102 protein-coding genes are annotated in these 111,469 nt (G+C 72.4%); 51 read left to right on the top strand and 51 right to left on the bottom strand.

Translation table 11 applies throughout. From position 1 onward, the window contains the following. Positions 1-117 precede the first annotated feature (117 nt). Positions 118-807 carry a DUF6215 domain-containing protein gene (locus ACGFZS_RS20870; protein ID WP_393796353.1) on the bottom strand — a complete coding sequence of 230 codons (690 nt, stop codon included), beginning with the start codon at positions 805-807 and terminating at the stop codon, positions 118-120. A gap of 115 nt (positions 808-922) precedes the next feature. On the opposite strand from ACGFZS_RS20870, the gene ACGFZS_RS20865 reads away from it, so the two are divergent. Then, the gene (locus ACGFZS_RS20865; RefSeq protein ID WP_393796352.1) at positions 923-1,672 is read left to right on the top strand and encodes an alpha/beta fold hydrolase; all 750 of its coding nucleotides are present in this window, start codon (positions 923-925) and stop codon (positions 1,670-1,672) included. Between the two features lie 56 nt (positions 1,673-1,728). Then, positions 1,729-3,654 carry a glycoside hydrolase family 5 protein gene (locus ACGFZS_RS20860; protein WP_393796351.1) on the top strand — a complete coding sequence of 642 codons (1,926 nt, stop codon included), beginning with the start codon at positions 1,729-1,731 and terminating at the stop codon, positions 3,652-3,654. Between the two features lie 62 nt (positions 3,655-3,716). On the opposite strand, the gene ACGFZS_RS20855 is transcribed toward ACGFZS_RS20860, so the two are convergent. After that, a complete protein-coding gene (locus ACGFZS_RS20855; RefSeq protein ID WP_393796350.1) occupies positions 3,717-4,574 on the bottom strand; it encodes a BTAD domain-containing putative transcriptional regulator in 858 nt (285 codons plus the stop codon). A gap of 288 nt (positions 4,575-4,862) precedes the next feature. Continuing rightward, entirely contained in the window at positions 4,863-5,822 is a 960-nt protein-coding gene (locus ACGFZS_RS20850; RefSeq protein ID WP_393796349.1) for a DMT family transporter, read from the bottom strand. 477 nt (positions 5,823-6,299) lie between these two features. On the opposite strand from ACGFZS_RS20850, the gene ACGFZS_RS20845 reads away from it, so the two are divergent. Continuing rightward, entirely contained in the window at positions 6,300-7,571 is a 1,272-nt protein-coding gene (locus tag ACGFZS_RS20845) for an FAD-dependent oxidoreductase (RefSeq protein ID WP_393796348.1), read from the top strand. Positions 7,572-7,664: 93 nt separating this feature from the next. On the opposite strand, the gene ACGFZS_RS20840 is transcribed toward ACGFZS_RS20845, so the two are convergent. The 4 genes from ACGFZS_RS20840 to ACGFZS_RS20825 all read right to left on the bottom strand — a co-directional run bounded on the left by ACGFZS_RS20840 (position 7,665) and on the right by ACGFZS_RS20825 (position 10,716). Beyond that, entirely contained in the window at positions 7,665-8,279 is a 615-nt protein-coding gene (locus tag ACGFZS_RS20840; protein ID WP_393664878.1) for a ScbR family autoregulator-binding transcription factor, read from the bottom strand. Between the two features lie 126 nt (positions 8,280-8,405). Continuing rightward, positions 8,406-9,071 (bottom strand): ScbR family autoregulator-binding transcription factor, encoded by a 666-nt coding sequence (locus tag ACGFZS_RS20835; RefSeq protein WP_393664879.1) that lies wholly within the window; start codon positions 9,069-9,071, stop codon positions 8,406-8,408. Between the two features lie 143 nt (positions 9,072-9,214). Then, on the bottom strand, positions 9,215-9,988 hold the full coding sequence (locus ACGFZS_RS20830) for an SDR family NAD(P)-dependent oxidoreductase (RefSeq protein WP_393796347.1): 774 nt from the start codon (positions 9,986-9,988) through the stop codon (positions 9,215-9,217). Continuing rightward, positions 9,985-10,716 (bottom strand): HAD family phosphatase, encoded by a 732-nt coding sequence (locus ACGFZS_RS20825; RefSeq protein ID WP_393796346.1) that lies wholly within the window; start codon positions 10,714-10,716, stop codon positions 9,985-9,987. Before ACGFZS_RS20825 ends, ACGFZS_RS20830 begins: the two co-directional genes overlap by 4 nt. Positions 10,717-11,073: 357 nt before the next feature. Here ACGFZS_RS20825 and ACGFZS_RS20820 point away from each other — a divergent pair, with 357 nt between their 5' ends. Beyond that, entirely contained in the window at positions 11,074-12,027 is a 954-nt protein-coding gene (locus tag ACGFZS_RS20820) for a ScbA/BarX family gamma-butyrolactone biosynthesis protein (RefSeq protein ID WP_393796345.1), read from the top strand. Positions 12,028-12,091: 64 nt separating this feature from the next. Here ACGFZS_RS20820 and ACGFZS_RS20815 read toward each other — a convergent pair whose 3' ends face one another. Next, positions 12,092-12,787, bottom strand: coding sequence for a lamin tail domain-containing protein (locus tag ACGFZS_RS20815; RefSeq protein ID WP_393796344.1), 696 nt, complete (start codon positions 12,785-12,787; stop codon positions 12,092-12,094). Positions 12,788-13,238: 451 nt separating this feature from the next. Between ACGFZS_RS20815 and ACGFZS_RS20810 the strand changes: the two genes are divergently transcribed. After that, positions 13,239-14,573, top strand: a complete 1,335-nt coding sequence (locus ACGFZS_RS20810; RefSeq protein WP_393796343.1) for a jacalin-like lectin — start codon at positions 13,239-13,241, stop codon at positions 14,571-14,573. A 63-nt stretch (positions 14,574-14,636) separates the two neighbouring features. Next, the gene (locus tag ACGFZS_RS20805; protein WP_393796342.1) at positions 14,637-15,122 is read left to right on the top strand and encodes a DUF5990 family protein; all 486 of its coding nucleotides are present in this window, start codon (positions 14,637-14,639) and stop codon (positions 15,120-15,122) included. A gap of 89 nt (positions 15,123-15,211) precedes the next feature. On the opposite strand, the gene ACGFZS_RS20800 is transcribed toward ACGFZS_RS20805, so the two are convergent. Further along, a complete protein-coding gene (locus ACGFZS_RS20800; RefSeq protein WP_393796341.1) occupies positions 15,212-16,936 on the bottom strand; it encodes a sigma-54-dependent Fis family transcriptional regulator in 1,725 nt (574 codons plus the stop codon). 165 nt (positions 16,937-17,101) lie between these two features. Here ACGFZS_RS20800 and ACGFZS_RS20795 point away from each other — a divergent pair, with 165 nt between their 5' ends. The 3 genes from ACGFZS_RS20795 to ACGFZS_RS20785 all read left to right on the top strand — a co-directional run bounded on the left by ACGFZS_RS20795 (position 17,102) and on the right by ACGFZS_RS20785 (position 22,345). After that, positions 17,102-18,850 (top strand): FAD-dependent oxidoreductase, encoded by a 1,749-nt coding sequence (locus tag ACGFZS_RS20795; RefSeq protein ID WP_393796340.1) that lies wholly within the window; start codon positions 17,102-17,104, stop codon positions 18,848-18,850. A 72-nt stretch (positions 18,851-18,922) separates the two neighbouring features. Continuing rightward, on the top strand, positions 18,923-19,837 hold the full coding sequence (locus ACGFZS_RS20790; protein WP_393796339.1) for a YceI family protein: 915 nt from the start codon (positions 18,923-18,925) through the stop codon (positions 19,835-19,837). A gap of 222 nt (positions 19,838-20,059) precedes the next feature. Further along, positions 20,060-22,345: a nitrate- and nitrite sensing domain-containing protein gene (locus ACGFZS_RS20785; protein ID WP_393796338.1), complete on the top strand. Its 2,286-nt coding sequence runs from the start codon at positions 20,060-20,062 to the stop codon at positions 22,343-22,345. Positions 22,346-22,385: 40 nt separating this feature from the next. On the opposite strand, the gene ACGFZS_RS20780 is transcribed toward ACGFZS_RS20785, so the two are convergent. Next, on the bottom strand, positions 22,386-23,558 hold the full coding sequence (locus ACGFZS_RS20780) for an AI-2E family transporter (protein WP_393796337.1): 1,173 nt from the start codon (positions 23,556-23,558) through the stop codon (positions 22,386-22,388). Between the two features lie 87 nt (positions 23,559-23,645). Beyond that, positions 23,646-24,449: a serine hydrolase gene (locus ACGFZS_RS20775; RefSeq protein WP_393796336.1), complete on the bottom strand. Its 804-nt coding sequence runs from the start codon at positions 24,447-24,449 to the stop codon at positions 23,646-23,648. A gap of 258 nt (positions 24,450-24,707) precedes the next feature. Here ACGFZS_RS20775 and ACGFZS_RS20770 point away from each other — a divergent pair, with 258 nt between their 5' ends. Continuing rightward, positions 24,708-26,162: a purine-cytosine permease family protein gene (locus tag ACGFZS_RS20770; protein ID WP_393796335.1), complete on the top strand. Its 1,455-nt coding sequence runs from the start codon at positions 24,708-24,710 to the stop codon at positions 26,160-26,162. A 16-nt stretch (positions 26,163-26,178) separates the two neighbouring features. On the opposite strand, the gene ACGFZS_RS20765 is transcribed toward ACGFZS_RS20770, so the two are convergent. Continuing rightward, entirely contained in the window at positions 26,179-26,751 is a 573-nt protein-coding gene (locus ACGFZS_RS20765) for a chloramphenicol phosphotransferase CPT family protein (protein ID WP_393796334.1), read from the bottom strand. 90 nt (positions 26,752-26,841) lie between these two features. Here ACGFZS_RS20765 and ACGFZS_RS20760 point away from each other — a divergent pair, with 90 nt between their 5' ends. The 3 genes from ACGFZS_RS20760 to ACGFZS_RS20750 all read left to right on the top strand — a co-directional run bounded on the left by ACGFZS_RS20760 (position 26,842) and on the right by ACGFZS_RS20750 (position 30,525). Beyond that, positions 26,842-27,567: a response regulator transcription factor gene (locus tag ACGFZS_RS20760; protein WP_393796333.1), complete on the top strand. Its 726-nt coding sequence runs from the start codon at positions 26,842-26,844 to the stop codon at positions 27,565-27,567. A 53-nt stretch (positions 27,568-27,620) separates the two neighbouring features. Beyond that, positions 27,621-29,057 carry a sensor histidine kinase gene (locus tag ACGFZS_RS20755; protein WP_393796578.1) on the top strand — a complete coding sequence of 479 codons (1,437 nt, stop codon included), beginning with the start codon at positions 27,621-27,623 and terminating at the stop codon, positions 29,055-29,057. Positions 29,058-29,202: 145 nt separating this feature from the next. Beyond that, entirely contained in the window at positions 29,203-30,525 is a 1,323-nt protein-coding gene (locus ACGFZS_RS20750; RefSeq protein ID WP_393796332.1) for a DUF3500 domain-containing protein, read from the top strand. On the opposite strand, the gene ACGFZS_RS20745 is transcribed toward ACGFZS_RS20750, so the two are convergent. Genes ACGFZS_RS20745 through ACGFZS_RS20730 form a run of 4 tightly spaced genes read right to left on the bottom strand, consistent with a single transcriptional unit; the run spans position 30,508 to position 35,969 of the window. Next, the gene (locus ACGFZS_RS20745) at positions 30,508-32,892 is read right to left on the bottom strand and encodes a bifunctional salicylyl-CoA 5-hydroxylase/oxidoreductase (RefSeq protein ID WP_393796331.1); all 2,385 of its coding nucleotides are present in this window, start codon (positions 32,890-32,892) and stop codon (positions 30,508-30,510) included. The genes ACGFZS_RS20750 and ACGFZS_RS20745 overlap by 18 nt on opposite strands. Positions 32,893-32,903: 11 nt before the next feature. Then, positions 32,904-34,544, bottom strand: a complete 1,641-nt coding sequence (locus tag ACGFZS_RS20740) for an AMP-binding protein (protein ID WP_393796330.1) — start codon at positions 34,542-34,544, stop codon at positions 32,904-32,906. 46 nt (positions 34,545-34,590) lie between these two features. Continuing rightward, positions 34,591-35,490, bottom strand: a complete 900-nt coding sequence (locus ACGFZS_RS20735; protein ID WP_393796329.1) for an acyl-CoA thioesterase — start codon at positions 35,488-35,490, stop codon at positions 34,591-34,593. Next, on the bottom strand, positions 35,487-35,969 hold the full coding sequence (locus ACGFZS_RS20730) for a cupin domain-containing protein (RefSeq protein ID WP_393796328.1): 483 nt from the start codon (positions 35,967-35,969) through the stop codon (positions 35,487-35,489). Before ACGFZS_RS20730 ends, ACGFZS_RS20735 begins: the two co-directional genes overlap by 4 nt. Positions 35,970-36,125: 156 nt before the next feature. On the opposite strand from ACGFZS_RS20730, the gene ACGFZS_RS20725 reads away from it, so the two are divergent. Next, on the top strand, positions 36,126-36,539 hold the full coding sequence (locus ACGFZS_RS20725) for a RidA family protein (protein ID WP_393796327.1): 414 nt from the start codon (positions 36,126-36,128) through the stop codon (positions 36,537-36,539). Here ACGFZS_RS20725 and ACGFZS_RS20720 read toward each other — a convergent pair. Next, positions 36,536-37,396: a PaaX family transcriptional regulator C-terminal domain-containing protein gene (locus ACGFZS_RS20720; protein WP_393796326.1), complete on the bottom strand. Its 861-nt coding sequence runs from the start codon at positions 37,394-37,396 to the stop codon at positions 36,536-36,538. The genes ACGFZS_RS20725 and ACGFZS_RS20720 overlap by 4 nt on opposite strands. Positions 37,397-37,669: 273 nt before the next feature. Here ACGFZS_RS20720 and ACGFZS_RS20715 point away from each other — a divergent pair, with 273 nt between their 5' ends. Next, a complete protein-coding gene (locus ACGFZS_RS20715) occupies positions 37,670-38,275 on the top strand; it encodes a GPP34 family phosphoprotein (protein WP_393796325.1) in 606 nt (201 codons plus the stop codon). Positions 38,276-38,333: 58 nt separating this feature from the next. Here the strand turns inward: ACGFZS_RS20715 and ACGFZS_RS20710 are convergent, their stop codons facing one another. Next, positions 38,334-39,002 (bottom strand): hypothetical protein, encoded by a 669-nt coding sequence (locus tag ACGFZS_RS20710; RefSeq protein WP_393796324.1) that lies wholly within the window; start codon positions 39,000-39,002, stop codon positions 38,334-38,336. 153 nt (positions 39,003-39,155) lie between these two features. On the opposite strand from ACGFZS_RS20710, the gene ACGFZS_RS20705 reads away from it, so the two are divergent. Beyond that, positions 39,156-39,449: a hypothetical protein gene (locus ACGFZS_RS20705; RefSeq protein WP_355725621.1), complete on the top strand. Its 294-nt coding sequence runs from the start codon at positions 39,156-39,158 to the stop codon at positions 39,447-39,449. Positions 39,450-39,507: 58 nt separating this feature from the next. Then, positions 39,508-40,155 (top strand): hypothetical protein, encoded by a 648-nt coding sequence (locus ACGFZS_RS20700; protein WP_393796323.1) that lies wholly within the window; start codon positions 39,508-39,510, stop codon positions 40,153-40,155. Positions 40,156-40,337: 182 nt separating this feature from the next. On the opposite strand, the gene ACGFZS_RS20695 is transcribed toward ACGFZS_RS20700, so the two are convergent. The 3 genes from ACGFZS_RS20695 to ACGFZS_RS20685 form a co-directional block, all read right to left on the bottom strand. Then, positions 40,338-44,741 (bottom strand): FtsK/SpoIIIE domain-containing protein, encoded by a 4,404-nt coding sequence (locus tag ACGFZS_RS20695; RefSeq protein WP_393796577.1) that lies wholly within the window; start codon positions 44,739-44,741, stop codon positions 40,338-40,340. Positions 44,742-44,817: 76 nt separating this feature from the next. Then, positions 44,818-45,111: a WXG100 family type VII secretion target gene (locus tag ACGFZS_RS20690; RefSeq protein ID WP_383718804.1), complete on the bottom strand. Its 294-nt coding sequence runs from the start codon at positions 45,109-45,111 to the stop codon at positions 44,818-44,820. 82 nt (positions 45,112-45,193) lie between these two features. After that, complete coding sequence (locus tag ACGFZS_RS20685; protein ID WP_393796322.1) at positions 45,194-47,116, bottom strand: putative T7SS-secreted protein; 1,923 nt, start codon at positions 47,114-47,116, stop codon at positions 45,194-45,196. 164 nt (positions 47,117-47,280) lie between these two features. Between ACGFZS_RS20685 and ACGFZS_RS20680 the strand changes: the two genes are divergently transcribed. Next, positions 47,281-48,690, top strand: coding sequence for a hypothetical protein (locus tag ACGFZS_RS20680; RefSeq protein ID WP_393796321.1), 1,410 nt, complete (start codon positions 47,281-47,283; stop codon positions 48,688-48,690). Here ACGFZS_RS20680 and ACGFZS_RS20675 read toward each other — a convergent pair. Next, on the bottom strand, positions 48,674-49,237 hold the full coding sequence (locus ACGFZS_RS20675; protein ID WP_393796320.1) for a sigma-70 family RNA polymerase sigma factor: 564 nt from the start codon (positions 49,235-49,237) through the stop codon (positions 48,674-48,676). The two genes, ACGFZS_RS20680 and ACGFZS_RS20675, sit on opposite strands and share 17 nt — an antisense overlap. Positions 49,238-49,333: 96 nt before the next feature. Further along, complete coding sequence (locus tag ACGFZS_RS20670) at positions 49,334-52,210, bottom strand: BTAD domain-containing putative transcriptional regulator (RefSeq protein WP_393796319.1); 2,877 nt, start codon at positions 52,208-52,210, stop codon at positions 49,334-49,336. A 261-nt stretch (positions 52,211-52,471) separates the two neighbouring features. Between ACGFZS_RS20670 and ACGFZS_RS20665 the strand changes: the two genes are divergently transcribed. Together ACGFZS_RS20665 and ACGFZS_RS20660 are read left to right on the top strand one after the other, a co-directional pair. Beyond that, on the top strand, positions 52,472-53,194 hold the full coding sequence (locus ACGFZS_RS20665; RefSeq protein ID WP_393796318.1) for a hypothetical protein: 723 nt from the start codon (positions 52,472-52,474) through the stop codon (positions 53,192-53,194). Positions 53,195-53,320: 126 nt separating this feature from the next. Continuing rightward, on the top strand, positions 53,321-54,262 hold the full coding sequence (locus ACGFZS_RS20660) for a D-2-hydroxyacid dehydrogenase family protein (RefSeq protein ID WP_393796317.1): 942 nt from the start codon (positions 53,321-53,323) through the stop codon (positions 54,260-54,262). Positions 54,263-54,304: 42 nt separating this feature from the next. Here ACGFZS_RS20660 and ACGFZS_RS20655 read toward each other — a convergent pair whose 3' ends face one another. The 6 genes from ACGFZS_RS20655 to ACGFZS_RS20630 form a co-directional block, all read right to left on the bottom strand. Beyond that, the gene (locus ACGFZS_RS20655) at positions 54,305-55,549 is read right to left on the bottom strand and encodes a ThuA domain-containing protein (protein WP_393796316.1); all 1,245 of its coding nucleotides are present in this window, start codon (positions 55,547-55,549) and stop codon (positions 54,305-54,307) included. Positions 55,550-55,668: 119 nt separating this feature from the next. Then, positions 55,669-56,538, bottom strand: a complete 870-nt coding sequence (locus ACGFZS_RS20650; RefSeq protein WP_393796315.1) for a carbohydrate ABC transporter permease — start codon at positions 56,536-56,538, stop codon at positions 55,669-55,671. After that, positions 56,535-57,494 (bottom strand): carbohydrate ABC transporter permease, encoded by a 960-nt coding sequence (locus ACGFZS_RS20645; protein WP_393796314.1) that lies wholly within the window; start codon positions 57,492-57,494, stop codon positions 56,535-56,537. Before ACGFZS_RS20645 ends, ACGFZS_RS20650 begins: the two co-directional genes overlap by 4 nt. Beyond that, positions 57,488-58,882 carry an extracellular solute-binding protein gene (locus ACGFZS_RS20640; protein ID WP_393796313.1) on the bottom strand — a complete coding sequence of 465 codons (1,395 nt, stop codon included), beginning with the start codon at positions 58,880-58,882 and terminating at the stop codon, positions 57,488-57,490. The genes ACGFZS_RS20645 and ACGFZS_RS20640 overlap by 7 nt, the downstream gene beginning before the upstream one ends. Next, a complete protein-coding gene (locus tag ACGFZS_RS20635) occupies positions 58,879-59,868 on the bottom strand; it encodes a GNAT family N-acetyltransferase (protein ID WP_393796312.1) in 990 nt (329 codons plus the stop codon). Before ACGFZS_RS20635 ends, ACGFZS_RS20640 begins: the two co-directional genes overlap by 4 nt. Positions 59,869-59,900: 32 nt before the next feature. Continuing rightward, complete coding sequence (locus tag ACGFZS_RS20630) at positions 59,901-61,097, bottom strand: exo-beta-N-acetylmuramidase NamZ domain-containing protein (protein ID WP_393796311.1); 1,197 nt, start codon at positions 61,095-61,097, stop codon at positions 59,901-59,903. A 251-nt stretch (positions 61,098-61,348) separates the two neighbouring features. On the opposite strand from ACGFZS_RS20630, the gene ACGFZS_RS20625 reads away from it, so the two are divergent. The 4 genes from ACGFZS_RS20625 to ACGFZS_RS20610 all read left to right on the top strand — a co-directional run bounded on the left by ACGFZS_RS20625 (position 61,349) and on the right by ACGFZS_RS20610 (position 63,049). Next, a complete protein-coding gene (locus tag ACGFZS_RS20625; protein WP_393544852.1) occupies positions 61,349-61,537 on the top strand; it encodes a hypothetical protein in 189 nt (62 codons plus the stop codon). A gap of 176 nt (positions 61,538-61,713) precedes the next feature. Next, complete coding sequence (locus ACGFZS_RS20620) at positions 61,714-62,028, top strand: hypothetical protein (protein ID WP_393544850.1); 315 nt, start codon at positions 61,714-61,716, stop codon at positions 62,026-62,028. Between the two features lie 98 nt (positions 62,029-62,126). Continuing rightward, complete coding sequence (locus ACGFZS_RS20615; RefSeq protein ID WP_393796310.1) at positions 62,127-62,621, top strand: cupin domain-containing protein; 495 nt, start codon at positions 62,127-62,129, stop codon at positions 62,619-62,621. A gap of 29 nt (positions 62,622-62,650) precedes the next feature. Continuing rightward, positions 62,651-63,049 carry a VOC family protein gene (locus tag ACGFZS_RS20610; protein WP_393796309.1) on the top strand — a complete coding sequence of 133 codons (399 nt, stop codon included), beginning with the start codon at positions 62,651-62,653 and terminating at the stop codon, positions 63,047-63,049. A gap of 18 nt (positions 63,050-63,067) precedes the next feature. On the opposite strand, the gene ACGFZS_RS20605 is transcribed toward ACGFZS_RS20610, so the two are convergent. Next, positions 63,068-64,045, bottom strand: a complete 978-nt coding sequence (locus tag ACGFZS_RS20605; RefSeq protein ID WP_393664957.1) for a zinc-binding alcohol dehydrogenase family protein — start codon at positions 64,043-64,045, stop codon at positions 63,068-63,070. A gap of 101 nt (positions 64,046-64,146) precedes the next feature. Here ACGFZS_RS20605 and ACGFZS_RS20600 point away from each other — a divergent pair, with 101 nt between their 5' ends. Together ACGFZS_RS20600 and ACGFZS_RS20595 are read left to right on the top strand one after the other, a co-directional pair. Then, on the top strand, positions 64,147-64,491 hold the full coding sequence (locus ACGFZS_RS20600) for an ArsR/SmtB family transcription factor (RefSeq protein WP_393664960.1): 345 nt from the start codon (positions 64,147-64,149) through the stop codon (positions 64,489-64,491). Positions 64,492-64,691: 200 nt separating this feature from the next. Continuing rightward, a complete protein-coding gene (locus ACGFZS_RS20595) occupies positions 64,692-64,991 on the top strand; it encodes a hypothetical protein (protein WP_393664962.1) in 300 nt (99 codons plus the stop codon). 53 nt (positions 64,992-65,044) lie between these two features. On the opposite strand, the gene ACGFZS_RS20590 is transcribed toward ACGFZS_RS20595, so the two are convergent. Genes ACGFZS_RS20590 through ACGFZS_RS20575 form a run of 4 tightly spaced genes read right to left on the bottom strand, consistent with a single transcriptional unit; the run spans position 65,045 to position 68,990 of the window. After that, positions 65,045-65,647, bottom strand: coding sequence for a hypothetical protein (locus tag ACGFZS_RS20590; protein WP_393664965.1), 603 nt, complete (start codon positions 65,645-65,647; stop codon positions 65,045-65,047). After that, positions 65,644-66,861 (bottom strand): hypothetical protein, encoded by a 1,218-nt coding sequence (locus ACGFZS_RS20585; RefSeq protein WP_393796308.1) that lies wholly within the window; start codon positions 66,859-66,861, stop codon positions 65,644-65,646. Before ACGFZS_RS20585 ends, ACGFZS_RS20590 begins: the two co-directional genes overlap by 4 nt. Positions 66,862-66,882: 21 nt before the next feature. Beyond that, positions 66,883-67,311 carry a hypothetical protein gene (locus ACGFZS_RS20580; RefSeq protein ID WP_393664969.1) on the bottom strand — a complete coding sequence of 143 codons (429 nt, stop codon included), beginning with the start codon at positions 67,309-67,311 and terminating at the stop codon, positions 66,883-66,885. A 38-nt stretch (positions 67,312-67,349) separates the two neighbouring features. After that, complete coding sequence (locus ACGFZS_RS20575) at positions 67,350-68,990, bottom strand: hypothetical protein (RefSeq protein ID WP_393796307.1); 1,641 nt, start codon at positions 68,988-68,990, stop codon at positions 67,350-67,352. 145 nt (positions 68,991-69,135) lie between these two features. On the opposite strand from ACGFZS_RS20575, the gene ACGFZS_RS20570 reads away from it, so the two are divergent. Both ACGFZS_RS20570 and ACGFZS_RS20565 read left to right on the top strand, forming a co-directional pair. Further along, positions 69,136-70,371 (top strand): sensor histidine kinase, encoded by a 1,236-nt coding sequence (locus tag ACGFZS_RS20570; protein WP_393796306.1) that lies wholly within the window; start codon positions 69,136-69,138, stop codon positions 70,369-70,371. Further along, positions 70,368-71,105 (top strand): response regulator, encoded by a 738-nt coding sequence (locus ACGFZS_RS20565; protein WP_393796305.1) that lies wholly within the window; start codon positions 70,368-70,370, stop codon positions 71,103-71,105. The genes ACGFZS_RS20570 and ACGFZS_RS20565 overlap by 4 nt, the downstream gene beginning before the upstream one ends. A gap of 45 nt (positions 71,106-71,150) precedes the next feature. Here ACGFZS_RS20565 and ACGFZS_RS20560 read toward each other — a convergent pair whose 3' ends face one another. From ACGFZS_RS20560 to ACGFZS_RS20545, 4 genes are all read right to left on the bottom strand, one after another. Next, positions 71,151-71,759: a DUF402 domain-containing protein gene (locus tag ACGFZS_RS20560; RefSeq protein ID WP_393796304.1), complete on the bottom strand. Its 609-nt coding sequence runs from the start codon at positions 71,757-71,759 to the stop codon at positions 71,151-71,153. Positions 71,760-71,885: 126 nt separating this feature from the next. Continuing rightward, positions 71,886-72,635 (bottom strand): MBL fold metallo-hydrolase, encoded by a 750-nt coding sequence (locus ACGFZS_RS20555; protein WP_393796303.1) that lies wholly within the window; start codon positions 72,633-72,635, stop codon positions 71,886-71,888. 122 nt (positions 72,636-72,757) lie between these two features. Beyond that, a complete protein-coding gene (locus ACGFZS_RS20550) occupies positions 72,758-73,102 on the bottom strand; it encodes a hypothetical protein (RefSeq protein ID WP_393796302.1) in 345 nt (114 codons plus the stop codon). After that, positions 73,099-73,560 (bottom strand): cupin domain-containing protein, encoded by a 462-nt coding sequence (locus ACGFZS_RS20545; protein ID WP_393796301.1) that lies wholly within the window; start codon positions 73,558-73,560, stop codon positions 73,099-73,101. The genes ACGFZS_RS20550 and ACGFZS_RS20545 overlap by 4 nt, the downstream gene beginning before the upstream one ends. Before the next feature lie 145 nt (positions 73,561-73,705). Between ACGFZS_RS20545 and ACGFZS_RS20540 the strand changes: the two genes are divergently transcribed. After that, entirely contained in the window at positions 73,706-74,326 is a 621-nt protein-coding gene (locus ACGFZS_RS20540) for a TetR/AcrR family transcriptional regulator (RefSeq protein WP_393796300.1), read from the top strand. Between the two features lie 18 nt (positions 74,327-74,344). Here the strand turns inward: ACGFZS_RS20540 and ACGFZS_RS20535 are convergent, their stop codons facing one another. Next, the gene (locus ACGFZS_RS20535) at positions 74,345-74,986 is read right to left on the bottom strand and encodes a LysE family translocator (protein WP_393796299.1); all 642 of its coding nucleotides are present in this window, start codon (positions 74,984-74,986) and stop codon (positions 74,345-74,347) included. A 111-nt stretch (positions 74,987-75,097) separates the two neighbouring features. On the opposite strand from ACGFZS_RS20535, the gene ACGFZS_RS20530 reads away from it, so the two are divergent. Continuing rightward, on the top strand, positions 75,098-76,036 hold the full coding sequence (locus ACGFZS_RS20530) for a LysR family transcriptional regulator (RefSeq protein ID WP_393796298.1): 939 nt from the start codon (positions 75,098-75,100) through the stop codon (positions 76,034-76,036). 21 nt (positions 76,037-76,057) lie between these two features. On the opposite strand, the gene ACGFZS_RS20525 is transcribed toward ACGFZS_RS20530, so the two are convergent. Then, the gene (locus tag ACGFZS_RS20525; RefSeq protein ID WP_393796297.1) at positions 76,058-77,251 is read right to left on the bottom strand and encodes a hypothetical protein; all 1,194 of its coding nucleotides are present in this window, start codon (positions 77,249-77,251) and stop codon (positions 76,058-76,060) included. A 176-nt stretch (positions 77,252-77,427) separates the two neighbouring features. On the opposite strand from ACGFZS_RS20525, the gene ACGFZS_RS20520 reads away from it, so the two are divergent. The 4 genes from ACGFZS_RS20520 (at position 77,428) to ACGFZS_RS20505 (ending at position 82,899) form a co-directional block, all read left to right on the top strand. Next, positions 77,428-78,873, top strand: coding sequence for a glyceraldehyde-3-phosphate dehydrogenase (locus ACGFZS_RS20520; RefSeq protein WP_355722058.1), 1,446 nt, complete (start codon positions 77,428-77,430; stop codon positions 78,871-78,873). 161 nt (positions 78,874-79,034) lie between these two features. Continuing rightward, positions 79,035-80,558: an alpha-N-arabinofuranosidase gene (locus tag ACGFZS_RS20515; protein WP_393796296.1), complete on the top strand. Its 1,524-nt coding sequence runs from the start codon at positions 79,035-79,037 to the stop codon at positions 80,556-80,558. Positions 80,559-80,575: 17 nt separating this feature from the next. After that, positions 80,576-81,889 carry a glycoside hydrolase family 27 protein gene (locus ACGFZS_RS20510; RefSeq protein WP_393796295.1) on the top strand — a complete coding sequence of 438 codons (1,314 nt, stop codon included), beginning with the start codon at positions 80,576-80,578 and terminating at the stop codon, positions 81,887-81,889. A gap of 2 nt (positions 81,890-81,891) precedes the next feature. Further along, a complete protein-coding gene (locus ACGFZS_RS20505; RefSeq protein ID WP_393796294.1) occupies positions 81,892-82,899 on the top strand; it encodes a LacI family DNA-binding transcriptional regulator in 1,008 nt (335 codons plus the stop codon). A 76-nt stretch (positions 82,900-82,975) separates the two neighbouring features. Here the strand turns inward: ACGFZS_RS20505 and ACGFZS_RS20500 are convergent, their stop codons facing one another. The 4 genes from ACGFZS_RS20500 to ACGFZS_RS20485 form a co-directional block, all read right to left on the bottom strand. After that, complete coding sequence (locus ACGFZS_RS20500) at positions 82,976-83,695, bottom strand: class F sortase (RefSeq protein ID WP_393796293.1); 720 nt, start codon at positions 83,693-83,695, stop codon at positions 82,976-82,978. Between the two features lie 109 nt (positions 83,696-83,804). Then, positions 83,805-84,284 (bottom strand): hypothetical protein, encoded by a 480-nt coding sequence (locus ACGFZS_RS20495; RefSeq protein WP_393796292.1) that lies wholly within the window; start codon positions 84,282-84,284, stop codon positions 83,805-83,807. A 235-nt stretch (positions 84,285-84,519) separates the two neighbouring features. Beyond that, a complete protein-coding gene (locus tag ACGFZS_RS20490; protein WP_393796291.1) occupies positions 84,520-85,908 on the bottom strand; it encodes a glycoside hydrolase family 43 protein in 1,389 nt (462 codons plus the stop codon). Positions 85,909-86,016: 108 nt separating this feature from the next. Next, positions 86,017-88,587, bottom strand: a complete 2,571-nt coding sequence (locus ACGFZS_RS20485; protein WP_393796290.1) for a glycoside hydrolase family 2 TIM barrel-domain containing protein — start codon at positions 88,585-88,587, stop codon at positions 86,017-86,019. Between the two features lie 110 nt (positions 88,588-88,697). Between ACGFZS_RS20485 and ACGFZS_RS20480 the strand changes: the two genes are divergently transcribed. The 3 genes from ACGFZS_RS20480 to ACGFZS_RS20470 all read left to right on the top strand — a co-directional run bounded on the left by ACGFZS_RS20480 (position 88,698) and on the right by ACGFZS_RS20470 (position 92,349). Further along, a complete protein-coding gene (locus ACGFZS_RS20480; protein WP_393796289.1) occupies positions 88,698-89,927 on the top strand; it encodes an MFS transporter in 1,230 nt (409 codons plus the stop codon). A 364-nt stretch (positions 89,928-90,291) separates the two neighbouring features. Beyond that, positions 90,292-91,269, top strand: coding sequence for a hypothetical protein (locus tag ACGFZS_RS20475; RefSeq protein ID WP_393796288.1), 978 nt, complete (start codon positions 90,292-90,294; stop codon positions 91,267-91,269). Positions 91,270-91,422: 153 nt separating this feature from the next. Further along, positions 91,423-92,349, top strand: coding sequence for a GNAT family N-acetyltransferase (locus ACGFZS_RS20470; RefSeq protein WP_393796287.1), 927 nt, complete (start codon positions 91,423-91,425; stop codon positions 92,347-92,349). 53 nt (positions 92,350-92,402) lie between these two features. Here ACGFZS_RS20470 and ACGFZS_RS20465 read toward each other — a convergent pair whose 3' ends face one another. Continuing rightward, positions 92,403-93,149: a phosphotransferase family protein gene (locus tag ACGFZS_RS20465; protein WP_393796286.1), complete on the bottom strand. Its 747-nt coding sequence runs from the start codon at positions 93,147-93,149 to the stop codon at positions 92,403-92,405. A gap of 188 nt (positions 93,150-93,337) precedes the next feature. Between ACGFZS_RS20465 and ACGFZS_RS20460 the strand changes: the two genes are divergently transcribed. The 5 genes from ACGFZS_RS20460 (at position 93,338) to ACGFZS_RS20440 (ending at position 97,001) form a co-directional block, all read left to right on the top strand. Beyond that, positions 93,338-93,805, top strand: coding sequence for a hypothetical protein (locus ACGFZS_RS20460; RefSeq protein ID WP_393796285.1), 468 nt, complete (start codon positions 93,338-93,340; stop codon positions 93,803-93,805). 27 nt (positions 93,806-93,832) lie between these two features. Further along, a complete protein-coding gene (locus ACGFZS_RS20455; protein ID WP_393796284.1) occupies positions 93,833-94,699 on the top strand; it encodes a fructosamine kinase family protein in 867 nt (288 codons plus the stop codon). 176 nt (positions 94,700-94,875) lie between these two features. Beyond that, positions 94,876-95,067 carry a putative ATP-grasp-modified RiPP gene (tgmA, locus tag ACGFZS_RS20450; RefSeq protein ID WP_089102565.1) on the top strand — a complete coding sequence of 64 codons (192 nt, stop codon included), beginning with the start codon at positions 94,876-94,878 and terminating at the stop codon, positions 95,065-95,067. 15 nt (positions 95,068-95,082) lie between these two features. After that, positions 95,083-96,066: an ATP-grasp ribosomal peptide maturase gene (gene tgmB, locus ACGFZS_RS20445; protein ID WP_393796283.1), complete on the top strand. Its 984-nt coding sequence runs from the start codon at positions 95,083-95,085 to the stop codon at positions 96,064-96,066. 47 nt (positions 96,067-96,113) lie between these two features. After that, the gene (locus tag ACGFZS_RS20440) at positions 96,114-97,001 is read left to right on the top strand and encodes a Gfo/Idh/MocA family protein (RefSeq protein ID WP_393796282.1); all 888 of its coding nucleotides are present in this window, start codon (positions 96,114-96,116) and stop codon (positions 96,999-97,001) included. Between the two features lie 7 nt (positions 97,002-97,008). On the opposite strand, the gene ACGFZS_RS20435 is transcribed toward ACGFZS_RS20440, so the two are convergent. Continuing rightward, on the bottom strand, positions 97,009-97,341 hold the full coding sequence (locus ACGFZS_RS20435) for a hypothetical protein (protein WP_393796281.1): 333 nt from the start codon (positions 97,339-97,341) through the stop codon (positions 97,009-97,011). A 45-nt stretch (positions 97,342-97,386) separates the two neighbouring features. Beyond that, positions 97,387-98,295, bottom strand: coding sequence for a GNAT family N-acetyltransferase (locus ACGFZS_RS20430; RefSeq protein ID WP_393796280.1), 909 nt, complete (start codon positions 98,293-98,295; stop codon positions 97,387-97,389). Positions 98,296-98,539: 244 nt separating this feature from the next. Between ACGFZS_RS20430 and ACGFZS_RS20425 the strand changes: the two genes are divergently transcribed. Beyond that, positions 98,540-99,637, top strand: a complete 1,098-nt coding sequence (locus ACGFZS_RS20425; RefSeq protein ID WP_393796279.1) for a PP2C family protein-serine/threonine phosphatase — start codon at positions 98,540-98,542, stop codon at positions 99,635-99,637. Positions 99,638-99,647: 10 nt separating this feature from the next. On the opposite strand, the gene ACGFZS_RS20420 is transcribed toward ACGFZS_RS20425, so the two are convergent. Together ACGFZS_RS20420 and ACGFZS_RS20415 are read right to left on the bottom strand one after the other, a co-directional pair. Beyond that, the gene (locus ACGFZS_RS20420) at positions 99,648-100,088 is read right to left on the bottom strand and encodes an Lrp/AsnC family transcriptional regulator (protein WP_359214735.1); all 441 of its coding nucleotides are present in this window, start codon (positions 100,086-100,088) and stop codon (positions 99,648-99,650) included. Positions 100,089-100,108: 20 nt separating this feature from the next. Further along, positions 100,109-101,458: a transaminase gene (locus ACGFZS_RS20415; RefSeq protein WP_393796278.1), complete on the bottom strand. Its 1,350-nt coding sequence runs from the start codon at positions 101,456-101,458 to the stop codon at positions 100,109-100,111. Positions 101,459-101,757: 299 nt separating this feature from the next. Here ACGFZS_RS20415 and ACGFZS_RS20410 point away from each other — a divergent pair, with 299 nt between their 5' ends. Further along, entirely contained in the window at positions 101,758-102,225 is a 468-nt protein-coding gene (locus ACGFZS_RS20410; protein ID WP_393548016.1) for a hypothetical protein, read from the top strand. Positions 102,226-102,236: 11 nt separating this feature from the next. On the opposite strand, the gene ACGFZS_RS20405 is transcribed toward ACGFZS_RS20410, so the two are convergent. After that, complete coding sequence (locus ACGFZS_RS20405) at positions 102,237-102,410, bottom strand: hypothetical protein (protein WP_393796277.1); 174 nt, start codon at positions 102,408-102,410, stop codon at positions 102,237-102,239. Between the two features lie 237 nt (positions 102,411-102,647). Here ACGFZS_RS20405 and ACGFZS_RS20400 point away from each other — a divergent pair, with 237 nt between their 5' ends. The 7 genes from ACGFZS_RS20400 to ACGFZS_RS20370 all read left to right on the top strand — a co-directional run bounded on the left by ACGFZS_RS20400 (position 102,648) and on the right by ACGFZS_RS20370 (position 109,440). Beyond that, complete coding sequence (locus tag ACGFZS_RS20400; protein ID WP_393796276.1) at positions 102,648-103,907, top strand: serine hydrolase domain-containing protein; 1,260 nt, start codon at positions 102,648-102,650, stop codon at positions 103,905-103,907. Positions 103,908-104,124: 217 nt separating this feature from the next. After that, a complete protein-coding gene (locus tag ACGFZS_RS20395) occupies positions 104,125-105,615 on the top strand; it encodes an ATP-binding protein (protein WP_393796275.1) in 1,491 nt (496 codons plus the stop codon). Next, a complete protein-coding gene (locus tag ACGFZS_RS20390; RefSeq protein ID WP_393796274.1) occupies positions 105,612-106,034 on the top strand; it encodes a roadblock/LC7 domain-containing protein in 423 nt (140 codons plus the stop codon). The genes ACGFZS_RS20395 and ACGFZS_RS20390 overlap by 4 nt, the downstream gene beginning before the upstream one ends. Beyond that, entirely contained in the window at positions 106,031-106,393 is a 363-nt protein-coding gene (locus ACGFZS_RS20385; protein ID WP_393796273.1) for a DUF742 domain-containing protein, read from the top strand. Before ACGFZS_RS20390 ends, ACGFZS_RS20385 begins: the two co-directional genes overlap by 4 nt. After that, on the top strand, positions 106,365-106,988 hold the full coding sequence (locus ACGFZS_RS20380) for an ATP/GTP-binding protein (protein ID WP_393796272.1): 624 nt from the start codon (positions 106,365-106,367) through the stop codon (positions 106,986-106,988). Before ACGFZS_RS20385 ends, ACGFZS_RS20380 begins: the two co-directional genes overlap by 29 nt. Then, positions 106,985-108,211, top strand: coding sequence for a cytochrome P450 (locus ACGFZS_RS20375; protein ID WP_393796271.1), 1,227 nt, complete (start codon positions 106,985-106,987; stop codon positions 108,209-108,211). The genes ACGFZS_RS20380 and ACGFZS_RS20375 overlap by 4 nt, the downstream gene beginning before the upstream one ends. Continuing rightward, positions 108,208-109,440, top strand: a complete 1,233-nt coding sequence (locus ACGFZS_RS20370; RefSeq protein WP_393796270.1) for a cytochrome P450 — start codon at positions 108,208-108,210, stop codon at positions 109,438-109,440. The genes ACGFZS_RS20375 and ACGFZS_RS20370 overlap by 4 nt, the downstream gene beginning before the upstream one ends. Positions 109,441-109,562: 122 nt before the next feature. Here ACGFZS_RS20370 and ACGFZS_RS20365 read toward each other — a convergent pair whose 3' ends face one another. Then, positions 109,563-111,092, bottom strand: a complete 1,530-nt coding sequence (locus ACGFZS_RS20365; RefSeq protein WP_393796269.1) for a helix-turn-helix domain-containing protein — start codon at positions 111,090-111,092, stop codon at positions 109,563-109,565. Between the last annotated feature and the right edge of the window lie 377 nt (positions 111,093-111,469).

Here is a 111,469-nt window from a genome sequence, read left to right as displayed (position 1 = left end):
CCGGGCGGGTCCCGCCCCCGCCCCCCCCCACACCCCCCCCACAACCACACTCCGCCTTGGCTACATAGACCCCGGCCGGGGGGGGGGGGCGGGGCACCCCCCCCCCCCCCGCGGCCGTCAGTTCCCGGTCCAGCCCGGGACGGTGGGCAGGACCCGCTCGGCGGCCCGTACGAGGGCGGTGTCGTCGGGCAGTACGTCGTCCTGCCGCCAGATCGAGACCTCGAAGGTGCCCTTGCCGTCGTCCTTGGCGTGCTTCGAGACGAGGACACAGCGCGCCGTGCCGCCGGGTCCCGTGGTGGCCTTCCCGCCGCCGAGGTTGAAGCCGATGGAGATGGTCGGGCTGGAGTAGAGGACCGCGGGGTGCCCCATGATGGTCGTCTTCCGCGCGTCGCCCATCAGGTCGCCCATCTCGGCGACGGTCAGGTCCTCGTACGACGCCGACAGCTTCACGGAGTAGGTGTCCAGCGACACCGTCGCGTCGGGGTCGGCGATCTTCGCGCCGCCGGCGAGGGTGATCCAGTCCCCGCTGCCGCTGGCAGACTCGGCCTGCTCCCCGGGAGTTCCCAGCAGGGCCGGCAGGTCCGGGCGGTTCAGCGCCTTGCACAACCGCGCGCCGGATATGTAGCGGGCCGGGAGGCGGTCGGTCGACTTCGAGCAGGCCGCCGGCTCGCTGGTCATGCTCTTGTGGTGGACGAACTTGCTCTGGGCCCACAGGCCCCCGATGACGACCGCGAACAGCCCCACCGCCGCGATCGCCTGAACCACCGGTCTGCCGTCCTTCTCAGGCGCGCCGATCCCGTCGGTCATGTCCCCCACCCCCGCTGTGCGTCCCCTGTGCGCCCTGGAGCCTAACTGATGTTCACGGGGACGGCACCGGCCGCACACACCCCTCGGTGGCCGCGGATTCCCGTGGGAGTGTTTGATGGCGGGAGCAGGCTGGGTGCCGGAGGAAGCAGAGGTGGGCGGGGTGGCCGACGGACGGGTCGTCGAGGCAGGCGGGGGCGCCCTGGTGGTGCGTCGGGCACCGCGGGAGAGGGCGCGCGCGGCGGTGCTCGTCCTGCACGGCGGCCAGGAGAACGGCCGCCGTCCGGCCCGCCCCTGGCAGCCGGCCGCCCTGCGTATGCGTCCCTTCCTGAGCGCCGCGGCCTCGGTCTCCTCACCCCGTGACGTGCTGATCGGTCAGGTGCGCTACCGCTACCGGGGCTGGAACGACGACGCCGACCCGCTCCAGGACACCCTGCGTGCCCTCGACGAGCTGCGCGGCCGGGCCGGCGACGTGTCCGTGGTGCTGGTCGGCCACTCGATGGGCGGCCGGGCGGCACTGCGCGCCGCGGCCGATCCGTCGGTGCGCGGGGTGCTGGCGCTGGCGCCGTGGTGCCCGCCCGGCGACCCGCTGACCGGCCTCACCGGAACGCGGATCATCGTCCTGCACGGGGACCGGGACCGGGTCACCGAGCCCGCCGACTCGGCCACTTATGTGCGCGGGGCCCGCGAGGCCGGTGCGCAGGCCGGGATGGTGCTGCTCAGGGGCGGCGACCACGCGATGCTCCGCCGCAGCCGTGACTGGCATCGCGCCTCCGCCGCCGCCATCAGGCGGTTGCTGCGGCCCGAACGCGGCCTCGAGGGCTGGACTGCGGAGGCCTGCGAGACGGACGGGCCGCTTCTGCGCTGACCCGTGCCCTGATAAGGTGCCACGCCCCCACGCGGCATCCACCTTGAGGACGGCTGATGTCGATCACGAAGTCGCTCACCACATCACTCAGATTTGTCACGTACCTGACAGTTACGCTGCTGGTTCTCGCATTCTCCGGAACCGCCCCCGCGCCCACCGTGTCGCGCTCCCCCGACCTGGCACCGGCCGCCTCGGCGACCGCCACCTGGCAGCCCCCGCTATCCACCCGGGGCCGCTACATCGTCGACGCCGACGGGAACCGCTTCCGGCTCAAGGCCGCCAACTGGGACGGCGCCCAGGGCTCCTGGACCGGCAGCGGAAGCATCACCGACCCCGCCCAGCACCACGCCGGCCAGGACTCCTACGGCATCCCCCTCGGCCTGGACCGCGCGACGCTCCCCCAGCTCCTCGCCGATTTCCAGGCGCTCGGCATCAACAGCGTCCGGCTCCCCTTCTCGAACGAGATGATCCACACGACGGCCGCCGTACCGGACGCCGCGGTCGCGGCCAATCCGCAGCTGCGCGGAAAGACACCTCTGGAGGTCTACGACGCCGTCGTGGCCGCCCTCACCGGCGCCGGCTTCGCCGTCATCCTCAACAACCACACCAACACGTCCCGTTGGTGCTGCGGCATCGACGGCAACGAGCGCTGGAACAGCAGCCAGTCGACCCAGCAGTGGGCCGACGACTGGGTCTTCATGTCCCGCCGCTACGCCACGAACCCCCGTGTCGTGGGCGCCGACCTCTACAACGAGGTGCGCCGGGACGTGCTCGACGACCCCAACTGGGGCCTGGGCGACGCCCATGACTGGTACGCGGCCGCCCAGCTCGCCGCCGACCGCATCCTCACTGAGGGCAACCCGAACCTCCTCATCGTCATCGAGGGCATCAACTGGACGGGACTGCCGGTCGACGGACTCCCCCACGACCGCCCCACCCTCAAACCGGTCCGCACCCTCTCGAACACCCTGGTGGACGCCCACAAACTCGTCTACTCGGCGCACTTCTACGGCTACACGGGTCCCCGGCACAGCGGCGCCACCGGCATCGGCGAGACCAGCGATCCCCGCTACCAGGACCTGAGCCGCGACGACCTGTACCAGGCCCTCGCCGACGAGGCCTTCTTCGTCACCACCGAGGGCAAGCACTACACCGCCCCCGTATGGGTCAGCGAGTTCGGCATCGGGGCGAACGAGACCGGGACGGCCGCCCGCACCTGGTTCGGCAACATCACCGACTACTTCGCCGACCACGACACCGACTTCGCCTACTGGCCACTGGTCGGCTGGGAGGGCCACGACGACTGGGCGCTGCTGCGCTACGACACCGCCGGGCACCGCTCCGGCCTCCTCGACGGAGGGGACTGGCGGGCCACCGCGTGGGACCACCTGATGAACACCCCGGGCCGCACCGGGTACATCGCGCCGGGGACGACCTGGCGCATGCTGTCCACGGACCACGGCGACCAGGTCGAGTCGCTGCGGGTGCGGACGAACGGCGACTGGGACTCGGGGGCTTCCAAGGCGGTCTGCCCGGACGGGCTGCGGCTCATCGGTCTCGCGCACTCCGGCGGGCGCGGTCTGTGCACCGACGCGACGGCGGGCGACCTGCGGGCCGCGGGCACCGCCCAGACGGTCGTGACCGACGAACGGTACGTTCCGGCGGGCGGCGACTGGGCCTCCGGATACACCAAGTTCCAGTGTCCGGCGGGCCAGTTCGTCATCGGGTACAGCCGGCGCGGTGAGCGGGTGTCGGCGGCGTTGTGCACGCCCGCCGGCCGGACGCTGGGAACCGGTGGCCGGACACTGTGGTTCGACCGGTCCGACAACCGTCCCGCCGACGGCGCGGGCGACGACTACGCGTACGGCGCCTACAAGGGCCAGTGCGCGGCCGACGAGTACCTCGCCGGAATCGCCTTCACGACCAGGGTGGGCAGTACGCCCGGCCCGGCCGCCGTACGGTGTGTCCCGCTCCAGCCCTGAACACCGCCGGTGCGCCGTCCCGGACGGCGCACCGGCAGGCACGGGCCACGCCCCGCCCGGGCTCAGGGCACCCGCGCCAGGCTTCCGCCGGGTGCCGGTGCTGTCAGGTCGTCGTGGTGCGCCGGTGTGCCCGGGTTCTCGGCGGTGGCCGTGAGGATGGCCTGCTGGAGGCGGCGCAGCCGCGGGGAGGGTTCCAGGCCGAGGTCTCTGACGAGGTGGGCGCGCAGCTGCTGGTAGACGTGGAGGGACTCGCTGCGCCGGCCCGAGCGGTACAGGGCCAGCATGAACTGGGCGTGCAGGTTCTCGTGGGAGCGGTAGCGGCTGGTCAGCACGGTGAGTTCGGCCAGGAGTTCGCGGTGCCTGCCGAGGTGCAGATCGGCCTCGATGCGCTGGTCGAGGGCGCACAGCCGGCTCTCCTCCAGCCGCCGTGCCTCCACGGTCAGCTGGGCGCCGGTGTGCACGTCGGCGAAGGGCGGGCCGGTCCACAGGTCCAGCGCCTGGCGCAGGATGCGTGAGGCGCCGGTGTGGTTCTCGTCGTCCATGGCGCGGCAGCCCAGTTCGACCAGCCGCTCGAACTCCGCGGTGTCGCTTTCGCCGCCTCCGGTGGCCAGCAGGTAGGCGCCCGGAAGGGTCGTCAGGACGTCCTTCGCGGACCGCTCCGGCGCGCTTCCGGAGCCGTCTCCTTCGCGCAGTGCCGTCGCGATGAGGTCGCGGAGCTGGAGCACATAGGTCTGCAGGGTGGTGCGGGCGCTGCGCGGCGGGGTGCCCGCCCACAGTTCCTCGACGAGGGTCGCGACGGGCACCACCTGGTCGGCGCGCACCGCGAGCAGAGCCAGTACCTGGCGGGGCTTCGGCGCGGTCGGGACGATCGAGATCCCGTTCTCCCGCACCCTCAGTGCGCCCAGCAGCCCGATGTCCACACGCGTCTCCCTGATCCTCACACCTGACACCCCGCCAGTAGAAAACAGCACGAGCGGTCTGTCAACCGACCCGTCGCTAGGCCGTCTCTAATGAACCGCCGGAGAACGGCCGGAGGACTCCACCCCTCCCCCGAGCTTCCCGAAATGGCCGCGCAGCACTGCCATTTCGGGACTCACGGGGGCGAGCCGACACCACCTCGAACGCGCGACCGGCCATCCGGCCGCCAAGTCACCCGCTTCCGGCGGCCCTCAAGAAACAGACCCTACGGTCGGTTACTTGACTGGGGCTCAGCTCGGCGCTCCCTCCCGGGTGAGCAGGACGACTCCCAGCGCCAGCACCGCCAGCCCGCACCAGGACACGGCAGGCAGGCGCTCACCCAGGACCGCGACCCCCAGGACGGCGGCCACGGCGGGTTCGACCAGGGTCAGGGTCGTCGCGGTCTGGGCGGTGGTGTGCCGCAGGCCGTATCCGAAGAGCCGGTAGCAGAGGAAGGTGGTGACCACCCCGAGGTAGAGGACGACCAGCGCGCCGCGCGCCGTCGGCAGCCACGGCCCGGCGCTCCACAGCACCACGGGCAGCACGAGGACCGCCGCTCCCCCGAACAGCACGCCCATCACGGCGCCGGAGGCGTGTCCACGGGCGATGAGCTCTCCGCCGACCAGGGCGTAGACGGCGTACGACAGACCCGCCGCCGCTGCCAGCAGCACACCGGGCAGGTCGACGGGGGTGCCGGCGCCGGTGAGCCCGGGGCCGAGGACGAGCGCCGCGCAGCCGAGGACGGCCGTGGCGGTCGCGGCCGCCCAGCGGACGGTCGGCCGGGACCGCCGGGTGAGCCAGGCGAGCAGGCCGGCCAGGACGGGGGCACCGCCGAGTGCGACCACGGTGGCCACGGCCACGCCGGTGCGTGCCACGGCGGGATAGAAGGAGAGCGGGTATCCGGCCACCGCGAGGGCGCCCAGGCCGAGCAGTCCGCGTTCGCCGCCGGTGCAGGCCCTGGGCAGGGAGCGGCCGCCGGGTGCGGTCAGGAACAGCAGGAGGCCGCCGAGGACCAGGCCGGCGGCGCCGACGGCGGCGGCCGGTGCTCCGGTGGGGGCGAGTGAGCTTGCGGTCCCCGTGGTGCCCCACAGCACGGCGGCCGTGAGGATCGGCAGCGGCCCGGTGAGCAGGCCGGCGTGGCGGGCACGCGGGTGCGTGAGAGCGCGGCCGGTCAGGGCAGGGGAAGGCTGGGATGAGGTGTCGTTGGGCACAGTCGTGAACTTCCGTCGTCGAATACCGTCTGCGGACTGGTTTCGAAACGGGCGCACGTCACAGTCGCCCGGCCGCCGGGAGGCCCGGGCCGGAGCGTGGATTCAAACCGTCGGTGGGTGCGCCCGGTCAGGCGCAGAGCGGCGGCAGAACGACGTGCCAGTAGGTGTTCACGCGTCGATCGTACACGGGCGGCCGGGCCGCTCCCCTGTGTGACCAGCTCGTACGGCCGACCGGTCCTGTCGGGCCGGTGATCACCAGCAGGCACCCCACGCACGTCAATGACACGGTCGTCGTCGCTTGTCGTATGGTTCGACCAAGTTTTGGCCAACGTGCGTCGATATCGTTTCCCGGTGCCTGCCCGTGGGAGAGACTCACCCGCGGAGGGGGGACGGGCACGGCCGATTCACGCCGGGCGTGCCATCCCGCAGTGTCGCGCCGCCCAGGGGAAGGCGGCGAGCAGACCAGCGGAGGGATGCATGACGCAGTCGCTTCCGGGGCAGCGCCCTGCCCAGGAGCAGGCGTTCGCCGCGCACGGCCGGTCACCGGTCGTCGTGGTCGGTGCCGGGCCGTACGGACTGTCGGTGGCCGCCCACTTACGGGCGGCGGGGACACCGGTCCGTGTCTTCGGTGACGTGATGGGCAGTTGGCGGCACGCCATGGCCACCGGGATGTTCCTGAAATCGACGCCGGCCGCGACCGATCTGTCGGCGCCGGAGCCCGGTGGCCGGCTGGCGGACTTCCGGCGCGAGCACGGCGAGCCGGAGCTGACCGAGCTGACCCCGATCCCGTGCGACGTCTTCGTACGGTACGGGCAGTGGTTCCAGAAGCGGTACGTCGGCGAGGTCGAGCCGGCTCGGGTGACGGCGGTCGAGCGGCCGGCGTCCGGACCCGGCTTCCTGGTCCGGCTGGACGACGGACAGGAGTTGACGGCCTCGGCCGTGGTGGTGGCGACCGGCCTGAACGGACTCGCCCATGTCCCGCAGGAGTTGCGGCAGCTGGTGCCCGAGGGGCCGGACCCCCGGGCGCGGGTGTCGCACACCAGCCAGCACACCGATCTGTCGGTGTACGCGGGGCGGCGGGTGGCCGTCGTCGGCGGTGGCCAGTCGGCGCTGGAGAGTGCCGCGCTGCTGCACGAGGCGGGCGCCGAGGCGCAGGTCCTGGTGCGTGAGCGCAAGGTGCTGTGGGGCATGACCCCGGACCTGGCCCGGCCCTGGGCCCAGCGGCTGGCCAAGCCGGCCTCGCCGCTGGGCACCGGCTGGGTCCTGGCGGCGGTCTGCGCGGCGCCGGGGAGTGTGCGCTGGTGTCCGCCGGCCGCCCGGCTGCTGCTGTTCCGGCGGGCGCTCGGCCCCTCGGGCGGCTGGTGGCTGCGGGACCGGGTCGAGGGGGTCGTGCGCGTGCGCACCTCGCGCCGGGTCACCGGTGCCGCGGTGTCCGGGCCGGCGGTGCGGCTGGACGTCGCCGGTCCCGGCGGGGAGCGCGAGTCCCTCACCGTCGACCATGTGCTGGCGGCCACCGGTTACCGGCTGGACCTGGCCGCCCTGCCGTTCCTGTCCGCGTCGGTGCGGCGCGCCGTGGCGTGCGTGCCGGGTTCGAGGGCGCCCGCGCTGCGCGGGACCTTCGAGTCGTCGGTGCCCGGTCTGTACTTCACCGGCTCGCTCGCGGCACCGATGTTCGGGCCGATGATGCGGTTCGTGGCGGGTACGGAGTTCGCGGCAGGCCGGATCGCCCGGCACATCGGGGCCGCCTGACGGCTCCGGGACGATTCCTGCCCCGGAACCGCATACGGCACGGACGGTTTGCCCGGCCGAACTCCGGTGCCCGCGCGTGCTGTTGACTCTGGGTCAGGAATCGGACCGGGCGGCGCCCACGAACTCGTTGCCGGGCGCCGCCAGTTGGGGCAGCACCAGTGACCAGAACTGTTCCACGTGCTGGGGCGAGATCCGGTCGTGATCCGCCGCGCCGAGCACCTCGAACCCGACCGTCGTGGCGACGATCACCGCGGCGACCCGGTCCGGCGACACTCCGTCGGCCAGGTCCCCCTCGCGCTGCGCCCGCAGCAGCTGTTCGCACACCCAGGCGCGCCACCAGGACCCGAAGTCCGTGCCGTTCTTGCGCGAGGGGTCGACGCTCAGCTTGAGGCCGGCGCGGACGACCGCGTCGGTGGCGCCCGCGGCCAGCAGGTCCCGGGTGACCGTGATCAGCAGACGCAGTGCGGAGGTGGCCGACCGCCGCCGCCCCGCGACCAGTTGCTCGACGGACCGCCGGGCCGCCCCCTCCACCTCGCAGGCGAGCGCGTCCTTGCTGGGAAAGTGGAAGTGCAGCGCGCCGGCGCTCACTCCCGCCCGCCGGATGATCGCGGGCAGCGAGGACAGTGCGTAGCCGTTGTCGGCGAAGTTCTCGGCGGCGGCCAGGACGAGTGCCTGGCGGGTTCGGGCCGCCCTGAGTTGCTTGACCATCGCGTCCCCCTGTTGATCCGGGCGAATCCGGGATTGGACGGTCCGGTTCCCCCTGGGCCTGCAACAATTGCGATCTGAGAACCCTGGCCCAAAGAAAACCAGGCGGATGGTTTGGTCCGAGGCGGGTCAAGCCTCGGCGGTCACCGGTTCTTCCTGCCGCCGGCGTTCGACTTCCTCGACGACCCGGGCACCGCGGTCGGGTGCGGTGTCCAGCCGGATCAGGGCCGCCGGGGTCGCGATGGCCGGCAGTACGTGGTTGTACAGGACGGAGATGCGGTCGTTCAGGTCCGTCCAGTCGGAGAGCGCCTCGGACATGAACTGGGTCCCGATCCAGGCCCCGAGGAAGCACTCCGCGGTCTCGCGGGGATCGACGTGCGGCAGCACCTCGCCGCGCTCCTTCGCCTCCACCAGCTTGCTCGTCACCAGTTCGGTCCAGGCGGGCCAGGCGCTGCCGAACAGCGAACGCCCCTGGAGGTCGGCGGACAGCCGTATCCCGGCGAGCAGGATGACCTCCTTGGGAATCCGGTGGGCCAGCGTCATGCCGATGTCCACCCACTCCTGGAGCTTCAGCTCGCGCGGCACCCAGTAGTCGTCGCTGATCTGGGCGTTGATCACGCCCCGGGCGAGGGATTCCTTGGAGTCGAAATGGAAGTACAGGGCGCCCTTGGTGACTCCGGCCCGCTCAAGGATCTCGGAGATGGTCGCCGCCGTGTACCCGCGCTCGGCGAAGACCGCCGCCGCGGCCTCGACAACAGCACGCCGGGTCCGAATCGCACGCTCCTGACGCGCCATGCGGACCCCCTCCTGGTCAAAACAAAACCGGACGTGACGTACCTTACCCCAATCGGGGGTCGATATTTCGGCCGCGCGGGGCCGATTCCCGGTCGCTCCCACGCCGTCGGCGCGAGGGCGTCGACGCGGGCTCGTCGGGCAGTTCACCAGGCGGTGCGTCCACCGTCCACGGTAAGTGTGGCACCCGTGACGAAGCTCGCCCTGTCACTGCACAGCCAGGCGGCGGCCTCCGCGACCTCCTCCGGGTCGGCGGCGCGGGCCTGCGGGGCGGAACGGTAGGCCCGGGCCTCGTTCTCCGGCGACTTGGCGAACCACTCGTCGATCATCTCGGAGCGGGTCAGGCCCGGGGCGATGGCGTTCACCCGGATGTGGTGCGGGGCGTACTCGACGGCCGCCGCCTTGGTCAGTCCGATCACCGCGTGCTTGGAGGCGATGTACGGCGCGGCCGTCGAGGAGGCGACCAGGCCGCCCACGCTGCTGGTGTTGACGATCGACCCGCCGCCGCTCTCCAGCATGGCCGTGATCTCGTGGCGCAGGCAGTTCCACACGCCCCGCACGTTGGTCTCGGTGACGCGCTCGTAGTCGGCGTCGCCGATGAGGTGCAGGGGGGTCTTCGGCAGGGCGACGCCCGCGTTGTTGAAGGCGGCGTCGAGACGGCCGTACCGCTCGACGACGAACTCGACGGTGCGCCGCACCTCCTCCCCGTCGCGCACGTCCAGGGTGCGGTGGCTCGCCTCGGCTCCCCGGGCGCGCAGTTCGCCGGCGAGCTCGCGCAGCTTGTCGTCGCGGCGGGCGGTGAGGACGACGGTGGCCCCCTGCCGGGCGAACACCCGGGCCGCGGCCGCGCCGATGCCGCTGCTGGCGCCGGTGATGAGGGCGACCCTGCCCGCCAGGACGGCTCCTTCCGCGGCGGTCACCGGGTCGCCTCGGAGACGCCGGTGAGCGAGCCGGCGGCCTGCCAGACGGTGCCGAGTCCGGCCTCGCGGTCGACGGTGCGCAGGAGCTGTTCGTCGATCTCGGCGAGGCCGCCGACCAGGTGCCGGACGCCGAGCTCGCGCATCAGCTCGGGCTGGAAGCCGTGTTCGAAGGTGCTGGGGTGGCCGACGAACGGCACGTCCAGCTCCTTGGCGTGGCCGGCGAACCGGGCCACGTCGTCGATGAAGAGGACCTGGCGGTAGTCGAGGCCGAAGTGGTCCTGGACGATCTCCCGGATGCCGGGGCGGACGGCGTCGGTGCAGATGTAGCGCGGGGCGGTGAACAGCTGCTCCCAAGCGCCGAGATGGCGGCGGAAGTGGTCCTCGTCGAGGCCGCCGTAGCAGACGACGTCGAGGCCCAGGGCGCGCAGCCGGTGCACGAGTTCCTCTGCGCCGTCGAGGGTGTGGACGGGGTGCGTGCGCAGGTAGCGCTCGCGTTCGGCGAAGTAGTCGGCGATGGCCTCCCGCTCGCTCACCCCGGCGCCGGTCTCCTCCAGCAGCACCCGGGCGGCCGCGAGCCGGGACTGCGAGAAGAGCCGTTGTTCCAGCTCCCGGCTGTATGTACCGCCGTACTTGAGGACGAGGCGGTGCAGGACGGGGCTGAAGCTGTCGTTGAGCAGGACGCCGTCGATGTTGACGGCGGCGAGGCGCAGAGTGCGCAGCGCTTCCATCGGGGTCTCCCTCCCACAGGCCGTTCGACAATCATGCAGTGGCTGCCGGGTCTCCCGGGCCCGACCGAAAGAGACCGCAGGACAGGTTTTGGCCGAATCGAACCGGGCTCGTCACCCGCCGATAACCAGCCGTCGACATCTGGCAGTTAGTCCGTTTTTCGCCGTGCCTTCGACTTGATTGAGCGCGAAAATACTTGGCCAAACCACTACCGAGCGGAGTCATGCATGTATCGAGTCGTACCACGCTTGGTGAATCCTTTACCTTGTGGCCGACCCGAGAAAACCGGTAGGTCCGTATCTTATAGGCGTCGAACAGAGCTTCAAGCCAACGAAGAGCGTTCCGACGGGGGGTTGTCGATGAGCCTGTCCGCCAGCGAGATCGGAGTCGGTCTGCCCGCGCTGCCACGGCTGACCACCACGGTTCCCAAGGAGTACGTCCACCGGGCGTCCCTCGCCGAGGTGTTCCTCAGTGGGTGCACCGCCCAGGACGGCGGGCAGCGGTTCTCCCTCACCGGACAGTGGCCGCGCGCCCATACGTTCTTCAACAGCGCCGACGGTTCGAGTCACGATCCGCTGCAGGCGGCAGAGACGTTTCGGCAGGCGGGCATGTTCGTGACCCACGCGGAGCACGAGGTTCCGCTCGGCCATCACTTCGTGCTGTGGTCGCTCAGCTGCCACGCCGATCTGGACCAGTTGCGGATCGACTCCCGCCCGACCGACTTCGACCTCGACGTGACCTGCCCGGACTCCGCACCGCGCGGCAGGGCGTCGGCGCGCCGGATGGACATCGGGTTCGCGCTGCGCAGGGACGGCCGGCCGGTGGCCCACGGTGACGGGCTGTACTCCGTCGTCACGCCCGCCGTCTACGCCCGGCTGCGGGCCAACCGCCCCGAGCGGCAGCCGGTTTCGGGGGGACCGGCCGTCGCCGCCGGCCCGATGCCGCCGGCCGCGGTGGGCCGCACCTCCCCCGCCGACGTGGTGCTGACATCGACGGACACCCCGGACCGCTGGCTGCTGACCCCGGACCTGGACCACCCGATCCTGTTCGACCACGACGGCGACCATCTGCCGGGCATGGTCCTGCTGGAGGCCGCCCGCCAGGCCGCCTGCGCCCGGCTGGCACCCCGCGCGCTGATACCGGCGAGCACGTCCACGACGTTCAACCGGTACGTGGAACTCGACAGCCCCTGCTGGGTCGACGTGACCGGGGTGACACCCGGGAGCGACGACACGGTGACCGTCGAGGTCGTCGGCCGCCAGGACGGCGAGACCGTCTTCACCTCCACCGTCAGGGGACCGCTGGTCCGCTGACCGCCGCGGGACACGGCCGCAGCCGGACCCCGAAACCAGGGCCCGGCCACGGCTACCGCGCTCGTCAGTGACGGTGCCCGAAGTCGCGGTGCCCGTCGGCGTCGCGACCCTGGTCGACATTGCGACGGTCGTCCCCGTCCCGGCCGCGCCCGAACCCGCGGTGGTCGTCGGCGTCACGACGGTGGTCGACGGTGCGCCGGTCGTCCATGTCACGCCGGTGGTCGACGACGTGCCGGTCATCCGCGTCCCGGCCGTGGCCGAAGGCGTGCCGGTCGTCCAGGTCTCGGCGGTGGTGCACACCCCAGGAGGCGGAGTCGACGTAACGCCCGCGGTCGGTGCGCAGGGTGACCGTGTCGGAGTCGTGGTTCAGCACGGAGCGGCGGCGGTCCTGGTACAGGTCCGTCATGGTGTCCCGGCCCTCCCCGGTGTGCACGCGGACCGTGGAGCGGCCCTCCAGCCGGTAGTGACGGAAGATGTAGCTCTGACCGTCGGCGTCCGACAGCGTCCAGCCGCTCAGGTTCACGTCCCGGCGGGAGGTGTTGGTGACGTCCACCCACTCCCGGTTCAGAGCGCGGTTGGAGAAGGCGGCGCGACCCTGTACGTCGTGCTGGACGGCGCTGATGACGACCGCGTCGCGGGGCGCGGCCGCGGCGTGCGGGGCGGCGGCCGCGGCCGGCAGCGCCAGCGCACCCACCAGGGCGGCGGCCACGGCGGTGGCGGAGCCGAGACGACGGGCGGTCACGGAAACGGAAACGGACACGAGGTCTCCCTTTGCAGGGTTCGAGGTGGCGGCCGGTCGGCCGCGCATCCACACCCTGCAACCCGGCCCGATCACCTTCGGGACGCACACGACGCCTATTACACATCCTTCGCTTTCCTATGACTCTCGCATGTAACGTCCATTTATTAGGTGAATGGGCGGATTTGCCCGGCCTTGGCGGCCGATCCGCCCATGAGCAAAGGCCTGTGGCGCCTCCGCCGCACCACCGGCCACAGGGCGAACAGAGCCCTGTTCACCCGAAAGTGAGTAACAGTCACCGCCCGATCGGCCGCCCCGAGGCAGAAGTCGATCTTCCGGGTGTCATGTGGAATTTCCCGACTGGTTGGTAACAAGGGGGGGTCGGGAGAAAGCGTTTGCCGCTACGGTTCGGCATGCCTCATTGGCATGCCCACAACCCTCAGCGCACACCCTCCCCGTAGGAGACACCCCCATGCGCAGACTCGTTGCCTGCCTGGCGGCCGCGGTCGCCGCCCTCGGCGGCCTCACGGCGGCGGCCACTCCGGCCGCGGCGGCCGGGGGCACGTTCAGCGTGCTCACGTACAACGTCGCAGGGCTTCCCGAAGGCCTGTCGAGCGCACCCACTCCGCGCGACACCAGCACCACCGAGATCGGCACGCGGATCGCGCCGTACGACATCGTCAACGTCCAGGAGGACTTCAACTACCACGCGTACCTCTACGCCACCGACACCCACCCCTACCGCACCGCGACCAGCGGTGGCGCGGGCATCGGGAGCGGGCTCAACACCGTCTCGAACTACGCCTGGGACGGCGACGACTTCGAGCGTGTCGGCTGGAACTCCTGCCAGATCGACTCGGGCGACTGCCTCACGCCGAAGGGCTTCACCTTCATGCGCGAGCGGCTCGCCGAGGGCGTCTACGTCGACTTCTACAACCTGCACACCAACGCGGGCACGAACGACGGCGACGAGGCGTCCCGGGCCGACAACCTGAGCCAGCTGACCTCCTTCATCGGCACGCACTCGGCCGGCAACGCGGTCGTGGTCATGGGTGACACCAACACCCGGTACACCCGTTCCGCCGACACCATCGCGGAGTTCGCCTCGAACAACGGGCTCACCGACGCCTGGGTGCAGCTGATCCGCGGCGGCAGCGCACCGGCCAAGGGCAGCGACGCGCTGGTCTGCGACCAGTCCGGGGCGACCGTGCCCAACACCTGCGAGGTCGTGGACAAGGTCCTCTACCGCAGCAGCAAGCTCGTCACCCTGAACGCGACCTCGTACAACAACGAGCACGCGAAGTTCCTCACCTCCGACGGGCTGATGCTCTCCGACCACGACCCGATCACGGTCGGCTTCTCCTGGACGCAGAACGCGAACTTCCAGCTGAGCGACCAGTTCGGCGGTCCGCACGGTGACTACTACCAGGACATCGACAAGGTGGCCGCCGGCGCCCGCGCCACCACCATCTCGCTGCGCACCGGCTCCCGGGTCGACCAGGTCGGCATCACCCTCGCCGACGGTACGACGCTCACCCACGGCGGCACCGGCGGCACCGCGTCCTCACTGACGCTCGGCAGCAGCGAGTACGTGACCACGGCGTACCTGTGCGAGGGCAAGTACAACAACACCACCCGCATCTTCTACGCCAAGTTCACCACCAACCTGGGCCGCACCCTCGCGGGCGGTGCGACCACCTCCGACTGCGTGACCCGCACCGCGCCGTCGGGCTGGCAGATCGCCGGCTTCCACGGCCGCTCCGGCGACGAGCTCGACAAGGTCGGCTTCATCTACACCAAGCGCTGACCCCACCGGGCCGGCCGGCGGACCTCACGGACGGTCCGTCGGCCGGTCGGTGATGATGGTCGTATGCGTATCCGCATCGACGCCACCGACCTGCCCGGACGCTCCTGTCCGGCGCCCGCGGACAGCGGTCTGTCCGGCTACGGCGACATCCATGTGGCCGTGCAGCGCCGGAACCGTCCCGCCGAACTGCTGGACCCGCAGCCCGGTGACGCCGTCGCCGCGACCTGGACCCTGCCCTGCACGGCGGCGGTCGCGGCCGAGGGCGTCGACCTGACGGGGCCTTACATCCAGGGCGGTCCCGGGGGCAGGTTCGTCTATCTGTCCTGGGGGGCCGTGGACGCCGGGGGCGGCTTCCGGATGTTCCGCCGGGCGAAGCTGATGCTCGACGCCGTCCCCGGCGCCGTGGCCCGGGCGGCGGCGCGGGACGGTCTGCTGGTCGGGCGGCTCCGGCTCACCGACGCCTGCGGCATGCCGCTGTGCGCACGGGTCGTACCGCCGGCCGTCGAGTGGAGCGCGGAGAGCGACGGTCGGCCGAGGGCCTCGCGGTAGTCGGCGAGGGCGGTCTCGGTGTCCTTGATCGGTCATCGGCATGCGGTACCGGATGCCGTATCGCTCAGACGGTAAAGCCGCCCGGCCGGTCAGCCGTGGGAGCCGTAGGCGCGCAGCTTGCGGTACAGCGTCGCGCGGCCGATGCCCAGGGCGGCCGCCGCCCGGGCCTTGTTGCCGCCGTGCCGGCGCAGGGCCTCCAGGATGGCGGCGCGTTCCGCGTGTTCCATGGGGCTCAGCGCACGCCCGGCGGGCCCCTCGCGCACGGGATCGGGCAGTTCGGCCCGGCGCACCGGCCCCGTCGTCCGGCGGCGCCGCGCCAGGGACCGTACGACATGCGCGAGTTCGGTGACGTTGCCCGGCCAGGGGTACCGCTCCAGTGCGCGCCGGGCGTCCAGTGACCAGGTGAGCGGGGGCAGCCCGGGCTCCGGTGCCGGGGTCACGGCGGTGAGCAGCTCCCGGATGTCCTCGGGGCGTTCGCGCAGCGCGGGCAGGGTGACCGAGCGGGCGGCGAGGGTGTCGAGGAGCCGCTGGAGGCACGGGCCGGGTGGCGCTCCCGGCGTGTAGGTGACCAGCAGGGGGATGTCCGGGCGGTCTTCGAGCAGGGTGACGAGGGCCGCCACGTCCGGCTGGGCCAGGCGCTCGGCGTGGCGGAGTACGAGGCTGCCGCGCGGGTCGGCGGGCAGGGCGTCGTGCACCTCGCCCTCGGCCGCGTCGAGGACGAGCGGGTCGGGTTCGTCGAGCAACTCGCGGGCCAGGAAGGTCTTTCCGGTGCCCCGCTCGCCGACGAGCAGCAAGGGGGCGCGGGTGGTGGCCAGTTCGGCCGCGCGTTCGGTGGCGTGCCGCCAGGGCACCGACTGTCCGGCCAAGGTGGCCGGCGGCCGTCCGGCGGGAACGGCCGGCTCGCGGTCGTGGGCCGGGCGCAGTACGGCGACGGCGCCGACGGTCTCGCCCCGGTGCCGGACGGGTTCGGCCTCGGCGCCGTAGGGGAGCCGGGTGCCGGGCGTGTCGCGGCACGCCTGCGCGTGCACGGCACGTTCCAGGTCGTCGATGTCCCGGGCCGACAGCAGCCGGCCCGCCGCCTCGTTCACCAGCCGGCTGTGACCGGCGAAGGCCACCACCGGCCGGTCCTGCCCTGCGTCCGCCGCGAGATAGGCGTCCAGCAGGGCCCGCTCCGGCGGCCGGGCGTACGTGCGCAGTTCCGCCTCCACGGCGGCGGCCGCCGCCTCGGCCAGGGCGGCCTGCGGATGCGGCGCGCAGCCGGCGCACAGGGCCGACGCCACGGTGACCGTGCCGGCCGGCCTGCCGTCGCCGGGGGCCCGCAGCGGCACGCTCACCGCGGAGACCTCCTGCCAGACGTCGAGGAAGTGCTCGGGTCCGTGCACCTCGGCACGGTGGCCGGTGCGCAGGGCCAGGGCCGCGCTGTTGGGGCCGACGCGCTGTTCGGAGAGGTCCGGGCAGCGCGTGTCGTACGGGGCGTGCCCGGCGGCCCACAGCACCAGCAGCCGGGCGTCGGTGAGGACGAGGGTGGCGCGCTCGTGGCCGAGCAGCGGGCGCAGCCGCTCCAGCACCGGCCGGGCGGCGTCGAGCAGGGCGGGGTCGGCGGTCCGCGGGGGCCGGGTGGTGAGGGATTCCGCGCCGTCGGGCCGTACGCCGTGGAAGCGGGCGCGCCGCCAGGCGGCGGCGACCTCGTCGGGCACGTCCTCGGACAGCGGGTGTCCGGCGAGGAAGCGGGCGCGGGCCCGGCGCAGTTGGCCCAGGGTGGGAGGGGCCGAGGGGTGCCGCTCGGCCGTGGGGGGATGCTCTGCGGTGGTCATGGCGTCCCTCACCGTACCGGGAACAGTTGAAAGAGCAACGACCGGTCTGCCCCTCCGGGTTCCGCCGTACACCGCGTGTCTCGGATTGAGACACCCATGGCGGCGCGGAACGTTTCATGATCTTGAACGGTCGGTTTCCGCCCTTTCCCCTCCGGAGCGTTCCCCGTGCACACCGATGTCGTGACCGACGTCCTGATCGTGGGCAGCGGCCCGGCCGGCGCCTCCGCCGCGCTGGCCCTGAGCACCTACGGCGTACGGAACATGGTCGTCACCCGTTATGCGAGCCTCGCCGACACCCCGCGCGCCCACATCACCAACCAGCGCACCATGGAGGTCCTGCGCGACCTCGGCGTCGAGCAGGAGGCCCTCGCGAAGGCCACCCCGCAGCACCTGATGGGGAACACCACCTTCTGCACCAGCCTGGCCGGCGAGGAGCTGGGGCGGGTGCGGTCGTGGGGCAACGAGCCGCTGGTGCAGGCGGCGCACGAGCTGGCCAGTCCTACGGTGATGTGTGACATTCCACAGCACCTCATGGAGCCCGTCCTGGTCGACGCGGCCATCGCCCGCGGCACCGTCTTCCGCCACAGCACCGTCTACAAGTCGTTCACGCAGGACGCGGACGGGGTGACCGTCACCGTCGAGGACCGGGTCCGCGGTGACGAGTACACGATCCGGGCCAAGTACCTCATCGGCGCGGACGGCGGGCGCTCGCAGGTGGCCGAGGACGCCGGGCTGCCGATGGGCGGTCAGATGGGCGTCGCGGGCAGCATCAACATCGTCTTCGACGCCGACCTGAGCAAGTACACCGCCCACCGTCCCTCCACCCTGTACTGGGTGCTGGCCCCGGGCGCGACGGTCGGCGGCATCGGCGCGGGCCTGGTGCGCTGTGTCCGCCCGTGGACCGAGTGGCTGATCGTGTGGGGGTACGACGTCACGGCCGGCGCCCCCGACCTGACCACCGAGTACGCGGAGTCGGTCGTCCGCCAGCTGATCGGCGACGACGAGATCCCGGTGACCGTCAAGTCGTCCTCGGCGTGGACGGTGAACGAGATGTACGCCGAGACGTACTCCAGCGGCCGGGTCTTCTGCGCCGGGGACGCCGTGCACCGGCACCCGCCGTCCAACGGGCTCGGCTCGAACACCTCCGTCCAGGACTCCTACAACCTGGCCTGGAAGCTGAAGCTGGTCCTCGACGGCACGGCCGGGCCCCGGCTCCTCGACACGTACACGGCCGAACGCGCGCCCGTCGGCCGGCAGATCGTGACCCGCGCCAACAAGTCGATCGGCGAGACGGCCCCGATCTTCGAGGCGCTCGACGGCCTCACCCCGCAGACCCCCGAGCAGCTCTGGGCCAACATCGCCGCCCGCAAGGACGCCACCGAGGCCGCCGGGAAGCAGCGGGCGCGGCTGCGGGACGCGATCGCCCACAAGGTGTACGAGTTCAACGCGCACGGCGTCGACCTCAACCAGCGCTACTCCGCCGGGAGTTCGACCGCCGTCGTGCCCGACGGCACCCCCGACCCCGGCTTCGCCCGCGACCCCGAGCTGTACCACCAGCCCAGTTCCCGCCCGGGTGCCAAACTCCCGCACGCCTGGATCACTTCGGGCACGCGGACGGTGTCCACCCTGGACACCGTCGGCAAGGGCCGGTTCACCCTGCTGACCGGCATCGGCGGCGAAGGCTGGCTGCGCGCCGCGCGGGCCCGGTCCCTCGACATCGCGACGGTCGTCATCGGCCCCGGCCAGGAGTACGAGGACCCCTACGGCGACTGGGCCCGGCTCAGCGAGGTGTCCGACGCGGGCGCGCTGCTGGTACGCCCCGACGGGTACGTGGCCTTCCGGCACGCGAGCGCCGCCGAGGACGCGGAGGAAGTGCTGGCCCGGGCGCTCGGCCGGATCCTCGGCCGTGACTGACCGATCCCCCCGGGGCCGTGGCAGCGGCGCCCCGGCCGCCGCGGGCCCCAACACTCACGAAAGGTGAACAGCATGGCCCTCGGGCTGCTCAGGCGCCGGTGGTCCAAGGACGCCCCGGCCCGCACCACAGGTCTCACCCTGCCCCTCCCGCCCGGCGCGGGCGGTGTCGCCCGGACCGTCCTGGACCCGGTCGACCAGCCGCTCGGCGGCGCCGAGGTCACGGTCACCGCGCTGGACACCCACCAGGTGGCCGCGCGGGGCACCACCGACCCCTTCGGTTTCTTCATGGCGGCGCTGCCGCCCGGGCGTTACAGCATGCTGATCATCGCCGAGGGGCTGGACCCGCACCGGGAGACGATCGAGATCGTCGCCGACAACTGCCCAGCGCCCGCCGGGATCCGGCTGCAGCCGGCCCGGCAGCTGCCGTTGCCGCCGACCGGCGGCTGGGTCTTCGATCCGCCGCACACCGCGATCCGGTTCATCGCCAAGCATGTGGGCATGGCCCATGTGCACGGCCGTTTCGAGCGGTTCGACGGCGCGATCGACGTCGCCCCGGACATGAGCCGGTCGACGGTCCGGGTGCGCATCGACGCGTCGAGCATCACCACCGGGAACACCACCCGCGACAACCACCTGCGGTCCGGCGACTTCCTGGACGTCGAGCGGTACCCGTACATCGACTTCGTCAGCACGCGCTTCGCCTACCGGGGCGGCAGCAAGTGGACGCTGCTGGGCACCCTGACGATGCACGGTGTCAGCCGCTCGGTGTCGCTCGACACCACCTATCTGGGCACGGTCAACGGCGGGTACGGCGAGGAGCTGCGCTGCGCCGCGCTCGCCACGGCGGAACTGCACCGCGAGGACTACACCCTCAACTGGCGGTCGATGCTGGCCCGCGGCATCGCGGTGGTGGGTCCGACGGTGCAGCTGGAGCTGGACGTCCAGGCGATGTACCGCTCGTCGGACACGCCGACGCCACCGGAGTAAGCGCTGACTGTTCGTCCCGTCGGACGGGTCACCGGGTATCGACCGCCGCCCGATGGTCCGTGCGTTGACCACCCATGGTTTTCGTTGAGCTTTGTACCACTTGAGAGAAACCGCTTCACTCAAACACCAGCCGAAATCGATCGCTGGGTGTTAGAACTTGGCCACTGAACGTCGGGCTGCGTACGGCCCTGCACACCATTCCTGTTGTGAAATGGGACGATCTTGTCCAAGCTCAGACCCCTGACCGGCAATTGGCGCGTCGCACGACGCCTCCAGGCCATTCTGCTCATCCCCGTCCTCGTCGCCCTCGCTCTGGGCGGGGTCCGGGTGAAGAACTCGATCGACACCCTCCGCGACGCCAACGACGCCGTGCGCGTCGCGGAGTTGGTGCAGGCGGCCAACGCGTACGCCAGTGACGCGATCAACGAGCGGGACGTGTCGGTCATCCCGCTGCTGGAGGGCAAGCGGAACGCGCCGGCCGTGCTGGCGGCACGCAAGGTCACCGACGCGGACGCGGCGGCCTTCGACCGGGCGGTGGAGCGCGCGCCCAGAACGGCGGGCCTGACGCGGCGGATCGAGCTGGTGCGGGCGGGCGAGAAGCAGTTGCCCACGGTGCGGGCCGACGCGTTCTCGTCCAAGCTCACGGGCGTGCAGACGGAGGAGAGCTACCACGCCGTCCAGCACCCGCTGATGGAGATCTCCAACGAGCTGGGCTTCGGCAGCAGCAACCAGGCGAGCTTCGGGCGCACTCTGTACGCCATGTCCCTGACCCAGGCCGCCGAGTCCCTGGTGCGTTCCATCGGCACACATCTGCTGGTCGAGGACCGCGCCGCCCTCTCGGAGGGCGAACTGCAGAACCAGCTGGGCTCGTTCAGCTCCTACGCCTACCTGGAGCAGGTGGGACTGCAGGAGTACGCGGGCGCCGGCACCGCCGGTGACATGACCCGGCTGCGGGCGGCGCTGACGGCCGCCCAGAAGAAGGGCGTGGAGCAGACGACCAAGGCCGCCGAGCAGGCCAAGGCGGCGGGCGCGACGTTCGTGGTCCCGCCGAGCCGCGCCAAGATGATCAGCGAGATCGCCAGTGGGAAGTCGACCGAGGAGCTGGCCGCCGAGGGCATCACGCCCGAGTCGTTCTTCGCCGCGCACGCGCTGGTCTTCGACGCCTACCGGAGTATCGAGGTCCGCCTCACCGACACGGCGCTCGCCGACGCCCGCGGCGTCGCCGACGACGCCCGCCGGGACGCGATCGTCAACGGCTCGCTCGCCCTCGGCGCGGTCCTGGTGGCGGTGCTGCTCGCGGCCTGGGTGGCCCGCTCGATGAGCCGGGGCATGCGCCGGCTGAGCGCCTCGGCGATCGCGATCGCCGAGCAGCGGCTGCCGGCCGTGATCACCCAGCTGTCCCAGGCCGTGCCCGGCCAGGTGGACACCAAGGTCACGCCGATCCCGATCACCACCACCGACGAGATCGGGGAGGTGGCCCGCGCCTTCGACCATGTGCACCGGGAGGCGGTCCGGCTGGCGGCCGAACAGGCCCTGCTGCGCGGCAACATCAACACGATCTTCACCAACCTGTCCCGCCGCAACCAGTCGCTGATCGAGCGCCAGCTCGCCCTGATCACCGATCTGGAGGAGCGCGAGGCCGACCCCGAGCAGCTGTCGAACCTGTTCCGGCTGGACCACCTCGCCACCCGCGTGCGCCGCAACGGCGAGAACCTCCTGGTGCTCGGCGGTGAACGGCCCACCCAGCAGTGGGACCGTCCGCTGCCCCTCGTCGACGTGCTGCGGGCGGCGGCCTCCGAGGTGGAGCAGTACGAGCGGATCGAGATGGCGGGCATCCCGGAGACCGCGATCCACGGCCGTGCCGTCACCGACCTGGTGCATCTGCTCGCCGAGCTCCTGGAGAACGCGACCGCCTTCTCCTCGCCGCGCTCGGCGGTCCGGGTCACGGCGACCCGGCTGCCCGACACCCGGATCATGATCGAGATCCATGACAAGGGCATCGGCCTGGCGCCCGAGGACTTCGCCCTGATCAACCACAAGCTGGCGAACCCGCCGACCGCCGATGCCGACGTCTACCAGCACATGGGCCTGTTCGTGGTGGGCCGGCTGGCCGACCGGCACGGCGTCCGGGTCCAGCTGCGCCCCGCCGCCGGGGAGTCCGGGACGACCTCGCTGGTGATGCTCCCCGGCACCATCACCTGGCACAGCGACACCGAGGCGGACGCCGACACGCTGGCCCTGGCGACGCTCAAGGCGCGCGGCACGCCCGGGCTCGCGGACCTGCTCGCGAGCGGGCCGGCCGACCCGTTCGGCGCGCACGAGGCCTGGGACGACGGATTCACGACGACCAACTCCCCCGCGCCGTCGCCGTCCGGCTTCCCCGCGCCCTCGCCCTCCGGCTCCGCCGCGCCGTCCGGCTTTCCTCCCGTGCGGCCCGGTCCGTCCGAGGCGTCCCCGCTGCCCCGCCGTGCTCCGCGGCGCGGCCGTCGCCCGGCCAAGGACATCTGAGCCCGGGAGCCCCGGAGCCCCGGAGCGCGGGAGTCCTGGATCAGGGCGGTGCCGCCGGGCGCAGGGCCCGCACCACCGCCCAGATGACGGAGATGAACGGCACGGCCACCACGGCGCCGATCACCCCCGCGACGATGCTGCCCGCGATGACGGAGACGGCGACGACGAGGGGGTGCAGGCGTACCGCCCAGCTCATCACGAGGGGGTGCAGCACATGCCCTTCGAGCTGGCCGATGACGACGATGAGCACCAGGACGGCGGCGGCCGTGAGCGGGCCGCGCCCGGCCAGCGCCACCACGGTGGCCACGCCCAGCGCGACCGGCGAGCCCACCAGCGGGACGAAGGCGGCGAAGAACTCCAGCAGGGTCAGCGGCAGCGCGAGCGGCACCCGCAGCACCACCAGGGCGATGCCGACCAGCACGGCGTTGACGGCGGCCACGATGATGATCCCGCGGGTGTAGCCGGCGAAGGTCCGCCAGGCGGCGTGGCCCGCCCGGTCCCACGCGGACCGGGCGCCGGCGGGCAGCAGCTCGCGGCTCGTCCAGGCCCACAGCCGTTCCCCGGAGTTGATGAAGAAGACCGAGGCGAAGAGCGCGAGCGCGCCCCCGGTGACCAGCTCGACGAGTGTGCCGAAGCCGCTGAGCGCCCTGCTGGCCAGGTTGGAGCGGTGGGACTGGATGTAGTCGACGATCTGCTGCTGGAGGTGCGACAGGGCGCCCGGGCCGAGCCGGAAGGGCGGGCGCCGGAGCCAGACCTCGATGCGGTGGATGCCGCCGCGGAACTCGTCGGCCAGGGTGGCGGACTCCTGGGCGACCGCGTTGCCCACCAGGGCCAGCAGCCCGAAGAACAGGCAGATGCTGCCGACCAGGCTCACCGCCACGGACACCGGCCGCGGCAGCCACCGGCCCAGCAGGTCGGCCGGGGGACGCAGCACCGAGGTGATCACCAGGGCCAGGAACAGGGCGACGGCGATCAGCTGGAAGCGGCCGAGGACGATGAAGACGCCGTAGACGACGATGCCGACGGCGAGCAGCCGCCAGGCGTAGGCGGCGGCGATCCGCAGGGCGGGGACGACGATCGTGGAGGCGGCGGCGCGCGGAGCGCGGGCCCGCTTCGGGATCCGTCCCGCCCGTGCGCTCCGGGTGCCGGACGCCGTGTCACGCGTCCGGTGCGTCCGGCCCCGCCCGGCCGCCGGACCGCCCGCACCCGCCACCGTGCCTCCCGTTGCCGGCCTCCGTCGCCCTTGAGAGCACGTTAGGGGCAATTCGGGCAGCGGGCGGGGTGCACTGCGCCAAGGGGGTCAGTGGGCCGCCGTCGCGGAGACGGCCGTACGGGCGGCTCGTTCCACCAGTTGCACGCCGTCCGGCATGGTCGCGCTGCCGTTGGAGAGGACCGCGACGAGGTAGTGGTGGCCGCCGGCCGTGACGCGTCCGACGCTGTTGATGTCCCAGCGCTTGGTGGTGGTGCGCATGAGCCAGCCGTTCTTCAGCGCCCAGCCGGAGTCGGCGGCAGCCGAGACACCCCAGGACTGGTCGGCGGAGATCTCGCTCATCAGGGTGGTGATACGGGTGCGGGCGGCCGTGTCGAGGGGCGTGGCGCCGGTGCCGAAGATCGCGCTCAGCAGCCGTATCTGATCGGCCGCGGTGGTCCGGGTGAGCCCCCAGCGGCCGCCGAGGCCGCCCGTGGTCTCGGTGAGTCCGAGCCGCTTGTTGGCCGACTCCAGGCCGGACGCCTGGCCGATGGCCTTCCACAGGGCGCTGGCCGCGTCGTTGTCGCTGTTGCGGATCATCACCTCGGCCCGGGCGCTCTCCCGCGCGGTGAGCGCGCGGTGATGGTCGTGCGCGTGCAGCAGCAGCGCGGCGAGGATGTCGACCTTGACGATGCTGGCCGTGTCGTACGGCGCGTCGTCGCCGTAGACGACGGGTTCTCGGCCGGTTCCGTCGAGGTCGAGTACGGCGGCGGTCACCCGCGCGGCGTCCGGCGCCTGCACGGTGGTGCGGAAGTCCGCGGCGGCCGGGCCGGTGCCGGCCGCCAGGGCCGCCGGTGCGGCTCCGGCGAGCAGGGACACCACCGCGGCCACGACGGAGAGGGTGCGGTTGAGCATGCCAGGGGGCCTCGGCAGTTCTGCTGGAAGGGACAGGGAACATGGAGGGGACACAGAACTGCGAACGTAGACAAAACACGCGTCAGGCGACATGACGGACGCCACGACGGGCCCGCTTTGTGAGCAGGGCAACAGGGACGGGCGCGGTCCGGCGGACGGTTATTCCGCTATCCGGAATCAGAATTCCGCATGCCTCATCGGGGCCCGTCCGGGGGAAGAATGTGACCAGAGTGGCGGGACCGGCCCCTGGGAGGTGCCATGAGCACATCGGCGGAACCGCGGGTGAGCGGTCTGGAGGTCCGGTCCATCGACTACGTGCCGCTGGACGAGCGGCACGGCAAGCTGTGGCATCTGGGCCCGCTGTGGTTCATGTCCAACGCGCAGATCGCCACCCTGGCCGTGGGGCTGATCAGCATCACGGAGGGCGGCAATCTGATCTGGTCGCTGCTGGCGATCGTGGCGGGCACGCTGATCGGCACGTTCTTCATGGCGTTCCACTCCGCGCAGGGGCCGCAGCTGGGCCTGCCGCAGATGATCCAGTCGCGCCCCCAGTTCGGTTACGTCGGGGCGCTGCTGGTGTGGCTGTTCGCGTATGTGCAGTACGCGGGCTTCAACGTGTTCAACACCATCCTGGCCGGTGAGGCCCTGAACACCACGATCCACGGCGGTGTGAAGCTGTGGGTGGTCGTGGTCACCGCGATCGCGCTGGTCGTGGCGCTGGTCGGCTACGACATCATCCACAAGGCCGAGCGGTACCTGACCTACACCTTCCTGGTCGTCTTCGGGATCTTCACCGTCGGCGTGCTGCTCACCCTGCACTACCCGGCGGGCTCCTTCGATCTCGGCGCCTTCAGGGCCACCCCGTTCCTGGCCCAGTTCGGCGTGGTCGCCGGCTACCAGATCAGCTGGGCCATCTACGTCTCGGACTACTCGCGCTACCTGCCGCCGGACGTCACGGTCCGCAAGACCTTCTACTGGACCTACTTCGGCTCGGCGCTCGGCGGTATCTGGCTGATGGTGCTGGGCACCCTGCTGGCGGGATGGGCGGGCGACAGCTTCGACACGATCCCGTCGATCAACGCCGCCGGCGACAAGATCTTCGACGGTTTCGGCGCGATCGTCCTGCTGTTCTCGGCCCTGGGCCTGATCTCCGTCACCGCGCTGAACATGTACGGCGGCTCGCTCACGCTGATCAGCGCCATCGACTCGTTCAAACGGGTACGGCCGACGCTGGGCGTGCGCCTGGTCACCCTCGGCGTGACCGCGGCCCTCTCCCTCATCGGCGCGCTGGCCGCGACGTCGAACTTCCTGACGAACTTCAACAACTTCCTGCTGCTGGTGCTCTACCTGTTCATCCCGTGGACCTCGGTGAACCTGATGGACTACTACGTGGTGCGCCGGGGCCACTACGCGATCGCCGAGATCTTCAAACCGAACGGCATCTACGGCCGCTGGGGCTGGCAGGGGATCCTCTCCTACCTGGTCGGCTTCGTCGTCATGATCCCGTTCTTCTCCGTCGGCACGCTCTTCGTCGGCCCCGCCGCGAAGGCCCTGGACGGCGCCGACATCTCCCTGTTCATCGGACTGCCGGTGTCGGCGCTGCTGTACTGGTGGCTGACCCGCTCGATCGACGTCGAGGCGGAGACCCGCGTCGCCGAGGCGGAGGCCGCGGCCCTGGAGCAGGCGGCGCACGAGCACCGCGAGCCCGAGTGAGCGGCCGGACAGCCCTCTAGCGCAGCGTGCGGCGGAGCGTCTCGAAGGCCGTGGGCCGGGGTGCGGCGTGCAGGGCCCGGCGTACCAGGGCGGCGCACTCGGCGGGGCTGTGCACGCTGGTGTCGACGTCGATGTCGTGCGGGCCGTGTGCGTGGACGGTGTCGAACTGCAGGGCGGCCAGGCCCGTCTGCCGGTCGCCGCGCGCCTGCTCGCGCCGCTCCAGTTCGGGGAGCGGGCAGCGCACCGCGACCAGGAGGGTCCGCTCGGGCGGGAGCAGGTCCAGCAGGTCGAGGAGGCGCCAGCGGCGGCTGAGCGGATGGTCGACGACGACGTTGTTGCCGGCCGCGGCCATGCCGGCGACGGCCCGGTGGAAGCCCTTGGCGGTGCGGTCGATCTCGGCCTGGAGAGCGTCGGGGGCGATCTCGCCGCCACCGCGCATCGCGTGGAAGGCGTCGACGGGCAGGTGGAACCAGGTGCCGTCCAGGATGCGCAGCAGCTCGGCGGCGATGCTGGACTTGCCGGAGCTGGAGGTGCCGTTCAGCAGGATGACGGTGCCGGGTCCGCCGGTGTCCGGGATCTCGTCGTACATCTGGCCCCCTCGTGCAAGTCGTGGTCCGTCATGATCGCAGAGCGGGCCGCTCCACAGCTCATGTACAGCCCGTTGCGAGAGCATCCGCTCATGTCTGACACCCCCACATCGGCGCCGGACGCGATCCGGGTGCTGATCGTCGACGACGAACCCGAACTGACCGAGTTGCTGTCGGTGGCCGTCACCGCGGCGGGCTGGCGCCCGTTCGTCGCGCGGGACGGGTACGGCGCGCTGCGCACCGCCCGCCGCTGGAGCCCGCACGCCGTGGTCCTGGACGGCATGCTGCCGGACCTGGACGGGATCCAGGTGCTGCGCCGGCTGCGGTACGAGAACACCAGGCTGCCCGTGCTGATGCTGACCGCCCGGGACGCGGTGGAGCACCGGCTCGACGGGCTCTCCTCGGGCGCCGACGACTATGTGACCAAGCCGTTCTCCCTGGAGGAGGTGATGCTCCGGCTGAGCGGACTGCTGCGCCGCGCCGGGGCCGGTGACATCGCCGAGGAGGAGGGGGTGCGGGTCCTCGGCGATCTGGTGCTCGGCGAGAAGACCCGCGAGGTGCGCCGGGGCGGTACGCCGATCACGCTCACCGCGAAGGAGTTCGACCTGCTGCGGTTCCTGATGAGCCACCCCCGCCAGGTGCTCAGCAAGACGCAGATCCTCAACCACGTCTGGAACAGCTCGTTCGACGGCGGCGGAAATCTGGTGGAGGTGTACGTCTACGGCCTGCGCGCGAAGATCGACAAGGAGCGGCGGCCGATGATCCATACCGTGCGGGGCGCGGGGTACGTCCTCAGACCGGCGGACGACGAGGCGTGACGGCGCTCCGGCGGGCCCTGGCCCGGCTGCGCGGGCGCTCCCTGCGGGCCCGTATGGTGCTCGTCCACTCGCTCACCCTGGCCGCCGTGTGCACGGCGATGGCCCTCGCCACCGTGGTGGTCCAGCGCTACTACCTGATCAGGGACCTGGACCAGCGGGTGACCGACGCCGCCGAGCACAGCCAGGGCGGCCGGCAGCACGGACCGGCCGGCGCCTCCCTCGGCTTCCTCAACGAGCGGGGCCAGCACACCGGCACCCTGGCCGCCCTCATGAGCGGGGACGAGATCACCACGGCCGAGGTGGTGACCGGCGACGGGCCGCGCACCCTCACCGCCGCCCAGCGCGCCGCCCTGGACGGCATCCCGGCGGACGGCACCCTGCACACCCGTACCGTCCCGGGCCTGGGCAGCTACCGGCTGACGGCCGTCACCGAGGACGGCACCGCGATGCTGGCCGGGCTGCCCGTCGGCAGTGTGCAGCACATGATCGACTCCCTCGTGGTGGTCGAGGCCGGTATCGCCGGGGTCGGGCTGGTGCTCGCCGGGTCGGTGTCGGCCGTGGCGGTCCGGCGGCAGCTGCGGCCGCTGCGCCGGGTCGCCACCACCGCCGTCGAGGTCTCGCACGCGCCGCTGGACCGGGGCGAGGTCAGCGGGCTGACCCGGGTACCCGCGCCGGACACCGATCCGCGGACCGAGGTCGGCCAGGTCGGCGTCGCCCTCAACCGGCTGATCGACCACGTGGAGTGGTCCCTGTCCGAACGCCAGCGCGCCGAGGAGCACATGCGGCGCTTCCTCGCCGACGCCAGCCACGAGCTGCGCACCCCGCTCGCCTCCATCGCCGGATACGCCGAACTGATGCTGATGGGCGTGGACACGCAGAAGATCGAACCGGAGCTGGCCTGGCGCCGGGTCTCCGCCCAGTCGGCGCGGATGACGGGACTGGTGGAGGACCTGCTGCTGCTCGCCCGCCTGGAGGAGGGCCGGCCGCTGGAGTCCGCCGAGGTGAACCTGGCGACCCTGGTCGGGGACGCGGTCTGGGACGCGCGAGCGGCGGGGTCGGGCCACCACTGGCAGCTGGTGCTGCGTCTTGACGCGCCCGCGACCGTCGTCGGCGATCCGTCCCGGCTGCACCAGGTGGTGGCCAACCTGCTGGCCAACGCCCGGGTGCACACGCCCGCCGGAACGCGGATCACCGTCACCGTGGAGGCGGCGGACGGGCGGTGCGCGATCCGGGTGCACGACGACGGCCCGGGCATCCCCGGCGACCTCCTGCCGACGGTCTTCGAGCGCTTCACCCGGGGGGACGCCTCCCGCTCCCGTGCCCCCGGCACCCCGGGCGGGGCGGGCCTCGGGCTGGCCATCGCGGCCGCGATCACCCAGGCGCACGGCGGCCGGGTCGAGGTGGACAGCGCGCCCGGCGGCACCGAGTTCACCGTCACCCTGCCGCTCGCCGACACGGTCGCCGCCCAGCTCCCCCTGAAGCTTTCCTGAATCCTCAGCTTCCTCACATAACCCCAGGTCAACGGCGCTCTCAGGGCTCTGGTGGGCAACTCGGTTCAGCCCAGCCTCAGTTGACCGGACCAGGCTGGTCGTCCGGTGGCCGTCCACGAGGGACGCCCATGACGAAGGGAGCCGCATGCCCGAGATCGACGCCGGTGAGGGCCCCGTGCAGGGACCGGAGCGGACCGAGGCGAGCCGCCGCAACTTCATGCGCAAGGTGTTCTTCGCGTCCGGGGCCACCGCCCTGGTGACGATGGGCAGCGCCGGGGCCTGGACGGCGCTCGCGGACGACAGCGCGGGCACCGCCGACGCCTCGGCGAGCCCCTCCCCCAGCGGCGCGCCGAGCGGCGGCCCGGGCGGCGGCACCGGCGGTCCGGGCAACCAGTCGCTGACCGAGGAGTTCTTCGGCCTGACCACGGACGGCAAGCGGATCGACGACCTGTTCACGATCCACTCCACCAGGGTCGACACGGCCCCGGTCATCACCGCCGCGAACGCCTTCCTGGCCGGGCTCACCGACACCCAGAAGACCGCGACCCAGTTCACGGTCCACTCCACCGAATGGCGGCTGTGGAGCAACGTCGACTCCTACAGCCGGCAGGGCGTGTCGCTCGCGGACCTCACCGACACGCAGAAGGACCTGGGCACGGCCCTGCTGAAGGCCGCGCTCAGCGCGGACGGCCTGGAGACCACGGAGAAGATCCGCAAGATCAACCAGGCGGCCGGCGAGGCGATCGGCAACACCGCCTCCTTCAACGAGGACGCCTACTACTGGACCCTGATGGGCACCCCCTCGGACAGCGAGCCCTGGGGCTTCCAGTTCGACGGCCACCACTGCGTCATCAACTACTTCGTCCTCGGCGACCAGGTCGTCATGAGCCCCTGTTTCTGGGGGTCGGAGCCGACCTCCATGGAGATCGACGGCGAGACCGTCACCGTCTGCCACGAGGAGGTGCTGGCGAGCCTCGCCTTCGTCGGCTCGCTCACCGCCGACCAGCAGGCGGTCGCGATCGTCTCCGCCACCAAGAGCAGCGAGTCGATGAAGGCGGGCGCCTTCTCCGACAACGCGGTCCAGGCGTACGAGGGCCTGCGCGGCAACGCCCTCACCCGCGTCCAGAAGCAGAAGCTCCTCGGCATCGTCGAGGCGTTCGTCGACCGGGCCCGGGCGGACGCGGCGAAGGTGCGGATGGCCGAGGTGCGGGCGCATCTCGACGACACGTACGTGACCTGGGCCGGTGGCACGGGCGCGGACGACGCGTTCTACGTCCGGGTGCACAGCCCGGTGGTCTGGGTCGAGGTCGACTGCCAGGCGCCCGGCCCGCTGCGCGGCGCCTACGGCGGCACCGAGGGCGTCCCGACCCAGATGCACGTGCACTCCATCATCCGGACGCCCAACGGCAACGACTACGGGAAGGAACTGCTCCGCCAGCACTACCTGACGTCACCGCACCACCGGTAGGCCCTCCCCCGCGGGCTTCCACCGCAGGTGCACGCTCTCTTCCGCCCGGTCCGCCCGGAGCAGCGACAGGCGGGGGCGGACGGCGTCGGTGCGTGCGGTGGGCGGCTTGCGCCGGCCGGCCCGGAACTGCGCCGGCCATGCGGCCGCCGGGCCCCGGTACTCCTGGTCGGCGGCCGCGTGCAGGGTCCAGTGCGGGTCGTACAGGTGCGTCCGCCCTACGGCGCACAGGTCGGCGCGGCCGGCCAGGAGGATGGAGTTGACGTCGTCGTAGGAGGCGATCGCGCCGACGGCGATGACGGCGGCGCCGGTCTCGGCGGCCACCTCGTGACGGATGCGGTCGGCGAACGGCGTCTGGTAGGAGCGGCCGTAGGCGGGCTGTTCGTCCTTGGTGACCTGGCCGGTGGAGACGTCGATGGCGTCGGCGCCGTGGGCGACGAAGGCGCGGGCGATCTCGACGGCGTCGTGCTCGGTGGTGCCGTCGGGGGCCCAGTCGGTGGCGGAGATCCGCACGATCACGGGCCGTTCGGCGGGCCAGGCGTCGCGGACGGCGTCGAAGACCTCCAGCGGGTAGCGCAGCCGGTTCTCCAGCGGGCCGCCGTACTCGTCCGTGCGGTGGTTGGCGACCGGGGACAGGAACGAGGACAGCAGGTAGCCGTGCGCGCAGTGGAGTTCGAGGAGGTCGAAGCCGGCGTCCGCGCCCCGGCGGGCCGCGGCCACGAACTCGGCGGTGATCCGGTCCAGGTCGGCGCGGGTGACCTCGCGGGGAACCGCGCAGCCGGGGCCGTACGGCAGTGCGGAGGGGCCCACGACCTCCCAGTTCCCGTCGGGCAGCGGTTCGTCCATGCCCTCCCACATCAGGCGGGTCGAGCCCTTGCGGCCGGAGTGGCCGAGCTGGAGGCCGACGCGGGCGGTGCTGTGCGCGTGGACGAAGTCGACCACCCGCGTCCAGGACTCGCGCTGCGTGTCGTTCCACAGTCCGGTGCAGCCGGGGGTGATGCGGCCCTCGGGCGAGACGCAGACCATCTCCGTCATCACCAGGCCCGCCCCGCCCATCGCCTTGGACCCGAGGTGGACGAGGTGGAAGTCGCCGGGGACGCCGTCGACGGCGGAGTACATGTCCATCGGGGAGACGACGACCCGGTTCTTCAGCTCCAGTCCACCGACGCGGAACGGCTGGAACATCGCGGGGGCCCCGGTGTCCAGGCCCTGGGTCGCCGCGAAGGCGCCGTCGACGCGGTCGGCGAACTCCGCATCGCGGGTGCGCAGGTTGTCGTAGGTGATCCGGCGTGAGCGGGTGAGGAGGTTGAAGCAGAACTGGGTGGGCTCCTGGCCGGCGTACATGCCGATGTTCTCGAACCACTCCAGGGAGGCCTGGGCGGCCCGCTGGGTGGACTCCACGACCGGGCGCCGCTCGGCCTCGTACGCGCTCAACGCGCCCTCCGCGTCGGGGTGTTCGTGCAGGCAGGCGGCGAGGGCGAGGGCGTCCTCCATGGCGAGTTTGGTGCCGGAGCCGATGGAGAAGTGGGCGGTGTGGGCGGCGTCGCCGATGAGGACGAGGTTGCCGTGGTGCCAGTGCCGGTTGCGGACGGTGGTGAAGTTCAGCCACTTGGAGTTGTTGGCGAAGACCTGGTGGCCGGCGAGTTCCTCGGCGAACAGCTCACGGATGCGGTCCACGGCCTGCTCGTCGGAGACGCCCGGCGCGAACACGGCGTCCTCGGTGGCGTCGAAGCCGGCCCGGCGCCATACGTCCTCGTGCATCTCCACGATGAAGGTCGAGCCGGCGTCGGAGTAGGGGTAGCCGTGCACCTGTACGACGCCCCACTCGGTCTCCTTGACGAAGAACTGGAAGGCCTCGAAGACCCGGTCGGTGCCGAGCCACATGTACTTGCTGTGCCGCCGGTCCAGGGACGGGCCGAAGAGTTCCGCGTGGGCCGTGCGGACAGCGGAGTTGACGCCGTCCGCGCCGACCACCAGGTCGTGCGAGGCGCGCAGCCCGGCCACGTCGGGTGCGGGGGTCGAGAAGCGCAGGGTGACGCCCAGGTCCAGGCAGCGTTCCTGGAGCAGCCCCAGCAGTTCCTTGCGGCTCATCGCGGCGAAGCCCTGGCCGCCGACGGTGTGGCTCTCGCCCCGGTAGTGGATGTCGATGTCCGTCCAGCGGGCGAAGCGGCGGGACATGGCCTCGGCGAAGACGGTGTCGGCGTTGTCGATGCCGCCGAGCGTCTCGTCGGAGAAGACGACGCCGAACCCGAAGGTGTCGTCGGGGGCGTTGCGTTCCCAGACGGTGATCTCGTGGGCGGGGTCCAGCTGCTTCATCAGGGCCGCGAGGTAGAGACCTCCCGGGCCACCGCCGATGATCGCGATTTTCAAGGGGGTTCCTCTCACTGCCCGGCGGCCTGCTCGGCCTCGACGATCCGCCGGAGCGCGAACCGCTGGAGTTTTCCGCTGGTGTTGCGTGGCAGGGTTTCGCAAAAGCGCACGTCACGGGGGTACTTGTAGGGCGCCAGGACCTGTTTGACGTGGTCCTGGATCTCCTTGGCCTTGGCCGTGTCGCCCGCAACGCCGTCCCGCAGCACGACGAACGCGCAGACGACCGAGCCGCGTTCGGGGTCGGGGCGGGCCACGACGGCCGACTCGACGACGTCCGGGTGGGTGTCGATGGCGGCCTCCACCTCGGGTCCGCCGATGTTGTAGCCGGAGGAGACGATCATGTTGTCGCTGCGGGCGTGGTAGTGGAAGTAGCCGTCCTCGTCGCGGTGGAAGATGTCACCGGTGACGTTCCAGCCGTTGACGACGTAGTCCTGCTGTCGTTTGTCGTCCAGGTAGCGGCAGCCGACCGGGCCGATCACGCCGAGCTGTCCGGGCTCCCCGGGGCCGAGTTCCTCGCCGTCGAAGCCGAGTATCGTGGCCCGGTATCCGGGTACGGGACGCCCGGTGGCGCCGGGTCTGATGTCGTCGCCGGCGGCGGAGATGAAGATGTGCAGCAGTTCGGTGGCGCCGATGCCGTCGATGACCCGCAGGCCGATGCGGTCCCGGAGTTCCCGCCAGGTGCCGAGCGGTATGTGCTCCCCGGCCGAGACGCCGGCCCGCAGCCCGGCCAGTCGGTGTTCCCTGCCGTCGCGGACGATCGCCTTGTAGGCGGTGGGCGCGGTCGCGAGGACGGTGACACCGTGCTTCTCGACGAGGTCGGCGAGCTGGGCCGGGGTCGCCGTCTCGGTGAGCAGGGCGCAGGCGCCGGCCCGCAGCGGGAAGACGACGAGCATGCCGAGGCCGAAGGTGAAGGCGAACGGCGCGGTACAGGCGACCAGGTCGTCCGGGCGCAGCCGCAGGACGTGCCGGCCGAAGGTGTTGTCGATGGACAGGATGTCCCGGTGGAAGTGCATGGTGATCTTGGGGACGCCGGTGCTGCCCGAGGTGGGGCCGAGGAGCGCCACGTCGTCGGCGGCGGTGTCGACGTTCGTGAACTCGCCGGACTTGGCGGCGCACCGGGCCGCCAGGTCGTCGGCGCCGCTCCCGCCGTACTCGACCACCCGCAGGCCGGGCAGGACGGTACGGACCTCGTCGGTGAAGCGGTGGTCGACCAGGGCGATCGCGGGCCGGGTGCGTTCGGCGATCGGGGTGATCTCGCGGGCGCGCAGCGCGGCCATGGTGGTGACCACCACGCCGCCGGCCTTGAGGACGCCGAGCCAGCAGGCCACCGTCCAGGGGGTGTTGGGGGCGCGCAGCAGGACGCGCTGCCCGGGCACCAGGTCCAGGTCCTCGGTGAGCACCTGGGCGACCTGGCCGGCCCGGGTGCGCAGTTCGCCGTACGTCCACAGCTCGCCGGCCGGGGTGCGCAGGGCGGGGCGGTCGGGGCCGTACCGTTCGACGGCGGCGTCGATGAGTTCGCCGGCCGCGTTGAGCCGGTCGGGGTAGGCCAGTTCGGGCGTGGTGAACTCGATCGTGGGCCACTGTGCGGCGGGCGGCAGGTGGTCCCGGGCGAAGGTGTCCAGGTGCGCGGTGGGTGGGAGCGGAAGAGCCAACGTGGGGTTCCTTCCGGGAGCCCGCCGGTGGCGTACGGCGGGCGGCTCAGGTGGGGCGGATCATGCCCTCCTGGACCACGGTGGCCAGGTGGCGGTGGTCGCGGGTGAAGAAGCGGCCGGTCCCCAGTCCGCGGCCCGCGTCGGCGGCCACCGCTTCCTGGACGTAGAGCAGCCAGTCGCCGACCGGTGCGGGGCGGTGGAACCACATGGCGTGGTCGAGGCTGGCGGTGACCAGGCCGGGGTCGGCCCAGGCCAGGTCGAGGACGCGCAGGACGGGTTCGAGGATGGTGTAGTCGCAGACGTAGGCGAGGGCGGCGAGGTCGCGCTGGGCGTCGGTGAGTCCCTCGACGGGGCGCAGTGCGTCGAACGGCCTCACCCAGACGGCCTGGTGGGGCAGCCGCTCGCCGTCGACGGTGAGGTAGACGGGGCCGGGCACATGGCGCATGTCGAAGCCGCGGCCGCCGCGCCAGTAGGCCTTGGACTCGGCGGTCATGGTGCCGCCGGTGCGGTCGGCGAGGTACTCGGCCGAGCTCGGGAGGTGTTCCGGGGCCGGGACCTCCTCGGTGAACTCGGCCCGGAAGGAGGCGCCGGGCTCCCCCGCCGCGAAGTTGGCGAGGCAGACGTAGAGCACCTTGCCGTTCTGGTAGCCGCGCACCTGGCGGGTGCTGTAGCCGCGGCCGTCGCGCAGGATCTCGACCTCGTAGCGGACCTCCGCGCCGATGTCGGCCGGGCGCAGGAAGTAACTGTGGGTCGAGTGCAGGGACTTGCCGTCGGTGACCGAGCGGATCGCCGCGGCGGCGGCCTGGGCGACGAGGTCGCCGCCGTAGGCCTTGGGCCAGGGGCAGGGCTGGGTGGTGGCGGTGAAGGCGAGGTCGAAGCGCTCGGGCGGGGCGGGCTTGAGGGTGAGGGCCGCGGTGACGATCGCGGAGGTCGGGGCCGCGGTCATCGGTTCAGCCAGTCGCGCAGCTCGGCGTCGGCGACGTCGGGGAGGTTGACCACGATGTTGTCCGGGGTCCGGGTGGTCATCCACACCAGCGGTTTGGTCCGGGAGAGGTTGCACTCGACGTGCGGCATGAAGGGCGGGACGAAGACCCAGTCGCCCTCCGCCATGTCGACGTAGTCCTCGAACTTCTCGCCGAAGTAGATCCGGGCCCGCCCCGACAGGACGTATCCGCCGGTCTCGGCCTCGCCGTGGTGGTGGGTGACCGAGCGGTAGCCGGGTTCGTTGCTGACCTTGCCGTACCAGAGGCGGCGCGCGGGGGTGTGCTGGGCGCTGACGCCGGAGACCCGGACGGCGCCGCCGGAGTCGGCGGTGTTCACGTCCTCCAGACCGGCCCGGGTCACGACGGGCGCGACGATGCCGCTGGGCAGCCGGTACATCGCGTTGTCGCCGTCGAGCTCGTACTTGCTGAGGTCTGGCTCCATGGAATCGGCTCCGTTTCCGTGGGCTTGCTCGGGTCGGTGGGCCTGCTCGGGTCCGGAACAGGAGCACGCTCTATCTCGTATTTTTCACGGTCGTCATTTATTGTCAATACGCCTGGCCGAGTGGCCGGCGCCGGACACCACCGAACCGGAGGCCTCATGACTCCCGTCGCCGTGAACCCGCCCCAACTGCCCGCCCCGAGCGGCTACTCGCACGGAACGCTCGCGGGAAACACGCTCCACCTGGGCGGCCAGACCGCACTCGACGTCGATATGAAGATCGTTCCGGGTGGGATCGTGGAGCAGTTCCGCCAGGCGTTCGGCAATGTGCTCACCACGCTGCGCGCGGCCGGCGGTGAGCCGCAGGACCTGGTGAGCGTGACGATCTACCTCACCGACATCCCCGACTACCAGGCCCACGGCCGGGAGATCGGCCGGGTCTGGCGGGAACTCGCGGGGCCGGTCTACCCGGCGATGGCGGGCATCGGCTGCACGGCCCTCTGGCAGCCGGAGGCACTGATCGAGATCCTCGGGGTGGCGGTGATCCCGGAGGAACGGCTGGTCAGGCCCTAGTCGGCCTGGTGGATGACCGCCTGCGCATGGGCGTGCGCGGGCTCGCGCAGGGTCCGGTCCAGTTCTTCGAAGAGCGCGCCGGCACTCTCGCCGTTCCAGCCCGCGGGCAGCAGCGAGAGCGGCAGGCCGGGATCGCGGTAGGGCAGCCGGCGCCACTCGGTGAGCATCGGCAGATAGCTGCCGAACGCCTCCTGCGGGGCGAGGCCGCCCGCCGCGACGCGCTCGCTGAGCGGACGGTAGCGCGCCAGGAAGTCCGCGTAGAGCGCGGTGAGCTCGTCGAGGTCCCACCACTCGCGGACCTTCGCCGACAGGTCGCCGAAGGCGAAGTGGTCGCCGGTGAAGATGTCCACGTACGGCGTCAGGCCGAGGCGCTGCAGGGCGCGGCGGGTCTCGTCGGCGAGGATGCCGGGGGCCACCCACACGCCGGGGGCCGCGGTGCCGAAGCCCAGGCGGGTCAGGGCGGCGCGCAGGGCGTGGCGCTTGTCGCGCTCGGACTCGGGCACGGAGAAGACGACGACCAGCCAGCCGTCGCCGGCCTCGGCCCGGTGCCGCTCGAAGATGCGTATGTCGCCCTCCGCGAGCACCTCCAGCGTGCCGTCGGCGACGGCGTACCCGGCGGCGCCTTCGTGCCGTTCACCGCGCAGTACCCCGCGCCGCTTCAGCCGGGACACCGCCGAGCGCACGGCCTGTCCCTCCACCCCGAGGTCGGCCATCAGCCGTATCACGGAGGCCACGGAGAGCCAGTTGTGCTCACCGCGCGCGTACAGCCCGAAGAGGGTGATGATCAGCGGGCCCAGCCGGCTGTCCCGCCCGCCCGCGCCGACGGCGGACGACGAGGACTCGACTTCCGCGGTCATGCCCGCCACCTCCGGCCCATGTCACCCTTCTGATCACCGAGCAGCCTATCGCGCGGGCCCCCGCTCCACCGGTGCTGCCGATCTCCGCTCCGGTTCCGGTCCGGACCCCCGGCCCGGACGGGGAGGGTGACCTGTGCGGGTGAAGGGCGGGAGACTGTCCGGCGGCCGACGGGGCATCGTTCTCCTGCATGCCGCTGTTGCCCTGATACCTCTGGTACTTCTGATACCCCTGGTATCTCTGGTGCCGCCGCCGTCTCTGTTGGGGAGTCCGACATGACCACACCCCGGGACCTGTTCATCGTCGCCGTGTACGACGCCGCCGGCCGGCCCGTCGAGCAGGGGGACCTCTCGCTGGCGCTGGCGGGGGCCGAACTGGTCGACCTCGCCGGTACCGGGGCCGTCACCCTGGACGGCGACCTCATCGTGCCCGCATCCCGGGGCGAGGCGGGTGACCGGCTGCTCGACGAGGCGGTGGGGGCGCTGAAGCGGGAGACCCCGCACGAGTCGGTCGAGGACTGGCTGTGGCGCCGGGGCCGGGGCCTGGCCGCCGCCTACCTCACCGAGCTGGAGACGGCGGGCACGGTGGCCCGGGAGCGGCGGCGCTGGCTGCCGCTGCCGACCGAGCGGACGACCCTTGCCGACTCGCCGGAGCGGGCCCGGGCGCACGAGCGCTGGACGTCGGGCGAGCCGGTGCTCGCCGCGCTGGCCGCGGCCGTGGGCATCCAGGACGAGGCGGCCAAGGACCTGGCGAGCACCGCCTCCGACGCGACCGTGACGGTGGTGGCCGCCGTCAGCGACGCCGTGACCGAACTGGCCGCCGTACGGCAGCGCCGGGAGATCGAGGACGCGGCCTTCGACAACGTCTGGCGCGGGCTGTAGCGAACCCTGCCGTGCGGGCGTCGGCCGGGGGCGGGCGACGCCGGGCGGGGCACGCCCGCTACTGGGTCGCCTTCTCCCCGGTCGGGCCGACCGCGAACCACTTGCCGTCCACGCCCTGGCCGTTGAGGTCGCCGGGCCTGCTGTCGCCCGAGAAGCGGTAGACGGGCCGGCCTCCCACGGTGATCTGGACCTGGCCGTCCGGGCGACGGATGGCTCCGACCTGCTTGGGGTTCACGCCCGCCAGATAGACGTTGCCGCCCTCCTGGATGGTCACGGGCGGCCACTTCGCCGCGCAGGCGCCGGTGCAGTTCGACTGCGACGGGGCGGCGGTGTCGTCGTCGAAGCGGTACAGCGCCGCCTGGTTGATGTTGATGAGGTGCGCCGCGGACAGGTCGGCCGAGGTCACCGCGGACAACTGCACCCACTTGGGCGGCGCTTCCTGCACCGCCGCGCCGACCACCGTGCCGCCGTTGCCGCTGAGTCCGGCGTCCTGCGCGGTGGAGTCGACCACCTGCAGCGCCGAGTTGCCCGCGCCCGAGGCGGACTGGGTGGCCGACGGGGAGGCCGCGGGGGCGGACGAGGCGGCCGGGGGCGAACTGTCGCCGATGGAGATCGTCTTGCCGCAGGCCGTCAGGCTCGCCGCGCCGCACAGGGCGAGAACGGAGGCGACGACGGCACGGCGCGCGGCACCGCCGGGCAGCGGCGGCCGGGTGAAGAGCGAGGTCATGCCTGCAACACGAGACGGACCCCGGAAAGGGTTCACCGCCGTGCGGGAGCCGCGCCGGAGCCGTGCGGACGCCCGCCGGGTGAACGTTTTCCGCCGTCGACGTCGTGTTCCCGGCAGAGACGAATCCTCACCGCACAGGAACGGGGGCCCGCAGTGGCGTCGGACGTCAACATCCCCGGGAGTGAGCTCAAGGAGGCCCAGGACATGCTGGGCTTCGTGCACGACTTCATCGACATCGGACACCACACGTTCGACTTCGATGCCGCGTTCGGGCCCGAGCTCTCCCACGGCTCCGCACAGAACTTCGAGAACAAGTGGGAGGACGGCAAGCACCAGCTGCAGAAGCAGGTGCAGGGCATCAAGGACGCCATCGGCACCATCCTGGACTCCTTCGAGAAGACCGACCAGGACGCGGTGTCCAACCTCGACGACGGCAGCGGCCGGTGAACTCCCCGGCGCATCCCCCGACCTGTCCACCACTTCCCCCGAAGGCGACGGCCGACCGATGAGCACCGCACAACGATTTCTGCTGGACATCCCGGACCAGTGGCAGCAGGTGGACCTGAGCGGCGAGGAACTCGCCAGGACCCGCGCCCAGGCGCTCGCCTCGACCGAGGACCCGCGGGAGAAGGCACGGATCAACGACATGTTCCGGCAGGGCCGGGAGGTGACCCGGGCGGCCCGCCGGTACGGGGCGCTGCTGGCGGCGGGCACGGCGACGATGTACACGGAGGGCCTGTTCATGGCCTACGGCATGGTCTTCGCCGTGAGCACGCCCGAGGGCGAGGAGCTCACGCTGCCCGTGCTGTCCGCCCGGCTCGGGGTCTCCTCGGCGACCGGTGTGGCGCCCAGGGACCGGGTCATCGCCTCGGCCCGCGTGCCGCACGTGGGCACGGTGGCCCGGGTGACCGGCACCGAGGTGACCCGGCTGACCGGGGACATCGACGTCAAGCTGCTGACGATGCACACGATGATGCCGGTGCCGGGCAGCACCGAGGACTTCCTCGTGGTCACCCTCGCCAGCCCCAACCTGCCCCTGAGGAGCGAGGTGTACGACCTCTTCGACGCCATCACCAGCACGTTCCGCTTCGTCACGGACGACGGCGTCCAGGTCCCCCCGGACGGCGACCGGACCGACGGCGTCGCCGCCTGACCCCGCCGCACGAAAGCCCGAAGGGCGGCCGGACCCCCACGGTCCGGCCGCCCTTCTCCGCTCCCCGGGTCCGGCCGCCGTGCCGGACCCGGGGGCGGACGGGAGGCACACCCCGACGGGGGCGGGGTGCGCCTCCCTGTCTCAGAAGCCCCGTCTCACAGGCCCCGTCTCGAAGCCGCGCCTCACCGGCCCGCCGCGTCGGTCTCCAGGGTTTCCAGGAGCGGTACCTGGACCGCCCGCAGGGTGCCGTCGCCCAGGTGCAGCAGGCCCCGGCCGGGCTGCGGGGCCTGTCCGACGACGCCCCGGCTCAGCTTCACGCCGATGACCTCGCCGTCGCTCAGCCCCTGCGGGGAGAGCAGCATGCCGGTGCGGTTGCGCTTCACCTGGCCCATCCAGCCGGCCAGGCTGAGCGACAGCGACTCCGCGTTGCCGGCCGCGAGGACGCCCCAGCCGGTTCCGGCGCCGCCCCGGGCGAGCAGCGCGAGGTCGGGGTCGATCTCGGATCCCATGAACAGTTCGGCGTCGTCCACGACGATCACCCCGTTCTCCTCGGGCACGTTGCCCAGCGCCTGCCGGAACTCCTGTGCGGGCACCTCGGCGTCGGTGATGACGACGGCCACGCCGGGCCGGCCCCGCAGCTGCCGCAGCGGTGAGCGGCGGGGCGCGAGCACGATGAGGCCGGTCCCGGCGGCGAGGAGCGACTCCGCGGCACCGAGGAGCGCGGTGCTGCGGCCGGTGCGCGGCGGCCCGGCGATCACGAAGGTCGGTACGTCCGCCAGGTCGGGGCCGAGCGCGGTGAGGGTGTCCCCGCCGACGGCGACCAGCGGCCGCATCGGCCCGCCGTGGGTGTGCAGGGCGAGCGCGTCGGCGTAGGCGATCCGGTCGGGCAGGACGTCGAGCCGGATCGGGCGCCGGGCGGCGGGCACCGCGGACTCGCGTTCGGTCAGCTCCTGTCCCAGGGTGACCAGGATCTCGGCCTGTGCGCTGCCGGCGAGGTCCTCGCCGAGTACCGCGATCTGGGCCTCGCTGAGGTCCTGGGTGCGGATGCCGCGCCCCGGCGCGGGGTCGGTGGGAGCGGACTTGGAGGGGATGCCGACGCTGGAGTAGTCCTGGCGGTCGTTGAGCCTGAGGACGATCTTGTCCTCGGTGGTGCCGGAGAACCGGCTGCTGCCCAGCACCCGGTCACCGGCGAGGACGACATGGATGCCGACGCCCGCTCCGTCGCGCAGCAGCCGGATCATGCGTTCCAGGTAGCTGCCGTTGTCGTACGCGGTGAACTCGCGCTCGAAGACCTCGAAGCGGTCCACCATCAGCACGATGTGGGCGAGCCGTTCCTCGGCGGGCTGGGCCCGGCGCAGTTCGGTCAGGTCGGCCGTGCCGCGTGCGCCCAGGATGCTCTGGCGGGCGGTGAGTTCGGCGCCGAGGCGGTCCAGGAGCCGGCCGAGGCGTTCGATCTGGTTGCGGTCGACGACGGCGCCGCAGTGCGGCAGCGCGGTCAGCGCGTTGAGCGCGCCGTTGCCGCAGTCGATGCCGTACAGGTGGACGTCGTCGGCGCCGTGGGCCTGGCCGAGGGCGGCGGCCAGGGTGCGCAGGGTCTGCGAGCGGCCGCTGCGGGGCGAGCCGACGATGTGCAGATGGCCGGCCCGGTCGAGGTCGAGGACCAGGGGGACGCGGGTCTGCTGGGCGGGCAGGTCGACCAGTCCGTACTCGACGGCGGGCAGGGCCGCCTCCCGCTCGGCGGCGGGCTTGGGCGCGGGCGGCGGGGTCCACGGGAGCAGGTCGGGCAGCGGCGGCAGCCAGGGGCTGGGCTGGCGGGGGACGTCGGCGAGGCGGGACGCCTGGGCGACGGCTCCCGCGAGGACCGCGAGGTCGGTGACGGCCTCGGTCCGCGCCCCGCCGGAGCCGCCCCGGGAGCGGGTGGCCGGCAGCGGCCCGCCGAGGTTCTGCCAGGTCACCGGTTCGGCGCGGACGGCCACCTCGGTGCCCTCGGCGGCCTGGCCGCCGGGGCGACGGCCGCCGACCCGGCCCGCCTGGAACGGCAGCAGGGCCGAGGGCCCGAGCCGGGCGTAGGCGCGGCCGGGGTTGGCCGGGGAGATGTCCCCGGAGTCGGGGGCGTCGATGATGTCGCGGCTCTCGCTGGTGTCGGTGGTGCGCAGCGCGATCCGCAGGTTGGTGTTGGCGCGGATGTCCGGGGTGACCGCGCCGCCGGGCCGCTGGGTGGCCAGCACCAGGTGGATGCCGAGCGAGCGGCCGCGCTGTGCGATGTTGACCAACCCCGAGATGAACTCGGGCAGTTCGCGCGCCATGGAGGCGAACTCGTCGATGACCAGCAGCAGTCGGGGCAGCGGCGGCAGCACGTTGCCGCCGCGGGCGCGCTTGTCGAGGTAGTCCTCGATGTCCTTGGCGCCGGCCTGCGCCAACTGGGTCTCGCGGCGGCGCAGTTCGGCGCCGAGGGAGACCAGCGCCCGCTCCACGAGCCGGGTGTCGAGGTCGGTGACCAGGCCGACGGTGTGCGGCAGGTCGGCGCATTCGGCGAAGGCGCTGCCGCCCTTGTAGTCGACGAGCACGAACGTCATCTCGTCGGGCCGGTTGACCACGGCGAGGGTGGCGACGAGGGTCTGCAGCAGCTCGGACTTGCCGGCGCCGGTGGTGCCGGCGATGAGGGCGTGCGGGCCGTCGCGGACCAGGTCGACGGCGAACTCACCGTCGTAGCCGACGCCGAGCAGTGCCCGGGTGCTGCGGCCGCCGAGCGACCAGCCGGCCACCACGGCCTCGGCGGTGGGCGGTTCGATGTGCAGCAGGTCCAGCAGGCGTACGGAGCCGGGCAGCGCGCTCTCGTCGCTGTCGCCGACACCGCGCAGCGGGGCCAGGGCGCGGGCGAAGTGCTCGTACCAGTCGGCCTCCGGCGAGTCGCTGCGCACGTTCTCCAGGGCGGCGCCGGAGCCGGTGCGCACCCGGGAGGTGGTGGCGCCCGGTTCGGTGACGACGACGGCGCCGCACTCCTCGGGCAGCAGCCGCTCCTCGCGGTCGATGCAGAGGGTGTGGACGCCGACGGAGGGGCCGTCCCGCAGGAGGGCGATCACGCCGGGCAGCGAGCGGGCCCGGCGGGCCTGTTCGAGGACGACCAGGATGTCGGGGTAGCCGTTCGCCCCGCCGCGGGTGACGTCGGGTCCGGCAGCTGTGCGGGCGGCGACGAGCTGGCCCAGTTCGCCGATGCGCCGGGCGAGCGACTCGGCGGTGCTCCCGATGAGGGCGTAGGCGTCCTCGCCCTGGGCCTGGCTGTGGGGCAGCCAGCGGGTCCAGGACCAGTCGTGTTCGCCATCGGGTCCGGCGAGGACGACGATCCGCAGGTCGGTGGGGCTGTGCAGGGCGGCGGCCTGGGCGGCCAGCCAGCCGGCGAGCCGGGTGGCGCCCGGTCCGGCGACGCCCGCGACACCGGCCCGGCGCAGCGCCACGGAGACCGGCACCTGGTTCAGCCAGGGCACGGTGCTGCGCCGGTGCTCGTCCTGCTCCGGGTCGTCGACGCTCACCGACGAGGGCAGGTCGGTGGTGCCGATCCGCATGGAGAGGAAGTCGGGGTCCTGCCAGCGGCGTTCCCACAGCCGCTCCGAGGGCTGGACGGCCATCTGGAGGAGCGTCGCCGGATCCGGCAGCGACAGCCGCAGGTTGTGCTGTTCCTCCAGCACGGCCGCGTCGATGTCCGCGCGGACCCGGGCCAGCGCCTTGTCGTACTCCTCCTTCTTCTCCAGGTACTTGAGCATCGCCTGCTTGCGGCCGCCGAACTGGGTGACCAGGGCGGCGATCGGGGAGAGCAGGGCGATGAAGACGAAGGACCAGCGATGGGTGACGAAGATGGCGATCGCGGCGCTGCCCGCGGGCAGCAGCAGGATCGGCAGCAGCGGGATGGGCCGCTTGTCGGGCTTGACCGGCGGGGCGGGCAGCCGGAACTTGGCGCCGGCGGCGGGCGGCAGGAACCTGGGCGGCCGGTTGAACTCCAGGCCGAGACCGTCCTGGGCCGGGGTCAGCGGGGCGCGGGCCGTCGGGCGTGAGGTCAGCTCCAGCAGGATGTCGCCGACGGCCAGCTGGCTGCCCTCCCGCCACGGGGCGGGCCCCTGCGCGGGCTTGCCGTCGACCAGCGCACCGTTCGCCATGAGGAGTTCGGCACCGCCGTCGAGACGGACCCGGACCCGGGCGGCGAGCGGCGGGGCGCCGTCGGCGAGCCGGATCCGGCACAGGGGGCCGCTGCCGATGTCGTAGTCGCCGGGGACGAGCCGGAAGACGGTCCCGGCGCCGGGGCCCGACACCAGCCGGACCTCGGTGCGGCCCTCGGGCTCGGGCTCCCTCGGCAGAGGGGCGCCGAGCCCGAGGTCCATGCCGTCCCGCACCCCGGCACCCTGGAGGGTGGTGTGCGGGTCGACGGGGGTCGCGCCGATGTAGAGGGGCGGCTCCCCCGCGGCCGCTCCGGCATACCCGACGGCCCGTGCCAGCTCGGCCGCGAACCTGCCCGTCTGCGCGGACGGTTCGGTTTCCACGGCGACGGTGGCGGACACCCCCTCGACCTCAGGGTCACGCACGCTGACGGTCAATCGCACTGCTCATCGTCCTTCTCGTGTGGAGGTGGGTGCGGCACCGCCCGCCGTGGCGGCGGGCCGGGCCGGTGGGTCAGGACAGGTTGGAGCCGAGCTGGCTGTCGGTCTGGTCGAAGGCCTCGCCGACGGACTTCACGTACTGGCCGATCCCCTGGAGACCCTGGTTGACCTGGTCGAAGCCCTTGGCGAACTCGTCGAAGAACGGCGAGAACTTCTGCTGGGCGGCCGGCGTGCTGTAGCCGTCGGCGAGCAGGTTGGAAATCTTGCCCTTGACCTCGTTGAGCTTGTCCTGGAGCTGGGAGAAGTCGTTGAGCAGGGCCTGCGAAGTGGAGGCGGTGGTGTCCGAGTTGACGGCGTAGTTGGGCATGGGAGTGCTCCTTGCTGGTTGTCGGTGCGATCCGTCCCGGTCGGGGACGGAGGACTGGGTGTGCGGACGGCCGGCGGCGGTGTCAGCCGCCGCCGGTGCCCGGACTGTCCACGGGGCTCGTCGGCGCGGTGACGAACCCGTCGCCGGACGAGGACGATGACGATGACGAGGACGGGGACGGGGACGGGGACGGGGACGGGGACGGCGACTCGCTGCCGGCGTTCGACTGCGAGCCGGACGTGTCGATGGGCGGGAGCGCCGGGCGCCCCGGGGAGGAACCGCTGTCCGGGGTGGTGGGCGAGGGTGGCGTCGCGTCGCCGGAGTTCGGTGACGACGGGTGCGCGGAGGTCGGGGTGGACGGCAGCGGCACACTCCCAGGATCCACCGGAGCCGGAGTGGACGGCCGCGAACCCGTCGGCGACGCCGGAACCGGCACACTCGCCGGATCCGCCGGAGCCGCTGGAGCCGGGTGGGCACCGGCGGGCGTGTGTGCGGGATCCGGCACCGACGGCTGCGCCCCAGCCGGCCCGTGCCCGGGGTCCGGCGCGGGGGCCGGTGTGTGCGCAGGTCCGGTCGACGGCCGGGGGCTGCCCTTGATGGGGATCTTGTCGGCGATGCCGTCGATCGAGCGGCCGAGGCCGGCCTTTCCGACCGGGCCCGCGCCGAGCTTCGGGGCGGAGTTGGCGATCTCGCCCGCCGCGACCTCGTTGAGATCGCCGCCCTGGGCGACGCCCACGCCGATCTTGGTGCCGAGGGTGGCGCCCTCCTCGACGAAGCCGCCGACCTGGTCCGCGGCCCGCTTGCCCACGGTGTCCCCGGCCGCAGGTGCCGTGGTGTCGCCGAACCGGCCGCCCTTGCCCTCCTCGACCGGCGGGTTGCCGCGTCTCTTCCCGATGCTGCCGATGCCGCCCTTGAAGGCGGCTCCGGCCACCGCTCCGGCCGCGGCCCCCGCGAACACGCCCGCGGCGGTGATCTGGTCGTGGTTGGCCGCCTTGGCGCCCGCCTCCAGCGCCGAGTTCTTCAGGAAGTTGCCGGTGACCTCCGCGCCCACCTTGCCGACGGGGTGGGCGAGGACACCGCTCACGATCTTGCTGTTGGTGACGGACTCCCCGATCTTGGTGATCGAGCCGGTGCTCTTGGCGATGAACCCGGAGTTCTTCACCGCGGCCACGGCGGCCGGCGCGATCGCCTCGACCGCCCGGCCGCCGAGCTTGAGCAGGGAGCCGCCGGGGACGATCCCGAGCAGGCCCACGATGAAGTCACCGGCTTTGATACCGCCGGTCTGACTGGCTATCACTTGGTTGAAGACGAACAGCGCGCCCCCCAGCAGCGCACCCACCACCGGGAAGAACACCGCCACGACGGCGACGAGCGCGGCCAGCAGGATCTGGACGAACGGGAAGTCCTTGAAGAAGTCGGCGATCTTCTGGAAGATGTTCCGTTCCGGAATCGCCTCCTGCGCGGCCCGGTCCAGCACGTCGGCGCACTGGCGCTGCGCGCTCTCCCGCATCGACTTCGCCTGTTCGGCCAGGCTCTTGGCCGCGTTCAGCTCGGACTTGCCGGTGTCGATGGCGTCCTGGGTCCGGCGCGCATCGGACTTCTCCTGGTCCGTGGGGTTGGCGCCGAGTTCCTTGGGCGCCTGGTTCGCCTGCGGTGCGGCGGACCGCGCCTGGTCCACCGCCCGGTCGAAGGTGTCCTGCGCCTCGCGCAGCTTCGGCATGTAGTCGCTGTAGGCCTGGGCCGCGTCGTGGTACGAGGTCATGGTCTTGGTCAGCTTGTCGGGGAGATCGTCGCCGATCTTCTCCTTCAGCTGGTCCATCGCCGAACCACGGCCCTGCGCGATCGTGCCGTCCTTCTTCAGGACGTTCAGCGCCTTCTCCGCGGCGTCCCCGATGTCCCGGTACCGCGTCATCACACCCTGGATCAGGTCGGGGTCGCCGGGCGTCGGGTCCGAGTCCATGCCGACGAGCTGGAAGTCCTCGGGACTCGCGTGCCGACGTGCCATTGGGGTCCCCCGGTCCGGTGCCTGTGAGTGCGGTTCGCCAGGTACACGGGGTCGGTGTCACGAAGGGTTCAACCCGATGCGCGGCCGGGTCCGCTTCGAACTCTTTCACCGGGCGGCTCCGTGTAGTCGGTGCAACGGAACCAGAGAGGGCATGGGTGGACAGGATGAGCAGCAGCACGGACCACGGGTCCGGGCCCGGGCCGGCGACCCCCGCGGTACGCACACTCCTGCGCGCCCTGGCGGCGCTGCTGGCGGCGTGCCTCGTGGCGCTGGGCGGTGCCGCCGCCGCGCACGCGGCCCCCGACGACGATCTGATCAAGGTGTTCGTCGTCCCGGACCCGGCGCGGACGGGCGGGCAACTCGCCACTCTGCAGTCGATCGCCGTCTCGACGCTGGGCGACGCCTCACGGTCCGGTGAGATCTTCGACCTCAACCGCGGTCAGGCGCAGAAGGACGGCGGGGCCCTGAACAGCCCGGACGACCAGCTGCACCCCGGCTGGATCCTGCGGCTGCCGCAGGACGCCTCGGGACCCGATGTGCAACTGGCCCGGGACACCGGGGCCCAGGGCGGCGCCACCTCCGCTCCCCCGGCGTCCGGACAGCAGTCCTCCGCGGCGTTCACCTTTCCGCTGGCCGCGGCCGTCGCGGTGCTCGGCACGATCCTGCTGGCGCTGATCACCGCCGCAATCGTCGGCAGGCGCAAGGTGCGGACCGCGTACGCCGCCGTCCGCCGCGCCGTGCGCCGGCTCGGCGAACCGATGCGGCGCAGGCGCCGGCTGACGCAGCGCCGGGCGACGGGCCGCCGGTTCGCGACCGACGCGGATTCGGTACGACGGGCCTACGGCACCCTCGGCGAGTTCGCGCCCACCCGGCGGCAGCCGGAACGGCCGGTGCACGCGCTGCGCGTGGACGGCACGGGGGTCACGGTGTGGCTGACGGCCGCCGACACGGCCGACGCCCCGTGGACGAACCTCGACGGCACCCGCTGGCGCCGTCCCGCGGCCGCCACCGGCTGGCTGACCCGCGGCGAGGACACCGGGGCGACGTCCCAGGCCTCGATCGGCGCGGCCTGCCTGGTGCGGGCGGGCACGGACGCCGACGGCGAGCCGGTGTTCGTGGACCTCAGCCGGCTGGACGGGGTGCTCAGCGTGTGCGGGGACCGGGTGGTCGCCCGGGACGTCGTACAGAACCTGCTGGCCGAGATCGCGCGGACCCGCCCCGACACTCCGGTGACCGTGCTGCGCGGGGCGGACGGTGCCCTGCCGGTCGCGGTGCCGACGGGGCTGCGGCAGCTGCCCCGGGTCGACACCCCGGCCCCGGCGGCGCCCGCCGAGGGGCGGGGGACGGTGCGCGCCGGAGCCTCGCGCAGGCCGGTACGGGGACTGGTCGTGGTCGCCGGGACCCCGGACGGGCCGGCGGCGGCCGAGCTGGCCGCCCTGTGCGGACCGGGCGGCGCGGGCTGGACCGGGCTGGTCTGCGGCGAGGCGAACGGCGCGCACTGGCGCTGGCTCACCGACGCCGACGGCCATGTCGACATCCCGGTGCTGGATGTCCGGCTCACCGTTCCGGCGTGAGGCCCGGCGCGAGGTCCGGAGCGCGGGTGTGGCCGGCCTTGGCGCGCAGGGTGTTGAGGGCGTAGTGCCGGCGGGACTTGACGGTCCCGGCCGGTATGCCGAGGAAGGCCGCCGTCTCCTGGGCGGTCCGGCCGCACAGGTAGGTGTGCAGCAGGACCTCCCGGTGCTCCGGGGACAGCTGCCGCAGCAGGTCCCTCGCCTCGACCGAGGCCAGCACGGCACCGGAGTGGTCGGGCAGCGGCACGTCCCGGTCGTCGGCGCCGATGGTCTCGTGCCGGGCGGCGGCGCTGCGCATCCGGTCGACGACGAGGTTGCGGGTGACCTTGAGGAGCCAGCCGCGCACCGACCCCTCCGTGCTGTAGAGGCGTTCCGCGTGCGGCCAGGCGCGGATGAGGGTCTCCTGGACGATGTCCTCCGCCGTGTGACGGTCGTTCAGGAGCTTCTCCGCGTAAGCGAGGAGGGCCTTCGCGTGGTCGGTCATCATCGTGTGCAGCAACTGGTCCCGCTGCGCGCCCGACGCGGGGCGCGCGTGCGTGGTCATGGTCATCTTCGGGTTCCTGACGGGAATGCCGTACGCACCTCCCGCTCCGGTCGGAGCGGAACGGGGAGCGTAGGCAGGGCCCGCTTCCGAAACTCTGACGGTTTACTGACGGACCGCCGGATCCGCTGTTCCGAGGCCGTTCAGCCGCGCGCGGAGGTCCGCGGCCTCCGGATGGTCGATCTCTTCGAGGATGCCGAGTGCCTCGCGCCAGGCGAGCGCGGCCCGGGTGTCGTCGCGGGCCGCGCGGTGGGTGTCGCCGATGTGCACCAGGGTGTCGGCCTCCAGGTAGCGGTCGCGGCTCTCCCGGTACAGCAGCAGGGCCTGTTCGTAGCATTCGAGCGCCCGGGCGTGTGCGTGCAGATGGTGATGGGCGTAGCCGAGGCTGTCCCAGGCGGAGGCCGCGCCGTTGCGGTCGCCGGACACCTGGTGGGCGGCGAGCGCCCGGGCGCACTCCTTGAGGGCGTCCTCGTAGGCGCCGGTCAGGATGTGCGTCCAGCCCACCTCGTTGGCGACGTACGCCTCGCCGCTGTGCCAGCCGACGGCACGGTAGAGGCTGCTCGCGTCGGCGTAGTGGCGGAGGGCCTCCGCGTGCCGTCCGCGCCGGTTGGCCAGGTAGGCGCAGTGGCGGTGCACCCGGCTCCGGCCCATCGCGTCGCCGGTCTCGCCGAACAGTTCGAGGGCGCGGGCGAGGTGGGCGTCCGCCTCGTCCCACCGGTCCAGGCGGCCGTTGGCGAACCCCAGCGCCTTGTGCCCGTGCGCCTGGCCCCGGATGTCGCCCAGCCGCTGGGCGGCGCCCAGGGCCGTGGCCTGCGCGGAGAGTTGCTCCTGCCAGCGGCCCGCGCGGTCCAGGTACAGGTCCAGGGTCGCGGCCAGCTGCCAGCTGAACTCACCGCTGCCGTCCCGCGCGTCCTGCTCGATCGCGGCGAGCACGACGGACCGGTTCGTCTCCAGCCAGCCGTTCGCGGCCGCCCGGTCGGGCAGGCGCGGGACGGTCACCCCGGTGGCGTGCGGCCGCAGCCGGAGGCGTTCCCGGGTGGGGGCGATGACGGTGTCGGCCGCGTGCACGGTGTGCAGGTAGTGGCCGAGCAGGCGGCGCCGGGCCGTGTCCAGGTCCTGCGCGCCGTCCTGGGCCCGGCCCAGTTCGCCGGCGTAGGCGCGCAGCAGTTCGTGGCAGCCGTAGCGGCCGGGCACGGGCTCGGTGAGCAGGTGGGCGCGGACCAACTCGGCGAGCAGCGGCCGTACCTGGCCGACCCGCTGCCCGGCCAGACTGGCGGCGGCGGCCACCGAGCAGTCGGGGCCCGGGTGCAGGGCCAGCAGCCGGAAGACGCGGGCGGCGGCGGGCGTGAGCAGCTGGTACGACCACGAGAACGCGCTGCGTGCGTCCGCGACGGGCGCTTCCCCGGCGAACGCGTCGAGGCTGTCCTCGCTGTCGCGGAGTTCCTCGGCGACGGACGCGAGCGGGAACGTCGGGTTGACGACCGCGCGGGCGCCGACCACGGCCAGTGCCAGCGGGAGGCGGCCGCACAGGGCGATGATCTCCGCGACGGCGTCGGGTTCACGGGCGACGCGTTCGGCGCCGAGCCGGCGGGACAGGAACGCGTGCGCGTCCGCCTCGCTGAGCACGTCCAGGCTCAGGGAGTGCGCACCCTCGCCGGCCACCAGGCCGTAGAGCTGGCTGCGGCTGGTGACGACGACCATGCAGCCGGGCGCGCCGGGCAGCAGGGGGCGAACGTGCTCGGTGTCCCGGGCGTTGTCGAGGACGATGAGGACGCGCCGGTCGGCGAGGAGGCTGCGGTACAGCGCGGCCTGGGCGTCCAGGCCCGCGGGGAGGCGTTGCGCGGGGACGCCGAACGCGTCGAGGAAGGACCGGATCGCCTCCGCCGCGCTCATGAGGGAGCCGGTGGGGTGGAAGCCGCGGAGATTGACGTAAAGCTGCCCGTCGGGGAAACGGTCGGCGACGCTGTGCGCCCAGTGCACGGCCAGGGTGGTCTTGCCGACGCCGGCCATGCCGCCGATGGCGCTGATCACGACCGTCGACGGCCGTTCGTCGCCGGTGGGCAACAGGTCCCGGACGCGGGCGAGTTCACTGCTCCGGCCGGTGAAGGCGGCGAGGTCCACGGGCAGTTGGGCGGGGCGCACGGTGACGGCGACGGCCGGCGCTGCCACCGCGGCCTCGGCCGGCCCGGCCGCGCCGTCGGCGGACCCGGCCGGTTCGGTGCCCTCGGACCGGGTGGCGGTACGGCCGAGGACCCGCTGGTGGGCGGCCTGGAGTTCGGGGCCCGGCTGGACGCCCAACTCGTCCGCGAGCCGGGTGCGTACGGTCCGGTGGACGTCCAGTGCCTCGGCCTGGTGCCCGGTGGCCGCGAGCACCAGGATGAGCCTGGCCTGGAGTCCTTCGTCCAGCGGGTGCTGGGCCGCGGCCTGCCTCAGGGTCACCAGGACCCGTGCGCCCAGCCCGCCGCCGGCCTCCAGGGCGAGTTCGGCGGCCTCCTTGACGGCGGCCAGGTGCTCGTCGTCGAGCGCGGTGAAGGAGGGGTGGGAGCGCACCTCGGCCGATGTCCCGGAGGCGGCGGGCCCGCGCCACAGTGCCAGCGCCTCCATCAACAGCTCGGTGGCGGCGGCCGGTTGCCGGTCCTGTGCCGCTTGGTCGGCCTGGCGCCGCAGGGCCCGGAAGCGGAGCAGGTCGAGGGAGTCGGCGTCGACGTCGAGGCGGTACCCGCCCGAGCCGCGCACCAGCCACCGGGACTCGCCCCTGGCCGGGAGGCCGGGTTCGAGCAGCCGGCGCAGCGCGCCGATGTGCCGCTGGACGACGTTCACGGCGGTGTCCGGCGGGTCCTGTCCCCAGAGCGCGTCGACTATCTCGTGGACGGCCACCGGATGCCCGGCCGCGGTCAGCAGCAGCGCGAGCAGCGCACGCTCCTTGGGCGGTCCCAGCACCAGTTCCGTGTCGCCGCGCCAGGCCCGGACGGGTCCGAGCACGGCGAATCGTGTACGCAAGGAGTCCCCTGTACCGACGGTGACGACATGAACGGCCGCCGCGTCCGGCCTTCGGAGCCGCGCGGCTTCGCACGAGCATAAAGTCCGTACGGACCCGCCCGCGCATGGTTGCGCCCCCACGGAGCGTCCCCCGCCCCGAACCGGCCACACGGCGCCCTCGGTCGCCTTGGTGATGCCGTGGGCGCCCATCGGGCGGAGGCTGGTCTCGACGGCCTGAGCCCGTACACGGTCCCTGGAGGACGGATGACCAGCCTGCTCCCAGAGGTGCTGGAGGCCCACGGCGGCCTCGGCCGGTGGCGACGGCTGACGAGGGTCACGGCCACCCTGGTCAGCGACGGCGAGCTCTTCGCGGCCAAGGGCCTGCCCCAGGACCTGCGGCCGCGCCGGATGACCGTCGACCTGCACGAGGAGCACGCCTCGGTGCGCCCCTTCGGGGCTCCCGGCCAGCAGACGGACTTCACCCCCCGCCGTATCGCGATCGAACGCGCGGACGCCACCGTCGTGGCCGAACGCCTCGACCCGAGAGAAGCGTTCGCGGGGCACACCCTGGAGACTCCCTGGGATCCGCTGGACCGTGCCTATTTCAACGGTTACGCCCTGTGGACGTACCTCACCACACCGTTCTTCATGGCCATGGACGGGATGGTCGTGGCGGAGACCGAACCCTGGCAGGAGTCGCCGACCGAACGCTGGCGGGGTCTGCGGGTGACCTTCCCGGAGGGCATCGCGAGCCACAGCACCGTCCAGGACTTCTACTTCGGCGACGACCGGCTGCTGCGACGCCACGACTACCACGTGGACATCGCCGGGGGCTTCGCGGCCGCGCAGTATGTCGGCGGCATCGAGGAAGCGGACGGGATCAGGTTCCCGACCAGGCGCCGCGCCTACCTCCGGCAGCCCGGCGGACGCCTCGACCCCGACCGCGTGATGGTCGGCATCGACCTCAGCGACGTCCACTACGCCTGACCGCGGCGCGCGGGCACGGCCGGGCAGGCGGCGGAGGCGGACATCGTGGGCCGGTACCGTCCACGATCACGACCGTCGCGCGTTCACTGTGCGAACGTGAAGGCACCCGCAGCGAGAGGAACCCGCATGAGGATCGCGATCCTGGACGACTACCAGAGTGTGGCGCTCGGCCTGGCCGACTGGGACTCGCTCGGCGCGGAGGTGGAGGTCTTCACCGACCCGTTCGAGAACGAGGGCGAGGTCGTGGCGGCGCTCGCCGGGTATGACGTCGTGGTGGCGATGCGGGAGCGGACGCCGTTCCCGTCCTCGACCCTGAGCGCGTTGCCCCGTCTGAAGCTGCTGGTCACCACCGGGCCGGTGAACGCGGCGATCGACCTGGACGCCGCACGCCGTGCGGACGTCACCGTCTGCGGCACCGGATATTTCTCCGGTCCCACGGTCGAACTCACCTGGGGACTGATCCTTTCCGCGGCCCGGCTGATCCCGCAGCAGGTGGACTCCGTCCGCCGGGGCGGCTGGCAGCAGGGCCTGGGGACGAGTCTGCGGGGCGCGACGCTGGGGGTGCTGGGCCTCGGCCGGCTGGGGACGGCGGTGGCGGAGATCGGGCGTGCCTTCGGCATGCGGACCATCGCCTGGAGCCAGAATCTGACGCCCGCGGACGCGGCCGCGAAAGGGACGGAACACGTGGCGCGGGACGAGTTGTTCAGGCGCTCCGACGTGCTGAGCATTCACGTCGTGCTCAGTGGGCGGACCCGGGGGCTGGTCGGCCGGCGCGAACTGGACCTCATGAAATCGACGGCGATCCTGGTGAACACCTCGCGTGGCCCCGTGGTGGACGAGACGGCACTGATCACGGCGCTCACCGAGAAGCGGATCGCCTCGGCGGCGCTGGACGTCTTCGACCGCGAACCGCTCCCCGCCGACCACCCTCTGCGTTCGCTGCCGAACGCCGTGGTCACCCCGCACATCGGCTACGTGAGCCGGGATCTGTACGAGGTGTTCTACCGGGACGCGGTCGAGGACATCGCCGCGTGGAGCGCCGGAACACCGGTGCGCACCCTTACCTGACCGTCCGGGAAGGCCGGCGTCGTACAGGACCCTGCCGGTGGCTCAGGACGGCAGCGTCCAGCTCTGGTTGGCGGCTCCGGAGCAGGTCCAGATCTGCAGCCGGGTGCCGTTGGCCGAACTGGGGCCGGTGGCGTCGAGGCACTTGCCCGACTGCGGGTTGACCAGGGAGCCGTTCGAGCCCGCCTGCCAGACCTGTGAGCCGGAACCGTTGCAGTCGTACAGCTGGACCTTGGTGCCGTTGGCGGTGCCGGCCCCGGTGACGTCCATGCACTTGCCGAGCGCGGTGAGCGTCCCGGTGCCGGCGACCGTCCAGTTCTGCGCGGCGGTGCCGTTGCAGTCGTAGAGCTGGACCGCGGTGCCGTTGGCGGTGGCCGCACCCGCGATGTCCACGCACTTGCCGCCGTAGCCGTGGATCGGGCCGGTGGTGCTCGTGGGCGGGGTGACCGGGCCGGACTGGCCGGAGGCCCACTTGATCTCCTGCAGCAGGAGCTGGTTCTGCTGGGCGCTCGCGAACGTGGACGACAGGGTGGTGTTGGTGGCGTAGTCCATCGCGTTGTGGCCGAAGTTGTTGTAGACCATCTTGTAGTCGCGGTTGGACCAGACGATCGGGTAATAGCCGCTGTACCAGGTCTGGTTGGGGTCGGTGCCGATCGGGAAGGTCGACGGGGCCATCGAGGCGAGGATGTCGATGGCCGGGTTCTGCCGCAGGTCGTTCTGCCAGCTGTACCACTCGCTGACCGAGGACGTGATGGTGGACGGGAGGTTCGCGGTCGCCGGGTGCGAGGGGTCGTCGATCTGCAGCGTCTCCTGCGTCGGCCCCCAGGTGTTGCTCCTGAAGGTGCCGGTGCCGAGGAACGTGTTGTGGTACCAGGGCCAGTCACTGGTGTCGTCGTTGTACGCCGACACGTGGAAGCCGATGAAACCGCCGCCGCCCGCCATGTACGTCTGGAAGGCCGCCTGCTGGGAGGCGGTGTGCGGGTAGTCGTCGAGGAACATGACGACCTGGTAGCCGGCGAGGGTCGCGGTGTTGAGCCGGCTCCAGTCCGTGGTCGCCGTGTAGGTGAAGCCATTGGCCGCACCGGCCTGCGGGAACCAGGTGTTGGCCTCGTGGTCGAAGCTGATGTGTGCCGCGTCGTAGGTGCCGTCGTAGAAGGCGATCACGTTGACGGTGGTGGCGGCGCGGGCGCCGGGTACGGGTCCCGCCTGGACGCCCAGCACGACGGCGACCAGGGCGAACAGTCTCAGCAGGGTCCGGGGCCAGGACAGGTGCGAGTGGGGGGTGATCATGCGAGGACCTTCCTCGGGCGTGACCGCAGATTGGCATGTGCACGTGTTCTGCATTGAAGGCCCCGGTTCACGTACATGTCAATGGTTCAGACCAACAGTCGACGCCCGCTCCTCGCCGCCTACTTGAGGCCGCTCAGCATCACGCCCCGGATGTAGTACTTCTGCAGCAGCAGGAAGAGGACCAGCACCGGCAGGACGCTCAGGACAAGACCGGCCATGACGATCGGCAGGGTGCGGGTCGGGTCGACGTAGTCCTGCAGGAGCTGGATGCCGACGGGCAGGGTCATCACGTCCGGGTTGGCGGTCGAGACGAGCAGCGCCCAGATGTACTCGTTCCAGGCGTCGACGAAGGTCAGCAGACCGAGGGTGACCAGGACCGGCTTGGTCTGCGGAAGGACGATCCGCCACCACACGGTGAACTCGCCGGCGCCGTCGATGCGCGCCGCCTCCAGGACCTCGTCCGGGATCGACACCATGAACTGCCGCGTCAGGAAGATCCCGAAGCTGCTGACGAGGAACGGCATGACCAGCGCCACGATGCTGACGGTCAGCCCCGCGCCGCCGCGCCCGAGCAGGTCGTTGCCGCCCGCCAGCGGCCAGTGCACCAGGATCAGGAAGTGCGGGATGAAGAAGAGGAACGGCGGGAACATCATCGTCGACAGCACGAGCCGGAAGACCAGGTCCCGGCCCGGGAAGCGGAGTTTGGCGAGCGCGTAGCCGGCCAGCGACGAGGTGAACAGCACAGACCCGGTGATCAGGCCGGTGGCGACGACGCTGTTGCGGAAGAGCACCGGGAGATCGAGCTGGTGGATCGCCGCCCGGTAGTTGGACAGGTCGAACACCTCGGGCAGGAACCGGTACGGCAGTGTGCCGGCCTCGCCCGGTCCCTTGAAGGACGTCATCAGCATGTCGGCGAACGGCACCACGGTGAGCACCGCGCCGGTGACGACCAGCAGATACGACAGCCACGGGAAACGGCGGCGGATCACGCGTCCTCCCCCTTGCGCCGGAACAACCACAACTGCACCAGGGTGACCGCGAGGACCACCGTGAACAGCACAAAGGCGGCGGCGCCGGCGGTACCCCAGTCGCCGTAGGAGAAGGCCTGCCGGTACATCTCGAGCGCGGCCACGTTGGTCGCGTCACCCGGTCCGCCCTTGGTCATCACGATGATCAGCGCGAACGACTGGAGTCCGGTGAGGAACTGGGTGACGCACACGAACAGCAGGGACGGCCGCAGCAGCGGCAGGGTGATCCGCCAGAAGACGGTGCCGGGTCCGGCGCCGTCGAGGGCGGCGGCCTCGTAGTACGACTCGGGGATGGACTTCAGCCCGGCGGTCAGCACGAGGATGGCCGAGCCGACGGAGGCCCAGGCCTGCACGACCACCACGGCGGGCAGCGCGGTGTCCGGGTCCTGGAGGAAGGCCATGGAGCCGAGGCCGACGGCGTTGAGGACGCCGTTGACGAGGCCGCCCGGCTCGTACATGTACTTCCAGACGTTGCCGACGGCGACGACGGTCGTGACGATCGGCAGGAAGTACAGGGTGCGCCAGAGCCCCTGGAACCGCAGCTTGTCGATGCAGGTGGCGACGAGCACCGACCCGGCGAGCGTGAGCACCACGGTACCCAGGGCGAACAGCAGGGTGTTGGTGAGGATCGGCGCCAGGAACGTCGAGCCGTCCGCGAAGAGAGCCGCGAAGTTGTCCAGGCCGGCCGGGTCGATGTCGCCCAGGTCGAAGCCCGCCCAGTGGGACGTGGACAGCAGCAGCGCGAAGCCGAGCGGCAGGAGCAGGAAGACGGCGTAGAACAGCAGGGTGGGCGCCAGGAAGAGGTAGGCGACGACGGCCTGGCGGCGCCGGTGCCGGTTGCGGGCGCGGAGGCCGACGGCGGGCTCGTCGCGCGTCGCCCGCTCGGTCGTCTCCGGTGCCAGGGTGGCGTTCACCATGACCGCGCCACCTCCTGGTCGACCTGGCGGCGGGTGGTGCGCAGGGCCTCGTCGACGGTCTGCTGACCGGTCCACAGGGCCTCGATGTTCTTGCGCAGCAGGGACTTGGCCTGCTGGGCGCCGGGCACGTTCGGCTCGGGCACGGCGTACGCCAGCGCGTCCAGGAACGGGTGCAGGTTCGGGTCGCCGCCCGCGCCGAGCAGGGTGCGCATGTCGTCGGCGCGCCCGGTCAGCGAGCCGACCGACGCCTGCAGGGCGCTCATCCGGGTCGCGCCGTTCACCTTCTCGGCGTTGAGCCAGCGCAGGAACTCCCAGGCCTCCTGCGGATGTTCGCTGGCCGCGTTGACCCCGAGCATGAAACCGGTGGAGAGCGTGGCCCGCTCGCCGCCCGCCGCCGGGAGGGGCACGGGGGCGACACCGACGTCCCGGTAGTCCCTGCCCATCAGGCCCTTCAGGTTCGTGGTCCACCATCCGGCGCTGATCACCATGGCCACCTGCCCCGAAGCGAACGCCTTGTAGACGTTGACGCCGGGGGCGCTGGCGCCCTTCGCGACGAGCCGGTGCTCCAGATCGAACACGGCCCGCCCGGCCGGTGAGTCGATGGCGGTGCTCCGGCCGTCCGCGGAGACGAACCGTCCGCCGGCGGCGTTGAGCAGCGCGAGGGTCTGGCCGACGGTGGTCGAGTCGTCGAAGTCCGACAGCCCGAACCCCTGCACGAGCGTGTTGCCGTACCGGTCCTGCCGTGCGGTGCGGTAGGCGGTGTCCTCCAGCTCCCGCCAGGTGCGCGGCGGGCCCTGGACGCCGGCCTCGCGCAGCAGCCGCCTGTTGTAGTACAGGGCGTAGGTCTGCATCTCGGTGGGGTAGCCGTAGACCTCGCCCGCCACGGAGGCGGCGCCCGCCGCGGCCTCGCCGTAACCGCGTCTGATCTCCTTCGCGTGCTCGGGCGGCGCGGGCCGCAGGACACCGGCGCGCGCGAGCTGGCCGTTCCACAGGCAGTACGGGTGGAGGATGTCGGTGCCCTGGCCCGCCGCCTGCCGGACCATGAAGGTGGTCAGCAGGTCGGTGAACTCGACGGCCTTGGTCGCCACCTGGACCCGGTCGTGCGTGGCGTTCCACTCGTCCACCGGGCCCTGGAGTGCCTTCTTCAGCTCCCCGCTCGCGTAGTGGGAGAGCAGGGTGAGGACGATCGGGTCACCGGGCCGCCCGGTGCCCTGACGCGGCGCGGCACAGCCGGCGGCCAGCAGCGCCGGGGGCAGCGCGAGCGCGAGGCGGCGACGGATCGGGCGGTTGCGGCCGGTGCGCGGTGCCGGCTCAAGGCCGTGAGGGCCGTCCGGTCCGTCCCGTCCGTCCCGTCCGTCCGGTCCGTCGGGGTGGGGTGGCGGTGTCATGGGGTGGTGTCCTCCCGGCGCAGTACGCGGAACACCCGGGTCGTGGTGAAGCCGGTCTTGCGGTAGAGGTGGCCGGCCGGGGACTGGGCGCCGGTCCACAGGAACCACGCGGAGTGCGCCCGCAGGGCCCGCATCCGCTCCAGGACCAGGTGGAGGAGGACCTCGCCGAGTCCGGTGCCGCGCATCTCCTCCAGCACCCCGATCGGTCCGAACCGCTCGTCCACCGCGTCGAACGCGCCGTGCATCGCCCAGCCGACCATGCGGCCTCCGGGGTCCCGGGCGACGACGATCCGGTCGAGCGGGGTGCCCGCCGTCAGACACGCCCGGATCGTGCACGCCCAGTCCGGTCCGAAGCGGCTCCCGGCGAGCGCCAGGAGGTCCACCAGGTCGTCGTCGGCCGGGGTGGTGAACCGGAAGCCGCGCGCCGTCAGTTCGCCGACCCGGCGCGCGATCTCGTCCGGGAGGCGGTAGCCGACCAGGACCCGGTCCATCGCCGCCGCCTCGTACAGCGTGCGGAACCCCAGGGAGTCGAGGAGCCCGGCCGCCTCCGGGTAGGCCTCGGCGTCCAGGCCGGGAAAGACGTAGTTCGGGGTGTACGAGGAGAAGTCCACCCGGGTGCGGCCGTGGCCGCGCAGCCAGTCGAGGGCTTCGGTGAGCAGCCGGCGGCCGAGGCCGCGCCCGCGGGCGGCCGGGTCGACGAAGAAGAACGGGATCCAGCCCTGGTCCGGCTCCAGGTCGGTGCCGGCCATCGGGGTCAGCCGGCGCACCGCGTAGGCGGCGCCGACGACCTGGTCGCCGTCGACGGCGACCTTGAGCCCCTCCGGATCGAAGTTGGGGTCGAGCAGCACCAGCGAGCGGAAGCGGTCTGGGGTGATGGGGTCGGCGGGCGCGCTCCGGCGCCATGCCTCCACCAGCCGCGGGCCGTCGCCCGCGCGGAAGCCCCGGATCCCGGCCCCGGCCCGGGTCGTCGTCGTGGTTTGGGTCATCGACGGGTGGTCCTTCCGAGCGCAGCGGCGGATCAGGGGTAGAGCAGTACGTCGTCGCCGGCCCATCGGCCGGGCGGCTCCGGTGGATCGCACAGCGGCAGCGGGTCCTGGTCCGCGTCGACGGCGCGGCGCAGCCGGTCGGACCCCCACAGCAGGTCGACGAAGTGCCGGTGCCCGGTCCCCTCCGCACCGCCGTCCCCGGTCTGCCAGGCGAAGTCGTCCGGGTACAGCCGTCGTAGCGTGGCGATCATCGCGACGGCGGTGCGGACGGGGGCGAACGCCGCGCGGTCGGTGATGTACAGCTGGACTCCGCGCAGCGTCCGTCCGGCGTGTTTGTGGAAGGCCGGTACGAACCGCAGATCGCGGAAGCGCACTCCGGGCAGGGCGAGTTCGGCGAGCGCGGGGGCGAACCGCGCGTCGACGTAGGGGGCGCCGACGATCTCGAAGGGCTGGGTGGTGCCCCGGCCCTCCGAGAGGTTCGTGCCCTCGAACAGGCAGGTGCCGGGGTACACGAGGGCGGTGGCGGGCGTCGGCATGTTGGGTGACGGAGCGACCCACGGCAGTCCGCAGGCCGCCGCGTCCATGGCGCGCCGCCAGCCGACGGTTTCCACGACGGTCAGGTCGGCGGCACGACCGGCCGCTTGCGGGACGGCGCGGGCGTTGAGGTGTCCTGCGAGCTCACCGCAGGTCAGGCCGTGCCGGACGGGGACCGGGGCGCGTCCGACGAAGCTGGCCCACGCCGGGTCCAGCCGTGGGCCCTCGCTCACCAGTCCGCCGAGCGGGTTCGGCCGGTCGGCGACCACGAAGCGGACGCCCGTCCGGGCCGCCGAGACCAGCAGGTCGAACATGGTCCACACATAGGTGTAGAACCTGGCCCCGATGTCCTGGAGGTCATAAACCAGCGCGTCGACGCCGCTGTCGATGAGCAGTTTGTCGAGCCGCTCGCCGTCGCACCGGTAGGTGTCGTACACGGGCAGTCCGGTGTCCGGGTCGACCCGGGCGGGCTCGCTCTCGCCGGCCTGGCCGGTTCCGTGCAGTCCGTGCTCGGGGCCGAAGAGGGCGACCAGGGGCGCGCCGGCCGCGAGCAGTGCCGGTGCGGCCGGGCGCAGATCGGGCAGCACACCGGTGTGGTTGGTCACCAGCCCGAACCGGCCCGGCCCGGCGAGCGCGGGCGACGCGTACAGCCGTGCGATCCCGGTCGTCACCGCGACGCGGTCGTCCGTGCTCATCCCTTGCCCCGTCCGCCGGTGACACCCCGCCAACAATGGTCGGGAATTTACCCCTATGTCCGGCGCATCCCGCAATGAATCGCCGAGGGCTCGCGCACCCCGTCCGGCTCCCGTCCGCCACCCGCCCCTCCCAGGCCACGGCCCGCCCAACCGCCGCCACCCCGATCACGCCCATGGGACCCGATTGCCCCGAAGGTGTGATGCCGCCGTTCACTCCGACTCCCGTGCGCGTCAACGGCGTTGGAACGGGCATGGGCCTCAGCGACCTCCCCTCCTTCGCCCAACTGTCCGACGCCTACTGGCTGGACAGTCCGCACCTGGGCGAACCCACACCGGACCCGGCACCCCCGCAACCGCCTCCCGGCTCCCCGTGGCGGACGGCGATGGTCGGCCTGTCCGCCCTCACCATCGCGGTCGCGTTGATCGTGGCGCTGGTGTGAACGCCCCCCGGACCAGGCCCCATCCGCCACGACACGCCGACGGGGGTCGCCCGGACGTGGGAAGTTTCCGTGTCGCCGGGGCATCCGGGTGCGGTGACGGTGTGTGATGGCGCCGGGCTTCGGTCGTTCCGTGGCCCCCGTTGTCGCCGTCGTCATCGCTCACTAAGGACATCACGATGCGTCTCTGCCGTCCGCTCGCCGTCGCTCTCGGCGGGCTTGCCCTCGCCGTCATCACCATGGGTCCGGCGGCCGCCGCCGAAGGCTCCTTCGTCTGGGTGGGGCCGAAGGGCAAGGCGTACGCCATCCAGAACCCGCCGGACCGCAAGTGCCTGGAGATGGCCCAGGAGGCACGCGGACCGCAGAACGCCACGAAGAAGGCGCTGGTCGTCTACAGCAAGGCGAAGTGCAAGGGCACCGCGCGCCGCATCGCCCCCGGCCACTCCGCCTCCGGCAATGTGCACTTCGCCAGCGTGGTCTTCAACCCCCGCTAGACCGCGGCCCGTCCGGCCCGTCCAGCCCGCCCGTGGCGCCGATCACGACTCGCCGATCGGCGCCACCGGTCCGTGTGCGCACGCCTCAGGGAGCCGCCATGTCCTACCCAGAACCCCGCTACCTCGACGAGAAGGGTCGGGTCAGCGCACTGTTCCGGCCCGCGTCCGCGCAGCCCGGCACCGGCTCGGGCGGCACCGGCATCGACTACGTGGCCCAGCGGGGCGACACCGGCGGCGAGTTCGGCCTGTACCGGATCCGCATGGAGCCGAGGACCATGGGCGCCGCGGAACACTTCCACCGCACCATCTCCGAGTCCTTCTACGTCCTGTCCGGCGAGGTCCGGCTCTACAACGGCGAACAATGGGTCACCGGAGGCGAGGGAGACTTCCTCCACGTACCGCCGGGCGGGCTCCACGCCTTCCAGAACGACAGCGACGACCCGGTGTCGTTCCTGCTGCTCTTCACACCGGGGGCCGCCAGGGAGGAGTACTTCGAGAAGTTGGGCGAGTACGCGCAGCGCGGCCCCGAGGAGCTGAAAGCCTTCCGGATCAGGCACGACCAGTACAACACCACCGACCTGCTCGACGACTGAAGGCCCCGCGGCACTGTTATGGTGCGCCGATGCCATCGATCAAGCAGTTCCAGGTCACCTTCGACTGCGCGGAACCCGAGCGCCTCGCTCGCTTCTGGTGCGAGGTGTTGGGGTACGTCATACCGTCGCCGCCCCGCTCCCAGCCCGCCGAGGACCAGGGATCATGGTTCGCCTGCAGTGATCCGTCAGGGGTCGGGCCCCGGCTGTTCTTCCAGCGCGTTCCCGAAGAGAAGGTCGTCAAGAACCGGGTGCATCTGTGCGTGCGGGTCGGCACCGGGCTCACGGGTGAGGTGCGCCTGGCCACTCTTGAAGCCGAGTGCGCACGGCTCCTCCCGCTCGGCGCGGTGCGCGTGCGGCTGCTGTACGACGGCAACGACTCGTGCATCGTGATGCAGGACATCGAGGGCAACGAGTTCTGCATCGACTGAGCGTCCGCCTCGGCGGGTTCACTCGGTGATGCGCAGCAGCAACTTGCCCGTGGACGTGCGGCCGCCGATGAGGTGATGTGCGCCGGCCGCGTCCGACAGGGGGAACTCGGCGGTGACGGGAAGGACGACCGTTCCGTCGCGGACGGTGCGCAGGGCGCGTTCGGTGAGCGCGCGCAGGGCGTCGGGGGCGGACCGGGCGAGGGCGAGCACGGAGAAGCCCCCGACGGAGCGGCCCCGCGCGTAGAGCTCGTTCTGCCCGGCCTGCCAGGGTTCGGCGCCGCCGGCGTTGCCGAAGGACACCAGGCGTCCGAAGACGGCCAGGGCCTCCAGGCCGCGGCGCAGCGTGTCGCCGCCCACCGGGTCCAGGACCAGGTCGACGCCCCTGCCGCCGGTCGCCCGCCGGACGTCCGTCTCGAAGGTGTCGGGCCGGAACACCTCGTCGTAGCCGTACTTGAGCGCGTAGTCGGCCTTGGCGTCGCTGGATGCCACCCCGTACACCGCTCCGGCGCCCGCCGCCCGGGCCAACTGCCCGACCGCCGTGCCGACGCCTCCGGCCGCACCGTGCACCAGCACGCTCTCCCCGGCCCGCAGCCGCCCCACCTCGTGGACCAGGGCGTGCGCGGTCGGCAGCACCGTCGGCAGCGTGGCCGCGGTCCGCAGGTCCAGCCCGTCGGGCAACGGGAAGACCCGCGCGGCCTCCGCGAGCACGACCTCGGCGTAGCCACCGCCGTCGACGAGCGCGGCGACCTCCTGCCCCGCCCGCAGACCCTCGACCCCGTCCCCGACCGCCCGGATGCGCCCGGAGACCTCCAGGCCCGGACGGTAGGGCAGCGACGCCACCCGGTACCCGTCGGCGCGTGCCTTCACGTCCGCGAAGTTCACCCCTGCCCAGGCGGTCTCGACGGTCACCTGGCCGGGACCCGGCTCGGGTGCCGCGGTCCGCACGACCCGCAGCACCTCGGGACCGCCGTACTCCTGGAACTCGACCGCACGCATACGCAGTACCACCCCTCCATGAGTGTTCAACCTGGATCGAACACTAGCAGTGTACGATGACCATCGAACAGTGCTGGAGGAGGGCAGAGGAGGGCATCGGAATGTCAGACCGGTCCGAAGGGGCGAGTCACCGTCCGGCACCCGTGCACACGCACCCCGACGACGTCCCGCTTCTCAGCGCCCTCGCCGCGCTCGCGGATCCCGTGCGCATCCAGCTGGTCCGGGACCTGGCCGGCCACCCCGACTGGGCGCTCAGCTGCAGCAGCTTCGACGTGCCGGTCGGCCGAGCGGCGAAGAGCCATCACTTCTCGGTGCTGCGCGACGCCGGTCTGGTCGAACAGCGCGACCAGGGCCCGCGACGGCTCAACCGGCTGCGCCGCGAGGAGTTCGACGCCCGCTTCCCCGGCCTCCTCGACCTGACCCTCCGCCCCGACGACACCGAGTAGAGCGGCCCGGCCGGGACCGGAAAAGGCACGGCGCTCCGCCCGAGGGGCGTGCGAGGCACGTACGGCGATCGCTCGCACAGGCATCAGCTCCCGGCGCTCCGGCGAGCCGTGGCGTGCGCCGTTGCCGCCGCCTTCGGAGCGGGGGGACCGTAGGGCGGCATCCGCTGAACCCAGCGGGTAACGGACAGGAGTGCCCGCCCATGGCCATCGTCGTCACCTTCGATCTCGAGAACACGCCTGCCGCCCAGGAGTTGTACGACACCACCATCGACCGCGTCACCGAGGGCCGGGGCTTCGCGTCGCCGGCCGACCTGCCCGTGCCCGGACTGCTCGCCCACATCGCCGGGCCCGTCGGCGACCGCTGGCGGGTCACCGACGTGTGGGAGTCTCCCGAGTCGTTCGAGGCCTTCGCCAAGATCCTCGGCCCCCTCCTCGCCGACCTCGGCCACGGCGACCTGCAGCCGGACGTCTCACCTCCCCACAACCTCGTCCTCCGCTGAGCCCCACCGGTGCGGATCCTCCGGCGCCCCTTGAGCGCTGCTCGTCAGGTGCGTCAGTAGCTCAGTGCCGCCGTGCGGCGGCCCGGGCGGTGACGGCGCCAGGCCACGGTCAGCAGGGCGATCAGGCCGCCGACCGGCGGCAGCGTGCAGACGGTCCAGCTCACCGCGTACGGGGGGCCGGGCTGGGAGAGGACGGGGATGTTCTTCAGCGTGCCCGTTCCGGTGCCCTGGGAGCCCTTGATGGTGAAGGTGAAGTTCCATTGGCCGGCGGTGGACAGCGACTGGACGTCCAGGCCCCAGACCGACAGCTTGCGCGGATGCCGGGCCAGTTGGCCGCCCATGCCGCCTCCTCCCGCTCCCCCGCCTCCGCCGCCCGGGCCGCCCATGCCGCTCTGCCGGCCGGCGAGGCTCATGGAGAGGGTGCCGGACCTGCCCTTGATGCCTCCGTCGGGGGCGAAGGTGAAGTCCAGGGACTGGTTGGCACGCAGTGGCCACTTGGAGAAGCCGACCGTCAGGTTGTAGGGGCCGACCCTCACCTTCTCGGTGTGGACGATGTCGACCGGCGCGTAGGCCTGGGCGGACGGGGCCGAGACGAAGAGCATGCCCGCCGTCGCACACAGGGCGAGAACGAGGGCGCGGGCGCGGTGCGTGTTCATCGGGTCAGGCTGTCTTCCTGGTCGGTGACGGTGGAGTTGATCCGCAGCAGAACGGCGAAGCGGGAACCGAGGTAGCCGGCCAGTGTGCCGATCACCAGCCCGAGAACGGTGTCGGTGAGGAGGGTGCTCGCGGAGGTGCCGGACTGGCCCATGGGACCGCCGCCACCCCCGCCCCCACCACCACCGCCGCCGCTGACCAGGGAGGTCTGGAGGAGCATGGAGAGGCTGACCAGTACGCCGCCGACGGCGCCGACGGCCTGCGGCATCCAGCGCCCCGACCAGTTCTGCCCGCGGCCGAGCAGGAGCAGGGCCTCGATCACCACGGCCACGCCGAGCATGAACATCGGGATACCGGAGGGCAGCACGGGCGCCGCGTCCATGAGGTTGTCGCGCAGCGGCAGCCCGACGTAGCCGGCGTACCACTTGGCGGCCCACGGCGAGAACCACCACAGGAACAGCTGCATGACACCGAGCACGGCGGCGATGGAGAGCGCGATGCCCCGGCGGCGCAAGGTCAGCGCCCCCGTGATCAGCAGGCACACGGAGAAGAAGATGTTGCCCGCGAGCTGCGGGTCGACGGTCTGGGACACCCCCTGGAACGCGTAGGTGGTGAGGGGGCAGAAGGTGATCAGCACCGGGGTGCTGACGACCAGGCCGATCCGTCCCCACAGCTGCTCCCGGGCGGCGGCGAAGACGCTGATGCTGCCGACCATGGTCAGGCTGATGGAGATGAACAGCGCCACGTGCGGCGGGGAGTTGAGCACGGCGTCGAAGCCGTACAGGGAGTGCCACCACAGGTCGACCAGGCCGTACATCAGGAACAGTGCGGCACCGGTGCCGGAGATGAGATAGCCGAGCGGCGCGGTGAACGTGCCGCCGAAGACCCGGACCGGCGCCCCGCCCACGGACCGGTCGGTGGCACGTCCGGCGCGCTGCGCGAAGGTGGAGCGCAGCACCATCACCAGACTGGCGACACCGGCGAGGGCGCTGCCGGAGTACAGCAGCAGATGGGAGAGGGTGAAGAAGGTGTCCGGGCCGACGTCGACATGCCATTCGATGTCCCAGCTGATGCCGATCAGCGAGGTTAGCGTGCCGGCCAGCACGGTGAAGGCGGCGACGGGGCCGGACCGGTCCGCCTGCGGCCGGGGCGGATTGCCGGGTGGTGACGGTTCGTCGGGTGCGACGGTGAGTGTGGATTCGGGGACGGCGTCCATCGGTACTGCCTTTCAGTGGAGTCAGCGAGTGAGGGTGAGCGGGAAAACCAGGTGGTCGTCGCGGCCTTGGCCGTCGATGTCGACGAGGAACTCCCAGCGGCCGGTCATCATCAGCGGCAGGGAGGCGACCCGGTAGCGGTTGTTCGCGGTACGCACGGCGGTGTGGTCGGGCACCGCGTGGCCCGCCGTCGGCAGCACGGCCGAGACGGTCACGGCCGTCGCCGATCCGGTCGCCCTGATCCCCTCGCGTGGCGTGAGCCGTACCTCGACCGCCGTCGTGCCGGTCTTCGGTGAGGTGATCGTCAGGGTCACCACGTCGTGGGCGGTGCCGCCGGTGAGGGTCGTGCCGCCGGACGAGGAACCGGACGAAGAGCCGGTCGTACCCGACGACATCGTCAGGCGGAGCGCCAGCAGGGTGAACAGGACGGTGGCCAGAAGTACCGCGCCCATCCGGAGACGTCGGCGGCGGGACGGTGACATGGGCCCGCTCATCGGGTCTTCTCCGTGGTGGCGTCGGTGACGTGCAGCAGGTAGGGGACGGTGAGGATCGTGTTGTCGCGCTCGGCCTGGATCCAGATCCGGTAGTGGCCGGCGGTCGGGAAGGTGTAGACGAAGGAGATGTCGGGCCCGTAGGCGGCGACCGTCTCGTCGGCGGTGCTGTCGCCGTTGACGGAGGTCAGGCCACTCATCGAGCTCATGTCGCCGGAACTCATGGCCATGCCCGGCATGTCGTCGGCGACGGAGCCCATGGAGTGCGAGTGCGCCCACACCTCGGCGTTCTGCGTCTCCGCGCCCACCGCCGCCGTCCTCGACCTCAGCGGGCCGACGACGATCAGGTGACCGAGCATGCCGAGCCACGGCTGGAGGGTCGCGGAGTCCCCGATCCGGGCGGTCAGGACGGCCGCCTTGCCCGCGACGAGCGACGACGCGGTCGTGCGGACGCGGATCCCGTCGACCGTCCGGGTGCCCGTGCCTTCCCCCGTCGGCAGGGTGGTGGAAGCCGCCTTCGTCGAGCCGGTCGCGTCGATGCCGGTCGCGGAGCGGACGTCCTGGACGCCGCCGCCGCGCCGGGCGAACTCGGCGGAGACCGCGTAGTGGCCGGCCTCGGGCAGCGGCAGCCGTACCTCGAAGGTGCCGTATCCGGTCATGACCGGGTGCAGGTGGTACAGCTGACCCGAGGGGCCGACGACCAGCAGGTGCACCAATGCCCCGTCGTGGACGACGAGGTCGTCGACGGCCAGGCCCGTCGAGGCGTCGGTCAGCTTCAGCGTCAGGGTGTCGGTCCCGCCCGCGCGGGTCGTGGAGGAGCCGAGCAGCAGGGTGGCGGGCGGGCGCGAGTAGTCGGCGGCCTGCTGGACGACCGAGGTGTACGGGTTGCCTACACCGTCGATCGTGGCGTCCACCTGGACTCCCTGGGACACCGGCAGCGGCAGACCGGAGGAGAGGACGGCGCCGGTGACCGCCACGGCGAGGCAGGCGAGCACGCCGCCGGACGGCACGAACGTCCACCAGCCGCGCCGCACCCGTACGGCCACGAGGACGGTGACCAGCATCAGGGCCCCGGCGCCGATGAAACCGGCGTACACCGCCTTCTCCGCCGGTGAGGTGGTCGTCTTCGACACGACGAAGGGGATCTTCGCCGTGTGCCCGGCGCCGTCGTCGAGCGTCAGTTCCCAGGGGCCGACCTCGTCGACGTTCAGCTGGGCGGAGTAGGAGCCGGGGGTGCTCTCCAGCTTCACGACGGCCGAGTCCACGGTCGTACCGGATTCCCTGCCCTTCGACGCGGACGTCGAGACGCCGGTGGGTGTCACCGCGAGCTCGATCCGGCCGGCGGCCGTGCCCTTGTGCGTGATCACGTCCACGTGCAGGGGACCCGGCACTCCGGTGATCCGGCGCAGGACGACGGTCAGTTCCCGGTCGCCGAGTGTCTGGGCCACCTGGACGTCGTTGCCGGTGGACGCGGAGTCCGCGGTGGCGGCCGAGCTCGACGTCAGCAGCAGGACCACGGCGCAGACCAGGACGGAGAGCGCGGTCCAGAGGCGGCGTCGGTGGGGGCGGGAGTGGGGGCGGGGGTGGGGCGTACGCGGGCGGGTGGGGCGCACCGTCGTACGAGGGGGCGTGTCGTTCATGGTCGGGCCAAGCTATGGCGGCCGCGCGCCGGTGTCGTCACGGTGACAGGGGAGGCTCCCTCCCCCGAGCGGGGGACTCGCGCGTGGCTGTGACCAGGCATCATGGGTCGTCGAAGCCGTCTGTGGCGCGGAGGAGAGGACTGCATTGCCCGAGAGCGAGGGGAGTGAGGCGCGCGGCGCGGGCCGAGCGGCGTCCGTCCGCGCCCGGGACGTCAGCGGATCACTGACCCGGCAGTCGCTCCTGGTCGCGGCGACCACTCTGGTGGTGGACTGCCTCGGCTTCCTCCTTGCCGACCAGTCCCACCCGCTGACGGCGTGGCACTGGGTGGTCCTCGCGGCGATCGTCGTGGTCGACGCCGCTCTGGCCACCCCGCCGCGGCTGTCGGGAGCCGTGGCCGTCGCCCAGGCTGTCGTCGCGGTCGGCGGCAGCGTCCTGCTGCCCGGTCACGGTCCGCTGCCCCAGCTCAACAACGCGGGCATGCTGGTCTCCGCGTACCGGGCGGGCGCCTGGCTGGACCGGGGGCCCGCCGTGGCCTCCCTGCTCTGCCTGGCGACCGGGATCGTCGGGGGGCAGTTGCTCGGCGGCGAGCACTTCGGGCACGGGGGAATCCTGCTCGGCGCCCTGGGCGATGCCCTGCTGCCCTGGCTGGTCGGGCGGTACACCACCGCACGCCGCGCCTACATCGCCGAACTGGAGCAGCGCTCCGAGCGGGAGCGGCACGAGCGGCAGCAGGCCCTGGCCGAGGCCATCGCCGAGGAACGCAGCAGCATCGCCCGTGATCTGCACGACGTCATCTCCCACCACGTCAGCGCCATCAGCATGCACGCGGGGGTCGCCCGGCTGCGGGCGGGAGCGGCACCGGGCGGTGTCGACGTCGCCGAGTCGCTGAGCGCGGTGGAGACGTCCAGCCGGGCGGCCATGGTCGACCTGCGGCGCCTGCTGGACTTCCTGCACGGCGCCCCCGCCGGGGAGGACAGCCAGCCGGGTCTGGACAACCTGTCCGGGCTCCTCGACACGGTCCGTGCCGTTGGTCTGAAGACCCGGGTGACCGTGCACGGCGTGCCGCCCCGGCTGCCGGAGTCCCTGGACATCGCCGCGTACCGGGTGGTGCAGGAGATGCTCACCAACGCCCTGCGGCACGGGGCCGGCGGGGTCGCCGAGGTCGAACTGCGCTACACCCCCGCCGCCCTCGCCGTCACCACGACCAACCCCCTCCCGGTCGGAACGCGCGGCCGGCCCGACTCCCCGCACCGCGGGCTGCAGGGCATCCGCAGCCGCGCCGCCCTCTTCCACGGCTCCGTCAGCTACGGCCCCACGCCCGACGGCACCGCCTGGGCCACCACCGTCACCTTCCCCCTCGACCCCCTGGATCCGTCATGACCTTGCGCGTCCTGGTCGCCGACGACCACGCCATGTTCCGCTCCGGTCTGCGCGCGGTCCTGGACAGCCAGCCCGACCTGGAGTGCGTGGCGGAGGCCTCCGACGGCCGCAACGCGGTGAGCGAGGTGCGCCGGCTCCGCCCCGACGTCGCCATCCTCGACATCCGCATGCCCCTGCTGGACGGTCTGCGCGCCACCGAGACGATCCTGGCCGACCCGGAGAACACCACCAGGGTCATCCTGCTGACCACCTACGACCAGGACGCCTACGTCCACCGGGCCCTGCGCGCCGGAGCCAGCGGTTTCCTCCTCAAGAGCCTTCCCCCGGAGGAGCTGATCGCCGCCGTCCGGATCGCCGCCCGCGGCGACGCCCTCATCGACCCCTCCGTCACCCGGCGCCTCCTGACCCGTCTCGCCGAAGGCGTCGCGCCGCCGGCCGTCCCCGTCGGCCTGGACGACCTCACCTCACGCGAGCGCGACGTGCTGCTGCTGATCGCCGAGGCCTGCTCCAACGCCGAGATCGCCGACCGGCTCGGCATCGGCGACGAGACCGTGAAGAGCCATGTCTCCCGCATCCTCACCAAACTCCACCTCCGCGACCGCGTCCAGGCCGTCGCCTACGCCCACCTCCACGGCCTCGTCAAACCGACCTCCCCACCACTCGCCCCGCCTCCCCACCGAACGAGCGACACCCGCGACCGGCACAGACGCGGCCCCGGCGGACCGCAGCTCTGAACGCCGGAGCAGCCGCGCCCAGGGGTGCCGCTGGGCGTCGGCCGGTCAGTTGAGACCGAAGGTCTGGACGTCGGCGGGCAGGGCGGGAGCCGGCTCGTGGGGCTCGGAGTGCCAGTCTCGCCAGTGTGCCCCGGCTGCGAAGGGTCCGCCGTGTTCCTCGATCATCGCCACCGCCTGCTCGCGGGCTTCTTCGACTGCCCGATGGTCGGCGTCGTTCACCACTCCGAGCCGACGGCCGTGGGCGTACTCGCCCTCGTCCTTCCATTCCCACCGCGACAGGTCAGGCGCTACGACCAGATCCAGGAGGAGGTCGAAGGTGTCGAAGCCCAGGGCCGTGCGGTGCATCGGCCGCTGGAAGTTGACGTACCAGTGAGTCAGCCGATGGCCGGCCGAGACGTCGTAGAACGCGTTCACGCTGAACCATGCTCCCGGCGGGACCCACTGCAGGTGCGCCGTGTCGCGCCAGGACCAGTGCCCGAGCCGCCACGAACCGCGGGCGAGGTTCGGCAGGGCCTGAAACCTCAGATCGTCGTCGCCGGTCAGCAGCCACTCGATCCAGGTCGTCGGAGCCAGAACCTCCGCGCCGGGACCGCACCCCACGACCAGCGCCTCAGCCCCGTCCGCAACGACGTGGAACGCCTGCGCGCTCCACACCTTCCGACGGAACACATCGCGTCGGACAGCGGTCTCACCCGGCCGGAACCGTCGCATGGAGCACCCCCGGTCTGCATGACGCGCAACGCGGTCGCTGAGGTTGCGCGGCCGTCGGCCGGGCGCCGGTCACAGCGTGAGTACCTGGCCGGTGGGCAGGATGCGCACCTCGGTGTCGGGGGCGAGATCGCCGGCGGCGTCCTGGTAGTGCTCGGGGTGGTTGCGGTCGAGCTTCACGAGGATCCGGTCGCCGATCGCGCCGGAGGTGTAGGCGTAATGGATCGGGACCGCCAGCCTGGGGCGCAACAGGGCGGTGAGTTCCGCGGCCTGGGTCGCGTCCATGACTTCCTGCCGGTTGCCCTGCGGACGGGAGGTGAGCCCGTTGATCGGCATCAGGGCCAGGTCGATGTCGGGGAAGTGCCGGGCGATCTCGTCGAGTTCGGGTATGCGGCGGGTGTCGGCGCCGAAGAAGACCGTCGTGCCGTCGGCCTCCAGAAGGTAGGTGACCTCCGGCACGCCGTGGGCGGCCGGTGCGGCGGTGACGCGTACCGGGCCGAGGCGGGTGGACTGCCAGGGGTCGAGCTCGGTGACGTTGCGCCACCCCTTTGCCCGGACCTTCTTCCCGGTCCCCCGGTTGACCACGATGGGCACGTTCCTGTCGGGGTAACTCGCCAACGCGCCCAGGTCGCAGTGGTCGTAGTGGGCGTGGCTGATGAGGATGCCGTCCAGTCGCGGCAGGTCGGCCGCGGTGGCGATGCTGCGCGGCTCGCCCTGGCGGTACAGCACCCGCTCGGAGAACCAGGGGTCGGTAAGGATCTTCGCCCCGTCGAAGTCGAGCAGGACGCAGGCGTGTACGACACGTTCGAGGGTGGTGGGCATGCGTTCGTCTCCTGGCGGAAAGGTGCGGATGCGGGCCGTCGCGGCCCCTTTCGGCGGCACGATCACCGGTGCCGGTGCCGGAACTCACCGGGCTTCGTGCCGCCTTCGGCAGTGAGCCGCGCTCACGCGGTGGCGACGGCCGTTGCGGTGTGTACGACCGTCAGGAGCGAGGCGCCCGCGATCATCGTCCATTTCCGCGTGGCGATCCCGATGGCGGCGTCGCCCACCTGGGCCGCGGCCGCCGCGGACAGAACGAGTGCACTGGCCGGCCCCGACCACGCGAGCGGTGCGACGAGGGCAGCCACCCCCAGTGGCACTCCCCTGGTCGCGTACATCCAGCCGTAGAAGCGTTCCCCGGCACTCGGCGTGCCGCTCTCGCTCAGCGCCGCCGGGCGCACGCCTCCCACGAGCGCGAAGGCGACGGCGGCGACAGCGGCGACGGCGTTGGCCGCAAGCAGAGCGTTCACGAGGCGTAGTCGGTCGACGGTTCGGTGCCGTACTTCGTCCAGACCGCCGCGAGGGAGTCGTGCGACAACGGCTGCCCGGAGTCGACCATCGCCTTGAGGTCGCGGAAGTACTGCACGTACAGGTCCGGGGTGAAGGTGTTGAGCATGACCGCCGTTTCGTCGCTCACGTTGGCGAAGGTGTGCGGCGCGCCCGGCGGGACCATGACCCATGTGCCGGTACCGGCGTCGTAGTCCTCCTGACCGACGGTGAAGCGCACGCGGCCCGACAGTACGTAGAAGCCTTCGTCGTGCTGTGCGTGGCGGTGTTGCGGAGGACCCGGGGTGTGCGGAGGGATGGTGATCTCACCCATTCCCAGCCGGTGTTCGGTGTTGCTGCCGTCCTCGAGGATCCGGATCGTCGAGGGCCCGCTGACGATTAACTCGCCGTCGCCGGGACCGATGATCGACACCTTGGCCATGAAGCCTCCCTGCCTGGTGGTTGCGAACACCAGGACCATATGATCAGTTTCGATCCGCATGCAAGTCCACTCTCAAAAAAAGAGTGAGCTCTCATGATGGTGATGACCCCGCCGGTATGCTCTCGGTCGGCAGGAAAGGACGATCATGGTCGAGCGGAGTGGCCCGAACGGGCTCAGCAGTCAGATGGAACGCACCAGGTCGGCGATCGTGGCGGCCGCCCGCGACCTCGCCGACACCGGGGCGGAGATCACGATGCCGAAGATCGCGGCCGCGGCGCGGGTCTCGGAAGCGACCGCCTATCGCTACTTTCCCGACCTCCTCTCGCTCCTGCGGGCCGCGGTGATGTCGGAGGATCTGGTCGCGGTCCTGCGCTCGGTGACGCGCGGCGACGACCCGGTCGAACGGATCGGCCAGGCCGCGGAGGTCCTGGGCCGGGCGGTGCTGCGGCGGCAGGGCGCCGTCCGGGTGGTCGTCTCCTCGACCATTGCGAAACCCTCGATGGCCAAGGGCCGTCCCGCCCACCGCTTCGGACTCATCGAGCACGCTCTCGCCCCGTGGATCGAAAAATCCGGCTCCGCGGGACGTCCGGACGTGGAACAACTGGTGCGTGGCCTCGCCCTCGTGATCAGCGCCGAGTCCCTGTTCGCTCTGCTCGACCTCTGTGACCTGGCCCCTGAGGACGCGATCGCCGGTCTGGTGACCACCGCACGGCAGATGACCGCGGCAGCGGTCGCGGCCGTCGCCGCGATCCCCGCCGCCGACTGAACCGCCGGCGCCCGCCGCTCACACGCCCCCGGCGACCGCGACGCCCAGCCCGCACAGCACCACGCCGGTGACGATGTTCAGGGTGCGGCGGACCGCCGGGCGGGACACCAGGGCCCGGCCGCGGCCGACGGCCCAGGCGAAGAGGAGGTACCAGCAGACCTGGACGACGGCCCAGAGGACACCCAGCGCGATGCTGCTCAGCAGGACGGGACCGTGCGGGGAGACGAACTGCGGGAGCACCGAGACGGCGAAGACGCCGGCCTTCGGGTTGCCCAGCGTCGTCCCCAGCCCGGCGCCGTACGCACCCCAGAGCCCGCCGGGACCGACCGTCGCGCCACCCGTGGCGCTCACGAAGGAGGTGTCGGCGGCGGGCTGCCGGGCCGCCGCCCGGAGGGTGTTGACCCCGAGCGCGAGCAGCACGGCCCCGCCCGCGAGTCGTACCGCCAGATAGGCGTGCGGGTTGGCGAGGAGGACGGCGGAGAGGCCCACCGCGGCGGCGGTCGACCAGACGAGCAGTCCGGTCGCGTTCCCCGCGATGGTGGCCCGGGCGGGGCGGGGGCCGAACTCCAGGGTCTGGCGGATCATGAGCGCCTGCCCGGCGCCCGGGAGCATGGCCAGCAGCCAGGTGGTGATCACGAACAGGGGCAGATGGGTGGGCACGGTGCCGCCGACCTTCTTCCTGGGGTGGGAGGTGATCCACCACCAGGCTGGCGCGGGGCACGCGTGAAGAGAAGTTAGGGCTCTCTTGGTCAGCATTAAGATGATTTAGTGATGATGACCTCGGATCCGGGCCAGCTGCGTCTGCTCGCCCTGATCGACCGCCATGGCTCGCTCACCGGCGCCGCGCACGCGCTGGGTGTCACTCCGGCGGCCGTGACCCAGCAGGTGGCCCGGGCGGAACGGGACTGGAACGCGCCGCTGGTGGTGCGCGGGCCGCGCGGGGCGTCGCTCACCGCGGCCGGGGCGCTGCTCGCGGAGCACGGGCGGATCATCGACGAGCAGACCGACCGGGCCGGCGAGCGGCTCGCCGCGCTCCTCGGTCAGCTGTCGCTGCGGCTGCGGGTCGGCGCCTTCCTGGCCGCCGCGCTGCATCTGCTCCCGCCCGCCCTGACCGCGCTGCGCCACCGGTATCCGAAGGCGGACGTGTCGGTGGAGGACCTGCTGTCCGACCGCGGTGTCGAGCGGGTCGCGGCGGGCGAGCTCGACGTCGCGGTGATCGCCTCCTGGGCCCTGCCCCCGGAGCCGCTCCCGAACGTCGCCGTCCACACCCTGCTGCGCGACCCCATGGTGATCGTGCTGCCCGACGACCACCCGCTGGTCACCGGCTCGCCCGAGGGCACACCGCTGCGCCTTGAGCAGCTCCGCGACGAGTCCTGGGTGACGATCCTGGCCGGGCACGCCGCCCGTGAGCAGCTCGACCGGGCGGCGGGCGGAGCCGGGTTCACGCCCAGGATCCGCTTCCAGACGGCGTCGTACGACCTCGCCCAGGCGCTGGTCGGCACCGGTTACGGCGTGGCGCTCGTCTCCCGGCTGGCCCTCACCCGGGTCCCCGGGACCACGCACCGCCCGCTCGCCGACCCGCCGCTCCACCGCGATCTGCACGCCGTGACCCGGTCCGACACCGCGCTCACCCCGCTGGCGGACGTCTTCCGCGCACTGCTGCTGGACGTGGCGGCCGAGCTGAAGGACGCCTGGCCGCCACAGGAATGAGGCCGCCACCAGGCTGAGGCCTCACAGGGGTGAGCGGGCGACCGTCATGACGTAGGCCCCGAACAGCAGCGAGACCGCGGTGAGGGCGCCGACGACGAGGACCGCCTGGGCCGGCCGCGCCCGGCGGCTCCTGACCAGGGCCCGGGCCAGCGGGATCAGCAGGGGGAAGGCGGGGAGCAGGAAGCGCGGCTTGGAGGAGAAGTCGCCCGAGCCGCCCATGACGACCAGGACCAGGACACCCGCGAAGACCACCAGGACCAGCGGGGCCCGGTCCAGGCACAGCAGGCAGAAGAGCAGGACGCCCGCCGCGACGATCGCCAGGTCCACGGTGTAGACGAAGGCGCCGCCGTGCAGGAGCAGCCCCTTGAGGAAACGCAGGGACCCGGCGCCGAAGTCGAAGCGGGAGCTCCAGGCGCGCTGCACCTCGAAGTAGCCGCCGAGCAGGTCCCCGGTGCGCTGCCCCACCCACAGGACGTAGCCGAGCCAGCCGAGCGGGGCCAGCAGGCACCCCGCCCACAGTCCCACGGGGACGCGGCCCCGTCGTCGTACCGCTTCGTACCCGCCCGCGACCACGACGGCCGCCGCGACCGCGAAGCCGCTCGGGCGGGACAGGCCGGCCAGGGCGGCCAGGGAACCGGCCCACAGCCAGCGGCCCTTGAGCACGCAGTACAGGGACCAGGCGGCGAGGGCGGAGAAGAGGGACTCGGTGTAGCCGATGGTGAGTTCGACCGACTGGGGCAGGACCGCCCACAGCACGACCAGCGCGGTGGCGACGGCGCCCCCGTACAGGTGGGCGCCGACCCGGTGGATGCCCCAGGCCGCCACCACGGCGGCGGCCGCGGCGACCAGGAAGGCGGCCTGGCCGGGGGTGAGGGGCAGCACGGTCGTCACGACCCGGACGAGTCCGGGGTAGAGCGGGAAGAACGCCCAGTCGGTCTGTACGGCTCCCTGGCGGGTGATCTCGATGAGGTGCCCGTAGCCGTGGGCGGCGATGTGCTGGTACCAGCGGGCGTCCCAGGCGTGCGCCAGGTCCCTGACCAGGGGGCGTCCGGTGAAGTGGTTCGCCGCGACGACGGCGGCGACTCCGGCGAGCCGGACGGCCGTGAAGAGCGCCAGGGCGCGCGCCGGGCCGGACGGGGTGCGGCGGAGGGCCGGGGGGTGGGCGGGACCGAGCTGCTCGGCGGATCCGGGCCGCCGGACGGATGACGTGCTCACGCTCCGACGATCGGCAGCGGCCCGCGGCGGCGCAACGCGTCACGGAGGTTTCTTACGGTCTTCCGCACCCGTTCAGACCTGGGCGACCCGCATCACACGGAGACCCCCTTGATCGATCATTCACCTGTCGGTTTACCATATGAGCGCCACCCAGCTCGATCGAGAGATGCAGGTCTGTGACTGTCAACGAGGACTCGTTCACCAACTGGAAGAACCGTGAGGAGATCGCGGAGTCGATGATCCCGATCATCGGGAAGCTGCACCGGGAGCGGGACGTGACGGTCCTCCTCCACAGCCGCTCCCTGGTGAACAAGTCGGTGGTCAGCATCCTCAAGACCCACCGTTTCGCCCGCCAGATCGACGGCGCCGAGCTCTCGGTCACCGAGACGATGCCCTTCCTCCAGGCGCTCACCACGCTGGACCTCGGCCCGTCCCAGATCGACATCGGCATGCTCGCGGCCACCCACAAGGCCGACGACCGGGGTCTGAGCGTCGAGGCGTTCACCGCGGAGGCGGTCGCCGGGGCCACCGGCGCCAACAAGATCGAGCAGCGGGAGCCGCGGGACGTCGTCCTGTACGGCTTCGGCCGCATCGGCCGCCTGGTCGCCCGGCTGCTCATCGAGAAGTCCGGCTCCGGCAACGGCCTGCGGCTGCGCGCCATCGTGGTGCGCGGGGCCGGCGGCGAGGACATCGTCAAGCGCGCCTCGCTGCTGCGCCGGGACTCCATCCACGGCCAGTTCCAGGGCACGATCACCGTGGACGAGGAGAACAGCACGATCCTCGCCAACGGCAACGAGATCAAGGTGATCTACGCCGACGACCCGTCCGCCGTGGACTACACCGAGTACGGCATCCGGGACGCCATCCTCATCGACAACACGGGCAAGTGGCGGGACCGCGAGGGCCTGTCCAAGCACCTGCGCCCCGGTATCGAGAAGGTCGTGCTGACCGCACCGGGCAAGGGCGACGTCCCGAACATCGTGCACGGCGTCAACCACGACACCGTCAAGCCGGACGAGCAGATCCTGTCCTGCGCGTCCTGCACCACCAACGCGATCGTGCCGCCGCTGAAGGCGATGGCCGACGAGTACGGGGTGCTGCGCGGGCACGTGGAGACGGTGCACTCGTTCACCAACGACCAGAACCTGCTGGACAATTACCACAAGTCGGAGCGTCGCGGCCGGTCCGCGCCGCTCAACATGGTCATCACCGAGACGGGTGCCGCCTCCGCCGTCGCGAAGGCACTGCCCGACCTGAAGGCGCGGATCACCGGCAGCTCGATCCGGGTCCCGGTGCCGGACGTGTCGATCGCGATCCTCAACCTGCAGCTGGCCCGCGAAGCCTCCCGCGAGGAGGTCCTCGACTACCTCCGCGAGGTGTCGCTGACCTCGCCGCTCAAGCGCCAGATCGACTTCATCACCGCCCCGGACGCGGTCTCCAGCGACTTCATCGGCTCGCGCCACGCGTCGATCGTCGACGCCGGCGCGCTGAAGGTGGAGGGCGACAACGCGATCCTCTACCTCTGGTACGACAACGAGTTCGGCTACTCCTGCCAGGTGGTCCGGGTCGTCCAGCACGTCTCGGGCGTGGAGTACCCGACGTTCCCCTCCCCGGCGGTCTGACCCTCCCCGCCTCCGACGGCCCGGCCCCCTGCGCCCGCAGGGGGCCGGGCCGTCCGCGCTCTTGACGCGGCCACGGTCCGATGGCAGTTTTTTATCGATACAACCGGAGTCGCGAACGTCGTTCTGTATACCGAACAACAGGTCTGGACAGGAGTACCCGCGTGCCCACCGCCACCGCGATCATCAACCTCGACATCGAGGGCCCGACGATCAGCCGCCATCTCTACGGCCACTTCGCCGAGCATCTCGGCCACTGCGTCTACGGCGGCTTCTGGGTCGGCGAGGACTCCCCGATCCCGAACGAGGGCGGTATCCGCCTCGACGTCGTGGCCGCCCTGCGCGCCCTGGACATCCCGAACCTCCGCTGGCCGGGCGGCTGTTTCGCCGACGAGTACCACTGGCGGGACGGCATCGGACCGCGCGAGCAGCGGCCCCGGATGGTCAACACCCACTGGGGCAACGTGGAGGAGAACAACCACTTCGGCACCCACGAGTTCATGGCCCTGTGCGAACTCCTCGGCGCCGAGCCCTACATCAGCGGCAACGTCGGCTCCGGGACCGTCCGCGAGATGAGCGAGTGGGTGGAGTACCTCACCCGGGACGGCGACAGCCCGATGGTGCGGCTGCGCAAGGAGAACGGGCGCGAGGAGCCCTGGCGGGTGAAGTACTGGGGCATCGGCAACGAGACCTGGGGCTGCGGCGGCAACATGCGCGCCGAGTACTCCGCCGACCTGGCCCGCCAGTACGCCACCTACTGCCGGGACCACGGCGACAACAAGCTCTACCGGATCGCCTCGGGCGCCTCGGACGCCGACTACAAGTGGACCGAGACCCTGATGCAGCAGATCAGCTGCTTCGGCTGCGAGGCCACCCCGAAGAACTTCTTCCAGGGCCTCTCGGTGCACTACTACACCCTCGCGGGCCCCTGGGAGGCCAAGGGCAGCGCCACGGAGTTCGACACCGAGGACTACTACCGCACGATGCTCTCGGCCGCCCGCATCGACCGCATCCTCACCGGCCACTCCACCGTCATGGACGTCTACGACCCGGGCCGCACGGTCGGCCTCGTCCTGGACGAGTGGGGCACCTGGTGGGACGTGGAGCCCGGCACGAACCCCGGCTTCCTCTTCCAGCAGAACACCCTGCGCGACGCGCTGGTGGCGAGCACCCACTTCGACATCTTCCACAAGCACGCCGCCCGGCTGCACATGGCCAACATCGCCCAGACCGTCAACGTCCTCCAGGCGATGATCCTCACCGACGGCGACGCACTCGTCCTGACCCCGACCTACCACGTCTTCGAGATGAACAAGGGCCACCAGGACGCCACCTCGCTCACCGTGCACCTCAACGGCGAGGGCGCCCGGCGCCGGGCCGGGGACGGGGAGCTGCAGACGCTGTCCGCCTCCGCCAGCGTCAAGGACGGCCAGGTGCTCGTCTCGGTGAGCAACCTGGACGCCGAGGAACCCGCCGAGGTCACCCTCGACCTGCGCGGCGGCACCCTCGGCGCGCCGACCGCGCGCATCCTCACGGCCGACAAGCTCCAGGCCCACAACACCCCCGAGGCGTCGACGACGGTCGCGCCGCGCCCCTTCGACGGCCTGTCGGTGACCCCCGGCGGACTGCGGCTCGCCCTCCCGCCGCACTCGTTCGTCACCGTCCAGGCCCCCCTGAACCAGCGCTGACCGGAAGGAGTGCGCACATGACCCGATCCTCGCGTCCGCTGCCCGCCCGCCGGCTGCGCCCGCCGATGGGCTGGAACAGCTGGGACTGCTACGGCACCACCGTCACCGAGGACGAGGTCCTCGCCAACGCGGAGTTCATGCGCGAGCACCTGCTCCCGCACGGCTGGGACACCGTCGTGGTGGACATCCAGTGGTACGAACCCACCGCGCGCTCCCACGGCTACAACCCGGACGCGCCGCTCGTCCTGGACGGCCACGGCCGCCAGCTCCCGGCGCCCAACAGGTTCCCCTCCGCCACGGCCGGGGCCGGGTTCGGGCCGCTGGCCGCGCGGGTGCACGCCATGGGCCTGCGGTTCGGGCTGCACATCATGCGCGGCATCCCCCGGCGGGCCGTGACGGCCCGACTGCCCGTGCTCGGCACGGAGTTCACCGCCGCCCAGGTCGCCGACACCGACTCCGTCTGCCCCTGGAACTCCGACAACTACGGCCTGAACCACGACCATCCCGGCGCCCAGGCGTACTACGACGCGCAGGTCGCCCAGTTCGCCGCCTGGGGCGTGGACTTCGTCAAGGCCGACGACATGCTCTTCCCGTACCACGAGCGGGAGATCGCCGCCTACGCACGGGCGATCGAGCGCAGCGGGCGCCCGATCGAGCTGAGCCTCTCCCCCGGCACCGACATGTCGGTCGCCCGCCTGGACCATCTGCGGGAGCACGCCACCATGTGGCGGGTCTGCGACGACCTGTGGGACCGCTGGGAGGACGTCGAGGCGCAGTTCGCGCGCATGGCCCGCTGGGCCCCCTGGCAGGACGGCCCCGGCTGGGCGGACGCCGACATGCTGCCGCTGGGCCACATCGGCATCCGCGCGGAGCGGGGCACGGACCGCCAGTGTGCCCTCACCCCTGCCGAGCAGACCAGCCTCCTCACCCTCTGGCTGATCTCCCGCTCGCCGCTGATGATGGGCGGCGACCTGCCCACCTCCCCGCCCGAGACCATCGCCCTGCTCAGCAACGACGAGGCGCTCGACGTCCTGTGGCACAGCACCGGCAACCGGGAGGTGCTGCGCGAGCGGGACCTGGTGCTGTGGACCGCCCGGGACACCGACGGGCACGCCCGGTACGCGGCGGTGTTCTCGCTCGCGGACCAGGCGCGCCGCTTCGAGGTGCCGCTGGGGTCGATCGGAGCCCTGCCCGGCGACCGGGTCCGGGAGCTGTGGACCCACGCCGACACCGCCCACGACGGCCGGCGGCTGATCGTCGAACTGCCCCCGCACGGCGCCGCCCTCTATCGTCTTGCGGAGGAGAGCGGGGAGGACAGCGGACGGGAGTGAGCGTGGCGACGATCCAGGACGTGGCGAAGGCGGCCGGGGTGTCGGCGATGACCGTCTCCAACGTGATCAACGGCCACCCCAACGTCCGCCCGGCCACCCGGGACCGCGTCCTGGCGGCCATCACCCGGCTCGACTACCGGGTCAACGTCGCCGCCCGCAACCTGCGCAAGGGCCGTACCGGGACCATCGGTCTGGCGGTCCCCGAGATCAACCGCCCGTACTACGGCCGGCTGGCCGCCTCGATCATCGCGGCGGCCGCCCGGCACGGCCTCCGGGTGAGCATCGAGCAGACAGGTGCCCGCCGCGAGAGCGAGCTGGCGGCTCTGTCGCTGTCCCGCAACCGGCTCTACGACGGCCTCATCCTCGCCACCGTGGGGATGGGGCCGGCCGATGCCGAGGCGCTGGAGGTCGACCATCCGGTGGTGATCCTGGGCGAGCGGATCTTCGGCGGTCCCGTCGACCATGTCGCCATGCCGAACGAGGCCGCGTCGGAGGCGGCCACCCGTCATCTCGTCGAGCGGGGCTGCCGGCGCGTCGCGATCGTGTGCGGGCGGCTCGGCGGCGACGCCGATGTGTCGACCCTGCGGCACACCGGGTATCTGCGGGCGCTGGCGGCCGCGGGCCTGCCGGCGGATCCGGAGCTGGTGGTGACCGCCGAGTCGCTCACCATGCAGGGGGGCGCCCGTGCCCTCCGGGCAAGGCTCGCGGACGGTCTCGACGCCGACGGGGTGTTCTGTGTGACGGACTCGGTGGCCATGGGAGTGCTGCGCGCGCTCGCCGACGCCGGGATCCGGGTGCCGGAGCAGGTCAGGGTGATCGGCTTCGACAACGTCGACGAGAGCGCGTATCTCGTCCCCTCCCTCTCCACCGTCGACCCGGACCACGATCTGATGGCCGAACGCGCGGTCGCCCTGCTGGCGGCGCGCATCGACGGGGCCGGGCCCGGGCCGGAGCGGGAGGAGTTCACCGGTCCCTTCCGCCTCGTGGTGCGGGAGTCGACGGGCGGCTGAACCGATCGGCCGCCCGGGCCACCGGCCGGACGGTCCAGCCGGGGTTCATGACCGACACGCGATCACGCGTGCGACATCAGACGAGGTGGCCGAAGACCACCAGGTTCTCCGTGTAGTCCTTGACGTCGTGGTCGTAGTCGCCGGCGCAGGTGATCAGCCGGACCTCGGGACGGCGGGTGTCCGCGTAGACGCGTTCGCTCGGGAAGTCGTCCTTCGCGAAGGTGTCGGCGCTGTCGACGACGAAGTGGGCGTCGGTGCCGTCGGCCCGGCTCACCGTGAAGCGGTCGCCGGGTTCGAGTTCGTCCAGCCGGACGAAGACGGCCGCCGAGATCTTGGTGTCGACATGGCCCGCGATGATCGCGGTGCCCGCCTCACCGGGAGCCGGGCCCCCGGAGTACCAGCCGACGAGGTTGATGTCGTCGGACGGCGGGGGCTGGAGCTGGCCCGCCGGGCCGAGGGTGAGCTCGGTGAACGGGGCGTCCACGGAGATCTTCGGGATCACCAGACGCGTCGGAGCGGACCGGGACAGCGCCGTGGCGGTCCCGCGGACACCGGACGAGGGGGCCGCGTCCGCGCTCTCGGTGGGCGCGGTGCCCGAGCCGTCGGAGGCCTTGCCGTGTCCGCCGAACAGCGCCACGGCCAGCAGCAGCACGGCCACGGCCCACACGGGCAGCCGTCCGCCGCGCCGCGGGCCGTCCGGTTCCCCGGCGTTCGGGTCCTCGGGAGGCGGGCCGACGGGGTGCGGGGGGTCGGCGTGCGGGGCGCCGGGGCGCGGGGAGGAGGCGCCAGCTGCCATCGGGGGTCACCTTTCTGGGCACGGCAGCGGGATGGTCGGCAACGGGGGTCGCGGTGCCGTCGGCGTGTCGGACGTCGGCGGCACCGCGGCCCCCGGCTGCGTATGCCCATCAGGACACGGAGCCCGGGACTCTCCTGCGCCGCAGCGCGTAGGCGCCGGTGGCCGCTACGCCGAGGACGGCCAGCCCGCCGGCCGTGACCCCGGGCGTGGCGAGGCCGCCGCCGCCGGTGTGCATGCCGCCGTGCGGCTTGCCGCTCTCCTCGTCGTCACCCCAGGAGCCGCCCTGGTCGTCGCCCTTGTCCCCCTTACCGCTCTGGTCTCCCTTACCGCTCTGGTCCCCCTTGCCGCTCTGGTCTCCCTTGCCCCCCTGGTCCTCCTTGCCTCCCTGGTTTCCCTTGCCTCCCTGGCCCTCGTCCTCCTGGTCCTTGTAGGTGTCGGGGTCGAACTTGCTGTCGCTGCTGCTGTAGGAAGAGTCGTCACGGCCTCCGTCGTCCCAGTCACTCGCGACCGCGGCCTGGGCCGCGGGTGCGGCGAACGCGAGGGCGGCGGTGGCGGCCGTCGTCGCGAGGATCATGCGGGCAGAACGCATCTCGATGTCCTTCCGCCGTGGCCGGGCGCCGATACTCCATCAGCTGTAACGACCCGGCTCCGACATGAACCACCGTCAGCCAGGCCCCCGCCCGGCACCATCCCGGCCGCCCATCCGGGGTGGCGACACGCCCAACACCGCCCGGCTGGGTCAATCCTCCGGGCGGGCACACCGCCATTCGGGCACGAACGGGCCCGCCGTCGGAGTGTCCGCGGACGACGGGCCCGCCGCCGTGTCAGTAGCCGACGTAGAAGGTGGCGTCGGCCTGTTCCGTGCTCGTGGAGATGGGGTCGATCCGCAGGACGTAGTTGGAGTGGCGGATGTAGCGGGTCGGGTAGTTGTACGACCGGAACGAGGACCACGAGGAGTCGGCGAGGCCGGCCGTCCGGTAGAACGTGGCGTCCTGCGCGAAGGACGTGGTGCTGTCGTTGACGTCGAGCTGCAGCTGGTAGTTGTAGTGGCGCAGATAGCGGGTCGGGTAGTTGACCGACTGGAAGGACACGCCGCCGCTGTCGGCGAGGCCCGGGACCAGCTTCCACAGGCCGTCGGTGTACGGGTCGAAGGCGTACTCGTCGATCCGGCCGACGAAGTTGCTGTGCCGGACGTACCGGGCCGGGTAGTTGTAGGACTTCAGCCGGTTCCAGGTGGGGGTGGACCACTGGGTGACGAGGTTGGTGTACTCGGTCGAGGTGATCGGCTGGATGCCGCAGTGCTTGGAGTTGAGCGGCTGCGTGTAGGTCTTCTGGTCGAGGGCCGTCCAGGTGCCGGCCGACAGGGCCGAGGTCTGCCAGGCGTAGAAGACGCCGTTGGGGTCCCAGGTGTCGCCCCACAGGTACCAGGTGGAGCTGGACGTGAGGGACTTGACCAGCGTCGGGGCCTCGGTTCCGTTGTGCGAGACGGCCGTGCTGAACTCGGTGAAGCTGCCCGGGTCCAGTGAGGTGGAGCGGGCGCCGACGAGCGTGGAGTTCTTCTTGAAGTACAGGTAGTTGACGCCGCTGACGCCGACCGCCAGGTCGCCGTCGATGACGTCGTAGCCGGGGTCGAAGAAGACCTGGGGGTCGCCGGCGGTGACGAAGTCACTCGTGTAGTTGATCATGATGACGTTGTGGCCGCTGCTGTTGACCGCGGAGTAGATGACGCCGTACTGACCGCGGCCCGCGTCCCAGAACGCCTCCGGCGCCCAGCTGTGGGTGTCCATGTCGTGCAGCTTCATCCGCCGGTAGCCGGTGAAGCTGCGCAGGTCGGTGGAGTCCCAGATGTGGATGTACTGGCTGACGTAGGTCCAGTCGGTGCCGTTCAGGTCGGTGGCGAGCACCACGAAGGTGCCGTCCTGCTTGCGCAGGATGAACGGGTCGCGCAGGCCGAGGGAGCCGGCCGTGGGGGTGGCGACGGGGTCGTTCTGGTTGAGCGGGGTCCACTGGAGGCCGTCGGTGCTGACGGCCAGGTGCAGGCCGTAGTTGGCGGCCAGCATGTCCGGGGACTCGGTGAAGTAGCACATCACGTAGGCCGAGTTGGTGGCGGCCTGTGCGCTTCCGGCGCCGAGGGCCAGGGCACCGGTGGCGGCGAGGGGGACGGTCGCGGTCAGGCCGAGGAAGTGGCGGCGCGACAGGGGGGTGCCGTTCATGTGCGCTCCAGACAGGGGGGATTGTCCGAAATATCGGACGCGGTTCGGAAAACCGATCAGAAACTAGAGGGACGCGTGGGGCGCGTCAATCCTTGCGTAACAAGGGAGTTACTCGGATTTCCCACGCTCCACCGCGAGCGTCAGGGTCGCCGGACGCAGTCCGGGGGCCGTCGCTGTGAGCCTCATGTGACCTGGCTGTTCACCGGGGCGCAGGACGGCCAGCGCCCGGCCGTGCCAGGTGTGGTGGCGCGGCCGCCGGAAGCTGTCCACGTTGTGCGGGTTGCCGTTGGCGACCCCGGCCAGCTCACCGGCGCCCCCGACCTCGAATCCGGCCTGGACCGTCGCGTCGGGGACGAGCCGGCCGTGCGCGTCGACGACCTCGACGAGGACATGGGCCAGGTCGTCGCGCCCCGTGGTCAGGGACCGTACGTCGGGGACGAGGCGCAGGGCCGCCGGGGCCCCGACCGTGCGCAGGGCCGTCCGGCCGATCTCCCTGCCGTCGCGGAACGCCACGGCCGTCAGCTCGCCCGGCCGGTAGGGAACGGTGAGGGTGGCCATGGCGCGTTCGGGAGCCGCCCGGCCGACCTCCTCGCCGTCGAGCAGGAGCCGGACGCCGTCACCGGGCGTGTAGACGTGCACGGTCATCGGGTGGCCGAGGTCCACGTCCCAGGTCCAGCTCGTGAGTTCGTCGAAGTAGCCCCACCAGACGGCGACCTGCTCGGTGCCGGGCGGCGTCGGGCGTTCCACCAGGATCTCCACCGGGCTGCGGCCGGTGAGCGCGGCCCGCCAGTGGTTCTGCGGCTTGCGCTGCCCGATGAGGTCCAGGTCGCCGCAGTTGCCCTGGAAGCAGGGGTACGGATAGCCGAATCCGCCCCAGGAGTGGTGCAGGGTACGGGCCAGGGACCAGCCCGGCATGACACTCTGGTCGCCGATCGAGGCGGCCGTGCCCTCTGGAGCCATCGGCGTCTTGCCGATGCCGGACTCGCCGAGGTAGTCCCAGGCGGCCCACACCCAGTTGCCGACGGCCCAGGCGTTCTCCTCCACGAACCTGGTGTCCTGGTAGATGGTGGCCGGGAAGCCCTCGCTCTGGGTCATCGCCCGCCCGGGGTGGGCGTCGTGCATCGGGCCGTACGTCTTGCCGTTGGCGTTGTAGTGGACGTCCCCGACGTCCACATAGCTCCAGGACGGGTCGTCGGCGCCGAAGGTGGAGCCGCCGCCGAGGGTGAGGGGGCGGGTCGGGTCCAGGGCGCGGACGGCGGCGGCCAGTTGGGCGCCCCGCCGGCCGTTCGTCGTGTCGGTGATCTCGTTGCCCAGGGACCAGATCACCACGCTGGGGTGGTTGCGGTCGCGCAGGACGGTGGCGGTCAGGTCGCGCTCCCACCACTCGGCGAAGTGCAGCGCGTAGTCGTCCGGGTTCTTCCCGGTGTCCCAGACGTCGAAGAACTCGTCCATCACCAGCATGCCGAGCCGGTCGCAGGCGTCGAGAAGGGCGGGGGTCGGCGGGTTGTGGGCGGTGCGCAGGGCGTTGAAGCCCGCCGCCTTGAGGAGTTCGACCCGGCGCTCCTCGGAACGGTCGAGGGCGACGGCGCCCAGCGGCCCGTGGTCGTGGTGGACACAGCCGCCGGTGATCTTGACGGTCTCGCCGTTCAGCCGGAAGCCGACCTCGCCGTTCCAGAGCAGGGATCGGATGCCGAAGGCCGTGCTGACGGTGTCGACGACCCGGCCGCCGACCAGCACCTCGGCGCGGGCGGTGTAGAGGTGGGGCGAGTCCGGGGACCACAGCGCGGCGGAGCGGACGGGCAGGTCGAGGGCGGCCCGGCCGGTGGCGCCGGTGGCCGTGCGCCGGGTCGCGACCGGGTCGCCGTGCAGGTCGAGGACGGTGACGCGCACGTCCGCCGGAGCACCCTCGACGGCCACCTCCACACGCACCGTCGAGCGCCGGGCACCGACCTCGGGGGTGGTGACCTGGACGCCCCACAGGGGGATGCGGACCGGGCCGGTCACGGTGAGCCAGGTGTGGCGGTAGATGCCCGAGCCCGAGTACCAGCGGCTGTTGCGGCCGCTGTTGTCGACCCGGACGGCCAGCAGGTTGGGTCCCGTGCGGTCGAGGTGCGGGCCCAGGTCGTACGCGAAGGAGGTGTAGCCGTAGGGGTGGAACCCGAGGTGGACGCCGTTGAGCCAGACGTCGGCGTTCTGGTAGACGCCGTCGAAGCGCAACTCCGCGTGTTCCGCGTCGAGTTCGAAGTGCTTGCGGTACCAGCCGATACCGCCGACGGTGTAGCCGGTCGAGCCGCCGTTCTGGCTGCGCGCGGTGTCGAACGGACCGATCTCCTGCGGGGCCGGGGGCTGGTCCGGGTCCGGGTCCTTCAGGACGAGCAGCGAGGGGTCGCTGGTGGCGGCGCCGTCCGTGGAGCCGGCGTAGGGCAGGTCCTCGATGCTCCAGTCGTGCGGGAGGTCCAGCGTGCGCCAGGCGGTGTCGTCGTACGACGGCTGCTGCACGCCGTCGGCGTCGCCGCGCAGGAAGAGCCAGTCGGCGTCGAAGGACCGCTCGCGCGGCACCCGGGCAGCGGTGGCCGTCGCCCGCGTCGCCGGCAGGCCGGCCTCCAGGGCCGCCGCCGTCGCCGCGGCCAGCCCGAGGGCCTGACGTCGGGTCACTCCGCCGGTGTGCTGTTCGCTCATCGTCGACTCTCCGTCTCCTGAGAGGAATTCAGCAAAGGACTTGTTCCTGCAAGTAATATGCAACAAGCTGTCGGGGTCCTTACCATCGCCTCACGACGCGGAGTCCCGCCATGCCCCGACTCATGCCGGACACCGGCCCGCAGCGCGTCCTGGCCCTCTCCAACCTCGTCTTCACGGTCGGCAGCGGCCTGTATCTGACGGCGGGCGTGCTGTACTTCACCGAGGCCGTGGGGCTGCCCGCCGGACAGGTGGGGCTCGGGCTCGCGGTCGCGGGGCTGGTCTCGCTGGCACTGGCCGTCGCCGTCGGACATCTGGCGGACCGGCGCGGGGCTCGCGGTGTGTACGCGGCCACGCTCGTGGCGCAGTCGCTGGCGACGGCCGCGTTCCTGTGGACGGCCGACTTCTGGCCGTTCGTCCTCGTGGTGTCCGTGGCGAGCGCGGCGAAGGCGGCTGGGACGGCGGCCCGCAGCCCCCTGATCCGGCACTACGGAGGCGACCGCCCGCAGGAGTTCCGCGCCTATCTGCGGGCCGTGACCAACGTCGGCGTCTCCGTCGGCGCGCTGGGTGCCGGCTGGGCGGTCCAGGTCGGCACGGTGACCTCGTACCGGCTCCTGGTCGTCGGACTGTCGGTGTCCTGTGCCGCCGCCGCGCTGGTCCTTCTCGCCCTGCCGCCGGTGGCACCCGTTGCCGCCGCCGACGGCCCCCGCCGGGCGGCGCTGCGGGACCGGCCGTATCTCCTGCTGACCGCTCTGGACGGGGTCATGGCGGTGCAGTTCAAGGTGCTGACCGTGGCCGTGCCGCTGTGGCTGATCGGTGCGACGGCCGCGCCGCGCTGGCTCGTCTCGGGCACCATGCTCACCTGCACGGTGATCGTCGTCGCGTTCCAGGTGCGGGCGAGCAGGGGCGTCGACTCGCCGGCGGCGGGCGGGCGCGCCTACCGCCGCGCCGGGGTGGCGTTCCTCCTCTCCTGCTCGCTGATCCCGCTGGCCGCCGGGGTGTCCGGCCCGGTGGCGGCGGGCGTGCTGCTGGGGGCGGTGGTCGTGCACACGGTCGGCGAACTGTGGCACGCGGCGGCGGGCTTCGAGGTGTCCTTCGGGCTCGCCCCGGAGCGGGCGACCGGGCAGTACCTCGGCGTCTTCGGGATGGGCGCCGGGCTGGCCGAGGCCTTCGGGCCGGGTCTGCTGATCTGGCTGTGCATCGACCGGGGCCGGCCCGGCTGGTACGTCATGGGCGCGCTGTTCGCCGTCACGGGACTGGCGGCGCCGCCCGCCGTGCGCTGGGCGGAGCGCCGCCGGACGGCCGCCGGACCGGAGCGGGTACCGGTGACGGCAGCGTCCTGAACCCGTCACGCCCCGGCCGGGGTGGGGCGGGCTCGTCCGTTCAGGATCGGGGGCACGGGGTCCTCCGCATGTCGAGGGCGTGGGGCGAGGGAGTCCCGTTCCCCCGCCCCACGAGCTGTCGTTCGATATGCCGAAAGCAGTGCGACATGCTGTGCTGGGTTCCACGGTAGGGGACGGACCGGTGATGTCAATGACGCCTCCCGAGCCCCTTCGCCCCTCTCAGGCGACGGCATCGCCTCCCCCGTCCGGACGGGCCGGGTCGTACGGCCGTGCCACCGCGCCTAGCCTCGATCCGACACTCCGTCCGAGACCCGGCCACCGCGTCCGGGACTCGGCCTGACACCGCGTCCGAGAAGGGCCCCACATGCCCGGCCGTCTCCCCCGCCGCCTGTTCGCCCTCCTCCTCGGCGCCCTCACCGGCGCCTCCGCCGTCGCGGCCCCCGCCCGCGCCGACGCCAGGGATGTGACGGAGTATCCGATCACCACCACCGCCGACAGCCTCCCCGCCGACATCGCCGCCGGGCCGGACGGCGCCCTGTGGTTCGCCCAATCCGGAGCGGGCCGGATCGGGCGCATCGCCACGGACGGCACGGTCGCCGACTACCGCACCCCGACCCGGGACAGCGGCCCCTTCGGCATCACCGCGGGACCGGGCCGTGCCCTCTGGTTCACCGAGCAGTCGGCCGGACGGATCGGACGGATCACCACGTCCGGCACCGTCACGGAGTTCGCCCTGCCCAAGGCCGCGAGTGCCCCGGCCGGCATCGCGCAGGGCCGCGACGGCGCGCTGTGGTTCACCGAGCTGGGCACCGACCGGATCGGCCGGATCACGGCCGGGGGCAGGGTCACCGAGTACCGGGTACCCACACCGCACAGCCTCCCGTACGGCATCGCGGCGGGCGCCGACGGAGCACTCTGGTTCACCGAGCTGGCCGGGGGCAGGATCGGGCGGATCCGACCCGGCGGCCGCATCACCGAGTTCCGGCTGCCGAGCCGCGTGGACTTCCCCGAGGACATCGTCGCCGGGCCCGGCGGGATGTGGTTCACCGCGTCCGGGTCGAACTCCGTCGACCGGATCGACCGCACCGGCCACGTCACCCGGTACCGGCTGCCCGACGCCGACGGCGACCCCGCCGGGATCGCCGCGGGGCCCGACGGCCGGGTGTGGTTCACCGACGAGTCCGGCCGGGTCGGCCGGGTGACGGCGGCCGGGCGGATCACCGTCGTACGGGTGCCGCACGGCCCCGACAAGGCACCCTTCCGGCTCACCACCGGCCCGGACCGCACGATGTGGTTCACCGAACTGCTGGGCAACGCGATCGGCCGGATCCGGTCCCTCTGACGCACCCCACCGGGTCCGCGAGCGCCGACCGCCTGCCCGCCGCGGGCGGCGCGGAGGTCACCCCCCTGTGACGCCCGACGCCCGACGCCATGGCGGGCGAGGGCGTCGGAAACTCGATTGCGGCCGGCCGGCCACCTCCCGGACGCTGCCCCCATGTCCCCTTTCGTGCGCCCCGCCACGCTCGCCGACGCGCCGGCCGTGACCGGTCTCCTCAACGAGATCGACCGCATCGAGATCGGGCGGCCGGAGACCGACCTGCACACGGTGGAGGCCGACCTCCGACACCCCGACATCGATCTGGCGCGCGACTCCTGGCTGGCCTTCCACGGCGAGCGGCTGGTGGCGTACGCGCTGGTCTGGGACGAGTCGCACGGCGAGCGGATCGACGCCGACCACTACGTGCTCCCCGACCACCAGGACGCGGGACAGCTGCTCCTGGCGGCCCTGGAGGCCAGGGCCCTGGAGATGGCCCGGGCCAACGGCGCCGAACGGGCCGTGCTGCACCTGCACCTCAACGTGGCGCCCACCGTCGACCAGGCGCTCGTCCGCGCGCGGGGCTGGACCGTCGTCCGCCGGTACCACGTGCTGGAGAAGGCGCTGCGGCCTGCCGACGGCCGGCTGCCCGAGCCACCCGCGGGCGTCCGGGTGCGGTCGTGTGCCGGTGCGGCGGACCGGGAGGCCGCGCACGCGCTGTACCAGGCGGCCTTCGCCGAGCACTTCGACTTCCAGCCGCGGACCTACCGGCAGTGGCTGAACGACATCGACGCCGACGGGCTCGACTGGTCGCTGGTGTGGATCGTCGCCACGGACGACCGGGGCGACGCCGGTTTCCTGATCGCGCGGGACGACCGGGAGGCCATGGGCTGGATCCGCAGCGTCGGCGTCCTGCGCGAGGCCCGCGGGCGGGGCCTCGGCGGGCTGTTGCTCCGGCACGCGTTCGCGGCCTTCGCCGCGCGGGGACGGCGGATCGTGGGGCTCGGCGTGGACACCGCGAACGAGACCGGGGCGCCCGAGCTGTACGCCCGCCACGGCATGACCGTGCACTTCGCCGTGGACACCTGGGAGACGGTCGCGGGCTGAGGGACGAGGGGCGGGCCGGTGAACGCGCAGGTGGCGGGCCGGTCCGCGCGGCCTCACATCCGGGCTCTCAGCACGTCGACCTCGCAGCCCGGCGCGAAGGGGTCGAAGCCGTGCTCGGCCAGCCAGCGAACGATCAGCAGGCTCCGCAACGACCACCATGCGTGGATCACGTCGAGGTCGACGTCGGTGCCGTAGCCGGCGAGGACGTCGTCGAGGTGTTCCTCGTGGCCGAGGGTGAAGGTGGCGAGGTCGTACAGGGCATCGCCCCGGCCCGCCTCGGACCAGTCGATGATGCCCGTGACCTCGTCGCCGTCCACGAAGACGTGCGCGATCTGCAGGTCGCCGTGGGTGAAGGCCGGAGTCCACGGCCGCAGCGCGGCCTCGGCGAGCTGCCGGTTGCGGGTGACCAGGTCGGCGGGCAGGACGCCGTCGGTGACGAGCGAGGCGCACTCGGCGTCGAGTTCCGCCGTCAGCGCGTCGATGCTCCGGCCGGCCTGTCCCTGCCGGGCCGGCAGGGGCGCGTCGTGCAGCTTCCGGATGGCGGCGCCCGCCGCGGCCCACGCCGCCGGCGACCCGGTCGACGGCCCGCCGAGGCGCCCGAGTGTCGTGCCCGGGAGTGCGGCGAGCGCCAGCACGGGCGGCCTGCGCCACAGGATCTCCGGGGTCGGGACCGGCGCGAGGGCCATCGCCTCGACCTCGGCGTCGATGCGCGCCTGGTCGGCGTCCACCTTCAGGAACACGTCGCCGACGCGCAGCGTCGCGCGCTCGGAGTGGGCGACGACGACTTCGACCTCATCCATGGGCGACCAGTATCCCGGAGGTGATCGCCGACGTCACCGCCCTCCACTCGACCTGGCCCGGACTGGAGTTCGAGCAGGCCCTCTATGGAAGTCCTGTGGAAATTCGGCTGCTTTCGGGTGGGCGAGATGGGAATCTTCTCTACGGTCCGATGAGTACCGCAGGGGGAGGTATCACCACAGTGAACCGTATGAACACGTCTTTCGGGGTGCTGGTCGCCACCGGCATCGTCACCGCCGCCCAGCTCGGCCTGGCCACCGGGGCGTCCGCGCGGGCGGAGGCGCCGCAGAGCACGGGGTGCCCGGTCGACATCGTCTATCCGAGCCGTTTCTATCTGAACTCGAGCGGCTGGGTGACCAACGGCGGCCTGTACTTCGCGGTGAAGAACAAGAGCGCGAGCACCAGCTTCAAGAAGGTCACGTTCACCGTCACGGACGTCAAGAACATCCGCTTCGGCAGTGCCACCGCCAAGGGCGGCAAGGTCACCCACAAGACGTCGAAGACGGTGTCGGTGTACACGACGACGCTGAAGAAGAAGGCCAGCCTCGGGGTGAGGGTGCAGACGCACCTGCTGAACACCAGCACCTACAAGGTGAAGTTCGCGCTGCACGGCACGGGGTGGAACTGCGCCGTGGACCAGGGCACCTGGGGCTCCTGATCCCGGCCGGACCGTACGCTGGGAGCCGTGGTCGACTGCGGCGAGGGTGCGGGCGCGGCGGCCGCCCGGCTCACCGGGCGGCCGGTCTCTGCCGAGCGGACCCGGTCGGGCGGCCCGGCGGAGGTGCTGCTCGCGGACGGGCGCGCCGTCATGGTCAAGCGCGGCGACGGTCCCGGCGCGGTACGGGCGGAGGCGGCCGGGCTGCGTTGGCTGGCCGCCGCAGGGGCGGTCCCGGTCCCGGAGGTCCTGGGGCAGGACGAGCGGTGGCTGGTGACGGAGCTGGTCCCCACGGGACAGCCGGGCGCGGGGGCCGCGACCCGCTTCGGCGCCCAGCTGGCCGCCCTGCACGGTTCGGGCGCCCCGGCCTTCGGTGCGGCCCCGCCGGACGGCCCGCGCGACGCCTGGATCGGCCGCGCCCCGATGCGCAACGAGCCGGGCACCGACTGGCCGCGCTGGTACGCGGAGCGGCGGGTGCTGCCGTACGTGCGCGCGGCGGTGGACCAGGGGACCCTGCGGCCCGGTGAGGCCGTGGTGGTCGAGCGGGTCTGCGAGCGGCTGCCGGAGCTGGCGGGGCCGGCCGAGCCGCCCGCACGGCTGCACGGCGACCTGTGGAGCGGCAACGTCCTGTGGGGCGCCGACGGCAGGGTCCGGCTGATCGACCCGGCCGCGCACGGCGGGCACCGCGAGACCGATCTCGCGATGCTCCGCCTCTTCGGCTGCCCGTTCCTGGACCGGATCCTGACGGGCTACCAGGACGCGGCTCCGCTCGCCGACGGCTGGGCGGAGCGCGTCGGCATGCACCAGCTGTTCCCGCTTCTGGTGCATGCGGTGCTCTTCGGACGGAGCTACGCCGAACAGGCGTTGGCGACATCCCGGACGATCTCTGACATGTGACACCGTCATGTGCCGGACGGGCATGTGAAATCGGCCACGTGCGGTGACGATTCGCCGCTGGTTCCCCGCTGGTTCCTTAACAAGCTCTTAATTGGGACTGAGATTACGCAGAGTAAGGAAACCAACCACGCGTTCGAATCGTATAAGTGCATGGAAGAACGAAACAGGGAGAGACCATGCAACCGTTCGCGCTCAACTACGCACGCCCCGCAGTGCAGTTGGACGTCACCACTCCGTACGCGTATGACTCCGGACTGCAGTTGAACGTTCTCCATGATGGCCGGATCGCGGCCACCGATCACGCAACGCTCAGAGCCCTGGGGACCACGACCTCCACCGCGGGCTCCAAGACGCACTTCGACGACTGAGCGCGGACCCCGACGATGACCGTGCTCATCCTGACCAGTGACGAGGACGTGACGGCGGACATGGTGGTCCTCCGGCTGCACGAGGCCGGAGTGCCCGTCGTCCGCCTCGATCCTGCCGATCTGACCAGCGGTGTGGCCCTGTCGGGCGAGTATGTGCAGGGCGCCAGTCGCGGGCACCTGTCCGTGAACGGGCGGCTGGTGAGCGTGAACGGCCTGCGCTCCATCTGGGTGCGCAGGCCGGGAACGGCGGCCTCCCGGGCCGCCCAGCCGTCCCCGTGGCTGACGGAGGAGTCCGCGCAGGCGCTGTACGGCATGCTGCGCGGCACCGACGCGCGCTGGATGAACCATCCGGACGCGTCCCTGCGGGCCCGCCACAAGCCGTGGCAGCTGCGGCTGGCGCAGCGCAGCGGGCTCGCCGTGCCCGCGACGCTGATCACCACGTTCCCGCAGGCGGCCCGGGAGTTCGCGGAGCGGTTCCCGGACCTGGTCGTCAAGCCGGTGTCGGGGGCGCATCCGCAGGAGCCCCCGCGGGCGGTGCCCACCAGCCGGGTGGCACCGGACACCGACTTCGCGGCGGTGGCCTTCGGGCCGACGCTGCTCCAGCGGCGGGTCGCCAAGCGGGCCGACATCCGGCTGACGGTGGTCGGCGAGCAGCTGCTGGCCGCCCGCAAGCCGGTGCACCCGGACGCCCACCCCGACGACGTGGACGTCCGGTTCGCCCCGTCCGTCTCGCCGTGGGCGGCGGCGGAGGTGCCGACCCGGGTCGCCGAGGCCGTCCACACGTACATGAAGGACGCCGAGCTGGCCTACGGTGCCTTCGACTTCGCGGAGGACGCCGACGGCATCTGGTGGTTCCTGGAGTGCAACCAGTCGGGCCAGTTCGGGTTCGTCGAGATGGACACCGGACAGCCGATCGCCGGGGCCATCGCCGGGTGGCTGGCGCACGGCACGCAAGAATGCGGGTCGTACGCCGGCGGCGGGCGGAGCACGACGTCTTGACCGCCCGGTCGGCGGTGTGGAACCGGGTACGGAGAAAGGAACGGGAGATGCGCATCGGACTGCTGGGGACCGGGCCGTGGGCGCGGGCGGCCTACGCCCCCGCGCTGGCGGGACACGGTTCGCTGGACTTCGTCGGGGTGTGGGGCCGCCGCCCGGAGGCCGCGGCGGAGCTGGCCGAGGAGTACGGCGTCCGGGCGTTCGGCACGGTGGACGCCCTGTTCGCCGAGGTCGACGCGGTGGCGGTGGCGCTGCCGCCGGCCGTCCAGGCGGAGCTGGCGGTGCGGGCGGCGGACGCCGGGCGGCATCTGCTCCTCGACAAGCCCCTGGCGGTCGGCGTCGCCGAGGGGCGGGCGGTGGTGGAGGCGGCCGAGCGGGCCCGGGTCGCCTCGGTGGTGTTCTTCACCACCCGCTTCCAGCAGGAGCCGGAGGCGTGGATCGGCGAACAGGCCGCCGCGGCGGGCTGGTTCACGGCGCGGGCGCAGTGGCTGGGCTCGGTGTTCACCGGCGACAGTCCGTTCGCCGACTCGCCGTGGCGCCGGGAGAAGGGGGCGCTGTGGGACGTGGGCCCGCACGCCCTGTCCGTGCTGCTGCCGGTGCTGGGCGACGTACGGCGGGTGGCGGCCGCCGTGCACGGGCCCGCGGACACCGTCCATCTCGTGCTCGACCACAGCGGCGGGGCTTCGAGCACGGTGACGCTGAGCCTCACCGCGCCCGAAGCGGCGGCCGGGGCCGATGTGGAGCTGCGGGGCGAGGCGGGGGTGACCCTCCTTCCGAGGAGTGCGGAAGGAGCCGTCCCCGCCCTGACCCGGGCCGCCGACGCCCTGCTCACGGCCGTACGCACGGGCCGGGCGCATCCCTGTGACGCCGCGTTCGGGCTGCGGGTCACCGAGATCCTCACGGAGGCGGAGGCCCTCCTGGGCAAGGACATCGGCTAGCCGCCGGCTACGCCTCGTCGGGCGGCGGGTCGAACGGCTCGTCGCTCCATCGGAACCAGGCCCGGTCCCCCTCGATGTGCAGCAGGAACTCGGGGACCGGGCCGTCCGGCGAGATCAGCGACAGCTGCCGGCGGATCTCGTCGTGGACCTCCTCCCAGGCCGTCCAGTCCTCGGCCTCGGCCAGCAGCAGTTCCCGGGCGAACAGGTCCCGGACCGCGGCGAAGCCGGGCCCGGGCGTGAAGCCGCCGGACAGCCAGGGGAAGTCGGCCTCGTCGACGACGATCTCGCCGACCGGCTCGCGCCCGCCGCGCACCTGCCAGACACCGCCCTCGAACCCCATGCCGACTCCCCCCCGTGAGCTGTCGATCAACGTCCTCTCAGCATGTCACCCGGCACTGACAGCGGCCGGCGCCCAGAAGTTCACCCGTTCCCGGGTGACGGGGTAGCCCGCCCTGGCGAAGTGCGCGGCCATCGGGAAGTTGTCCTGGTCGGTGGCGGCGCCGATGGCCTCGGCGCCGTGTTCGACGAGGAAGTGGGTGCACTCCACGAGCAGGTCGTAGGCGTAGCCGTGGCCGCGCTGCCCGGGCAGGACGCCGATGAACCCGATGCACGGGCCCGACGGGTTGCGGGCGGGGATGTGGATGCCGGCCGGCTCCCCGTCGGGGGTGCGGGCGACCTGCCACCACTCGCGGGGCGAGGGGAACCAGTGGAAGATCTCCAGGTCCTCCTGGGCCGCCAGTTCCACTCCGCCCTTCTCGATGGCCCGGCGGGCGTGGGCGTCCAGGGTGGCGGAGTTGATGGCGCGCAGGACGTCGAGGAAGACCTCGTCGTCGGGTTCGGCGGTGAAGACGAGGCGGCCGGGTCGCTCGGGCAGACCGCACTCGGGTGTCCAGCGGTAGTTGTAGCGCTCGACGAGCAGTTCGAAGCCCGCCTTGCGGGCGGCGCCGAAGCGGGTCTCGGCGGCCGTGCGCAGTGCGGGGTCGTCGCGCCAGCCGGCGGGCAGGTCGAGTTCCAGTTCGTCGACCTGCCAGGGGGCGGTGCGCAGCAGCTCGGCGCCGGCCTCCTCCTCGCCCTCGGCGACGTCGAGCCAGTTGATGAGGAGCGGGGCGGTGTCTTCGGGCCGGGCCCACCAGGCGGCGCGGGCCACGACCCGGCCGTCGCGCAGGGCCACCCGCTTCCAGTCGGAGCGGTACTGCGTGTTCTGGTGCTTCTCGCGCAGGCGCAGCGGGTCGGGCAGGTCGTCGAAGAGGTGGGCGGTGCTGTCGTCGAGCGTACGGATGACCGGATCGGTCACGGATTCCTCCGGGATGCGTGCAGCGGGACGCGCTCCCGGGTCAGCTCGGACCAGTCACGCCCGGGGAAACGGGGAGGGAGCGCGGGATGGGTGTGATGTACATCGCACTCGCCTCCTTCCGTGCGGTCTCGGGCGTGCGCTCATACGTTAGGGGCAGTGCCTGGGCGCGTCCACGGGTTTTCCCACCCCCGGAATCCAAGATCGGGACGAGTCGGGTATACGGGCACGGGCGTAGCTTAGGGATGTGACTTCGGTGCGCGGCTGGTCGTCGCGTGGCTACCGGGACGGTCGTGGCTGGTTGCAGGGTGCGCCGCCGCCACGCTGGGTCCGGGTGCTGCCCGTGGTGCTGCTCGGGGTGGTGACCGCGGCGACGCTGCTCAGCCCCAACGGCCACGACTTCGGCTTCCTCCTCGGGGCCATCCCGCCGCTCGCCGTCCTCTCGTACGGCCCGCTGGCGACAGCCGTGCTCAGCTGCCTGGTCGTGGTCCTGCTGAACGTGCCCGCGACCCATCTGAACCACCCCGGCGACACCGATCTGCTCACGGTCACCTTCGTCGCGGTACTGAGCGTGTTCGTGTCCTATGTGCGCAGTCACCGGGACGCGCAGCTGCTCACCGAGCGGGCGGTGGGCGAGGCGGTGCAGCGGGCCGTGCTGCCGCCGCTGCCGGAGCGGGTCGGGGCGGTGCGGTGCGTGGGGCTGTACCGGGCCGCGCAGCACGGGACGCTGGTCGGCGGCGACTTCTTCGACGTGCGCGACGGGCCGTACGGGGTGCGGGCGGTGATGGGGGACGTACGGGGGCACGGGCTGGCCGCCGTCTCCACGGTGGTGTCGCTGCTCGGGGCCTTCCGGGAGGCGGTCCTCGACCAGCAGGACCTGGAGTCGGTGGCGGCGCGGATGGACCGCAGGCTGACGGTGGACTCGGCCGACGTACCGCACGCGGAGCTGTTCGCCACCGTGCTGCTGCTGGAGTTCTCCGCCGATCTGCGGTCGGTGCGGGTCGTGGTCTGCGGTCATCCGGCGCCCGTGCTGCTGCGGGACGGCCGGACCCAGGAGCTGGCCGTCCCGCCGGGCGCGCCGCTGGGCATCGGGCTGGTGGGGGTGGAGCAGGCCAAGGAGGTCACGGTCGAGCTGGGGCCGGGCGACCGGCTGTTCGTCGCCTCGGACGGGGTCTGGGAGGCACGGGACAAGGCAGGGGGCTTCTACCCGCTCGCGGAGCGGCTCGCCGGGTTCGCCGGCGCGGAGGCGGCCGTGCTCACCGAACTGGTGTGGGCCGACCTGATCCGGCACTTCGAGGTGCGGGACGACGCCACCATGCTCGTCCTGTCGCCCGTCATCGCCTGAGGCGCAGGGGTCAGCCCACGTCCCACAGGAAGCGGTGGGTGTGGATGCCGAAGTACGGGAAGGGCTGGACCTCGCGGACGCCCTCGATCGGCCGGACCACGTCGTTGACGAAGTCGAGCAGCTCCTTGGGGCCGGGGGTGACCACCTCGGCGAACAGGTCGAAGCCGCCCGAGGTGAACACGGAGTAGACCACCTCGGGGTGGGCGGCGAGGGCGTCGGCGACGGCCCGCGGGTCGCCGTCCGCGGCGATGCCGAGCAGCGCCATCGCCTGGCCGCCCATGGCCATCGGGTCGGTGACGCCCACGACCTGGACGGCCCGGGAGTCCAGCAGGCGCTGCAGCCGCTGGCGGGCCGCGGAGGCGGACAGGCCCACCTTCGGTCCGAGGTCGGCGTACGCGATACGGCCGTCGGTCTGCAGCTCGCGCAGGATGGCCCGGTCGATGTCGTCCACGGGTGTCCCGGCCCTCTTCCTCAGCCGGCCAGTTCGAGCAGGGCGGCCCCGAACACGGCGGTGTGGGTGTCGACGTCCTGCTCGGTGGTGTCGGGGCACATCAGCGCCATGTTGTGGAACGGGGTGAGGAGGATGCCCCGGTTGGCGAGGTAGAGGTGCAGGAAGTCCTCCAGCTCGGCGTCGGCGGCGGCCTCGGACTCGGTGCCGGTGCGCGGGGCCGGGGAGGCGAAGCGGTATTCGGTGCGGGCGCCGAGGCGGCTGACCGACCAGGGCAGGGCGTGGGCCTCGACGGCCGCGCGGACGCCGGTCTCGAAGCGCTCGGAGAGCGCCGTCATGCGGGCGAACGCCTCGTCGGTGAGCACGTGCTCCAGGGTGGCCCGGGTCGCGGCGACCGAGAGCGCGTTGCCGGCCAGGGTGCCGCCGACCCCGCCCATGTCGACCAGGTCCAGGTCGGCGCGGGCGAGCAGGCGTTCGGCGAGTTCGGCGGAGAGGCCGTAGGCACCGGCCGGGATGCCGCCGCCGATGGCCTTGCCGACGGTGAGCAGGTCGGGTTCCAGCTCCCAGGCCGCGGTGCAGCCGCCGGGTCCGGCGGAGAAGGTGTGCGTCTCGTCGTTGATGAGCAGCGTGCCGTGCTGCCGGGTCAGGGCGCGTACGCCCGCCAGGTAGCCGGGCTCGGGCAGGACGATGCCGATGTTGGTGAGCGCGGGTTCCATGAGTACGGCGGCCACGTCGCCGTGGGCGAGCTCGCGCTCCAGCTGCTCCAGGTCGTTGAACTCGGCGACCCGGCTGGTCAGGGTGACGTCGCAGGGCGCGCCCACGTTGCCGGGGCGGGGCGCTCCCTTGCCGTCAGGTCCGACGACGATGAGGGACTCGTCGACGCTGCCGTGGTAGCTGTAGCTGTTGACCAGGATCTTCGGCCGGCCGGTGACGGCGCGGGCGAGCCGGATCGCCCAGCGGTTGGCGTCGGTCGCGGTCAGCGAGAAGCTCCAGCGGGCGAGCCCGAAGCGGCGGGTCAGCTCCGCGCCGACCCACTCCGCGTCCTCCGTCGGCAGCATCGCGGTGGCCCCGCCCAGCTCGGCGAACCTGCGGTGCACCGCCTCGGTCACGACGGCCGGCGAGTGGCCGGCCATCGCGCCGGTGTCGCCCAGGCAGAAGTCGATGTAGGTGTGCCCGTCGACGTCGGTGACCCGGGCGCCGCGCGCGGTCGCCAGATAGCGGGGGAAGGCGCCGGCGGTCTTGTTCATCCAGGTCATCGGGACCCGGCCGAAGAGATGCTCGGCGCCGGCATATGCCGCTCGGGAACGGGGGTTGCGCCGCTCGGCCTCGGCGCTCTCCCGGGCCAGGAGGGTGTGCAGTCGGGTGCGGTCCATGGAGTACCCCTGGTCGGGAGCGGCGGCGACGGAACGACGGGAGCGTACGACCGATATCGACCGCATTTCAAGATGTGACGCTCGAATCGATTGCCAGAACGACGGATTCGAGTGCCAGCCCCTCCCGAGTACGACCGGGCTGCGACCGGGCTTGAAGCCCGGCAACCGGACGGGCGTTCCGTGTTCGAACATTCGCCCTGAAACGCCACGGTTCGCCACCCCTTCCGCCAGTTAGAAATATCTACCAGCATGCATATGCCGGGTTGGCGTGCGGACGCGGAGATTCCTCGGAGCAGTGCATGACGAACAGGATGTGGATGCAGGGCGTGGAGTGGCTCGCGGCGGCCTCGGCCGACCCGCGGGCGTGCAAGTGGGAGTGGGACCACGGAGAAGGCGTCACACTGCTGGAGGCGGGCCGCTTCTGGGATGTGCTGAGCGTGCCCGACCGGCTCGGTCTGCTCACGCTGGACCTGCTGTGGCGGCCTTCGCTGCCGGTGCCGGGGCCGACTCTGGTGGACACCGCGGCGGGCCGGGTCGGCTTCTTCCTGCCGCCCGATCCGTCCGGCGGCTGGATCGGTTCCGGGCTGCGGTACGCGTGCAAGGGGACGTGGGTCGCCGTACCGCCGCCGTACCGGCCGGCGCGTTACCTGGAGTGGCTGGTGCCGCCCGACGGCAGCGGTGGGCTGCACGCGCCGGGCACGCTGGAGCTGGCCTTGCAGGAGGCCAACGGCACACTGGCGGTGCTGCGGCCGCTCAGCGCCGAGTAGCGGGGGCGGGGTCAGCGGCGGGGCGCCAGGACCAGGACGGTGGCCCAGCGGCCGTCCGGGTCGGCCGGTACGGCACGGCCCTGGTCCCGCCACTCCCGGACGAGCTGGGCGTAGATCGGTTCACGGCAGCACAGCGCCCGGGGCAGCGGGGCGGGGCGCCACGGCGCCGGAGAGGTTCCGTCCATGACGGGGCAACGCCGGGAGCGCGCCGGTGGTACGCGACGTCCGGCGCGCTCACCGGGTCGGGTGAGCGCGTCGCCCGATCGGGCCCGCCGGTCCGTCGTACAAACACTCCGGCGGCCGGGCATTCCGGCGGTCGGCGGCCGACGGGCGCCGCCGGGGGCACGCTCGTATCCTGGGGAGCCAGGGTTCTGACGTCCGACCCCACTGCACGTTCCCTTCCACGTGCTTGGAGTCAGCCCATGTCGCACTCGTCCGCCAAGCCGCGCCGCGGGGCCGCGACGGTCCTCGCCCTGGGGATCCTGTCCGTGCCGCTCGCCGGAGGGACGGCCGGCGCCCTGCCCGCCGCCGTACCGGCCGCGTCCGCCGCGACCTCCCCCACCCCGTCGCCGTCCGGCAGCGCGGCCGTGCGGGACATGACACCGGCCCTCGCCCGCCGGCTCGACGCGGCCGTGCAGCACGTCATGCGTGAGGCGGACGTGCCGGGTGTGACCGTCGGCGTCTGGACCCCCGGCCAGGCCGACTACGTTCGCTCGTTCGGGACCGCGAACAGGGCGACCGGTCAGCGGATGTCGTCCGACCTGTACACGCGGATCGGCAGCGAGACCAAGATGTTCACCGTGACGGCGGTGCTGCAACTGGTCGACCAGGGCAAGGTCGGCCTCGACGACCCGATCGGCAAGTACGTCGACGGGGTGCCGAACGGCGACCGGATCACCCTGCGGGACCTGGCCGGGATGCGCAGCGGACTGTTCAACTACTCAGAGGACGACGGCTTCTTCAAGGCCCTGACCACGGACCCCCGACGCCACTTCACCCCGCAGGAGTTGCTCGCCTACTCCTTCAAGCACCCGGTGATGTTCCAGCCCGGCCAGAAGTTCTCCTACTCCAACACCAACCTGATCCTGCTCGGTCTGCTCGTCGAGAAGGAGAGCGGGCAGCGGCTCGGCGACTACATCGGGCAGCACATCCTCGCTCCGGCGGGCATGCGCCACACCCTGTTCCCGACCGGGAACGAGTTCCCCACCCCGCACGCACAGGGCTACACCGACCAGACGGCGACCGGGAGGGTCGAGGAGACCGCCGGCTGGGACCCGTCCTGGGCCTGGGCGGCCGGCGCGATGATCTCCGACCTGGACGACCTGCACAGCTGGGCCCGCACGGCGGCCACCGGGGTCTTCCCCGACGGCGGGACCATGGTCAGCCCCGCGGTGCAGCGGCAGCGGCTGGCGACCCCGCCGACCGGGATCGCCGGCGCCGGGTACGGCCTCGGCATCTTCGACGTCCAGGGCTGGATCGGGCACAACGGCTCACTGCCGGGCTACGAGGCCCTGACCGTCTATCTGCCGTCGACGCGGACGACCGTGGTCGTCCTGCTCAACACCGACATCAGCTACCGCGGCAACATCGAGCCCAGCACCCTCTTCGGCCAGGCGATCACCCGGATCATCTCCCCGGCGCACGTCTTCGACCTGCCCGCACCGGCCGCCGCCACCCGGTGACTGCGCACGACACGCCGGACCTCAACTCACCCTCCGTGCACGGCATTTCAGACACTTGACACAGAAGCGAACAGTCACCGAGCGGATTCGAAGCGATGTAACGATTCACCGTGCGAGGCCGGTCAATGACGGTGTGTACTGTGCTGCGAGCGCCACATGGGAGGGCCCTGGGCTCCCCCCTGCCCACTGCTGCCCTACTCCCCTGGAAACCGATTCCATGATCGAATTACCGGAACTGGTGGCCGGTGGTCTCGCCGCCGGAACGCTCTCCGCGCTCGCCCTCGGCGGCGGCCTGCTGCGGTCGCGGCGCCAGAAAGCGCTGCTGCGGGCCGAGGTGGCGGAGCTACGGACCCAACTGGACGGTTCCGAGGGCGCGTTCACCGCCGAGATCGAGCATCTCGCCGCCCGCCGGATGCCCGCGGCCGCGGCCCAGCTCGCCCATCCGCACCTCAAGGTGCCGGGTCCGGTGCGGCCGAACACGCCCGGCACTCCGACCGGGATCGCGATGGAGTACGTGCTGACCGCGCTGCGCGAGGAGCTGACCGCGCAGCGGGTGCGGATCGACGCGGCCGCGCAGGCCGGCCTGAGGGGCGCCACCCGGGAGATCCAGGCCGCCCTGTACCGGCTGCAGGACGCGTTGCGGGGACTCCAGCAGCGGTACGACGAGCCGGAGTTGGCGCAGACCCTGTTCGCGCTCGACCACGAGAACGAGCAGTCGCTGCGGCGGGCGCAGGTCGCCGCCGTGGTGTGCGGGGCCTGGGTGGGGCTGGCCCGCGAGGAGTCCCATGTGGTGGACGCGGTGACCGGCGGCCAGGCCCGGCTCGCGGGCTACCACCGGGTCAAGGTCCACAACCATCTGGAGCCGGGCACCGCCCTGGTGTCCCACGCGGTGGAGCCGGTCGCCATCATCGTCGCCGAGCTCCTCGACAACGCGCTCAGGCACTCGGCGCCGGACACCGACGTCGTGGTCAACCTGGAGCACGTCCACCACGGGGTGTGCGTCACCGTCGACGACGCGGGCCTCGGCATGACCCAGGACGAACGGGCCCGCGCCCAGCGGCTGGTGGCGGGCAGCGACCCGATCCTGCTGACCGACCTCGGGGACCCGCCGCGCATGGGGCTGGCCGCGATCGGCCAGCTCACCCGCCAGTTCGACCTGGGCGTCGACGTCTCCTCGCCCTCGCCCTACGGCGGGGTGCGCGCGGTGCTGCGGGTGGACACCCATCTGCTCGGCCGGATCGACCCGGAGGAACGGCCGCCGTCGGTCAGCGCACCCCGCTCGACCCGGGAGCGCCGGGAGCGTACGGCCCGCAGGGAACCCGTGCGCGAGTCCGCGGCGCCCACGGCACCGCCGGCCGAACCCGCGGCGCCGGCCGCACCCGTCGTACCCGTGCCAGCGCCCGTCGTACCCGCGCCCGCACCTGCCGTACCCGCCCCCGAGCCCGTCGCGTCCGCCCACGAGGCCGAGCACGAACGGGCTCTCGGCCACCAGGAGCCGGGTGACCTGGCCGGTCTGCCGAGGCGGCGGCGCCGTAGCCGTACCCCGGCGGAGGGCGCGCCCGAGCAGCAGCCCGCCGTGCGACGGCCCGAGGAGGCGGCCGCCGCGCTCGCGGCGCTCCAGTACGGCACCGCGGCGGCGCGGACCCCCAAGCGGGCGAGCGCGCCCGAATCCCAGCGGACCGAAGACGAAGGAGGAGCGACCGGATGACCAGCCGCGACGCGGGCGAGACGGCATGGGTGCTGGAGCCCGTCCTGCAGGTACCGCATGTACTGGCCGCCGTCCTGCTCACCCGGGACGGCCTCGCGACCGGTTACACGGACGCCCTCTCCCAGGCGACCGCCGAGCGGGTGGCCGCGATCACCAGCACCGTGCAGGGCGCCTGCCGGGCCGCGGCCGCCGCGTTCGCGGACCGGGACCGGGCCGAGGTGCGGCAGGTGGTCATCGAGTCGGACCACGGGTACGTGCTCATCGTGCCGACCGACCACGGCACCTGTGTGGCGGCCTACGGCGACCCGGAGGTGCGCCTGGACCTGCTGGCGCACCGGGTGCACTCGCAGGTGGCCCGGCTGGGCGAGAAGGCGATGGCGGCGTCGCCCAGAGGCTCCGACGGCGGCGCGTCGGCATGACCGGCCGCCGTGGCGGCCGTCCCCTGGTCCCCGCGTATCTGTCGACCGGCGGGCTGGCCCGGCCCAGCCGTCCGCATCTGGAACGGCTGACGGTGCTCAGCCGCGACGGCACTCCGCTGCCCGGCGGTCTGCCCGCCGCCGAACTGGCCCTGCTGGAGCTGCTGTCCGGCGGCTCGCTGACGGTGGTGGAGGCGGCGGCGCTGCTGCGGCTGCCGGTCTCCGCCGTCCGGGTGCTGGCCGCCGACCTCCTGGACCGGGACCTGGTCCGGGCCCGCGCGCCGATCCCGCCCGCCGAACGCTTCGACCCCGACCTGCTGAAGAGAGTGGCCGATGGCCTCCGCGCCCTCAAGCACCGGTGAGCTGCCCCGCGCGGGCGGCTCCCATCTCCCCGAATCGGCCCGCGACCTGGTGAAGATCCTGGTCACGGGAGCGTTCGGGGTGGGCAAGACGACCCTGATCGACTCGGTGTCGGAGATCCGCCCGCTGCACACCGAGGAGCACCTCACCGAGGCCTCCGTCCCTGTCGACGACCTCGACGGGGTGCGGGAGAAGGAGACCACGACCGTCGCGATCGACTTCGGGCGGATCAGCCTGGCCGGCGGGATCGTGCTGTACCTGTTCGGGACGCCGGGGCAGGACCGGTTCCGGACGCTGTGGGACGACATCTCCTACGGCGCGCTCGGCGCCCTGGTCCTGGTCGACAGCCGCCGGATCGACGCCTCGTTCGACGTGCTGGGCCTGGTGGAGGAGTCCGGGCTGCCGTACGCGGTCGCCTTCAACACGTTCCCCGACGCGCCGGACCACTACACCGGCGAGCAGCTGCGGGCCGCCCTGGACCTGGAGCCGGGCACCCCGCTGGTGACCTGCGACGCCCGGGACGCGCACTCCTCGGTCGACGCGCTGCTCGCCCTCGTACAGCATCTGATCGACGACCGGCCGACGGAGGCCACATGACCGCGCAGCAGTCCTTCACGGTGTCCGGTCCGGTACGGCTGTGGGAGGACGGCTTCGCCCGGAACCCGCACGGCTACTACGCGGCGCTGCGCGCCCAGGGCCCGGTCGGCTGGGCGGAGCTGGCGCCGGGCACGCCCGCCTACGTGGTGACCGAGCGGCGGGCCGCCCTCGACGTGCTGCGGGACGTGGCGACCTTCTCGCACGACCCGCGGGACTGGGAGGCGACCGTCCCGGAGGACTCCCCGCTGCTCGGCATGATGCGCTGGCGGCCCAACGCCCTGTTCTCCGACTCCGACGCGCACCTGCGCTACCGGGCCACGCTCATCGACGTGTTCGACCTGATCGAGCCGCACGATCTGCGCTCGCTGGTGCACCGCGCGGTGCGGCTGCTGGTGGACCGGTTCGCGCCCCGGGGCGAGGCGGATCTCGTCGTCGACTTCACCCGGCCGCTGATGGCGCTGGTGTTCAACAACCTGTTCGGGCTGCCGGACAGCCAGGGCGACCGGCTCAACGAGGGCCTGCTGAAGATGATGGAGGGCGGCGCGCAGGCCGCCGAGGGCGAGGCGGAGTTCGCCGACTACGTGCTGCGGCTGATCGCCGCCAAGGTCGAGGAGCGCGGCGAGGACCTGCCGAGCATGCTCCTGGACCACCCCGCCCGGCTCACCCCGGAGGAGGTCACCTGGCAGGTGTTCCTCACCCTCGGCGCGGGCTACGAGCCGACCACGAACCTGGTGTCCAACGCGCTCTCCCGGATCCTCGGCAACCCGCTCTACTACTCCACGCTCACCAGCGGCGCCCGCCCGGTCATGGACGCGGTGGTGGAGGTCCTGCACCACGAGACCCCGCTGTCCAACTACGGCATCTACTACGCCCGCAGGCCCCTCTCCTTCCACGGGGCGTGGCTGCGGCCGGCGATCCCGGTGGTCGTCTCCTTCGGCGCCATGGGACTGTTCGCCGAGCGGGAGATCACCGACGGGCGGCGGACCGGGGACGCCTCGCACCTGTCCTGGGGGGCGGGACCGCACGCCTGCCCGGTCCGGCACCACGCGCTGCTCATCGCGACCGAGGCGATCGAACGGCTCACCCTGTGGCTGCCCGACCTCGACCCCGTCCTGCCCCGCGAACGGCTCAGCTGGCGGCCCGGCCCGTTCCACCGCTCGCTGACGTCGCTTCCCGTCCGGTTCAGCCCCCGCTCCCCCGACCAGCCTGGAGAGACGTCGTGACCGTCACCGACCGCATCGCTCTCGACCCGTTCGGCTCCGACATCCCGGCCGAGAGCGCACGGTTGCGCGCCCTCGGCCCCGTCGTGCCCGTCGAGCTGCCCGGCGGCATCCCCGCCTGGGCGCCCACCGGCTACGACGTCCTCAAGGAACTCATCCTCGATCCCGAGGTCAGCAAGGACCCGCGCCGGCACTGGCGGCTGTGGCCGGAGCTCGGCGAGCACCCCTCCTGGGGCTGGATCCTGGGCTGGGTCGGCGTGATCAACATGCTCTCCACCTACGGCCCGGACCACACCCGGCTGCGCAAGCTGGTGGCGCCGAGCTTCACCCACCGCCGTACCGAGGCGATGCTGCCGCGGGTCGCGGCGATCACCTCGGAGCTGCTGGACGGGGTCGCGGCGGCGGGCGCCGACGGCGCGGTGGTGGACCTGCGGGCCGAGCTGGCGCATCCGCTGCCGATGCGGATGATCTGCGAACTCTTCGGTGTCCCGGACGAGTTGCGGGACGCCACCGGTGAGCTGATCGCGGCCATCATGGACACCTCCGACCCGAGCCCGGAGCACGCCGCGTTCGTGCAGGAGCGGATCGGCACGGTCCTTGGCTCGCTCATCGCGCACAAGACCGAGCACCCGGGCGACGACATGACCACCGAGCTCATCCGGGTCCGCGACGAGGACGGCGACCGGCTCGGCGACGAGGAGCTGCTCTACACCCTGCTGCTGGTCATCGGCGCCGGCTTCGAGACCACGGTCAACCTGATCGGCAACGCGGTGGTGGCGCTGCTGACGCATCCGGTGCAGCTGGCGGCGGTGCGCTCCGGGACGGTCGGCTGGGACGCTGTGATCGACGAGACGCTGCGGGTGCACCCGTCGATCGCCTCGCTGCCGCTGCGGTTCGCGGTGAGCGACCTGAAGGTCGGGGACGTCACCATCCCGGCCGGGGACGCGATCATCACGACGTACGCGGCGGCGGGCGTGGATCCGGAGCGCTACGGCCCCGACGCGGCCGTGTTCGACGCGGCGCGCGGCACCGACGACCATCTCTCGTTCGGGATCGGGGTGCACCGCTGCATCGGCGCGCCGCTGGCCCGGGCGGAGGCGCTGGCCGCGCTGCCCGCGCTGTTCGACCGTTTCCCGGGGCTGCGGCTGGCGGTCGGGGAGCGGGAACTGCGCCAGGTGCCCTCGTTCATCGCGTTCGGCTGGCAGGAGATCCCGGTACGGCTCGGCGGGTGAGGCGCTGACCGCGGGGGCGTCGACCGGTCCCCCGTTCCGGTCGTGCCCCCGCGTACCGCGAACCTACGTGCGGATCCGGCCGTTGGGTATCGCGCCGATGCCCGTTCGGGCACGCCGAGGGCTCACCGGTGCACAGGTGAGTCCGGTTGACCCGGATTCGCCCGGTGCAGAACCGGTGCGGTGAGGTCGCCGAGGACGAGATGGGCGAGGACGACCTCGTACAGATCGGTGCCGGCGGCCAGCAGCTGGCGTTCCAGGACGGGTTCGGCGCCCCGGACGTGTTCGCGGACGGTCTGGGCGTGCATGCCCAGGTCCTGGGCGGCGCGTTCGGCGTTGCCGCCCGCCGCGATCCAGGCGCGCAGGGTACCGCGCAGGTCCCGGCCGTCCTGGGTCAGGCGGTCCAGCAGGTCCTGCGCCCAGGCGTGCAGCGCGGGCGAGGCCAGCAGGTCGGCCAGCAGGACGCCGGACGCGCGGGGCGCCGCCCGGACGAGGTCCTCCGTGCGGGCCGCCTGGGTGTTGAGGGCCAGATGGGCGGCGGCCCGCACGGTGAGGTCGGAGAAGTCGGCGCCCAGCAGCGCCTCGACGCGGTCCATGCGGGCGCGCACGGTGTTGCGGCTGACACCGAGGACCTTGGCCGCGTTGACCGCGGTGGCCTCCAGGCCGAGGCGGGTGGTGGCGAGGAGTTCGGCGCGGGTGTGGTGGGGCAGGGCGTCGAGCGGTCCCAGCACGGCGGTGGACCAGGCGTGCAGCGCGGCGGGGTCCATCAGCCGTTCCGGGTGGGTGCGTTCGGCGTAGACGGCGGACTGGTCGGGGCGGAAGTGGGCGACGGCGAGGGCGCTGACGGCCTGGCCGTAGGCGGTGGCGGTACGGCCGAGGCTCTGCCGGACGCTGCCGCCGAGGAAGATGCCGGGGCGGCCGTCGACGAGCGTGCGCAGCCACTCCCCCGCCGTGGGCGCCGGGCTGACGACGATCACATGGCTGTCGATCGCGGGGCAGCGGACGACCAGGGCCTGGCCGCGGGTGATGTCGAGGCAGTCCTCGGCGAGCCCGTCGCGTTCCGCCGGGTGCGTCTCGACGACGTACACACTGGCGCTGTCGGTGTCCAGGAGGCCGGGCCACAGGCCGGCGGCGACCCGGCGGGCGGCGACCGTGTCCTCCACCATCAGCAGTTGCAGGATGGCGAGGCGCAGGTCGGCGGTGGCCCGCCGGAGCCGGTCGCCTGCCGTCGTCCGTTCGCGTTCCCCGAGGAGGAGTTCGACCACTCCGGCGGCGTGGGTGACGATCTCGGCGGCGCGCCGGTCGAAGGGGGTGGTGCGGGCCACGGCGAGCAGTCCGGCGGCCGTCGAACGCGGGTCGGGACCGCGGACGGCCACCAGGCGCAGGTGCCGGTCGCCGTCCTGGACGGCGGCGGAGGAGATCCTCCCCGCGACCACGTCGGCCACCAGCCCCTCGTCGAGGGGGATCCGCTCCCCGGCCAGCAGCGTGCCGTCGGCGGCCTGCAGGCAGACGGTCGCCGGCACGGCCCCGGCGAGCCAGCCCACGACCCGGCGCGGATCGCGGGCGCCGGGGCGCAGATGGTCGAGCAGCTGCGCGGCCCAGCCGTCGCCGTCGGGGTGTCGGGGGTGCGGGCCCCCGCCGGCTCGGCCTGCCATCTCGCCCTGCTCCTCGTCCATCGCGTTGACCTCGGCCTATGGACGTTACCCGATGAAGCCGCCCGGGTCCCGGCCGCCGCGCGCCGGGTACGACTCCGCCGGCGGCCCACGGGGGACGGGTCGCCGGCGGAGAAGGCCACGGCCGGGGCGGGGGGAGGCCCCGGGTGGCTCGAAGATCGGGTGCCCGGGAACCGGCGGGGTATGCACACGGATTCCGGACCGCCGGGGAGTGACGTGGGGGGGGGGGGGGGGGGGGGGGGGGGGGGGGGGGGGGCCCCCCCCCCGGGGGGGGGGGGGGGGGGGGGGGGGGGCCCCCGGGTGCCCAGGCGCAGCAGCAAGGCCGAGGCCAGGAAGCCGGCGACGGTGATCAGCAGCGC

The organism is Streptomyces sp. NPDC048288 (assembly GCF_043201555.1).
Classification (GTDB): Bacteria; Actinomycetota; Actinomycetes; order Streptomycetales; family Streptomycetaceae; genus Streptomyces.
The sequence above is the reverse complement of the archived record's forward strand: the minus strand, read 5'-3'. Positions and strand labels throughout refer to the sequence as shown.

Excerpts from the sequence above, each read along its gene's own strand:
- ACGFZS_RS20870 (WP_393796353.1), bottom strand. The coding sequence starts at position 807 with ATGACCGACGGGATCGGCGCGCCTGAGAAGGACGGCAGACCGGTGGTT.
- ACGFZS_RS20865 (WP_393796352.1), top strand. The coding sequence starts at position 923 with ATGGCGGGAGCAGGCTGGGTGCCGGAGGAAGCAGAGGTGGGCGGGGTG.
- ACGFZS_RS20860 (WP_393796351.1), top strand. The coding sequence starts at position 1,729 with ATGTCGATCACGAAGTCGCTCACCACATCACTCAGATTTGTCACGTAC.
- ACGFZS_RS20845 (WP_393796348.1), top strand. The coding sequence starts at position 6,300 with ATGACGCAGTCGCTTCCGGGGCAGCGCCCTGCCCAGGAGCAGGCGTTC.
- ACGFZS_RS20840 (WP_393664878.1), bottom strand. The coding sequence starts at position 8,279 with ATGGTCAAGCAACTCAGGGCGGCCCGAACCCGCCAGGCACTCGTCCTG.
- ACGFZS_RS20835 (WP_393664879.1), bottom strand. The coding sequence starts at position 9,071 with ATGGCGCGTCAGGAGCGTGCGATTCGGACCCGGCGTGCTGTTGTCGAG.
- ACGFZS_RS20825 (WP_393796346.1), bottom strand. The coding sequence starts at position 10,716 with ATGGAAGCGCTGCGCACTCTGCGCCTCGCCGCCGTCAACATCGACGGC.
- ACGFZS_RS20820 (WP_393796345.1), top strand. The coding sequence starts at position 11,074 with ATGAGCCTGTCCGCCAGCGAGATCGGAGTCGGTCTGCCCGCGCTGCCA.
- ACGFZS_RS20810 (WP_393796343.1), top strand. The coding sequence starts at position 13,239 with ATGCGCAGACTCGTTGCCTGCCTGGCGGCCGCGGTCGCCGCCCTCGGC.
- ACGFZS_RS20805 (WP_393796342.1), top strand. The coding sequence starts at position 14,637 with ATGCGTATCCGCATCGACGCCACCGACCTGCCCGGACGCTCCTGTCCG.
- ACGFZS_RS20800 (WP_393796341.1), bottom strand. The coding sequence starts at position 16,936 with ATGACCACCGCAGAGCATCCCCCCACGGCCGAGCGGCACCCCTCGGCC.
- ACGFZS_RS20790 (WP_393796339.1), top strand. The coding sequence starts at position 18,923 with ATGGCCCTCGGGCTGCTCAGGCGCCGGTGGTCCAAGGACGCCCCGGCC.
- ACGFZS_RS20775 (WP_393796336.1), bottom strand. The coding sequence starts at position 24,449 with ATGCTCAACCGCACCCTCTCCGTCGTGGCCGCGGTGGTGTCCCTGCTC.
- ACGFZS_RS20770 (WP_393796335.1), top strand. The coding sequence starts at position 24,708 with ATGAGCACATCGGCGGAACCGCGGGTGAGCGGTCTGGAGGTCCGGTCC.
- ACGFZS_RS20765 (WP_393796334.1), bottom strand. The coding sequence starts at position 26,751 with ATGTACGACGAGATCCCGGACACCGGCGGACCCGGCACCGTCATCCTG.
- ACGFZS_RS20760 (WP_393796333.1), top strand. The coding sequence starts at position 26,842 with ATGTCTGACACCCCCACATCGGCGCCGGACGCGATCCGGGTGCTGATC.
- ACGFZS_RS20755 (WP_393796578.1), top strand. The coding sequence starts at position 27,621 with ATGGTGCTCGTCCACTCGCTCACCCTGGCCGCCGTGTGCACGGCGATG.
- ACGFZS_RS20750 (WP_393796332.1), top strand. The coding sequence starts at position 29,203 with ATGCCCGAGATCGACGCCGGTGAGGGCCCCGTGCAGGGACCGGAGCGG.
- ACGFZS_RS20735 (WP_393796329.1), bottom strand. The coding sequence starts at position 35,490 with ATGACCGCGGCCCCGACCTCCGCGATCGTCACCGCGGCCCTCACCCTC.
- ACGFZS_RS20730 (WP_393796328.1), bottom strand. The coding sequence starts at position 35,969 with ATGGAGCCAGACCTCAGCAAGTACGAGCTCGACGGCGACAACGCGATG.
- ACGFZS_RS20725 (WP_393796327.1), top strand. The coding sequence starts at position 36,126 with ATGACTCCCGTCGCCGTGAACCCGCCCCAACTGCCCGCCCCGAGCGGC.
- ACGFZS_RS20720 (WP_393796326.1), bottom strand. The coding sequence starts at position 37,396 with ATGACCGCGGAAGTCGAGTCCTCGTCGTCCGCCGTCGGCGCGGGCGGG.
- ACGFZS_RS20715 (WP_393796325.1), top strand. The coding sequence starts at position 37,670 with ATGACCACACCCCGGGACCTGTTCATCGTCGCCGTGTACGACGCCGCC.
- ACGFZS_RS20710 (WP_393796324.1), bottom strand. The coding sequence starts at position 39,002 with ATGACCTCGCTCTTCACCCGGCCGCCGCTGCCCGGCGGTGCCGCGCGC.
- ACGFZS_RS20700 (WP_393796323.1), top strand. The coding sequence starts at position 39,508 with ATGAGCACCGCACAACGATTTCTGCTGGACATCCCGGACCAGTGGCAG.
- ACGFZS_RS20690 (WP_383718804.1), bottom strand. The coding sequence starts at position 45,111 with ATGCCCAACTACGCCGTCAACTCGGACACCACCGCCTCCACTTCGCAG.
- ACGFZS_RS20685 (WP_393796322.1), bottom strand. The coding sequence starts at position 47,116 with ATGGCACGTCGGCACGCGAGTCCCGAGGACTTCCAGCTCGTCGGCATG.
- ACGFZS_RS20680 (WP_393796321.1), top strand. The coding sequence starts at position 47,281 with ATGAGCAGCAGCACGGACCACGGGTCCGGGCCCGGGCCGGCGACCCCC.
- ACGFZS_RS20675 (WP_393796320.1), bottom strand. The coding sequence starts at position 49,237 with ATGACCATGACCACGCACGCGCGCCCCGCGTCGGGCGCGCAGCGGGAC.
- ACGFZS_RS20665 (WP_393796318.1), top strand. The coding sequence starts at position 52,472 with ATGACCAGCCTGCTCCCAGAGGTGCTGGAGGCCCACGGCGGCCTCGGC.
- ACGFZS_RS20660 (WP_393796317.1), top strand. The coding sequence starts at position 53,321 with ATGAGGATCGCGATCCTGGACGACTACCAGAGTGTGGCGCTCGGCCTG.
- ACGFZS_RS20655 (WP_393796316.1), bottom strand. The coding sequence starts at position 55,549 with ATGATCACCCCCCACTCGCACCTGTCCTGGCCCCGGACCCTGCTGAGA.
- ACGFZS_RS20645 (WP_393796314.1), bottom strand. The coding sequence starts at position 57,494 with ATGGTGAACGCCACCCTGGCACCGGAGACGACCGAGCGGGCGACGCGC.
- ACGFZS_RS20640 (WP_393796313.1), bottom strand. The coding sequence starts at position 58,882 with ATGACACCGCCACCCCACCCCGACGGACCGGACGGACGGGACGGACGG.
- ACGFZS_RS20635 (WP_393796312.1), bottom strand. The coding sequence starts at position 59,868 with ATGACCCAAACCACGACGACGACCCGGGCCGGGGCCGGGATCCGGGGC.
- ACGFZS_RS20630 (WP_393796311.1), bottom strand. The coding sequence starts at position 61,097 with ATGAGCACGGACGACCGCGTCGCGGTGACGACCGGGATCGCACGGCTG.
- ACGFZS_RS20625 (WP_393544852.1), top strand. The coding sequence starts at position 61,349 with ATGGGCCTCAGCGACCTCCCCTCCTTCGCCCAACTGTCCGACGCCTAC.
- ACGFZS_RS20620 (WP_393544850.1), top strand. The coding sequence starts at position 61,714 with ATGCGTCTCTGCCGTCCGCTCGCCGTCGCTCTCGGCGGGCTTGCCCTC.
- ACGFZS_RS20615 (WP_393796310.1), top strand. The coding sequence starts at position 62,127 with ATGTCCTACCCAGAACCCCGCTACCTCGACGAGAAGGGTCGGGTCAGC.
- ACGFZS_RS20610 (WP_393796309.1), top strand. The coding sequence starts at position 62,651 with ATGCCATCGATCAAGCAGTTCCAGGTCACCTTCGACTGCGCGGAACCC.
- ACGFZS_RS20605 (WP_393664957.1), bottom strand. The coding sequence starts at position 64,045 with ATGCGTGCGGTCGAGTTCCAGGAGTACGGCGGTCCCGAGGTGCTGCGG.
- ACGFZS_RS20600 (WP_393664960.1), top strand. The coding sequence starts at position 64,147 with ATGTCAGACCGGTCCGAAGGGGCGAGTCACCGTCCGGCACCCGTGCAC.
- ACGFZS_RS20595 (WP_393664962.1), top strand. The coding sequence starts at position 64,692 with ATGGCCATCGTCGTCACCTTCGATCTCGAGAACACGCCTGCCGCCCAG.
- ACGFZS_RS20590 (WP_393664965.1), bottom strand. The coding sequence starts at position 65,647 with ATGAACACGCACCGCGCCCGCGCCCTCGTTCTCGCCCTGTGTGCGACG.
- ACGFZS_RS20585 (WP_393796308.1), bottom strand. The coding sequence starts at position 66,861 with ATGGACGCCGTCCCCGAATCCACACTCACCGTCGCACCCGACGAACCG.
- ACGFZS_RS20580 (WP_393664969.1), bottom strand. The coding sequence starts at position 67,311 with ATGGGCGCGGTACTTCTGGCCACCGTCCTGTTCACCCTGCTGGCGCTC.
- ACGFZS_RS20575 (WP_393796307.1), bottom strand. The coding sequence starts at position 68,990 with ATGAACGACACGCCCCCTCGTACGACGGTGCGCCCCACCCGCCCGCGT.
- ACGFZS_RS20565 (WP_393796305.1), top strand. The coding sequence starts at position 70,368 with ATGACCTTGCGCGTCCTGGTCGCCGACGACCACGCCATGTTCCGCTCC.
- ACGFZS_RS20555 (WP_393796303.1), bottom strand. The coding sequence starts at position 72,635 with ATGCCCACCACCCTCGAACGTGTCGTACACGCCTGCGTCCTGCTCGAC.
- ACGFZS_RS20545 (WP_393796301.1), bottom strand. The coding sequence starts at position 73,560 with ATGGCCAAGGTGTCGATCATCGGTCCCGGCGACGGCGAGTTAATCGTC.
- ACGFZS_RS20540 (WP_393796300.1), top strand. The coding sequence starts at position 73,706 with ATGGTCGAGCGGAGTGGCCCGAACGGGCTCAGCAGTCAGATGGAACGC.
- ACGFZS_RS20530 (WP_393796298.1), top strand. The coding sequence starts at position 75,098 with ATGATGACCTCGGATCCGGGCCAGCTGCGTCTGCTCGCCCTGATCGAC.
- ACGFZS_RS20510 (WP_393796295.1), top strand. The coding sequence starts at position 80,576 with ATGACCCGATCCTCGCGTCCGCTGCCCGCCCGCCGGCTGCGCCCGCCG.
- ACGFZS_RS20500 (WP_393796293.1), bottom strand. The coding sequence starts at position 83,695 with ATGGCAGCTGGCGCCTCCTCCCCGCGCCCCGGCGCCCCGCACGCCGAC.
- ACGFZS_RS20495 (WP_393796292.1), bottom strand. The coding sequence starts at position 84,284 with ATGCGTTCTGCCCGCATGATCCTCGCGACGACGGCCGCCACCGCCGCC.
- ACGFZS_RS20490 (WP_393796291.1), bottom strand. The coding sequence starts at position 85,908 with ATGAACGGCACCCCCCTGTCGCGCCGCCACTTCCTCGGCCTGACCGCG.
- ACGFZS_RS20485 (WP_393796290.1), bottom strand. The coding sequence starts at position 88,587 with ATGAGCGAACAGCACACCGGCGGAGTGACCCGACGTCAGGCCCTCGGG.
- ACGFZS_RS20480 (WP_393796289.1), top strand. The coding sequence starts at position 88,698 with ATGCCCCGACTCATGCCGGACACCGGCCCGCAGCGCGTCCTGGCCCTC.
- ACGFZS_RS20475 (WP_393796288.1), top strand. The coding sequence starts at position 90,292 with ATGCCCGGCCGTCTCCCCCGCCGCCTGTTCGCCCTCCTCCTCGGCGCC.
- ACGFZS_RS20470 (WP_393796287.1), top strand. The coding sequence starts at position 91,423 with ATGTCCCCTTTCGTGCGCCCCGCCACGCTCGCCGACGCGCCGGCCGTG.
- ACGFZS_RS20465 (WP_393796286.1), bottom strand. The coding sequence starts at position 93,149 with ATGGATGAGGTCGAAGTCGTCGTCGCCCACTCCGAGCGCGCGACGCTG.
- ACGFZS_RS20460 (WP_393796285.1), top strand. The coding sequence starts at position 93,338 with ATGAACACGTCTTTCGGGGTGCTGGTCGCCACCGGCATCGTCACCGCC.
- tgmA (WP_089102565.1), top strand. The coding sequence starts at position 94,876 with ATGCAACCGTTCGCGCTCAACTACGCACGCCCCGCAGTGCAGTTGGAC.
- tgmB (WP_393796283.1), top strand. The coding sequence starts at position 95,083 with ATGACCGTGCTCATCCTGACCAGTGACGAGGACGTGACGGCGGACATG.
- ACGFZS_RS20440 (WP_393796282.1), top strand. The coding sequence starts at position 96,114 with ATGCGCATCGGACTGCTGGGGACCGGGCCGTGGGCGCGGGCGGCCTAC.
- ACGFZS_RS20435 (WP_393796281.1), bottom strand. The coding sequence starts at position 97,341 with ATGGGGTTCGAGGGCGGTGTCTGGCAGGTGCGCGGCGGGCGCGAGCCG.
- ACGFZS_RS20415 (WP_393796278.1), bottom strand. The coding sequence starts at position 101,458 with ATGGACCGCACCCGACTGCACACCCTCCTGGCCCGGGAGAGCGCCGAG.
- ACGFZS_RS20410 (WP_393548016.1), top strand. The coding sequence starts at position 101,758 with ATGACGAACAGGATGTGGATGCAGGGCGTGGAGTGGCTCGCGGCGGCC.
- ACGFZS_RS20405 (WP_393796277.1), bottom strand. The coding sequence starts at position 102,410 with ATGGACGGAACCTCTCCGGCGCCGTGGCGCCCCGCCCCGCTGCCCCGG.
- ACGFZS_RS20400 (WP_393796276.1), top strand. The coding sequence starts at position 102,648 with ATGTCGCACTCGTCCGCCAAGCCGCGCCGCGGGGCCGCGACGGTCCTC.
- ACGFZS_RS20395 (WP_393796275.1), top strand. The coding sequence starts at position 104,125 with ATGATCGAATTACCGGAACTGGTGGCCGGTGGTCTCGCCGCCGGAACG.
- ACGFZS_RS20390 (WP_393796274.1), top strand. The coding sequence starts at position 105,612 with ATGACCAGCCGCGACGCGGGCGAGACGGCATGGGTGCTGGAGCCCGTC.
- ACGFZS_RS20385 (WP_393796273.1), top strand. The coding sequence starts at position 106,031 with ATGACCGGCCGCCGTGGCGGCCGTCCCCTGGTCCCCGCGTATCTGTCG.
- ACGFZS_RS20380 (WP_393796272.1), top strand. The coding sequence starts at position 106,365 with ATGGCCTCCGCGCCCTCAAGCACCGGTGAGCTGCCCCGCGCGGGCGGC.
- ACGFZS_RS20375 (WP_393796271.1), top strand. The coding sequence starts at position 106,985 with ATGACCGCGCAGCAGTCCTTCACGGTGTCCGGTCCGGTACGGCTGTGG.
- ACGFZS_RS20365 (WP_393796269.1), bottom strand. The coding sequence starts at position 111,092 with ATGGCAGGCCGAGCCGGCGGGGGCCCGCACCCCCGACACCCCGACGGC.